The sequence below is a fragment of the Ancylomarina sp. 16SWW S1-10-2 genome (assembly GCF_009669305.1).
Classification (GTDB): domain Bacteria; phylum Bacteroidota; class Bacteroidia; order Bacteroidales; family Marinifilaceae; genus Ancylomarina.
Map to the genome: position 1 here is coordinate 115,344 of NZ_SADB01000005.1, position 115,343 is coordinate 230,686.

The following is a 115,343-nucleotide window of genomic DNA, read 5'->3' on the forward strand; positions in this document are numbered from 1 at the left end:
TGACAAATTAAGCAACCTTCTTGGTAAATAACGTGCTCTGAGCCACACTCAACACAGGTTATGCCTTTGGCTTGAGTTCCATTTGGAATGTATTTCTTTAATGAACGCTCAACACCATTTTTCCAAGTGTTAATATTTTCGCTATCAAGTTGAAGACCTGAAATCAAATTCACAACTTGCTCAATTGGCATACCATGACGTAATACCCCTGAGATCAATTTAGCGTAATTCCAGAATTCTTTATCAAACTTATACGACAGACCTTCAAAAGTTGTTTTAAAGCCACGTCTGTTACTGTATTGGAAGTCGTATCGGGTATTACCATCCTCATCTCTACGCTTAAGAATAAAGCCTTTATTTACCGACTTAGGTAATAAAATTCCCTCTTCATCATCTTGAATACCTGTGAAAATCTCGTAAGGTTGCCCTTCATAAAGACCAATTATCGCAATCCATTTTGTTTTATTATTCTGGAAACGTACCACCTCAGCTTCAAGTTCTTCTGGACGTTTAGCTGGCATATTTTTCCCAGTTTCAGCTTTCTTCTCGTTGGAAATTAAAACACCAGAACGAGAACCATCACGGTAAACGGTACACCCCTTACATCCGCTTTTCCAAGCTTCAACATAAAGATCACCAACTAATTCCTCTGATACATCAGCAGGTAAATTTACAGTTACAGAAATTGAATGATCAACCCATTTCTGCACACGACCTTGCATACGTACTTTTTGTAACCAATCCACATCATTTGATGTCGCTTTGTGATAAGGTGATTTTTTTATCAATTCATCAATTTCCTCATCAGAAAAATGTCTGCCTGTTTTAATACCATTAGCTTCCATCCAAACCACAAATTTATGGTGGAATACCACAAATTCTTCCCAAGAATCGCCAACCTCATCCACAAAGTCTACACGAACATTCTTATCGTTCGGATTAACTTTTCTACGACGTTTATAAACTGGCATAAATACGGGTTCTATACCCGATGATGTTTGAGTCATCAAACTTGTTGTTCCTGTTGGTGCAATAGTCAAACAAGCAATATTACGACGACCGTATTTTAACATATCCTCATACATATCAGGAGCAGCCTCCTTCAAACGCATAATAAATGGATTGTTAATTTCTCTTTTGGCATCGAAAATAGTAAATGCACCACGATCTTTAGCTAAATAAACCGAAGCACGATATGCCTCAACAGCAATCACTTTATGAACTTCCTCAGAAAAACTTGTAGCAGCTTCGGTTCCATATTGCAAGCCCATAGCCGCAACCATATCGCCTTCAGCAGTAATACCAACACCTGTACGTCTTCCCTCTTTAGCCTTCGTTCTAATATTAAGCCATAAATTATTCTCAACACGTTTTACTTCATCCTCTTCAGGATCAGAAGCAATTTTCGCAATAATAGCATCAATCTTTTCTAATTCAAGATCAATAATATCATCCATAATACGTTGAGCCATTCCAACATGTTTCTTAAACAAATCGAAATTAAAACTTGCTTCGGGCGTAAATGGATTCTCTACATAACTATAAAGATTGATAGCCAATAAGCGACAAGAGTCATAAGGACACAATGGAATTTCACCACAAGGGTTCGTCGAAACGGTACGGTAACCTAAATCAGCATAACAATCAGGCACTGATTCTTTCTCGATAGTATCCCAGAATAAGATACCTGGTTCTGCTGATTTCCATGCATTGTGAACAATTTTCTTCCACAATTTACCAGCATCAATATCTTTTGTATACGTTGGGTTATCAGAATTAACAGGATATTGCTGTGTATATTCTTTTCCAGCAAGAACAGCTTCCATAAAACCATCAAGGATTTTTACAGAAACATTAGCACCTGTAACTTTACCTTGCTCCATTTTCGCATCTATAAACTCTTCAGAATCTGGATGTTTTACAGAAACACTTAACATTAAAGCGCCACGACGACCATCTTGAGCAACTTCACGCGTTGAGTTTGAGTAACGCTCCATAAACGGAACAATGCCAGTGGATGTTAAAGCAGAGTTTTTAACAGGAGACCCTTTTGGTCGGATATGTGACAAATCGTGACCAACACCACCACGACGTTTCATCAACTGAACTTGCTCTTGGTCAATTTTCATGATTCCGCCATAAGAGTCAGAATCACCTTTATTACCAATTACAAAACAGTTTGACAAAGAAGCAACTTGGAATTTATTTCCAATTCCAGACATAGGACTTCCTTGTGGAACAATATATTTAAAATCTTTTAATACTGAAAAAATTTCGTCTTCAGATAAGGGGTTAACATACTTTTCCTCGACACGAGCAATTTCGCTTGCGATACGATGATGCATATCATCAGGTGTTCTTTCATAAACATTCCCATAAGAATCCTTCAAAGCATATTTATTCAACCAAACACGTGCCGCCAACTCATCACCGCCAAAATATTCTAAAGAAGCTTTAAAAACGTCTTCGGAGTCAAAAGTTTGTTGTTTAACCATCGGGGATTGTTCCTTATCTTTAACTGTCATGATCAATATTAATTGTAGATTTATCTCAAAACTTATTTACATAAAAGAGTTTCTTCTCTGATTTTTTACTCCTCTAAATTTCTAATATGCAATTTAGGTATCGTTTTCCGAAACGACAATACCAAAACAAATAAATAAATAAAAGTTATCCACAATGAATTGTTAATATATTCACATTCAATCGCTTACATTTTGAGTTAATCTAAAAAGTTTTCCAAAAGTAAAACATATAGATATAAAGATATGATCTGTACACGCTGATAACAAAGCGATTCAGTCTATTTACACATCAAAAAGCTATTGAAAATAAGATATAAAAGTGTTATTTTAGGATAAAGGACTGAAAGTGTGATCAAAGCTAGGTTTGGCTTAAACTAAAACTTTATTGTATCAAGAATTTTTGAGGTTGCTCCTCTCATCTCATCAACGTAATTTATGGCAGATTCTCCCGATTTTTTTCGTTCATCCACATTTTTATGATAGGTATCGAAGACTACTTTCAGCTCCTCATAATTTTCGTACGTGTGAGCAGCTCCATTAGCAAGAAGATCCTTCGCTTCTTTAAATTTATGGTAATTGGGACCAAAAACTATTGGCATACCACAACATGCTGCTTCAAGGGTGTTGTGAATACCTCTACCAAAACCACCACCGATATATGAAATATCGCCATATCGGTACATAGATGAAAGTACGCCAATACAGTCAACAACTAGAACTTCAGCGGCATCGATCTCAGCTTTGCTAGCTGTGGTAAATCGTACATAAGGCTTCTTAATACTGCTTATAATATTTTTAATATGATTTTCGTCAACCTCGTGAGCAGCAATAATGTATTTGTAATCATTATCTGTAGCGTTAATATATCTAATGATATTTTCCTCATCCTTTGGCCATGTACTTCCGGCAATCAAAACAGGTCTATTTTGGGCAAAATCTTCGAGTTGTGGTAATACTTTTGCCTGCTTAGCGATAGAATACACACGATCGAAACGCGTATCTCCAGCTAAACTCACATTCTCAAAACCTATTCCCTTTAACAATTCAATAGACTCCTCATTCTGAACAAATAAATGCGTAAACGCTTTAAGTATTTTTCTATATAACCCTCCCCAAGGTTTAAAAAACATTTGATTAGGTCGGAATATAGTTGAGAATATGTAAGTTGGAATCTCTTGTTTTCTAAGTTGATTTAAATAATGATACCAAAATTCATATTTAATAAAGAAAACCATTTTAGGATTAATTATTCGAATAAACGCTTTGGCATTTCGCTTCGTGTCTAAGGGTAAATAGAACACATAATCTACACCCTCATAATCTTTACGAATCTCGTAACCCGACGGGGAAAAAAATGTTAGCACTATTTTATAATCAGGATACTTTTCTTTAAACCCCTCAATAACGGGTCTTCCCTGCTCAAACTCTCCCAACGAAGCAGAATGAAACCAAACTAGATTAGTATCACTTCCAACTGCCTCTTTTATCTTGTTAAAGATATTTTTACGTCCACGAACCCATTGCTGCGCCTTAGGGTTGAATAATGATGCTACTCGTACTATTAGAGAATAAAAAAAGACGGACAAATTATAAAACAAAATCATTTATTAAGCAATTTAAAAACTTACAAGTCGTTTGAATAAAATATGAAGTTCACGCCACAAAACTAAACATTTTTAGCCTCCATATGTCTACCCTAAAAAAATTATCCCCAAATTAGTCCTTTAATTAAGCTAATTAACCAAATCCCTATATCCAAAATCTTGAAACGTATTCTGTTTATTTGCACATTTCTAATTTTGAGCACGGCTAGCTATGCTCAGAGTTCAAGCAATATCAGAACCAAGAAGATTGATATTACAAAAGACAGCATACAACTCGATTCCCTTTTAATATTACCAGCCACAATTAAGTTATGGGTAGGTGAAGAATTACTAAACAGCACATTTTATAAGCTCAACTTAGCAAAAGGAATTTTTATTCCAGAGGCAAAATTAAAAACGAAAGGCTCTCTAGCTAAAATCACCTATCGTGTCTACAACTATAAGACAAATCAGACGTTTTTCAAACATAAATTAAGTGAAATAAATCAGCCCGATGTACTGAGGAATAAACGATATTCCATAAAACAGACTAATCGAACATTGGAAAACAACTTTAACTCTCAGCTAAACAAACAAGGTAGTTACACTCGAGGTTTGTCAATGGGAAATAATCAAAATGTGGTAAGTAATTCGAACCTCAACCTACAACTATCTGGTAAATTAAGCAATAATGTTAATATACTGGCTGCTATTACCGACGACAATATTCCAATTCAACCCGAAGGCAATACGCAACAGATTCAAGATTTTGATCGCATCTTTATCAAACTTTTTAACGAAAAACACGAACTCACCCTTGGTGATTATCAAATAGAAAACTCGCAAAATTCACACTTCCTAAAATTCCAGAAAAAAGTACAAGGAGGACAATACATGGGTCTTATTTCTAAAGGAAAAAAAACAAAAATCTATACGCAAACAAGTGCTTCCATTGCAAAAGGAAAATTCAACAGAATGGAAATTGAAGGGCAAGAAGGAAACCAAGGACCTTACAGATTCTATGGAACGAATAATGAAACCTACATCGTTGTACTTTCTGGATCTGAAAAGATTTACGTGGATGGACAATTGCTTTCACGTGGTGAAAACAAAGATTATACAATAAACTACAATACCGGCGAACTTAGTTTTAATACCAGTCAGCCAATTAATGGAAACTCACGAATTATTGCGGAGTTTGAATATTCTGAAGAGAATTATTCAAGATACCTGATTTATAATAATACCAAGATAGAAAGCGAAAACGCAAGCCTTCAAATTAATTTTTACAATGAGCAAGATAACAAGAATAACACGGTTAGCCAGGATTTGAGTGATGAACAAAAGCTTCTACTTAGTCAATCAGGAGATAATCTGCAGAACGCTATATCTGAACAAATTCAAATTGTAGAATACACCAACGAACTTATCTTATACAAAAAGGTAATTCAACAGATTGAAGGAATAGATTACGAAACCTATGCTTATTCAACTGACCCCACTGAAGCTATTTATCAAATTAATTTTTCATATGTTGGCGATAAAGAGGGTAACTATAAGCAAATTGAATCACAAGCAAATGGACGCGTTTATGAATGGGTTGCTCCCATCAACGCCATTCCTCAAGGCGATTTTTCCCTTAAATCACAAATGGTAGCTCCTGAAAAACATCAAGTCATTAGTATTGGTGGCCAATTAAAACACTCGGCACGTGCCAATAGTCAATTCGAACTCGCTTTTAGTAATAAGGATCTCAACACATTCTCTACACTCGATGACAAAAACAATAAAGCCCTTGCCTTTATGTTTGAAACCAACAGAAAGACCTTTTTTAAGGATACAAACCAGCAATTAATCTCATCATTGAGTTACAATTACCTTGGCAAAAATTTTGAAGAAGTAGAAACATTTAGATCTACAGAATTCGATAGAGATTGGAATATTGAGGAACAAACAACAAAAGGCACCGAACATTTTATTGAGATTAAAAACAGATATAAAGGTAAAGCAAGTCAATTTTCCTACGATATTTCAGCACTAAATCGGGCGTCGCAGTTCAATGGATTACGACAAAATGCTTCTATTACATATCACAAAAGAAATTTTGAATTAAATTGGGATGCAAACTTTTTAGTAAGTGACCAGGACGACACAAAAACAGAATTTTTCAGAAATAACCTAGCAACAATATACAAACTAAAAACATTTAATATTGGCCTGGAACAGCATAGCGAAAACAACAAATGGGAAGAAAAAAGTAGCCACGATTTATTAACTAGCAGCTTTGCAAACAAAACGTATAAAGCCTTCTTAAAAAGCAAAGAAAATAGTCCAAATCAATTTGAAACTTTCTATCAATATCGGAAAGACTTATTACCATGGGAAAATAAGATGAGATCCGAAAGCGAATCTGAAGATATTGGCTTTATTTTATACCTAAAAAAGAATAGAAAGAATCAATTAAAACTAAGCGGTAATTACAGAAAACTACAAATTATAAATGAAGGTATTAGTGATAAAACGCCAGAAGAAAATTATCTAGGAAAACTAGAACATCGAGCTCAAATTCTGAAAGGCATAATTAGAACATCGAGCTATTACGAATTAGGATCAGGACTTGAAGCTGATCGTATCTACTCTTATGTGGAAATTAATGAAGGACAAGGTGTTTACAAATGGACTGATTATAATAATAATGAAATAAAAGAGATTAATGAATTTGAGGTTTCAAGCTTTAAAGATGAAGCCAATTATATTCGTATTTCCAATATAACAACTAACTACAAAAAAGTTTATACTAGCGAATACCGTCAAAGTTTGAACATCCAATTAAAACGCCTAAAAGGAAGCTCTAAGCTTATAAAATTTGCATCCTCACTTGGCAATCGTTTTTCGTATAAAATTGCTAAAAAGAGCACTAATAATGATTTCAATCTGTACGGAAACCCTTTTTCTTCATCACAAGACAATCTCAATGTTATCACCCTAAACTCATCGTTACAAAACACGTTCTCTTATCACCCTAAAAAGTCGCATACCACCTACGATTACATCTATTTAAACAATGAAAGCAAACTTCTTTTAAATAATGGGTTTGAGAGAAATAAATTAAGTCAAAATGGTTTACGCTTAATTTGGAGAAAACAAGATTGGCAAATTCACAATCGAATTGATACAGGTACCAAAACTCGTACAAGCGAAATATATTCTAGCAATGATTATGAATTGAATTACATTAAGGAAGAAATAAAAGTCAAATATCAAGTTGGCAGAAATTTTCAATTGGAATTTGATTATTTATTTAAGACTAAAGACAACAAATTAAATACTGAGAAATTGACATCTCACGATTTAGGAATAGAAGCTCAATTCTCTTCTGGAGAAAGAAAAAACCTTAATGCGTCTATCCACTATCTAAAACTAAGCTACAATAGTGATAGTAATAGCTCTCTGGCCTATGAAATGCTCGAAGGTTTCCTCCCTGGGAATAACATGACATGGCAACTCAATTATCAACAACAACTGACAAAAACATTCCAAATGAATATAAACTACAGTGGACGTAAAACTGAAGCAAATAGCGCAATTCATGTAGGAAGTGTTGAATTAAGAGCCTATTTTTAAAAATATTTTACGCCAATTAACGTCTAAAATTATGCTAATAATTTTAAAAAATATACGAATTACAACACAATGATACATTGCACTATGAAAGCTTAATTTTAACAAATAAAGCTTCCTTTTTTGTCCTGATTAAGCCACACCTAGGGGATTTAGACGGTCTCCACTATTAAAAAAAACTAGAATTAGCTTGCATCTTCTCGAAAAGCGCGTATCTTTGCAATCGCAAATAGAAAGATACCAAACTATAAAATATATTGCGGGGTGGAGCAGTTGGTAGCTCGTTGGGCTCATAACCCAAAGGTCATCAGTTCGAGTCTGATCCCCGCTACTTAGAAATCCTTCGAGATTTCATCTTTCTATAAAGGTATTAAAAATATATTGCGGGGTGGAGCAGTTGGTAGCTCGTTGGGCTCATAACCCAAAGGTCATCAGTTCGAGTCTGATTCCCGCTACTCGAGAGAAGCTCTTAACGAAAGTTAGGAGCTTTTTTTATGCCTTATATTTTCAATAAATACAAAATACCATTGGACTCGTATCCGCCTGAGGCGGACATCCCGAGTCTGGCAGTGTGTCTAAACTCAATAATGATTCTAATTGTGTAAATACCTTTGATAAGCGGTGTAGAAACGACAACACCTATACAATATCTCCTAAAAGCTTTAATTATAAAAATGAGGAATAACCTTCGGCGAGGGCTTCGCGTTCAGCAAAAGCGTTAAAATTTCTATTGATGGAATAATTACCTTTATATGTGATGAATATGGAAAGCTTTCCTAATTAAACTGAAAAAATTTAAACCAGCCTGTTCTACAAACTCAAACCAACTTCACATATATCAGGTATATCTAAAATAAAAAAAGCAGCTACACATAGTGTAACTGCTTGATATTGGGGGTGGGCCCACATGGGTTTGAACCATGGACCCCCTGATTATGAGTCAGGTGCTCTAACCAACTGAGCTATAGGCCCGATGAAAACAAATCAGTAAAATGATATCATTACCTTTGTTTTGCGAGTGCAATGTTACATATTTGCATTGAATAATTCAAAAAAAACACAAAGAAAATATGCCTAATTTTTCATCAATCCCAAATATAGTCTTCGATTTAGGCGGAGTACTTCTAAATATAAACCCCGAAAATTCTGTTAATCAGTTTAAAGCGATAGGATTAAACGATACAAGCCGAATTCAGTACGAATATCGAAAAGATGGTTTATTTGATCGTCTTGAGAAGGGAGAATTGAGTCCTGAAGCTTTTCGAAACGAAATCAGACAATATATCGACGCAGAAGTTAGCGATGAAGAAATAGATTATGCATGGAATTCTATGCTGCTCGATTTTCCTCACGAAAGATTACTTCTATTGCAAGAGCTTAAGAAAACACACAAGATATATCTCCTAAGCAATACCAATATTATTCATTGGAAACATTACAATCAAATGCTTAAAGACAAGTACGGTCTTGAATTATCGGATTGCTTCGAAAAGGATTATTTTTCTCATACCTTGGGATTACGAAAACCCGACACAAGCATCTATAATAAGCTTCTAAAAGCCGAAAACCTTAAAGCTGAAGAAACCTTGTTTATTGATGATATGTACTCTAACGTAGAGGCTGCACGCTCAGTTGGCATGATTGCCCATCATCTCGATATAGAAAATGGTGAAACTATCTTGGATTTATTTACAAAAGATTAGTTAATTTCTATTCTTTGATAAATTCCCCCATCGTGTTATCAAAATTGACGTAATATTTTCCTGGTATTAAATCATCTAATCGGACTTCTCCACCATATCCGTTATAAATAAGATTCCCAAACAGATCAAAAATTTCAAACTGGGTTGGTGTGGAGAAATTTAACTGCTCTTTGACTCTCTTATTTACAAGTTGAACAACCTGTAGAGTCGATTTGTATTGTATCGAATCGGAATACTTATCTTTTTTGGTATAATCTACTTGATGAATTCTAAATATATTTTCACCAGAATGAACGGGTACTTTAATTCTATAGGAATTAATTCCTGAGGTTCCAACACCTCTAAGTTCCCCAACTTTAACCCATTTATTCCAACGATATTGTTGTACATCAAAAGGTAAGGAACCCACTTCATTTGAACATGTCCAGTTTAAACATTGATCTTTGTCAATATAAGCCTCTTTTATCTTAAAGGAACTTAGAGGCTTTAGAGCTTCAATATTTAAAATTGAAGGTTTTATAGAATCTTTATAACAAATACAAAAATGAAGATCCTCTCCAAGCTTGAATCCCATGTGTGACAAATCAATTTCAAAAGCACTCGATTCTAAAATTTCGGTATATTTCTTGTTATTTATGGAAATTGAATCAATTGTAAAAAGGTCTTTCGAATGGACAAAAGGATTTACAATATAAACATTAGCACCCGTAAAAACGCCTTTAATATTGAGTTCTTGAGACGATACAACTGTCGATATAAATAGAAAAAAAACAAATATTAATCGAAAACTCATAGTCTTACCTCCTAATTTTACTAGATTCATCTATCACACCAATGAGTACAAATTTACTCTAAATAGCTTACAATATAATAAATTTAGATAAATAAACAGATAGATCGATAAGCTATTTAAATACTTGTTCTCTTATTTCTACTTAACATCTTTCCAGTCACCATTATCTTTTATAATCTGAATCAACTCTTCGATAGCATCCTCACTCAAAATATTTTTCTTGATCACTTTTTGAGATTTATAAAGAGATACTCTGCCAATACCTGCTCCAACGTATCCATAATCAACATCTCCCATCTCGCCAGGACCATTTACAATACATCCCATTACACCAATTTTAAGATGAGATAAATGGGCACATCTTTGTTTTACCTCAGAGACTACTTCTTGCAAATCAAATAAAGTTCGACCGCAACCAGGACACGAAACAAATTCCGTTTTAGATGTGCGAACACGAGCAGCTTGTAAAATACCAAAGGCAGTCGCATTAATATCCTCACGAGAAATATCTCCAATATTATTTAAACAAATACCAGTTCCTAATCCATCGATAAATAAAGGACCAAAATCGCAGGCTGATTTCAACTGCAAATCTTCCAATTTATTTTCATTAAATAAAAGATGAAACACAACTGGCGTTTTACAATTAAACTGAATCAATTTAAATACAAAAGCACGTTGCTCAGCAAAAGTATTTTGATGCTTCGATTCACATAAAAGAACAGCCTTAGGATCTGTTTTCAGCTTTTCTATAAAAGCTTCTGTCAAGTTTGAATACTCACAACTGATAAAATGCACATCAGAATTAAATGCACTCAAATCATTTTGAAAAAAGGCGTCGGATGAAAATAAAGGTTGAACCCGCTCTGAATATAAAAATGCTTCTTCCCAACATTCTGAATCGACAATAAATCCCAATTCTTCAGGAAAATCACGAATGGCTGGATCTAAACCATTAATATAAATATAATCGGCAGCCAAATCACTTTTCTCCCACTCAAAGCTATCGGCGTTCATCTTATAACCTATTTGCTCAGGAAAATCACTACTAAAACATTTATCCAAACTACAATCGGCAATAACAATGGCTTGATTTCCACCACCTATATTGGCTACCTTCTGAGTAGATCGTTTATAGAACTCATATAAGTTAACGTCCAAACAAAGAGGAGATTCGATAGGTGCATGACCTTCCTTTTCAAGAATATAATCTACCATTTTTCGTCCAACTGGCGATTCAACCTCAGGATCTTCTGTTAGTGAAATACGAATTGTATCGCCCAAACCATCGTTCAATAAAGCTGCAGTTCCCACAGCCGATTTTATACGTCCATCCTCGCCTTCACCAGCCTCGGTTACACCAAGATGTAATGGGAAATAAAGCTCTTCCTTATTCATTTCACTCACAAGTAATCGAACTGTCTTAACCATAACAACCGTGTTGCTCGATTTGATAGAAATAACCACATTTGAAAAACTTTCTTCTTTACAAATTCGAAGAAATTCAAGTGTAGATTCTACCATACCTTGAGGCGTATCACCGTATCGAGACATAACACGATCAGATAATGAACCATGATTTGTTCCAATACGAATGGCAGTTTTATATTCCTTACAGATGTTTAACAAAGGGATAAATTTGCTTCGGATCTTAGCAAAACCTTCTTGGTACATTTCGTCACTATAAACCGAACCATCAAGATTCGCTCTTTTATCAACGAAATTACCAGGGTTTACACGAATTTTATCAACATACTGAGCCGCAATAGTTGCCGCTTCGGGATTGAAATGAATATCGGCAACTAAAGGTGTTTCATAACCTTTCTCCAACAAACTCGCCTTGATAAATTTTAAATTCTCAGCCTCGTTTTTGCCTTGAGCAGTTAATCGTACATACTCGGCCCCCGATTCTATCATTCTGATAGCTTGCGAAACACTAGCTTCAACATCATTCGTATCGGTATTGGTCATAGATTGAATACGAATAGGATATTCAGCACCTAAAGGCGTCTTTCCAATAAGGCAAATTGAAGATATACGTCGAGAATAATTAAATAAATCTTTACAGAAAGTATTATATTTCGAAATTGTCATAACATTATATTATAAACAGTTACTCACACATCCCAAATAATAAAGGTTATTTAAATGAGTATAAAGCTGTAGGCTGTTTGATATTGATAAATATTAACCTGATTCTATTTAAAATACAAATGTAAGCTATAAATTCTTAAATTTGAATTTCTAATGAATAAGGAATTGGTTATCATCTCTAGTTTTATATAATTTAAGTTGAAACTTATTTAAGATCTGAGATTATCTGAGTAATCTGCAGAAAAACAAAGAAAATCCATGTCAATACAAGTCAAAGAAGTTAGTAAATTCTATGGAAAACAAAAAGCTTTAGATAATCTGAGTTTTGAGATATCAGATACTGAAGTTGTTGGATTCTTAGGACCCAATGGAGCAGGCAAGTCAACGATGATGAAAATTATCACAGGCTTTCTTCCTCAAAGTTCTGGCGACGTATTGGTAAATGGTTTAAATGTGATGGAACATTCTCTTGAAGTCCGTAAACAAATTGGCTATTTGCCCGAGAACAATCCACTATACCTCGATCTATATGTAAAAGAATATTTAGAGTATGTAGCTGGCATTTACAAACTTGGAAACAAAAAGAAGCAACGTGTTAACGAAATGATTGAGCTCACAGGCTTAGGTTTGGAACAGAAAAAGAAGATTGGTGCATTGTCGAAAGGTTATCGCCAAAGAGTGGGTTTAGCACAAGCACTTATTCACGATCCTAAAGTTCTGATTCTTGATGAACCTACAACAGGTCTAGATCCCAATCAGCTAATTGAGGTTCGTCAATTGATTCAAAATATTGGGAAAGAAAAAACAGTGATGCTATCGACTCATATTATGCAAGAGGTTGAAGCAATTTGTGAAAGAGTCCTAATCATTAACAAAGGACGGCTGGTTGCCGATCAGGCTTCGAACAATATTCATAGTCTTAAGGATTCTTATGTGTTCGACTTGCAGTTTACAAGCTCAGTTGCCAAGGAGCTATTCCAAACTATTGCAGGTATTACTCATATTCAAGCTTTACCGAACAATCGCTACCAAATATCTGCAAAAGCCGATGTGCGAGAACAAATCTTCCAAATGGCAGTAAATAACCAACTAGTGCTTATCGAAATGAAATCTCAGGAGCGTAATCTGGAATCTATTTTCCATGAATTAACGCAATAAACAGATAACAACTCAATTCTTTTTCGCACAATTACACAAGAATCAGACTATGTGAAAAAACATGACTTGAAATCCAACAACTTTTACCCTTAAATTCCCTAAAGGGAAGTTGTTGAAATTCAGTCTCCCTTTAGGGTTGGGGTAAAACTGAATTCAGAAAAGAAATTTCAAGTAGTTAACGCTGAAATAAAGAGTTTTTAGTCTTTTTTAACCAAAGTCCTTTATATTCTTAATCAGAAGCAATCTGCATAAGCTTGTTTGTTTCCAAAAGAATGCTTTCCTTTGCAGCAAATTAAGTGGAAAGATTTGGCTGATTGCGACCACAGAAAAAAATGCTAAATGGTAATACTTACCCTATTACATTTTCTGTACATTGTACAACCAATGCTTTCCCGTATATTTTATTTATAAAAAGTACCGCTTTTCGACTTAGGTACTTAAAGTTGTAAACACTTTAAGCTTAAGACAGTTCGGACACTTTAAACTTTAAAATGTTATGGGATATTTATTTACATCTGAATCCGTTTCAGAAGGACATCCAGATAAAGTTGCTGATCAAATTTCAGATGCTTTATTGGACAAATTTTTAGCTTTCGATCCTAACTCGAAAGTAGCTTGCGAAACTATGGTAACAACAGGACAAGTTATCTTAGCAGGCGAAGTAAAAACAGATACTTATATCGATGCTCAAGATGTAGCTCGCCAAGTAATTAACCGTATTGGTTATACCAAAAGCGAATATCAATTCGATGGCACATCGTGTGGTGTTTTAACAGCTATTCACGAGCAATCTGATGATATTAACCGTGGTGTGGATCGTGAAGATCCAATGAGCCAAGGAGCTGGTGATCAAGGTATGATGTTTGGTTACGCTAGCAAGGAGACTGACGACTATATGCCTTTATCTCTTGACTTATCGCACCGTTTATTAATTGAGATGGCGGCTATTCGTCGCGAAGGTAAAGAAATGACTTACCTACGTCCTGATTCAAAATCACAGGTGACTATTCAATATGCCGATGATGATACAATCGAAAGAGTTCACACCATTGTAGTTTCTACTCAGCACGATGATTTTGGTCCTGACGATGAAACCATGTTGGCTAAGATTAAAAACGATGTTCGTACAATTCTAATCCCTCGTGTGATTAAAATGTTACCTGCACGCATACAGGCTTTCTTCGATGATAACTTTATTCTTCACGTTAACCCAACAGGGAAATTCGTAATTGGTGGTCCTCATGGTGATACAGGCCTTACAGGTCGTAAGATTATTGTTGACACTTACGGTGGAAAAGGTGCTCACGGTGGTGGTGCATTCTCTGGTAAAGATCCTTCAAAAGTAGACCGTTCTGCAGCTTATGCAGCACGTCATATTGCTAAAAACTTAGTAGCTGCTGGTGTATCTGACGAGATTTTGGTTCAATTATCATACGCAATTGGTGTAGCACAACCTGTAGGTATCTACGTTGAAACTTATGGCAAAAAGAATGTTGAGCTTAGCAATGGTGAAATCGCTGATAAAATTGCTGAGATTTTCGACCTTCGACCTGCTGCAATTGAGCAACGTTTAAAATTACGTAACCCTATTTATGAGGAAACTGCTGCCTATGGTCACATGGGACGTACACCTCGCACAGTTGAGAAGACATTCCATTCTCGTTATTTCGATGATAAAACAATGGAAGTGGAACTTTTCACTTGGGAAAAACTAGATTATATCGAAATAGTAAAAAAAGCTTTTAAACTTTAATCCTTTTCGAACAGCATAAAATAAAAGAGAGTATCCATTGTGGATACTCTCTTTTTGTATCGAATTTTCTTGAGGGTCTCACTTTTTTTGTTGAGGCTCTCAATATATGTCGCACCCAAAAAATTTTAGTCATACCCTGACATTTGCAGCTCACATATAGTCAGAGCATGACGAGGCCCATAAATAAAACAAAAGAGAGCATTCTGGTGGGTGTTCTCTTTTTATATTTAAGCCACATCGGGCTATCGACTTCTCCTATAGGAATCAACTTTTACTTTTACAGAAATAGGCTTAACATTAATCCATTTCCAAATTAGGAAGTATCCTACAAAAAATGCTATTTCTAATGCTATTATTAATACTGCTCCCATAATATATCAGTTTAAATTGTTTTATAACTTATAATCTAAATTTATACAAAATATAAAACGACACCTACTGTTTAGTAAACTTTAACATCCCAAAAAAGAAAGAGAGTATCCATTACATATACTCTCTTTTTGAATTTTGAGAGTCTCACTTTTTTTGTTGAAGCTCTCAATATATGTCTCACCCAAGAAATTTCATTCATACCCTGACATTCACAACTCCTATAAAGTCAGAGCATAATAAAGACACGTTTTACCTCAAATTATTTTACCCACTCAACAACTTCTTCCATTGGGAATCGAGATTGAGGGAATGGTGAATCTTCTTTTCTGTAACCAAAAGCTACCATTGCAGCTACTCCAAGTTTATTTGTATCAACAATTCCTTCAGCGGCTAAAATTTCTTCCACTTTTGCTCGGTCGAAACCTTCAATTGGACAAGAATCTATGCCAATCTGAGCTGCAGCAGTCATCATATTAGCAAAAGGCAGGTAAACCTGTCTGCAAGACCAGTCAAATATTTTACGATCATCGGTTAAGTCAAACTCATTTTCCATGAAGTTTTTGAAGAAGCCAACTTTCATTTCTTCCACCTCAGCAGGTAATTTATCGATCACCTGCGATTTGTATTTCAAATAATCAGAACCAGCGCGCATTTCATCGCCTTTTCTGGACAAAAGAAGAACAAAGTGACTTGCTGATTGTAATTGCTTTTGCGCTCCCCAACTTGGCTCCATTAACTTCTCACGCAATTCCATATTCTGAACAACAACAAATTTCCAAGGCTCCCAACCAAAAGAACTAGGAGATCTTCTTCCAACTTCAAGAATAAACTCAAAATCGGCCTCTGAAATCTTCTGATCAACTTCAAATTCCTTAATGGCACGTCTGAATGAGTGTGCTTTTAATATTTCTTCTTTTATATTTTGCATGATATTTTTTTTCTAAATGCTTTTTTCAGATCAATTCATAAATTAATTGACCAAATAACTCTTCGGAAAATGTATTTAGTATCCTTATTCCCTATAAATTAGCGTCCCATGGTATAGAATTCCTCATCAGGATGAACAGCTAAAAAGCTCATTAATCGGTTAGACATATTGTAAAAAGCGGTGATACCATTAATGTCCCAAATATCTTCATCGCTAAAACCATGACCTTTCAATAGTTCAAAATCTTTTTCGTTTACCGAAGCAGAATCAAAAGAAACCTTCATAGCGAAATCGATCATTGCGCGCTCACGCTCAGTAATATCAGCCTCTTTATAGTTAATGGCAACTTGGTCGGCAATATAAGGATTTCCCGATTGAACTCGAAGATGTGCGCCATGAGACTGCACACAATATGAACAACCATTTTTTGCAGAAAAAGCGACAATAATCATCTCTTTGTCAGCAGCACTTAATCCACTTTCTTTGTTCATTAATGCATCATTGTAGGCTAAAAAGGCACGCAATTCTGCTGGGCGATGCGAAAGTGCTTTTACTACATTAGGTACAAAACCAAAATTTGCTTTTGCTCCATTTTGAATAGCTTGAATATCTTCTGGTAATTCGTTAAGTTCTGGTACTGGGTATCTGCTAATTTTTTTTGTCATGATATGTTTTATTTTTTTGAATGTTTTTTATTCCTTATTGTTCATTTAGTTGCTTAAAAGCCCTTCTAAAATTCTCAGGACTTTGTGCTCCTACAATTCCAATTTTATCGTTAATTATAAAAGTTGGGACACTTGTAATATTATTATCCACACAGAATTTTTTATTGTCTTTAAGTGCATTCTTGTATTTATCTGTAGCGAAAACGGCATCAACTTCTTCTTCCGAAATACCTACCGATTTAGCAAGCTTTTTAATTTCTGGTATCAAGCTAATGTTGATGTCCTTAAAAAAGAAAGCCTCGTACATTGCTGTATTGTATTCTTCCGATTTGTTTACAGATTTTGCATACTCAGCAACTTGTAATGCTTTGTTTGAATTTGGCATTGATGTAATATCTGTAAAGTTGAGACCATGCTGACGACCAAATGCTTGTAATTGCAAGTTCTTCTCTTTGGCATTTGGAAAATAATCTTCTGATGGAATTCCATGTTCAGGAATATCAGGATGTATCTCGTACCCTTTAAAGATAATTTCGATATCATATTCACTTTTCAATCCATCAATAATGCCTTTGCCAATATAGCAGTACGGACATTGAAAATCGGAAATCATTGTAATTGTATATTTCATATTGTAATGGCATTATTATAATGTTGTACGTTCAGCAACTCCATTAAGAAAGGTTTGGTCGCTAAAACGAATTGCATCATCAATTGATTGAAGCATTTGCACTTTATCGCGAGGTAATAAACCATTTAATTGTGCTGTATTAATAGGGTGACTGCCATAAAAAGGCATATTTTCTACTTTAATCAACTCAATAAGTTTGCGCTCTTCTTCAAGTATTTCCAGTTCCGTAGCCGGTATAAATGTGCCGTTTTCAACGTCTTTCGCTATGTCGCTTCCTGGGAAAAATCCAAGCGAAGTAACACCTACCAAATTAGAACCTGTTTTGTTGATTAGCTTGGCAGCTTCCGTGGCATTTTCAATTGACTTGCCTTTACCTCCGGCACCCAACATAAAAATGTCATTGTGTCGAATTCCAGCTTTAGTCAAGCGCTCCAACTGCTCGTAAGCATCATTTATTGTATGACCTTTGTTTACTTTCTTCAATACTTCATCGCTACCTGATTCAAGCCCAACCCACAAATCGTTAATGCGCATTTCTCTGAGTTCACGAAGTTCGTTATCTGTCTTACTCATAATATTCCTAATAGAAGCATACATGGTAATGACTTCCATTTCAGGAAAGTACTCGATAATTTTTGCCGAAATCTCTTTCAATTTACGAGCGCTTAAAACAAAGGCATCTGCATTTAATAGAAAGATTCTTTTCTGTGAACCATAAAACAATTTCGCTTCCTGCAAATCTTTTTCGATTTGCTCCATCTGCTCAATTTTAAATTGAACATCTTTGTACATGGTGCAAAAGCTACAGCTATTATGGCTACAGCCTACCGTTACTTGAAGCAGTAAAGTATTCGCCTCAATCGGTGGTCGGTATGTTGTTCCTGTATATTTCATAATTCTTATTTTCCTTCTAATTTAACGACTGCACCTACTGGGCAAACCTCCATACAATTTCCGCAATGCAAACAATTCTCTTGTACTATTTCGTAGGGCTCGCTAATACGAATGCAATTTTGAGGACATTTATCCACACATAAACCGCAGGCATTACAATCATCTGTAATCTGATAGCCAAAAGCTTGTACTTCTTTTCCTCCAAATGCAAAACTTCCTCTTGTAATGGGTTTCGTGCTTAAATCAAAAAACTCACCTTGTCCTTTATACAGATGGAATATATCTAGAGCTGTTCGGCTTTCCATGCTTGGATAAATATCAGCCATGTATGGATTTTTCTCAAAAATTTCCTCTCGCTTTTCAGAACCAATATTCCTTACCGAACCGGCTATGGAAATGGCTTTCTTCGCCATGGAACCTGCCCCAGCAGTCATCCCGCTTAAGGAAATGTAGCCTTTGTTCATCAGTTGCGTGTAGAAAGCTTTTCCTTTTGCAGTCAAAAAATAAATGCCATCCTCATCGTGCAACATGATGTCAATCACTCTAGTTACCGGCAAGCCTTTCTCGTCGGTAGTTGCTACAACAACCGAGTGAATTTCTTCGGCTAAAACTTTCATGTAGGTTTTTGTTTCTATTTTCATAGTGCAACTTGTTAGAGTAATCTGGGCTTAAGTATTTAATTTTTGAATAAGAAATTAGCTGTGCCTTGCAAGTAAAAAGGCCATCCAAAATTTGGGTATGCTTCGTTCATCTTAGCCAAGAATTCTTCTTTATTGGTCGATGCTTTAGCAATGCTCTTTAAATCTTGAAGGTAATGGAGCTTAATAGTTACATCTCCTTGTGTTTCTGGCTCTCCGTGTGAGCTAAAAATAACATCGTAGCCTTTCTTCTGATAACCTTCTAATTGAGCGATATACTGATCTAAAAATTCAAAAGAAAAAATAAGAGCGTGCTTGTCGTGACCTAACATGTGTGGGTGAATTGCATTGATTTCAGGAATTGCCACATCGAAAGCAAAATCTTTATTCGAAATGTCAAATTTTATTCCAGCAATCTCATTCACACCTTCTTCCATTAAAACTGTAGGCTTGTAAATCGTCACATCCATAGGATCGCCAAAACGCTTTTTTAAACCAATTAAAGATGGCGCTCCAGCACCTGTAGCATAATGATCTATGGCATGTTGCATGGAATAAACATTGGTAAATTCCAGCTTGTCTGTTTTAATAAAATCCGCTCCAATTGGATGATAAGAAACAATCAAATCGATGCTTTTGTGTCCTAAGCCAGTTATGTAGTTTATTAACTCTTCATAATTATCTCTTACAGGTGGTGATTCAAGCAATACAGCTTTTCCGTTTTTTTCCAAGATAAATACAAAGGTTCCGAAGAAATCTTTGGTTTCGTAGGCGTGTAACTTTACGTCGCCATAATCATAAACCCACATGGTTCCCTTTTCAAGTTGAACTGTTGTGTTGCTCACGGTGAATTTGCGCATACTTTCTTCTCTAAACATTTCTTTTTTCTGTGCTGAGACAAGGAATGTTGAACTCACTAATATGATTGCACTGATAAGCGCTAAGATATTTTTTTTCATTTTTATATTTTTATCATCCAAGCCATAGGCTAGGGTAATTTCTCAATTTGTTATTAATTTTTATCTTCTTTCAGATTTAGTTCTACGATTTTGGCCGTTACAACTTCATCTTTATTAGCTTTTAGCATACCTCCATTACCCGATACCAGTAAGGTACTTTTAGAACCATATTTCCAAGTAAGACAGGTGCAACCTGTCACTCCCTGTTCCGCTTCCGCGATAATACTTACTTTTCCTTGTGGTGTTATTTTAATAATTTTATCGTAGATGTGAGTGGCAGCATAAATGTTGTTTTGTGCATCCATTTCAAAATCATCAATAAACACATTTTCATGAAGGATTTCTGGATCACCAGCTTTATCACCCTTTAGAAGTGGAATTTTCACCATCAACATTTTACCCGTATTGCTGATATAAACAGAATTGCCTTTTACCTTAATTCCATTGACTCCTGGACTTTGCTTTTCGATAGAAGGACTAGCTAATAAATCATTCTGTAGCCAAATACTTGTAGAAGCATCCTTAATATTCAGTTTCCAAATAACACCTTTAAAAGAATCAGCAATTAAAAAATTGTTCTTGTTTAGTTTGGCAATACCGTTTAATAGAATTCCTTCAGGAACTGTTGCTACTATCTTCGATTCTCCCCTTTTCAGGTTTAATTGAAGGATAACAGCTTCTTTTTTATCTGAAGTTCCAGTTACCAATAAATTGTTATCATCTAAAAATGTGAGTCCAGCCAGCATGCCATCAAAATCGACAAGAGTCTTTACATTTCCATCTTTTATACGGTAAACCAAACCCTGCATTAAATTGGTGGTGTAAATCGAGCCATCTTTCCCCGAAGCTACACTTTCCAAAAACTCAAAACGATTGAATTCTTGTACGATCTTACTCTTTACAAGACTTATCGTTTTATCCTTGTAAGGATTATTTACCTGAGCAAATGTTCCAAGGAATAGAAACAAGAGGGCGTTTACTAATAGTGTTTTTTTCATGATTACTTAATTTCTGTTATGAAATTCATTCCATCTTCCATATTTCCAATGACAGCCTCGTTTAATAACGCACCTGTTTTTTCAGCATAAGGCTGCTTCATGTGAATTTTCCATATTGCAGCTGGATTTCTCCAGTTTTCATGCACAACGAAAGTATCATCAGCGCCATCAACAGTGTAAAAATCAAAAAAGAGATTCCCCTTTTCATTGTGAGTATTCGCAACATGATCTTCAAATCTTTTGATGACTTGCTCACGGTATCCATCTTTAATTTTGAAAATGAAGAATAGAGCTTCCTCCTTATCTTCTGGATTTACTGAATTTTTATCGTGCATAGGAGCAAACTTCGTTTCTCCCAATTTCATAATTATTGGAGCCGATGCTAAGGCTTTTCCCGCCAATGCTTTAATTTCATGAGAATATGAAAATTCCTTATGAAGTTCATATGCATCTGCATCTTTCCATCGTGAATACACATAAAGCACATTTGGCTTTTTGTCGTCAGAATATAACTTCATTTCCACATTTCCGGCTTCCAAAACAGAAGCATGCAAACTTTTAGTAGCCGCTTCAGTAAATGCTTTTGTAAACTCAGGTTTCACGGTAAATTTCACTAGTTGTGTCATCATATCTTTCTGTTCTTTTGGATAGACTTCGGTTTTAATCTTACCTCTAAAACGACCAAGCTTTTTCAAGTCTGATTGATTGGTTCCATTGAATTCCTGAAATACACCTCCATTGTATATAGCCAAATCGCCAGAAGGATAATTCTTCGTTGACTCAAAGAAAAAGTTATCGATATTTTGAGACATTGATAAAGCATCATTTTCAAGATCAACTTCAAGAACTAATTTCTCTGTAGTTTGAGCTGAGGTTTTAATTCCAAAGGTGAGAGCGAACATAAATATTAGCACGTTTACAATCTTTTTCATCTTAGAAGTTTATTAAATTATTGTTATTAAGCTATCTCAGTAACGAAGTTCATATATTGATCTAAGTCTCCAACGACAGCTTCATTCATCAATTTTCCTGTTTCTACTGCATATGGCTGGTTAAAGTGAATATCCCATACATCCGATTCTTTTCTCCAATGCTCGTAAACAGCTAACGTATCATCTTGTCCATCGATGGTATACAAATCAAAAAGAATATTTCCTTGTTCCTCTTTTCTTGTACTTGTAACGTGAGTTTCGAACTGTTTCAGTAGTTTCTCACGATATCCTTGCTTGATTTTGAAAATGAAGAAAATAATAAATACATCATCTTCGGGATTGGCTCTGTTTAGATTCTTCTCATAAAGTGGAGCTGGATTGGTTTCTCCAAGATCCATTACATTAACAGATTCCACTACTGTATTTACTAGCTCTACCACTTTTTGAGTGTAAGCTTGCTTTGTGTGATAATCAAGAGCTTCCTGATCTGCCCATCTTTCATATCCAAAGAAAATATTGGGATTTTTATTGTCAACAAAAAGTTTCATTTCTAAAAGGCCAGCCTCTGTTTCAGCACCTTTTTTATCTTCAATAAGTGCAGCCTTAAATTCGTCTGCGCTCTCTGGTTTTACTTCGAATTTTACAATTTGTGTAAGCATTATAGTCTCTCTTTTATATATTAAAAAAAGTATATTTTATTTCTGTTTTTATATTACTCAAAGCTACATTGAAACATCTAGTAAATAGGAATACAAAAACGCCCTTGAGTGGTAATTTTACCCCACAGTAATAGTTAATTTCCAGTATTTAAATAGAATGGAAAGTCTTTGCTCATTATTTCTTGTATTTCTATGATGTTACCATCTGGATCGCGACCATATGTTGCTCGTACTGCTCCATCCACAAAATCTCCTGGAGGTGCATTAAACTTCATTCCAGCCGCTACAAGTCTCTCATATTCGCTATGAATATCTGTTACATCAAGACATATATGCGTATATCCATGATCATTGGGTGGATAGAGTGAATCTTTTGACTTTGGCTTAGGGGTATAATATTCAAAGATTTCAATATAAACGTTGTTTAATCTGAGCATAGCTTGTTGGGCAGATGAGTCTTTTAAGCCAACTGCCTGATCGAAGCTTTTGTTTCCTTTATCCCAACCTCCTTTTGAAACAAACTCTGCACCTATTACATTACAATAGAATGCAATTATTTGTTCAAAATTAGAGGTAGATATAGCAATATGATGAATTCCATTTATCATGATGATGTCTATAATTTTATATTGTAACAACTTCTTTTCCTACCGTTCTTCCTGATTCTAGTTCTAAATGTGCATTAGCCATTTCTGTAAATAGAAATGTTTTAGACACATGAGCTTTTAAGATTCCTGCTTCTAGTAATCCTTTTAGAGTATTCATATCCTTCGCACTAGACTGAACCAATAAAGCTGGCACGCTACCATTTTAAACTTAACTACTTATACATTAGACTTATGCATTTTTTAATGTAGCTACAAAACTTTCGCAATGTTCCGCTTTGTTGTGAATTTTATAATAGGGTAATAATTTCTTCTTCTGGGAATCTAGATTTTGGTAATGCCGCATTAAAATCAGTCTCTTTTCGATATCCTAGAGACACCATAGCCAAAGCTGTATATCCTTTTTCACGTAAGCCAAACTCTTCATCTAAAGCTTTTACATCAACACCCTCCATTGGACAAGCATCTATACCTAATGCTGCAGCACCTAATAAAAGAGAACCCATATTTAGGTAAACTTGTTTTTCCATCCAATGAGGTAAATCTTTAAGGTCGTAACGGTGAAAATCTGCAAACATCATACGACCACCGAACATTTGATCTTTAAATTCTTGTTCTGCAAATCGACCATCTTTATCTTCTTGCTCTAAAATGCTTTTCATGTACTTTTCATCTGCATCAACTCTTGTTGCAAAAACAATTACGTGAGAAGCATCTAAAACCTTTGGTGTATTAAATTTGAAGGCACCTTCTGTTCCTTTTGCAATACGCTCTTTACCTTCTTTTGTGTTTGCAATTATAAAATGCCAAGGTTGTAGGTTTACACTTGATGGACTTAAGCGTAATAATGCTTTTACTTGCTCAAAATCTTCATCCGAAATTGTTTTTGAAGCATCAAATTCTTTTACTGTATATCGTTTATTTAAAACATCTATTAAATTCATATCTATATTTTTTTTAAAATTTAACAATTACTTTTCCAACCGTTCTACCAGACTCAAGTTCTAAGTGTGCTTTCGCCATTTCTGCAAATGGAAATGTTTTAGACACATGAGCTTTTATTACGCCAGTTTCCAATAACTCTTTTAGCGTATTCATATCTTTTGCACTCGACTGAACCAATAAAGCTGATACGCTGATATTTTTATCTGCTAATTTTTGAGCTTCCTCAATTATTTCAGGTGAGCTAGGTAAGGATATAATTGAACCACCTTCGCGCATTACTTTTAAAGACTTCATTAAAATGTCGCCTCCCATTCCATCTAATATAAAATCGATATCAGTTGCAACTTCTTCAAAAGCTTGTGTACGATAATCAATGTGTTCATCTGCACCTAGGCTCATTACAAAATCTCTGTTCTTAGCAGAAGAGGTTGTGATAACATAAGCGCCCAAGTGTTTGGCAATTTGAATTGCAAAATGACCAACACCACCCGAACCAGCATGAATCAAAACACGATCATCTTTCTTGACTCTACTTTCTAAAACCTGCAATGCAGTAAGAGCAGCTAAAGTTGTAGCGGCAGCCTCTTCGAAAGAAGTGTTCACTGGCATTTTAGCCAAATGATTTTCTGGAGCAGCTACAAACTCAGCATATGCATTTCCAGCACCTGGAAAGTTGACCATTCCAAACACTTTGTCTCCAATCTTAAATTGTGATACATTTTCTCCAACAGCAACTACCGATCCTGCTAAATCCCATCCTAAAATAACAGGACGTGTTGCACCATACATCATCGTAAGTCCTTCTTCAGTACTTCTAATTTTATAGTCTACTGGGTTAATACTAATAGCTTTTGTTTCAACTAGCACTTCGTTATTTTTAAGCACAGGCTTATTGATATCCATCAACATTAGGTTTTCAGAACTTCCGGCTTTATCTAATACAATTGCTTTCATAAGTCTATCATTTTAAGTTTGTGTCATACGAAATTGTTCTTTTCGTATATTTCTGTGTGGCAAAAACTTTAAGTAGAAACGCTTCATACTACTTGCTTCAACCAATACTATCATTTGTATAGTGACAAAAGTATGTATAGTTTTAATTTCTCACAATAACGGTCAAAAATGATAGTACCTAATTAAATTCTTAATTAACTGTATAACAGATTTATAACAAACTAAAAATAAACTATAAAAAGTATAGTTGCAAAACTAAATGTAGTTGTTTACCTTTGTGATGTACAATCAGAATAAATAAAGATTTGTAATGGATATAAAAGAATTATTTGAGAAAAAACCGATGATAAAACTCCACGAAAAATTATTTCCTTGCCCAACAAGTGCGGCTATGGAATTAATTGGAGGAAAATGGAAAAGCGTTATTTTAATGCATTTAATAGATGGAAAGAAACGTTACAATGAATTAAGAAAAGAATTGCCTACCATTACGGAACGCACATTAAGCTTACAGCTGAAGCAATTGGAGAAAGATGATTTAGTATTTAGAAAAGTATACACTAAAACACCACCTTTAAAAGTCGAATATTCACTTACCGATTTTAGCCAAAGTTTGATTCCAGTTTTACAGGCAATTACAGAGTGGGGAATTTTTGCAGCGGAAGAAAAAGGAGAGTTTATCTTTAAAGAAAAGTAATAGAAAGTCAAATAAATCGATCTTTGGGAGAAGATGTTAAAAATTGAAGGGAAACTAGAAATGATAATTTAATTGCTCGTAAGATTTATCCAATGGTACCAACGGTGTATGATTATTCAGTAAAGGATAGAGGAAAAGAGCTTTTCCCTTTAATTGATTATTAGAAAGCTTGGGAGTAAAAAAAAGATGAGGAAAAATAAAAGGATAAGGGTATAAAAAGGAGCAAATGATAATTTGCTCCTTTTCAATTTGAGATATTTTTACGATTCTAATTCATTTAAAATTCGGCGAAGAGAAAATACAAAACTCTCTGGATTATCTTCTTGCGTAAAATGATTTGCATTAGGTAGTAACTGAACATTTGCATTTGGGTAATAAGAACGCCATTTAGCAATAGTTTCAGGATTTCCTAAGGTTATATTCTTCTCTCCGAAAATGAATTCTACTGGCTTATTAGCCAATAATGGCAATCGTTTTTCCAAGTCTTGTAACCACGATTCGGCAAGTGTGATTTGCTGTGGAAATACTAATGTTCCCTTACGTGATGCAGGTGTTGGGAGTGCCATTTCGTAGGCATCGGTAATTGCTTTATTATTTCTCGATTTCTCATTTATATTTTTTAGCATGAGCGTTCTTACGAAATAATTTTCTTCGTAAATCAGTTTCTCCGCTTCGGCAGTTCTAAAAAATTTCGAAAACTTTACGGATTCCCCTTCAGCCTTCCATGCCCATGTGTTTGATATTACCGTGCCCAATATATTGTCTGGATGATTTGTTGCTACCGTTAAGCCCGTAGGTCCACCCCAATCTTGTACAACAATAATAAATTTGTCTAGTTTCAAGTGATCGAATAGCAGAGACCTGATCCATTCAGCATGCTCTTGAGGCTTGTAGCTAAAGTTTTCGGGCGTATCTGAAAAACCAAATCCAGGTAAATCATAAGCAATCAATCTTGCTTCGCCAGCTAGTTCTTTAATTATATTTCGATACAAGAACGACCAATCAGGATTTCCGTGAGCCAATACAATGGGTATGCCTTCTCCTTCATCAATATAATGCATAGAGCAAGCATCTTTTTCAAACCAATTACTTTTAAACGGATATTCTTCCTGATCGACTAAAAAAGGTCTTTGCTTTTTGTTTGCCACATCTTTGTTAAAAACTAATGGGTTCTTAGAGTTTTCACTTTTCATCATTCCTTTTTATTAATTTTATAAGCGACTATTTTATTTTCAAATAGATAGGGAACATATACCTGCTCATTCTCATCAATAAAAATATCAGCATAACTACTTCCAAAATTCGATAGTAATTCTTTTTATCATCCGTCACATAATAGATTTTACCATTTAATGAATCGCTTGCGATTATACTAGCTTTAAATTTTACGACACCATCAATAAATCCCATTTATTCTGATGGCGTTATCATTTTTATCAATTTATCGGATAAATTAATTTTTAACAAAGGACCAGAATTATCTGGTTCTAAATTTTGTGAAAATTCAGAGTCTATGCTACCCACAATCAAATTATTACCCTTAACTAAAACCCGATTTGGAGCTAGAAATAGATCCGAATTTACCCAAAGCACCAATTTGTCACCTTGTACTGTGTAAATGACATATAGAATAACTGATTACAAAAAGAGAGCAAACCTATTTGGCTTGCTCTCTTTCGCTAAATTTATTTCAATTAAAAATTGAATTTACCATTCGTATTTTTAGCATCAGCTTCTGGTACAATTTTTTCAACCGTATCCCAGTGCTCTACAACTTTACCATTCTCAATTCTAAAGATATCGTAGAAAGCGACTTTTTCCTTCAAGAAAATACCTTCTGATACTGACAATACGAAGTTACCTTGCCCCAATACAATATAGTTCTTTTCGTAAACCATTGGCATGCCAGCTTCTGCTAATGATGCTAATGCTTCGCCTAAACCTCCCAAGCCATCTTTTACACCTGGATTATGCTGATCGTACTGTTCTGTAGATATATAATCAGTTATTTTATCAGGATTTGCACCCAAGAAAATATCTTTCATTAAGTTTCTTACTAAGGTTTTATTAGCCTCCGTTTTATCAAGATCTTTTATCTCTGTTGATCCATCGAATTGTGTACGTCCCGATGCTGTTTTTTCTACAATCTCTTGCAAATTATCCCAATGTTCAACAATTAAACCGTTCTCAAATCGAAAAATATCGATTCCTGCTTTAGGACCGAAAAAATCGTACTTGGTATGTGCAATAACAAAATCGCCATCTTCAAATACTCTTTGTACTTCTACTTTCCCACCACCAGCTTCGTTTAAAGTACCCAATACAGCACCAAAACCTGCTAATCCATCAGCTATTGCCTGATTGTGTTGTGTGTAGTTGTTTGCATTAATATATGCCACTGGTTCGCCAGCTCCTGTTTCAATTGCTTTTAAAAGCTCACTTACTTTTTGTTTGTTTGAAATTGCCATGTTTGCCTCTTTATTATCAGCCTCACACGAAACGATTGAGACTATTGTTAATACTGTAATGATAAATATTCTTCGCATTGCTTTATGTTTTAATTACAATACAAAGGTGAGGCAAAAAGAAAGGCTGAGAAAGGTAGGTTTACGCCCTTGGATGATACATTTACGCCAAGCACTAAAGATCAGCGTGTTAAAATCGAGACCTAAATTCTAAAGGTGTCGATTCGGTATGTTTACGAAAGTATTTAATAAAGTTGGTCGGTTCATCATAGCCAAGTTCGTAGGCAATTTCTTTTATAGCTTGTTTGCTATGAACAAGTAAACGTTTCGCTTCTAATATTAAACGTTCGTCTATAATTTGCTTAGGGGTTTTGTCTAAAACACTAGTGCAAGCCTTATGAAGCTGTTTATCCGACATACCCAATTCGGAAGCATACTTATTAACCGATCTCTCTTTACGGAAGTTCAACTCAAGCTTCTCTTTAAAAAGCATTAAATTATCAAGATGTACACTAGGCTTTAACTCTTCGAATCCTTGTTCTCTTATTTCTCTCTCGGCCTGTAACAAAAAAATGTGCAGCATATTATGCAGTATGGGAAATTGCGAGTTATCTGGATTTCTTAGAAATTCGGTTTCCATGGCATTAAAGAACACACGTAAATAAGAAGCCTGCGGACTGACTTTCATTTTAGCAATATGATACAGATCATTATACAAAAGACTAGCATGCAAGAACCGCACATCTTCTTTGTTTTTACAGAAAAAACTATCAGTAAATATTATAGCTTTTCCCTCGTACAAACCTTCCTTATCGTAGATGTTTACACTATTACTTGGGATAAAAATAAGGGTATTGTCTTCTATTTTGATAGGATTAAAATCGACATAGTGAGTACCCTCGCCTTTCTCAATCCAAAGAATAAGATAGAACTGAGCCCTATGAGATACAGTCATCAAATCTTTTTTATCCTTTAAGACTTGAGCCAAATCTATAATCTCAAACTCCAAATGAAGTCCATCCCGAAACTTGTATTTTTTAATCGATTCTGTCATAAGCGGCACTACAAGTGCTATGTTGTTAACCTATTGTAAGTGATGCAAAATACAGTTTTTTTTCTGAACATCAAGGATACCATAAAAGTAGGCAGCTATATTGTATTTAAACATTTGAGGGTCTCACTCTTTTGTTGAGGCTCTCAATATAATCCTCACCTCATAATTTTTTTTTTCATACCCTGACATTTACGGCTTAGAGATAGTCAGAGCATGACGAGATCCTAAATAACAAAAAAGAGAGCATCCATAAAGGATACTCTCTTTTTATATTTAACCATTCTTAAAAGGTATAACGATACTCTCGTAAGAATGTCAATTACTTAATTATTATTCATTTTCTATTTTTGCATTTAATTTTTTGAGTGTAAAGCGAATGGCTTTATAACTAACGTAAATTAAAAGCGGCCAAGAAAGTAGCCAAATTATAGATGATGTATACATGATATTTTCTTTTTATTAATATAAATGATCTCCTGCATTCATTTCTTCAGCTGTAATTTTATTCCTATTAATAGCTCTCCATGTCCAAATAATATAACCAATTACAAAAGGAACCATTAACGAAACATAGCCCATTGCAGTAAGTGTGTACTGTGAAGAGGATGCGTTTTGGATGCTTAAAGATGATTGCAAATCGGCCAAAGAAGGGTAAAAAGGCGTGTTATTTAATCCGGCTAACATAAATAGAGAGAACACAACTAAGATAGTTCCTCCACCAGAAAACCAAATTCCCTTTGTATATTTCTCAAGCAAATAAGATTTTGCCAATCCGTACAATACACCAACAACACCAGCCAAAAAGAAGACAGCAACTAAAGGCATGGCTATAAGATTGTGTAGATACTTATAAGCTTCCATCGATACAATTTTTGTATCAGGATCAATAGCAAAGCCATCCATTAAAAGTAAGCGGATTGTAAATGCAAGAAAAAGAATCAAGAAAGGTATTCCAGAAACTAATAGTTGTTTTTTAGATCTGGAAAAAATAACATCGTCTTCGATACTATTCATAAAATATAAGCTTCCTAAAACTCTTGCAAGAAAAAATACAGTTAAACCTAAGGCCACATTATGCCAATTCAAAACTGCTTCCAAACCACCATATGGTGTTGCCCATTGTGACTGATTCCAGTCATTAACAGTAAACTCTGCTCCATTAAAGAAAGTAGCTACCGCAGTTCCAATAAGAATTGTTCCTAACAATCCATTTATAAATAAAAACGCTTCATAAGTTTTAGCTCCCCAAACATTGTGGGGTTTACTTCTAAATTCATAAGCTACGGCTTGAATGATAAAACAAAATAGAATTGCCATCCAAACCCAATAAGCTCCTCCAAAAGAAGTGGAATAGAACAAGGGAAAAGAGGCAAACATAGCTCCACCAAAAGTGACTAAGGTCGTAAAGGTAAATTCCCATTTTCGACCCAAAGCATTCACCACCATTGTTCTTTCTGTTGGCGTTTTACCAATTCGGTATATTAATGTTTGTCCACCTTGAACAAACATTAGAAATACAAGTATACTACCTAATAGCGAAACAATAATCCACCAATATTGTTGCAATGTTATGTACGATAAGTTTTCAAACATAATTATTTCCCTCCGTGATTAGGTCCAACTTTAATTTGCTTCAACATGATTTTCACCTCTGCAATTAGTAGTCCTGTAAAAACCACAAAGAAAAGGAAGAACGTAACGACTACCGATATACTATCGATATTAGAAACACCCGCCATAGTAGGCATCAAATCTTGAATCACCCATGGTTGACGTCCCATTTCGGAAACAATCCACCCACATTCCGAAGCAACATAGGCAAGAGGAATACTCCAAATAGCTAAACGTAAAAACCATTTATTAGTAAGTATATTCTCCTTATAAACAAACAGTAAACTCAAGGCAAACAATAAAATGAAATACATGCCCAAGCCAACCATGATATGAAAACTATAAAATGACATTGGAATTGAAGGAACAATTTCATATGGATCATCGAAATAACCGTATCCAAAATATTTAAAATTGGTTTCTAAATCTCTCAATGACTTTTCTTCTAATTCAGTATTCGATTCTGATTTGGCTAGTTTATAATTTTTTAAAGCAGCAATAGCCTTCTTACCCATTTCCATTTTTTCGGTAACAGGAGGATGAACGACACCATCGTAATCCGTATAGCCATTAATAATATCATTAACTCCCGGAACAAAGGCATCACCATCTTGGTAAGCCAAATAGGAAAGTAATTTTGGAATCTCAACTTTAAAAATAAAATCATCTTTATTCTCATCATCAACATCCTTTGGAGCCAAAACTCCAACAGCAACTAAACCAACACCATTGGAACCATTATAAAGACCTTCGACAGCTGCAAGTTTCATCGGTTGATCACGAACAATATCTTTAGTCGACTTATCTCCCGTTAAAACGGTAAACAAGGACGTAAACAATCCAAAAACTGCTGCCACTACAATACTTCTTTTTGCAAAGCTTATCTCCCTCTTTTTTAATAGATACCACGAACTAACTCCAATAACGAAAACAGCTCCTAGTAAATAAGAAGATGAAATGGTATGCAAAAATTTATTAATGCCTGAAGGCGAAAATAGAACTTCCCAGAAATTATTCATTTCATTACGAGCCGTGTCAGGATTAAAAGACATCCCCACCGGATTCTGCATCCAACCATTGGCCACCAAAATCCACAAAGCTGATAAACTGGATCCAATGGCTACAAGCCAGGTTGAAATTAAGTGAAACTTTTTACTCACCTTATTCCAGCCAAAAAACATGACGGCAATAAAAGTCGATTCCATAAAAAAGGCCATAATTCCCTCAATGGCAAGCGGCGCACCAAATATATCGCCCACAAACCAAGAATAATTAGACCAATTGGTACCAAACTCAAATTCGAGAATAATTCCAGTAGCCACTCCAATGGCAAAATTAATACCGAAGAGTGTCATCCAAAATTTAGTTGTTTTCTTCCATACAGGATCATTCGTTTTTACATAAATGGTTTCCATTATAGCAATAATGAATGCCATACCTAAAGTCAGAGGAACAAAAATCCAGTGATACATAGCAGTTAGAGCAAACTGAGCCCGGGACCAATCCACTAAGGAAGGATCAAAATTTTCTATCATTCTAATGATTTTTTAGGGTTAGTTAATTGATCAATCACATAATCGCTTCGTTCCTGATCGTTATCGTATTTAGTTTTTAAGAAATTCGGAAAGAAAAACAGCTTCAAAACAAAAAACATAATAAATAACTTTATTGCAATTAGCAACCAAACCTGGCGACTCCATTTACTCTGATTTTTAAATCCTTGAGCATAGAAATTCCAAATAGATTTTGGCACTGAAAGAAGCTTGTATAAAATATTATTCATCCTAACAAGAACTATTAAATTTGAATACTGATCGATAAAAAGACTTCCAAGTCTTTTTATAATTATCAAAATATTTTTTAAATGTAAGCTTAATTAAGCAATCTGTTATAAAAAAGTTATAGATAGATTTTATGAGCTAATACGAAAAATCAATAACCTTTCTTACAGACAAAAAAAGAACATTAATATATGAAACACCTATCTTTAAAAACTTTGGCTTGCTCCAAACATAATGGTCATAATAATGATGATTGGGTATAAAGCAAGCATCACAATGGTCATAATACCAACAAATTTAAAGTGTGATTTAATGTATTTCATTGCCTCGGTGAGGGTCTGCGAATTACGATACAATAAAGCCTCTTTGGCCTTATTCGAAAATTGCAACAAATAGTAAATAGGAAAAAAAGACACCCCTGTAAAAATCAAATAAAATACTGCAATACCTGTCATGGGGAGAGGACTATATGCAGTAATAAAGCTAGAAGCCATAAACATACTAATAGAACTAAGAACACCTATACCCATAAATATAAAAGCTAAAATAGCAAAGAACTTCGTCCACTTCCTAGTTTCAAGTAAATAGGTTTCAGCTTGAATTTCTAACACTAATTCACTTCTATCTTGGTGTTCTTTTACTTCTAAAGTCTCCATAAGCTTTAAATTGTTACAAATTAGATGTTAAAATATTTACTAAGTTATTAAAAATACCACCAAAGTTCAATTCTTCATTATAAATTATCCAATCATGGTTTATAAATAACTATTAATCATACTTTTTAATATAAAAGACAAAGAAGTCCGAAAAAAGAGCTTTTAGCTTTTTATATTCATTCAGTTATTTATATATTTAAGTAAATTAAGAAAACAAAGCTCGTTCTAAGTAAGAATAAATCATTCAAAATGAGTTAAACGAACTAAACCACAATAAATTTTAGCCCATGAAGATTCATGAATATCAAGCCAAAGAGATTTTAAAATCCTATGGTGTACCTGTTCCCCAAGGGAAAATTGCTTCAACAGTAAAAGAAGCAGAACAAGCAGCTCAAGAAATTGGATTGCCTGTAGTTGTAAAAGCACAAATTCACGCTGGTGGCCGAGGAAAAGGTGGCGGTGTTAAGTTTGCACCAACAGCTAAAGACGTCAGTCAATACGCCAGTGATATTTTAGGGATGACCCTAATAACACACCAAACTGGTCCTGAAGGACGTTTGGTTAAGAAAGTTTGGATTGAAAAAGCCTCAAATATCAAGCATGAATATTATGCTGGTATCGTTCTTGATCGTGCCTCATCGAAGGTAACCTTTATGGTTTCGACCGAAGGTGGTATGGAGATTGAGAAAGTTGCTGAAGAAACGCCTGAAAAAATAGTGAAAGTTGGAGTTGATGCTTCGGTAGGCTTACAAGCTTTTCAAGCAAGAGAAATGGCTTTTGCTCTAGGATTAGAAGGAACTGCCTTTAAAAACGGAGTGAAATTCTTCCTTGCACTTTATAAAGCGTACATGGGAACCGATGCTTCTCTATTCGAGATTAATCCATTGGTTGTAACCGAAGAAGGTGATGTTATTGCATTGGATGCTAAGGCAGATTTCGATAATAATGCCATGTATCGTCAAAAGACATTAACTCCTCTTCGCGATTTCGACGAAGAAGAACCATTGGAAATTGAGGCTGATAAGTCGGGTCTTAATTATATTAAACTAGATGGTAACATTGGCTGTATGGTAAATGGTGCAGGTTTAGCAATGGGAACTATGGATATTATTAAATTAACTGGTGGAGAACCAGCGAACTTCCTTGATGTTGGAGGATCAGCATCGGCTGAAACTGTAGAAAAAGGATTCCGAATTATTCTCTCAGATAAAAATGTAAAAGCTGTTTTAATCAATATTTTTGGTGGTATCGTTCGTTGCGATCGTGTTGCCAATGGCGTTATTCAAGCTATCAAAAATATCAATACTAAAGTACCTATTGTCGTTCGTTTACAAGGAACCAACGCCGAAGAAGGTAAGAGACTTCTTGATGAATCAGGCATGAATATAATTGCTGCCACAGAGCTTAAAGATTCTGCCGAGAAAGTTGTTGCCACTTTGGGATAAACATTAGGTAAATAAGTATTAGAAAAGGATCAAGTTTGATGATCTATCACCATTAAAACAATAGACACAATGAGTGTATTAGTAAATAAAGATACAAAACTAGTAGTTCAGGGAATTACTGGTACAGAAGGGGGATTTCATACCCAACAAATGATTGAATACGGAACCAATGTGGTTGCCGGAGTTACGCCAGGCAAAGGTGGACAAAAATTTATGGATAGCGTACCTGTTTTTAATACCGTAAAAGATGCTGTGAAACAAACCGGCGCCAATGCTTCGGTTATTTTTGTTCCACCAGCATTTGCTGCTGATGCAATTATGGAAGCTGCAGATGCAGGTATTGAGCTTGTGGTATGCATTACCGAGGGGATTCCAACACTTGATATGGTAAATGTTCACGAGTTTCTTTCCAAACGTCCTAAGACCACTTTAATTGGTCCTAACTGTCCAGGTGTTATTACGCCAGGCGTTGCTAAAATTGGTATTATGCCAGGCTTTATTCACAAACCTGGTAAGATTGGTATTATCTCTCGTTCGGGAACTTTAACCTACGAGGCAGTACACCAACTAGGTAATGCTGGATTTGGGCAATCTACAGCTATAGGTATTGGTGGCGATCCAATTATTGGAACAAAACATATTGATGCGGTTAAACTATTGAATGAAGACCCAGATACTGAGGCTATCGTTCTAATCGGTGAAATTGGTGGTTCTGATGAAGAAACTGCTGCAGCATATATCGCTAAGTATGTGAAAAAGCCTGTTGTTGCATTTATTGCTGGACAAACTGCTCCTGAAGGTAAACGTATGGGACATGCCGGAGCTATTATTGCTGGAGGTAAAGGTACTGCTGCAGAAAAAATGAAAGCACTCGCTGCGGCTGGTATTCACGTTGTAAAATCGCCTGCTGACATTGGTAAAAAAATGAAAGAAGTTTTAGGATAAACTGCCTAGTTCTATAAAATACGAAAGCCGTTCACAAAAGTGAGCGGCTTTTATTTTCACAGATTCAACGACTAATTCTTAATTATAGGAACACTAAAACAAACTCTCGTTCCGTGTAAATCTTCATTCAATGTTTTAAGATCTGTCACAACAACACTTAGCTTATTTTTAGAATAATAGTTATAAATTCTTACCCTATCTTTAATTATTTCTGTGGCCATAGATCTATGATCACCTTTATGATGAGTGGCATTAAAAACACCAATTCCATTATCCTCAACCGTAAAATCGATACGCCTATTTTCTTCATTTTTGAGTAAACAGATTTTTATCTCAGCATTAGGATTATTTCTTAACTCACCATGAACTAAAGCATTTTCAATAATAGGTTGCGCCAACATAGGAGGTATATAAACTTCGTCCAAATCTATCTCAGAATCAATATCAAATCGATAAGTAACAGCATTATCAAATCTTAAATTCTGTAGATCAACATAAGCTGATAAAATATCTAACTCCTCACGCATACTTATATATTCATGGGTAGAATTTTCTAAAACACTACGAACCAAACCTGTAAGTTTAGACATATAATTAAATGCCTTATCATTTTCATTACATAATATAAAATCTTGAATCACAGTTAGTGAATTAAAAAGGAAATGAGGATTCATCTGACTCAAGCGCACTTTTTGTTCTAAAGAAAGAGTTTGAAGTTTGTTCCTATATGATCTCGATCTCAAGAAAAAAAGAACAGATACTGAAGCAAGTAGAAAAAAGACAATTAAAGATAAAATCAAGATGTTTTTTCTACTTAGAGCAAGATTTTTAATGGCAAGCTCTTTTTCTTTTAAATCAAGGAATTGTGTTACTTTGAGCTCTTGAAGTTTATCCGAACGATTTTGAATATCTATAGAGTCAGTTATTTGGTATTGTTGTTTAATGAATTTAAATGCATGCTTAAAATCTCCCTTCTTCTCAAAAATAATCCATTTTTGCAAATAACACTTTTGTAGATCATCAACCAATTTATATTCTATACATATTTGTTCAGATTTATTTAACATCTCAAGAGCCTCATCGTAACGGCCCATAGCTGTTAAACACGTTGCTGTGAAAAGATAGTTCTTAGGTAAACCCCAATAATCATTAATATCCTTTCGAATCTGTTCACTACGCTTATAATATTCCAGTGATTTTTCATATTCTTTATGAAGGAATGCTAATTCACCCAAATTGAGAATAACATCTCCTCTATCTCTTGGATTTACATTATACTTCTCACACAAAATATCAGCCTGATTTAAATATGGAGATGCTTTATCAAACTCACCAACAACCATATATAGAGCTCCTAAATTCATAATAACCTTTACATATTTGGAACCTTGTTCGAGATTTTCGAATAACGATAATGATAATAAAAAGTTTTCTTCGGCTTTTTCAAAATTTTTTAAAAAGTAATAAACACCTCCTATATTTAAATAAGTACTAGCTATTCCTTCTTTATAATTAAATTCTCTATATATTTCCTGAGCTTTAAGGTAACTTTCAAGAGCCAACTCAGATCTAAGTGTTCGCCTATAAATGACCCCCTCGTTATTATAAATCTTACCTATATCAATCTTTTTACCTGCTTTATCAAACTCAGCAATAGCTCTCTCATAATGAATAAGAGAACTATCAAAAACTGCCTGATAATAATAGCTTACTGCTTGTGATTTTTCGGCAAGTCCAACCAAAGAAGGATCTTCACTTTTACGAGCCAATTCAATAACTCTTTTTCCTAGTTGCAATGACTCTGAAGGCGCATTTACTCTCAGAGTCTCCATCTTCTTTATTGAATCTAAAATTTGATCGTGAGGTATGAATTTATCGATTAAACTATCGGTTAAAAGAACACTTCCCTTTAGATTTAGGCTTAAAAACAAGATGCCTAGTATAAGAATGAATAATTTACGCATGTTTTTTCTGAGTTTAGGCTTGATTTGGAACACTAAAACTAACTCGCGTTCCATGCAATTCCTTGTTCAATGTTTTAAGATCAATCACTTTTATACTTATATTTTTCTTCGAGTTATAATTATAAATTTTTACCCTATCTTTCAAAATATCTGTCGCCATAGATTTGTGATTTCCTTTTCGTTTTTTGGAATTTAAAATACCAATACCATTATCTTCAACCGTAAAATCGATGCTATTATTTTCCTCATTCTTAAACAAACAGATCTTAATTGTAGCATCAGGATTATTTCTCAATTCACCATGAACTAGAGCATTTTCAATAATAGGTTGTGCCAACATAGGTGGTATATAAACTTCATCTAAATCTATCTCAGCATCAATATCGAATCGATAGGTGATGGTATTCTCAAATCTTAAATTCTGAAGATCAATATAAGCTGATAAAATATCTAACTCTTCACGCATACTTATATATTCATGGGTAGAATTTTCTAAAACACCACGAACTAATCCCGATAGTTTCGATAAATAAGAAAAAGCTTTATCAGTCTCATTATCCAGCACCAAACTTTGAACTGAAGTCAATGCATTAAATATAAAATGAGGATTCATTTGCGATAATAAAACCTTCTGATCTAAACTCATTACTTTATACTCTGCCCTTAGTTTGTTCATCCTAAAAGCAACCACTATACCAATAACTCCTAGAATCATAAAAACAATCATAGCAATCAACCAAGCATTTTTCTTATCTAACTCAAGATCCTTAATTTTAGTCTTTTGAGTCATCAATTCCATTTTCTGCTTAGTCTGATCCATGTCATACTTAACCATCAAATCATTGTACATTTCATCATTGAAAGCTGAATTAATTGAATCACCTATTGCTGTTAGTTTTTCATAAGATTCTAAAGCTAATTTATAGTTACCCGTCTTTTTATACAATCGAAAGTAAGCATTCTGGGAATCTCCCAACCAATCACCACTACCACTCATCTTTGCTAGTTCATACATCGTAGCAGCAAATTGCCTTGCCTTATCATATTCTTCCTTTGCAAAAGCAAGTTCAAACATTTCATTATATATCTTAAGAAGCTCTTCAGTATCTCCTCTTAGCTTTCGAATATCAAAACTCTTATTAAGATATATAGCTGCCTTGTCAAAAGCATTTGTTCTTCTATAAATAATACCCAAATTCAGATAGAGCCTACTTTCCATTCTGATATTACCCGTATTTAAAACAATAGATAAAGATTTCTTATATACTTTTAAAGCTTCTTCAAATTTATTTTGCTTTTCGTAGATAACTCCCAAATTATTAAGACAGTTAACCTGAACTCTTAAATTACTAACATCTTCGGCAAGTTTTAAACCTAATTTGTAATACTCTTCTGCTCTTTGCAAGTTATTCATGGAAACAGAAATATTTCCCAGATTTGGATATAAAGGAATAAGTCCAACAGTATAATTAATTTCTAAAAAAAGCTTTTGCTCTTTTAGATAGTATTCTAAAGCCTTACTATATTCACCTCTTTTTTTATAGATAATTCCAATATTACCAATCGTTTTACCAACTTGAATTGTATTACCCAGTTGCTTAAACTTAAGAACAGCTCTATCGTAATAAACCATAGATGAATCAAACTGTCCTAAGTAATAATAATTAATACCTTGTGTTTTAAGTGCTAAAGCTAAAAGAGAATCTGATTTTTCTTTTTCTGCAACTTGAATTGCTTTTTCACATATCTCAACACTAATATTCTTAACACTATCTCTATAGCTAATCGATGAATCTAGCAAATTAGAAATAATCTGCCCTTTTTCATTCAATATATGCTCATCATTCTGAGCATATAAAACAGACGTAAAAGTGCAAAATATGATGAATAGGATATATATATTTCTTGACATATGTATAAGCTTATTTTGATTAACAAAATAAGTCAAAAACTATTGATAAACAAAGCATTGAATTCAATATAGATAAACAATACAAACTCTTAGCATTGTTCACAACTGCCTAGAAATAAGAGGATACTTGAAAAAAAAAACAAATTCCTTTCTATCTGGGATAAAATTGATTTATATGTTACAAAACAAGCCTAAGCAAATAAATCAGAACTAAGCTCAATTAAACCTTTGCGAACCAATGAGTTTTGCATAAAAAAAAGGCCTTTCTTTAGCTCATAAAACTGACTTAATTATTGGACCTTACATAAAGAAAATAAACAGATGGAATAGACACTATAATAATATAGAGTACAACAAAAAATAGAAAAGATGGATATAATACTTTGTGAGTGTTATAGAGTAAACATGACGACTAAAAATTTTCAACTTTTAGGTCTTTACAAAGCTTTTATAAAACGTAGAATATAAAAAAAACAGGTAATTTTTTAAGTGACATACTGATAGGAAAATAAGTGAATGCACTAAAATTAGAGAACAGAGCTAAAAAACATCTATTATTACACGTCTTTTAAAACGAATAATCTTATAAAGACAAACACACTAATAACTGAAATCAACCATTTAATGAATAGTTTTTCATATCACATAGATGTGAAAAATAGATTTATATCTTTTGCCAATATGCCAACACAATCGCCCAACGTTTGGTTAGTTAAAATACCTCTATAGACATAAGTTCCATGTCGTAAACCCATATCAGTTTTAATAAATTGATGCAAACCACCATTATTTCCAATATGCAATAATAAAGGGGCACAGATATTACTCATCGCTATGGATGCCGTTCGACTTACATACGAGGCCAAATTAGGAACACAATAGTGAATCACACCATGTTTTGTAAATACAGGATTTTCGTGCGTTGTTCTCTCCGAAGTCTCAAAACAACCTCCTTGATCAATACTTAAATCAATAATAACAGATCCAGTTTTCATTCCCTTAATCATATCCTCAGTTACAAATATGCCTAAGTGATTATTTTCGTAACTAAGAGCACCAATCACAACATCGGCCGATTTAAGAGCCTTAGCTAAAACAGAAGGATGAAACGTTGAAGTATGTATACGTTGATCAAGATGATCTTCCAAACGACGCAAGCGATACATCGAATTATCAAAGACTTTAATAGTTGCACCTAATCCCATAGCTGCACGACCAGCATACTCTGCTGCTGTACCGGCACCAAGAATTACAACTTCGGTAGGAGAAACACCTGTTACACCTCCTAAAAGAACGCCTTTGCCACCTTTGCTTTTACTTAAGTATTCCCCAGCGATCATAATAGCAGACACTCCTGAAATCTCACTCATTGTACGTACAACAGGGAAATGATCGTATCTATCTTTTAAATATTCAAAAGCAATAGCAGTGACTTTTTTCTGCATTAACTTTCTAATATCATCTGCACATTGGCAATTCACATGAAGAGCAGACATGATGACCTGATTTCCCTTAAGCATATCTATCTCATCTGATGATAAGGGAGAAATTTGCAAAACAAGATCACATTGGTAAATCTCGGCTCTAGTTCGAACAATCTGAGCACCATTGTCACTATATTCTCTATCAGAATAATTGGATGCAAGTCCAGCTCCTTCTTCAATAAGAATTTCGTGACCATTATTTACCAACATATCGACAGTAAGAGGGGTCAAGCAAATCCTATTTTCACCTTTATAATCTTCGCGAGGAAGACCAATAACCAATCTCTTCTTACCCTTCTCTATCTCTAACAATTTTTCCTTTGGATGATAAAATTCATAACCTGCAGGAAATTTTTTTGGTGTATCTCTCAAATTCGCCATAATCGTCATTTATGCCATTAACCTCTTCTTATAAAACACAAGTTAATGTTTTTTTTAAAGCTTAACCATTTTGATAATTACATCTAGAAATAAAGTGCCTTACTAACGTATGAATTAATCCATCAAAACATGAATTGTACGACCGCCATCTTCCTCTTCAGTAAAATTAAGATTAACCACATCAGAAGGTAATATTGACTCAATACGCTCAGGCCATTCTATAAAACATAGAGCTTTGCTATAAAAATAATCTTCATAACCAAAGTCATAAGCCTCTTGAACATCTTCTATTCTATAAAAGTCGAAATGATAGACAACTTTATTTTTGGGAGTACGATATTCATTAACAATTGCAAAGGTTGGACTATTAATGGTATCCTCAACACCTAACGCCTCACAAACGGCCTTTACAAAAGTTGTTTTACCGACTCCCATAGCGCCATACATTGCAAAAACGCGGCGATCTCCAATTAATTCGACAAACTGTTTTGCTACCGAATTGATATCTTCTAAACTTTTTATTCTTAATTCAGTCATCTTTAACTAATACTAATGATCCTACAATATAAAAAAAGTCACTTACTTTTTCTTTGGACTCAAAGTTATTAAAGGAATTAACATTTCCTCTATTGAAATACCTCCATGCTGAAATGTATTTTTATAATATGAGCTGTAATAATTATAATTGTTAGGATATGCCAAGAAATCTTCTCCTGTGGCAAAAATATATGAAGAACTCATATTCATTTGTGGCAAAAAGGCTTCAGAAGGTTTTGTAACCTCAAAAACTTGCTTGGGATTATAATTTAGATTCTTTCCCTGTTTATATCTCAAATTGGTATTTGTTTGTCTATCGCCAACAACTTTAACAGAATTCTGTACACGAATAGCTCCGTGATCTGTTGAAATGATCAGTTTAACATTTTGATCAGATAATTTTTTAATCAATTCCAATAGTTGAGAATGCTCAAACCAAGATGCTGTTAATGATCTATAAGCTGCTTCATCATTAGCCAATTCGCGAATCATCTCACTTTCGGTACGAGCATGAGATAGCATATCAACAAAATTATACACAAAAACATTCAACTGAGAGTCCAACATGGTTGATAAATTATCTATGATTTTAGCACCTATCTTGGTTGAGGAAACTTTCTCATAATTGAATTTAACATCCTTAAATTTTCGTTTTAGATGCAAACCAATTAACTCTTCTTCATGTAAATTTTTACTACTATCCTCATCATCATTAATCCATAACTTAGGGTATCTTTTCTGAATATCTAATGGCATTAAACCAGAGAACATAGCATTACGAGCATATTGTGTAGCAGTGGGTAGAATAGAACAATACATATCATCATCCTTTATAACAAAATACTCACTTATGATAGGATAAATAGCTTGCCACTGATCAACACGTAAGTTATCGATTAAAACAAAGACTACTTTTTCTCCCTTATCAAGTAATGGAAATACCTTTTCCTTAAAAACATTGTGTGAAAAGAGCGGTTTATCTTTAGTATCGGTATTCAACCAATCTAAATAGTTTTTCTTAATAAATCGGGCAAATAAGTTATTGGCTTCCGTCTTCTGCATTTTAAGAATCTCATCCATACCAGATTCTTCAATACCAGCAAGTTCTAATTCCCAAAAAACAAGTTTCTTATACACTTGTTTCCAATCATCGAAGTCCCTACAATCATTTATCTCCATTCCCAATTGAGAGAATCTAGATTGATATGCCGAAGTTGTTTTTTCCGATACGAGTCGTCGTTTATCTGTGTTTTTCTTAATGCTTAGAAGAATCTGCTTAGGATTAACAGGTTTAATTAGATAATCGCTAATATGCCCTCCAATAGCTTCATCCATAATATCTTCTTCTTCACTTTTTGTTATCATGACAATGGGAAGTGTCAAGTCTATTGCCTTTATTTCGGACAAAGCCTCCAAACCAGACATGCCTGGCATATTTTCGTCCAATAAAACCAAATCGTAATGGGTGTTACGAACCATGTCTATTGCTTCGGGACCATTATTACAGGTTTCAACAATATAATCTTTCCCCTCAAGGAAAATAATATGCGGTTTCAATAAATCTATCTCATCGTCAACCCAAAGTATCTTAATTGCTTTCATGTAAAAATCATTTAATGTTCTACAATTGGTAATATAATTACCCTTAATATTCAAAGTAGAAACAAGATTCATATAAAAGCGTACCTGTTCTACTCCTTAGCAACGTTCCATCCTCTAATATATTTCAACAAAAACATTAAGAAAGCTTAATTTAAATAACGTTTACTGAAAAACTTCAAATAGTCGTCTGAGTTCGTTAACATTTTAAATATTTCAAAATTATCTTTTGAGATGATAAAATTACGATAACCTGATTTCTCTACTTTAGAGAATAAGTTTCTATTGGAAATAATCGCTCTGAAATACATCATTGCCTGTTTTTTATTTCTCATATTACTTACCACAATCATATTATGCTCATCATCGAGTGGAATAAGCTCCGTTTTTAGAGTCTTCGTATTGTATCTTTTTATTCCATTCATAACGTCCTTAGCATTAATTCCTTCTTTTTTGAAAATTAAAACGAAGTCATGAGCTACATTAGCATCATATTGATAGGGTCCATTGTCATCAAAAACGTCTTCCTCACTCTTCTTATCGATAGATTTAATATAGTTATCACTGAAAAAAGACAGGTATTTATCTAAGCTTCTGTACTCAAAAAACTTCATGAAATTTTTGTCTCCAATAACAAAACTCTCGTAATCTACCTTAGCCAACTGATCGAACACCTTTTTGTCCTTTGTAATTTTATTAAAATAATCCATTGCTGAATTCTTTGTACCCAAATTACTCACAATCACCATCTGGTGTGTTTCATCATACTTCTCTTTTGTTACGCTAAAGTCTTTATCATGATTAAACACATCATTCCTTAATTTGAGCACATTCAGTTTGCGAGAAGGAATTAAGAGCACGAATCGGTGATTATCTTTAGAATCAATTTCGAAATTTTGATTTTCGCCATCATTGTTAATTAATTCTCCTTCTTGCTTAATAGCTGGTGCTTTCTTCTGATAATAATACTTCTTATAAAAGCTCAAATACTCATCTATCAATTCTTCCTTTTTCATTGTATCAAAATTTGACACAGATATTAAGAAGTTTTTATACGGTATCTTTTCTAAACCTTTATATGCCTTATCTGAAACAATAATCTTATTAAAATAATTTAAAGCTTCTTCTTTATTATCAAGTCCTTTTACAATAATAATAATCTCATTTTTATTTAATGATAAACGATCGGTTCTATAGCTTTTCTTAAAAGTCGTTCTATTATAACGATCAATATTAAACAATGTTCTATTAGGATCAGCAGCTCTTCTTTTGAATAGAAGAACAAAATAATGTTCTTCATTAGGTACATATTTGAAGTATTCTTTCTCAATTTCAGGACTCTCCCCATTAATCATTTCAAGAGCTAATTGATCTTCAATTCTCCAATTAATAAGTAGGCGATTCTGCCTTGCCTTATTCATATCATCTCGAGAATATCGCACCGGAACAGATCCTGCAATTAAGGTACTCAATATACCACTAGCAAGTTCTTCAATTTCAGAACTTGGTTTAGAATCTATAAGTTCCTGAAGAAGCTTTTTAAAGGTATCCACATCTTGAGTTCTCCCAACAGATAATGCTTTTAATAATAAGAAATTTGAGCCTATTTTTGATTCAGGATAAGCCTCTAAACCTTGCTCACATATAGAAATAACTTCCTCGTAATAGAAATTTTGAAAAGTATCATAAGCCTTTAAATATAAAGACTCAGCTTCATTATTTTGCATCTCTAACTTTAACCAATAGTTAGGATCTTTAATAGCTTTTGCATAATCAGTATCTGGAAATTCTGTTAGAATTTTATTCTTATAATATTCTGATTTTGAGATATTATTGCTTTGAATACTTAATGAATAACATTGGTAATATGCCGATAATAAATAGGGGTTATTAGGGTAACGACTAAGCAAGGTTTCCATTGTTTCAACAGCCTTAGCCTTATTATTCAAACGCTCAGAATAAACGAATGATGCCTCATGCAGAGCTTCCATTATTAATTCATTCGACTTGTCAATTAAATCATCAGTTAAAGGCAAGTCTGCAAGATAATATGCCTTACTCTTTTTGTCACCTTTTTCTACGACAGCTTCATTATCAAAGGTTTCGTCAACTGGCTCAACTTCTATATCTCCACCCGACTGAATAGATTTATTCTTACGCCTCCAATTATCAGAAAGTTTACGCCTTCCCCATTTACGCTGGAATTCCGATTTTCCCAATCCAACTGTTGTAGGATTATAGAAATACCAATTTCCTTGAGTTTGTGACGTGTTACTAGAACTCGTATTTCCAATCATATTATTCTGAGTGAAAAAGGTTTTATCTGCTCTATTCTCAGCCTCCTCAAGTTTTTTATTTTCTTCCTTCTCTAGCTCTATATCGATTAAACTAGTAATCAAAAAATCGCGTTCTTTCTCACTCATTGCAGCAACATTCTGCAAACTATCTTCACGTTCTATAATATTCAAATTATTTACAAGCTCAGTTAAATTGCCTACTCTTGAAGAAATCTTTGAATAGTTAGGGTAATTCTGATCAAGATAAACCATAGAACTATCATAACAGAGTTGAGCTTTCTTATAATTCAAGTCTGCAAAATAATTATCTGCTAGTTTAATAAATGATATAGCTTTCTGATTATCGTTAGCAACACTCTTTTGAGTCGAATTCCAATAATTTTCAATAGCGGCCTCTTTATCACCGTCAATCATATCCATCTCGGCTAAAGCAAAATATATTTGATCTCTATAATCTACATTCTTCTGATCCTTAAGCATTTTATTTAATTGCTTACGAAGCACTAAACCATTTTCAACCCCTGAATAAATAAGTGCTTGGGAGATTTTGGCATTAAAAGCCATTTCGTATATTGAATGTAATTTAATTAGGCTAAGAAATGCATCAGAAGCATTATCATTTTGATCTAATTTTTGATAAAGTTGTCCTAATATGTAATAATATTTTGCTTTTACACGCTTTGTTGATTGAAGATGAATTGCAGTTTGAAGGTTTGATATTGCAGATTGATAATCTTTCTCTCTAACATTTATATCAGCAAAAAGAGCTGCAATTTCTAATTTTGTTTTCTTTGATAGCTTAGGCAAAGCACTTACTTCTTCCAATAAAGAAGTAGCTTCTGAATAATTTTCCTGATCAATCTGACATCTAGCCAATTCAATCTGAAATTTAAATTTTTTATCCGATTTTGGAAAATCTTTCAATCCTTGCTCCAAAGCTTTCTCTGCTGTTCGATATTCACCCTTATAGAACTGAGCTTTACCAAGCAACAAATAGCAGTCTTCAATCCAATTATTAAATTCATTTTTTTTACGAAACTCCTTATATTTATCAGATTGTTTTACCTTTTTACGTTTAGGTTTTCTGGTAATAGAATGTAGTTTAATTGCCTTTGTAGCTTTATCTATCACATTATCGATATCTCCTGCGGCCAAGTCTCTTGCGCTAAGATCCTGATAATCGAAAACTGGCAAGATCGTATTATAGTTATATTCGATACCTTCTTCAATCTTTGTTTTCGCAGATTTTAAACTTTCCTTGCCATTAAAGTACACGTTAAAGTGAGTCGTGAGAGCGTGATACTGACGACTCACAAAAGTGTTTTTTTGATTAGAACAAGCTATTGAGAAGAAAACAATAGACAGGATCAAAATTGCAATATTTAATCTTCTTTTATTCAAAGCAAATCAATTTTATTGGAAATACTGTGAGACACGATTGTCTCAATATTGGATTTAAAAATACAAAACAATATACAAATAGATTAGTTAGCTATCAGCCTTAAGGATCAATTATTATATAAACTTACATCAATCTCATTAGGTTCTTTACACTTCAAAGATCAGAATCATTAAATGAGAAACTCTAAACTAAGACCTTAAGTTTACTATCTGCTTTTAGGCAAAATCTATCGTAATCAATATTTGTAATTAAGTTAACGCCAGGTTTTTTACCTGCTTTAAAACTTCCTAACTGATCAAAACCTAAAACATTGGCTCCATTCAAACAAGCCCATTTAATAAGTTGTTCTAAGTTTAGATTACAATTAAGATTTTGTATCAATTTGAGTTCATCAAAAACAGATAATTTTGAATGACTAGACAAACTACCTGTACCTATACAAAACGCTTTATCTAAAGAAATATTGTTAGTAAAAAGGCGTCCTAAAATAAAGTTTGGAAACCCCATTTCATCGAGGTAACGATCTGAAGAATCTCTTATGTCTTTAAAACTAATTTTTGAATTTGTTTTAAGATCTTCGCTTTGTTGTATTGAGAAGAAATCTGCAGCTCCCTTGGTTCCATAAGCTTCAAGATGATTAATCGCTCTCTGTATCGATTTAATATCTCCACTTTCACCAAGTTTTAATCCTGACATATCCTTACAGTCTACCTGAGGAGTAATCATATTTGGCCATGATAAAAAAGTAAAAACATCTACAAATCCAGGGACTATAACGCCACTATAATACTCAAGATTTTGAATTTCCTTAACAGATCCTTTTCTGTCAATAAGATCAATAATAAAATTATCATCATCTAAAATCAAGATCCCATTTTTCAAAGGAACTCCTGCATTGCTAATAATATAACTTGCAGTTATTTTTCTCATCTTTTTTTAGGTTCATCAACTTTACGAATCTGACGAGATCTTTCAAGATCTCTTATTCTTTCAGGTCTTTCGAGCTTATCATAGTTGCCTTTTCTAAGCCTTTCAAATTTTACAATCGAATCTAAACCTAAAGAATCACGTTTAATTTGTGGATTAAAAATCATTATTTTCTCAATATCGATATGTTGAGTGAAGTTAGTATCAACATTAGCCCAAGAAATAATATCTCCTCTAAGCTCCATAAATGTAGAGTCGGAATACTCCAATTGAGTTTCATATTTCACAAAATCCTCTGAATAATCAATCGGAATAGTATCAAAATAAATGAATTCCGTTTTCTTTAGAGAATCTTCCTTCCAGAAATAAGCACTTAAAACTGGCTTTACCGTTTGGTCGTTTTTAAATCTCTTAATTTTTGCACGAACGGTGTAAATTCCCATTTCTGAAACAGGTACAGAAAAGCTTAAAATCTTATGTTGACCACGAGCTAAATGTATTCGTCTTCCACCTTTCCATAAATTTACAGTATCACGCACAACTAAAGAATCCTTAAGAGCAATTCTAAACTGTGTATCCATTCTATTTAAAGAATCAATAACTTTTTCGTATATTTTTTCATACAAAGCCGAGTTTTGAGTATAAAAAGACACACAAGAATCAAATTGTTGTGGAGTGATATTATACTTTTTATAAATGGAGTTATAATAAAAACTTGGACGATACTCCCTACCACGGCTTGTAATATTCTCAGTAGTAAGTACACCATCAGTTAAATGGATATCGAATAAAATTCGAGTAAAGTCATCTTCTGAAAGAAATGTTTTCTCTTCTTTATCAGAACAAGAAAATAATAGTAATGTCGAGAAAAACAGAAGTACAAATTGTTTACACATAATGAGTCGGTGATGATTTTAACTGAGGCAAAGATAAAAATTCAGATCATAGAAACTTGTTAAAATATTTAAATCAAGATAATTCTATGGCATTTAAAGTTTCTTTTTAATCTTTTTAAAGAGATTGGATGCAAATACGAAGTTATTTAAAGATTGATTTTCTGTATCAAAGATTTCATGATTTGATCCTTCCCAGGCTTTTACTCCCTTATTTATAAAAAGAATCTTTTCACCTATTTCCATTACAGAATTCATGTCATGAGTATTTATGATAGTGGTCATTTTGTACTCAACAGTAATTTCGTGGATTAGCTTATCAATAACGATAGCAGTAACAGGATCGAGACCAGAGTTGGGCTCGTCACAAAACAAATAACTTGGGTTAAGTACAATGGCTCTAGCAATAGCAACACGTTTCTGCATACCACCACTTATTTCAGCAGGATACAGCTTGTGAGCCTTCTTAATGTCAACACGATCCAAACAGAATTTAACTCGAGCTCTTTTATCGTCCTCATTCATATCAGAAAACATATCTAGAGGAAAACTAACATTCTCTTCAACCGTTAAGGAATCAAATAGTGCTCCACCTTGAAAAACCATTCCCATTTCCTTACGAATCAACTTCCTTTCATTAAAATTCATTGCCGTAAAATCTCGATCGCCGTAATATATATGGCCATTATCAACCTCATGCAAACCAATAATAGATTTCAGAAGTACCGTTTTTCCAGAACCACTCTGCCCAATAATCAAATTGGTTTTACCAGCCTCAAATCGTATTGATATATCATTCAAAACATCTAATTCGCCAAAGGATTTATTGACATTCTTCAGTTCTATCATTTCAATAAAATATGAGTTAGAATCAAATTAGCTAATAAAATTAAAATACTACTATTTACTACAGCCTTAGTACTAGCTCTACCAACTTCTAAGGATCCGCCAGAAACATAATAGCCGTAAAAAGAGGAAACAGAAGTAATAATAAATGCAAAAACCACTGTTTTAATTAAAGAGTAAGATATATAATAGGGAATTATTGAATATTGTACTCCATATAAGAAATCTGCAACACTAACCGTATCGGCCAAATAACTGGCTAACAAACCACCTGTAATACCAACAAAAACACTTATTACATACAGAAAAGGATTAATGAATACTGCAGCTATAATTTTAGGAAAAACAAGAAAGTTGGCCGAGTTAACACCCATGATTTCTAAAGCATCAATTTGCTCTGTAACACGCATTGAACCTATTTCAGATGCTATGTTTGACCCCACTTTTCCTGCTAAAATTAAGCCAACAATAGTCGATGAAAACTCAAGTATCATCGATTCTCGAGTTGTATAACCAACTAAATAATCAGGAAGTAAAGGATTATCAAGATTATATGCTGTTTGCAAGCTAATAACAGCTCCCATAAAAACAGATATTATAACAACAATTCCTAAAGAATTAACGCCTAGTTTATATATTTCTTTAATAATCTGATCAAAGAATATGCGTCTTCTTTCTGGTTTAGAAAACACTCTATTCAGAAAAAGTACATATTGTCCTATGTTTTCAATAAAACTCATGAGATTTACATTTAATGATAAAAGTAACAATTATCCCTTAATTATAATGTAAAATAGTGAAAAGCCAAACAGAACATTAAAATCTTAATTTGAAATCAATGATTGAATGTGTAATTTTATGGGAAGCAATTTAATTGAATATCCTTGCTTAGATATATAAAAAATACAACAATGAATTCAAATAATTACTGTGTTATTATGGCTGGCGGAATCGGTTCACGATTTTGGCCACTAAGTAGACAAAAAAGTCCGAAACAATTTCTTGATATTCTAGGTACAGGAAAAACTATGATTCAAATGGCTTTTGCTAGATTTAATTCTATTTGTCCTACCGAAAATTACTTTATAGTAACCAACGAACAATACAAAGATATAGTTCTCGAGCAACTTCCTCAGCTTAAACCTGAGCAAGTTCTACTGGAACCCATAATGCGAAACACGGCACCGTGTGTTGCATATGCTAATTATAAAATTAAACAAAAAAATAAAAATGCCCATATCATTGTATCACCAGCCGATCATCTAATAACAAACGAAATAGAATTTATTAATGTTGTAAATAAAGGCTTAGAGTACATAAAGTCTACTGACAAATTACTTACACTTGGGTTAAAACCTAATCGCCCAGAAACAGGTTACGGCTATATACAAGTTGAAAACAATGAAGTAGGAACAGGCATATCTAAAGCTAAAACTTTTACAGAAAAACCAGATCGTGAGTTAGCAAAAATATTTATGGAATCGGGTGATTTTTTCTGGAATTCCGGAATCTTTATATGGACATTATCCGCAATCGATAAAGCTTTTAAAACTTTACTACCTGATATTAACGCACTTTTTACTCAAGAAGAAAATACTTTAAATAAAATTACAGAGAAAGATTTCATTAATAAGATATACCCTGAATGCCAAAACATATCTATAGATTATGGCATACTAGAAAAATCAGACAACGTATATGTATTCTGTGCTGATTTTGGTTGGTCTGATCTAGGTAATTGGGGCTCATTGTACGATAGATTGGATAAAGATGAAGCTGGGAATACTATACAAGGTAATAATGTAATGCTTTACGACTCTGAAGACTGCTTAATAAATGTACCAAAAGAAAAACTCGTAGTTGTACAGGGAATGAAAAATTATATTATTGTAGATAATAAGGACACTTTACTTATCTGCAACAAAGGGAATGAACAAGATATAAAGACTTTTATAGGAGATATTAAAATCTCTAAAAAGAATAAATTCATATAAAAAAAGGAGCCTAATGGCTCCTTCTTTTGTAGGTTATAATAGTTTAATATTCCCAGAAATCACTTTCCATATTCATAATATCATTTTTAATCCTTTCTGACTCCAACATAGTTTGAAGACCTACAGTATAAGATTCAATTGATCTATTATCGTGAACATTAGAAACCTGAGTAATATAACTTGAAAAACGTCTCTTCATAAACAAATCGTCATAAGAGAATCGTCTTGCATCATTAAATTGATTAAATACTTCATGAGTAGCTAGCAATTGTCGAGCTTCGGGAAAGAAAATCCAAAACATTTTCTTTTTGCGTAATCCATCAAGTTCAGAATCACCATCCTTTACGTATTCACGAATAGGACATAAACCTATAATTCTAACTTGTAATGTAGAACTTTGTTTATCAAAAATCCACTGCTCTTTTACCCAATACTTAGTTACTTCACTTGTAGTCATTGATCTAGGAACAATTTTAGTTTCCATTAAACCTGTCTCCCTATTCGGTTGTCTAATAGTATCTACTCCTGCCCCAAACTTAGAACGAATATCTTCAAGCGTCAATGGTTGTGTAAACTCATCATCTTCGGTATCGTAAGCTGTAAGGCCTTCATTTTCGATTCCAAACATTAAAAGATCAATTAAACTATATCTATCATCCATTGGACGAGTAGGATAATACATTGGCTGATTCATCTTCTCACGGAGATTAATAACTCTCCAAATCAGTTTTGAGAACATAACATCAGCTTCACGTATGTGAGCATATGGAATTGGTTTCTCATTAACTATATGATTTTTAGAATAAATACTAGTAGCAGTTGTTTGTGCGTTAGCTTGGTAAAAGCTACACAAAATGATTAAACCGACTAATAAAAATATAATCTTTTTCATCCGTAAATAATTTAATATGTCAAAGGCAGATTACTAATTAGTAATCTTATTCTTCTGTAACTCGATTTAAATTAAATCGATAAAAATAACTTATTAGAGCTTATTTAACTCTAAACGATATCGCAGGAAGATTACGGATCGAACCATCAGGTCCAACTGCCTTAATATCCTCTATATAAACTTTCTGTTTCTTTCTTAAACCTTTCAATAACTTGATCTGGGCTCTAGTAAAATAATCAGAAGTTGATTGTTCATCTCTTGTAAAACCTTTCACCTGAGTTGAAACAGTAAAGCTTTTAATTTTAAATTTCAAATCGAAATCAAAATTATCCATTACAGCATCAACACCAGTTTGCATGGCCAAAAGATTCTTGTTAATTGTACCACTATTTTTGCCAGCAACCATAGCAACAGGATCAGGAATAGGTTTCACTCTAAATTCAACTGATTTTAAAGTACGCCACTTACCATCCAACTTACCTTCGACAAGAACATTGGCCATTTTCCCAATAACTTTGGGTCTAGCTATATATCCTTTACCTTTTTTAATAAGTTGCCCATTATCAACAGTTGCTCTAATATTAGCAGCTGTAAAACCAGGAGCAGATACACTAACAGGATTATCTACACCTGCATAAAATACATTCATTTTAGTTGGTGATACTACAACTTGCGGTTCACTAACAATATATTCAGCTTCAAAAGGATAATCCTTTATTTCACCAGATGGAGTCGTATAATAAACCACACCACCCCATGATTTTTGTCCTAATTCAGTTTCCTTACGAGAATAAATACCACGTCTAGAGTTAGCATCAAATTTCTTTATTTCCCCTCCTCCAGTTAACTTTATTCTCGGATTCTGAGTTGTATCACTAGCTGCTAAAAACACTTCAGCTTCGTAACTATCTCCTTTAAGAACAAAATTGGACTTAGCAATCACCTGAGCTTTCAACTTATTAAAAGGAAACGACTCTGCTTCAATCTGATTAAATAAATACTTTACAGCATCAGATTCAACCGACCTAATATCCGTTTGTAGTTTAGACAAAAGAGTTACTGCTCCTACCAAAGGTATGTGCGAAAACTGCAACGATTCCCATGAATAAGCTGGATCCCCTGGTTTTTGTTTTGGTGGATCATCTGTATTCAAAGTCGAAGCAATAGTTTGTTTAAACAAACTATCTTTTACTGGTATCATTCCTAATATATGTTCTCTATAACCAGAAACTTGAGCCTTTAAATCTTTACCCTTACCACCAACAATCATAAGTTGAGCAGCAACATCGATATTATCCTTCTTTTGGATACTATCTAAACGACCTTCAGGGCCGTCAGCAAGTTTAACTAAATCAAGTTTATAGTTCTGAATTTCCTCACAAAGCTCGTTCGCTTTACCTTGGATTTCCTGAGCTTTATCCCAAGATGGTTTTACCTTAGTTGTATTCGCATCTAAAGCTCTTTTAAAATCACCGTAGATAACCTGATTCTTTTCTTCAAAGGTTTTAACAGTTTTTGATAAACCATTATCAATTATAGTAAAGGCATCTAATACTTCGTTTGATACGTTTATTGCCAACATTGCTGTTAGAAATAAATACATCATTCCGATCATTTTCTGCCGTGGTGTCTCTTTACAATTCGATGCTGCCATGTTAGTATAAATAGAAGAATTAGTAAATATTAATTTTTATTCTTACTAATATCCAAAGCACTCAACATGTTACCATACACTGAATTCAACGCAGATAAACGTTCATTTAATGCCTCAGTTTCTTGTCTATATACTTTCGTATTATCAAGAGTCACATTAAGATTTTCGACAATCTCATTAAAATTTTCATGAACTTTGCGTCCTTCTTCAATCTGATTGTTTGAATGTTTTAATTGAAGTTCAAACACAGAATTTAATGACGCTAATTTTTCATTAAGAGATGTCATAGACTCGGCATAACTTGTTCCACTATCCGATATGTTTGAGAAGTTGCCCTTCAAACTTGTTTTAAATTCGTCATAAGTGTTCAACAACTTATCTCCAGACTCTTGAACTTTATCAGAAAATTCACGCCCATTATTTGAGACATCATTTGCTAATTGACTATATGATTGACTTAATTGTGTCGCTGACTCCGAAATATTTTGAGAAGATGTATTATAAGAATCAGAAAGGGTACTTACCGATTCACTAGCATTTCTAAGAGTTTCAATATAACCTTCTGTTGCAACGGCTGCTTCAGACATATCTGAAATTCTCTCTGCAGCATCTGAAAGCTTACCTAATCCTTGACTCAGATTCGTTAATTTATTAGAATCTATACTAACATTCTCAAGGAATGATTGTAATTCATCTAAACCTTCAACTTTAAGGCCTCCGCCTTCTCTCTCTCTAGGATCTAATCCAATTAATTCTGGGTATACCAGACTCCAATCTGGTTCTTCATGCGGTGGTTCAAATGCTGAGAAGAAAAATATAATCACCTCTGTAAGCATTCCCAGAGTAAGAATTGTACCTGCATGCGCCCAGTGTTGAATTTTAAAAAGGGCACCTAATAATACAACGGATGCACCCCATCCATACACATACCCCATAAACCTTTTCCACCTAGGAGATTCTACTAGTTCAGTAATATTCATAGTAACTTATTTAGGATCTAAATTATTTTATATGACGAGTTCTAACACATCTGAAACCAATATAAGACTTTGCAGTGTCTTGGTATTCATAAGTAGAAACACCACACTGGAGGAAGTACCCAATATCTTTCCAAGAACCACCTCGCACAACTTTTCTTTTTAAAGCTGGAGGATCGTTAGGTAAAGCATTATATTGGTAGTTTGGATTCATATCATGTGTAAAACTGTAAGCAGATTCAGCATATGCAGCAGAAGTCCACTCGGCAACATTTCCTGCCATATCATAAAGGCCATAGCCATTAGGTTCATACGTACCAACAGGCAGCGTAACAAAACCACCATCATCGGCATAACTACCTCTTAATGGTTTAAAGTTAGCTAAAAAGCATCCCTTATCATTACGAGTATAGTCCCCACCCCAAGGATAAAGGTTTAATGAAATTCCACCACGTGCAGCATATTCCCACTCAGTTTCAGTTGGTAAACGATATTCTGGAACAGAATATTTTCCCGCTTTTCTTAGAGCTGAATTATGCAAATTTGTTCTCCAATAACAAAAAGCACGAGCTTGCTTCCAATTGACTCCAACTACTGGATAATTATCAAAAGATGGATGCCAAAAATATTGTTCAGTTAATGGTTCATTATACGAAAAAGTATAATCGTGAATCCAAGCTAACGTATCTGGATAAATATTCAAGGTCTCTTTAATTATAAATGATGATCTATCTTCGATACTTTTTCTGCCTCCTTGATAATCATCAACAAGTCCCTCGTACTCACCTGTTTCACTATTGTAGCGATTCGATAAAAGAGCAGCTTGCTTAAAGTCAACCCACTGAAAAGAATAAATCAATTTTCGAGAATCAATTTCCTTTTTATTTGAGAACCTCTCATGCTCAGGCACATACATTTCCTCAAGTAATTCAGAATATTCATCATTATCCCAGTCAATTTCTGTATCCCAATTAAGCGTTGGAGGCTCAATTAAATTGCCATTTTCATCCTCTGTGTTTAAAAACTCGTCGAATTGCTCACCCAATTTGGTTCTAGCAATAGAATCACGAACCCATTCAACAAATTGTCGATACTCATTATTGGTAATTTCAGTATCATCCATCCAAAAAGAACCAACAGAAACGCGTTTCGATTGAGAATTCAAAGCCCATGCTGCATCCTGATCGTTAATTCCTTGAGTAAAACTACCTCCCGGAATTAAAACCATTCCATATGGAATAGGTTCTAGATATCTTCCTTTACTACTACCTCCTACCAATTCGCCACCTTCATTATTTAGAAGACTGCAACTAGATAAGCCTAATAGAAAAACTACTCCTATAAATACAATAAATTTATTCATAATCTTATAATTTGTACTCTGCACAATTTTCAACTACAAAAAACGAATACTCTTATACCTCTGCTGACGCTTGATCAAACTCGGGGTAAAATGATAAGCCAACATAAATTCAAGCGAAGGCTTTTTAATATCTGATATGGAAACATCATAAGCTATTCCAACATCCAAACCATTTTTTAATAATACGCCTACTAAAAATACAACAGCGTCATCTACTCTATAAGAAACGCCGCCACGGTATTTTTTATTGTATATAACATTTGTATTAATATCATATTGATTACTAACAGCATCTGTTTTGAAAAAAACGGATGGTATAATATCAATTTGGCTCGTTACTTCATGCTTATAACCAGCCATAAGATAATAATGTCTATACAAATAAGTTTCTAAACTTTCATTATAAGCCACGTTTGGCTTATTTATATGACTTATTGCTGCTCCTAAATATAAAGCTTTACTTCTATAATAAAAACCTAAGCCAGCATCAAAAACCATTTTACTGGCATCAATACTCGTTCCATTTAAGAGAGCATCACCATCATCTAGTGCTTCCCAATCTCCTTTTAAGGCATTATTTTGTAAACCTAAACTAGCTCCAACATTCAAAGCGCCTTTTAAAACCTTAAATTGATAAGCATATTGAAATTTTATATTGGTTTTATTTTCAATACCAAGCTTATCACTCATTACAGTTAAACCTAAACCGTGTATTCTTCGGCCAATTTTCAAAGGTACGTTACCATTAAAAGCCGTCGTTACTGGAGCATTTTCAAATCCAATCCATTGTTGGCGATTGATAACCGACGCAGACATCTGATCACCTACACCCGCAAATGCAGGATTAAAAGTAAGTAAATTATACATGTTTTGACTGAACTGAGGATCTTGCTGAGCTTTTGAAACTAAACTACTCCCTACAATCAATATGATGAAAAATACCTTTTTCATAGAATACGAACAAATTCTGTACTAATGATAATCCCGTTTGCTGTAAAGTAAGTAATAAAATTCATCTAAAACAAGCTTCATCAAGATAGAGACTACATTAGTCAAGTAAAACACCTATTCTACATTAATATAAAAACAGTCTAATTTAAACATTTTCCCTGGAATAATCATTTTTATGTACACAAAAAAAAATCCAACGAATAATTTCGTTGGATTTTTAAATCATTTATTAAGCTATTTTAAAGACTTATTCCTTCTTTTTAGCAACTGTTTTTTTCTTCTTTGTCACTGTTTTCTTAGCAGCTACCTTCTTCTTGGCTGGAGCCTTCTTTTTAGCAGTAGTCGTCTTCTTAGCAGCTACAAATTTTTTCTTCTTTTGAGGACCATCCTTAATTATTTTCAAACAATCTTCATAAGAAAGTTCCTTAGGATCAATATCCTTAGCAAGTCTGTAATTTTCTTTCTGATAAGAAACATATGGACCCCATCGGCCATTCAAAACCTCTATTTCAGCATCCTCTTCAAAAGATTTAATATGCTTCAAGCGATCCTTTTCGCGTTTTTCTTCAATTAACACAATAGCTCTTTCCAAATCTATAGTCATTGGATCGTCAACATCCTTTTGTAGAGATGAAAATTTACCGTCGTGACGAACATATGGTCCAAATCGACCTATAGCAACAATCACTTTTTTATCTTCGTAAAGTCCCAAATCTCTTGGCAACTTAAACAAATCAATAGCCTCTTCTAAAGTAATTGTTTCAAGATGTTGATCTCTATGCAGGCTTGCAAATTTAGGTTTCTCATCCTCATCTCCTTCAACACTTTTTCCAAGCTGTGCCATTGGACCATAACGTCCAATACGAACAAGAATTACTTTACCTGTTTTTGGATCATCACCAAGAATTCGCTCTCCATTTGAACGTTCGGATGTTTCAAGTGTTTTTTCTACATTTTCATGAAAAGGGAAATAGAATTTACCCAACATTTCATGCCAAATTAAATTACCAAGAGCAATTTCATCAAATTCCTTTTCTACTTCAGCAGTAAAATTATAATTCATGATATTTGAAAAATGCTCCACTAAGAAATCAGTGACAACCATTCCTATATCAGACGGAAAAAGTTTTTTATTTTCAGCTCCCGTTATTTGAGTGTTGATTTCTTCTTCGATAGTATTATCAACCAAGTTAAGAACTTCATATTGACGCTGAACTCCATCACGCGATTCTTTAATCACATAACCTCTATTCTGCACCGTAGTAATTGTAGGTGCATACGTAGATGGTCTACCAATTCCCAATTCCTCAAGTTTCTTAACCAAACTTGCTTCAGTAAATCGTGGAGGACGAAGTGTGAAATTTTGTACAGCCTTGATGTACTCATTCTCTACCTTGTCACCAACATTTACCTGAGGAAGAAGTGATTGTTCTTGCTTCTGTTCTTCATCGTCATTCGACTCTAAATAAACCTTAAGGAAACCTTCAAACTTAATCATCTCACCAGTTGCTACAAATTTTTCTTCATTTGTAGAAATACTAATTTTGATATTTGTTTTCTCAAGTAAAGCATCACTCATTTGGGAAGCTATGGTACGCTTCCATATCAAATCGTAAAGACGCTTTTCATTAGATTCCCCTTCGACTTTTACTTTGTTAAGATAGGTTGGACGAATAGCCTCGTGAGCTTCCTGAGCACCTTTACTTTTTGTGGTATATTTTCTAATTTTCACATAGTCTTCACCATGTAAATCTATAATTTCTTTTTTTGCTGCACCTAAAGCTAATTCTGATAAATTAACAGAATCTGTTCTCATGTAGGTAATATTCCCAGCCTCGTATAAACGCTGGGCAACTGACATAGTTTGAGAAACGGAGAACCCTAATTTACGACTTGCTTCTTGCTGTAGCGTAGAGGTTGTGAAAGGAGCCGCAGGTCTTCTAATCGATGGTTTCTTCACGATATCATCAATATGATATTCTGCGTTCTTACAAGATTCAAGAAATTTAAGCGTTTCCTCTTTTGTGTCAAATCGCTTTGGAAGTTCAGACTTTAGAACTTTATTTGATCCATCCTTATCTGTAACTAAAAAATGAGCTACAATTTTATAGAATGATTTCGATTTAAAAGCAATAATCTCACGCTCTCTTTCTACAATTAGTCGTACAGAAACGGATTGCACACGACCTGCAGACAAAGAAGGCTTAACCTTTTTCCAAAGAACTGGCGATACTTCAAAACCAACAAGTCGATCAAGAATACGGCGAGCCTGTTGTGCATTTACCAGGTTGTTATCTATATCGCGTGGATTATCCACAGCCTTAAGAATAGCTTCTTTTGTAATTTCATGAAAAACAATACGTCTAGTATTCTCTTTCTTAAGCTTTAACTCTTCAAACAAATGCCAAGCAATAGCCTCTCCCTCCCGGTCCTCATCAGATGCGATCCAGACAATCTTAGCTTCCTTCGCCAACTTCTTTAGTTCTGTTACAACTTTCTTCTTGTCCACCGAAACAATATATTTAGGCTGAAAGTTATTCTTGATATCAATACCAAAATTTTTCTTATCAAGATCTCGAATATGCCCAAAACTGGACTTTACAAGAAAATTATCACCTAAAAACTTCTCAATTGTTTTCGCCTTTGCAGGGGACTCAACAATAACTAAATTCTCTACCATCGCATCACTATTTATGGAAAATCGTGCTCTAAAATTTTGTGCAAAGTAAAAACATAAGCGACCTATAATCCAAATTATTATAAGACTATTTTTTAAAACTCTTTTTTTGAGTGCTCTATTTCTGAAGTAAAAATTACTCGTGAGAATTGTTGTTTTATTTACTATTTTTACCGTTTGATAGTACATAAACAAAGCCGAACAACACTTAATTTTAGATAATATGACTGAGTCAGATCTTATTAATAAAGATGGTAAACCTAGAGAATCAAAAAGTTTCAAAAAATATATCATCGCATTTTGGGCTATATTTTCAACAATTGTTCTAGCTGTTTTCCTTCTATTTATAGGTATCTCAAATGGAATTTTTGGTTTTATGCCAAGTTTCGAGGAACTTGAAAATCCCAAAAACAGTTTAGCTACCGAAATATATTCTGCAGATAAAGTCCTTTTAGGAAAATTCTATTATCAAAACAGAAGTTTTGTAAAATATGAGGATTTATCTCCAGACATGGTTCATGCCTTAGTAGCAACTGAAGATGTTAGGTTTTACGACCACTCCGGTATCGACTTAATCGGCTTATTTAGAGTTGCTAAAGGACTTATTACCGCAAACAAAAATGCAGGTGGAGGAAGTACTCTCTCTCAACAATTGGCTAAAAATCTTTTTCCTAGAGAACGATTCAAGAACAAGCTTGATATGGTATTCAGAAAATTTAGAGAATGGGTAATTGCTGTTAAATTAGAGCGTTCTTATACGAAAGAAGAGATTCTAACGATGTATTTAAATAAATATGACTTTTTAAATCTTGCTGTAGGCGTCAAATCTGCGGCTCGTGTTTATTTTAATACAACTCCAGATTCTTTAAGCATAGAACAGTCAGCCATGTTAGTTGGTATGGCTAAAAATTCATCTTATTATAATCCACTACGAAGACCTGAATTGACTCGTGACAGACGAAATACAGTACTCAGTCAGATGGTAAAATACGATTTCCTTGACCAACAGGTTTCCGATTCACTTAAACAATTACCTCTTAGCATCGATTACCAAAAAGTAGATCATAAAAGAGGTATCGCAACTTACTTTAGAGAATACCTAAGAACATCATTAACTGCAAAGAAACCGGTGAAAAGTAGATATCCTTCGTGGCAAAAACAACGGTATATTGAGGATTCTCTTGAATGGCAAAATAATCCATTTTATGGATGGTGTCATAAAAATAAAAAAACAGATGGAGAATTTTATAATATATATTCAGATGGTCTAAAAATTTATACAACCATCGATTCTCGTATGCAAAAATATGCTGAACAAGCCGTAAAAGAACACCTAGGACTGGACCTCCAATCTGCTTTTAACAATGAAAAAAAATATCATAAAAACCCACCTTTTTCAGATGATTTGAGCGATGAGCAAGTAAAAGATAATTTATTTAGATCGATGAAAAGAAGTGAAAGATATCGTGTTTTAAAAGACAAAGATCTATCACTTGATTCTATCAAAAAGATTTTTGCTACACCTACAAAAATAAGAATATTCACTTGGAAAGGGGAGCGTGACACCATTTTATCACCTAACGATTCAATGTTATATTACAAAGGATTTCTTAGAGCTGGTTTTATGTCAATGGTACCTCAAACAGGTGAAGTAAGAGCCTATGTTGGTGGTCCAAACTACAAACACTTTATGTACGATATGGTGAATAATGGTAAACGCCAAGTTGGTTCTATCATTAAACCTTTTCTTTACACAGTTGCCATGCAAGAAGGCTTAACGCCCTGCGATAAAGTTCCTAACATTCCTCAAACATTCGATTTGGGAAATGGAACCACATGGACATCTCGAAATTCAACAAGTAAGAGAACAGGAGAAATGGTAACTCTTAAATGGGGATTAGCCAACTCAGTTAATAATATATCGGGTTGGGTTCTTAAGCAATTCAAGCCACAAGCAATTGTGAATATGGCTAAGAAGATGGGCGTCATCAGTCGAATCGATCCTGTGCCTTCTATATTCCTTGGAACATCGGAAATTACAGTTCGCGAAATGGTTGGTGCATATAGTACATTCCCCAACAAAGGCGTTTACATTAAACCACGATTTATCTCTAGAATAGAAGATAGCAAAGGTACCGAAGTTGCGCACTCTATTCCACAAAAACATGAGGTGATGAGCGCCAAAACAGCTTATTTAATGACAAACCTTCTTGAAGGTGTAGTGAAACAAGGAACAGGAGGACGACTAGGATGGAAATATAACCTTCACAATCCAATAGGAGGAAAAACTGGGACAACACAAAATCATTCAGATGGATGGTTTATGGGTGTTACGCCAAACCTTGTTTCTGGAGTTTGGGTAGGTGCTGAAGACAGAGCTATCCATTTTGAAGGTATTCGACTAGGACAAGGAGCCAATATGGCTTTACCTATTTGGGCTCTTTATATGCAAAAAGTGTATGCTGATAAATCTTTAAATATGTTTCAAGGTGATTTTGAAAAACCTAAAGGCTTCAATATTGATCTTGATTGTAATACACCATCAACAAACACTAGGAAAAAAGGTTTAATCGAAAATGAAGAAGAAGATTTCTTTTAAAACAGTGATAGAAAACTATTGAAAAATTATCATTTTTTAATTAAACTTGTAGAACGATTTGGGTTTCGAAAGGAATAATAGGGAATCCTGTTAAAAACAGGAGCTGTCCCCGCAGCTGTAAGTCTCGGTTCAATTAATTTTGGATCTATATTTTGAATAAAACAACCACTGTTTTTCCTTTGGTAAACGGGAAGGTATTCAACATTGAGATAAGCCAGAAGACCTGCCTATAGTCATGAGTTTAGCTTTCGGGTAAGAAAAGCAGAAAGTCATTTTAACCTTTCACTTTTTTGACGCAAGCAGAGTTGATCTTTGCCATAGATCTTCTTGCGAAAATTCATAAGTAACTGTTAGAAGGATTGTAAAATTGCTCCTGCAAGCTTACAATCCTTCATTTTTTCTCAATACATAGTATTCCATCGAAGCTTTTTAATTAATTTTGTTTAAATTGTTTGTACAGTTAAGTTTATAATAAACTCATTATGAATAAAATCCTCATTATAGATGATGATCCTACGATCTGTATCATGCTTCAAGGCCTTCTTAATAAAAAAGGTTTCGAATCTGATATTGCTTTTTCTGCCAATGAAGGATTAAAAAAATTTAAGAGTTTTAAACCAAACCTAGTCATAAGTGATTTTCGCTTACCCGACATCAATGGACTTGATCTTCTAAAACAAATAAAAAGTTTGAATCCTCACACGCCAGTCATCATTATGACGTCTTATGCTGAAATTCGAACTGCCGTAAATGCCATAAAATTGGGAGCTTACGAATACATAACTAAGCCACTTAATCCTGAAGAAATTCTTATTCTTATCAAATCCGCTATTTCAAAATCAGGAAAAAAAGATAAAGTTAATATAAAGCCTAAGATCGAATTTGTTCGTGGTAAAAGTCCAAATTCCATTCAAATAGATCAATATATAAATCTAGTGGCTCCTACCGATATGTCTGTTATTATTGAAGGAGAAAGTGGTACTGGTAAAGAAATTGTTGCTAGAAGAATACATGAAGCTAGTGCACGGAAAGACAAACATTTTGTAGCTGTAGACTGTGGTGCCCTATCGAATGAATTAGCAGGAAGTGAATTATTCGGACACACCAAAGGTTCGTTTACAGGTGCAATTACTGATAAAAAAGGGCAATTTGAGTTTGCTAAAGGAGGCACCTTATTTCTTGATGAAATAGGTAACCTTTCTTACGAAATACAAATTAAGTTACTACGAGCAATACAAGAAAGAAAAATAAGACAACTTGGTAGCAATGAAGACATTGACACAGACGTAAGAATCCTGGTTGCAACCAACGAAGACCTAATGAAAGAGGTTGACAAAGCCAAGTTTAGAGAAGATCTATATCATCGATTAAACGAATTTAAAATATCGGTTCCTGCTCTTCGTGAAAGAAAAGAAGACATCAGACTTTTTGCTGACAACTTTCTAAAGTTATCGAATGATGAATTAAATAAAAACATTACTGATTTTTCTGATGAGTTTATTCTAAAATTAAAAGCTTACAACTGGCCTGGAAACTTAAGAGAACTTAGAAATGTGGTGCGAAGAGCCTTACTTTTAAGTCCTGGTGAATCTGTTGAAATTTCAGCTTTACCTCCAGAAATACTGCATTATCAAGAAAGTACAAGCATTGCTGACAGCACTACAGACCTGAAACTGATACAGGCTTCAACAGAGAGAGATAAGATTATTGACATACTACGCGAGGTAAATAACAATAAATCAAAGGCAGCACGTCTACTCAATATTGATAGAAAAACGCTTTATTCTAAAATGAAGCAATACGGTATTGAAGGATAGTATTTTAAAACAATAAATGAAATGACAAAAAAATTTATAGCTCTAACTTTTTACTATTTACTGGCAGTTGCTCCATTATTCCTTTTTTGCACAGAATTATTCGACAAGTTTAATTTAGGGCTTTTTTATCTACTAATATTCAGACCATTACTTGATGGTTTATACCTCACTTATTGGTCTAAAAAATCTCAGATTGATTACTTCATTCCAATCTATTCTCATTCTAAATATTTCAGAGTTTTTCATGGAGGTAAACTGTAATTGTCAACTAGTCTTTTTGCAGATCAATAATTTGCTCAAAAACCTGATTTGAGATCTCTTCCAATTCTAAGATTGCTTTTTTCAATTTATCTGGGTTCTTAAACTCTGTATCTTCCTTATGAATCAGCTTTTCAAGCTCAATAAGAATTTTACTAGCTGACTCAATCTTAAGCTGTCGATAAGAACTCAGCATTCTATGAGCCAACTCACCTACTTGAGTATAATTAGAATCATTACAAGCATTATTTATAAGTTCTAAACTCTCTTTGGCTACACGAACAAAACTAGTAAGCACTTTATTAATTAGAGCTTTATCTCCTCCTGAAAATTTTTCTATCTCAGACAAATCGAACAAGAAATTATTAGGTTCGGAAACTACAAGCTCTTTTTCCATTGAGCTCGCTTCTAACTTTAGATTTAACTGCTCGCAGAGTACTTTTAGCAAAGTATCTTCTTCAAATGGCTTTAATAAATATGCCGACATACCCTCTTTAATATATTTATCCAGATCAACCTTACGAACATTAGCTGTTAAAGCAATAATCGGGATATCAAGATTTAGAGAAGTTCGAATATTTTTGCATAAGTCGACACCACCCATTTCAGGCATATGAATATCAGTCAATACAATATCATAAGTTGTCTTCTTAAAACAATCTAAAGCTTTTAAACCATTATTTACAAAACTTGTTTTAAGCCCCCAGCCTTTAAAAATAGTTTGCATCAAAAGAGAACTGTACTCATCGTCTTCGGCAACTAATATCGTTTTTTGCTTAAGCTCTTCGGGCACTTTATTTATTGACTTAAACACAGAAGACTCTACGATAGCCTCACCTTTATTAATAGGTAAATCTAAGCAAAACTCTGAGCCTTTATCCAATTCACTATTAACATTTAATTCTCCACCAAGCATTCGTGCTAATCGTCTACTTATAGATAACCCCAAACCTGTACCTCCATATTTTCGTGCAGAAAAAGACTCGGCTTGACTAAAATCTTCAAATACACGCTCCAGTTTATCAGCTGAAATACCTATACCCGTATCAACCAAACACACTTTTAATGTATTCTTATCTCCATTCGATTCTAAGAATCCTTTAATTTTCACCGATCCTTCTTCAGTAAATTTTATGGCATTAGAACCTAAGTTTAACAAAATCTGTTTTAAACGAAAGGGGTCACTCTCAAAATAATATTCATCTTCACCTTCATAAGACCAAGAAAATTCAATTTTTTTCTTTTTAGCAGATTCACTTAAAAGATTATAAACCTCTTGAATAAGTTTTTTAGGTTCAAAATACTGCTTTTCAACCACCAATTTACCAGCTTCAATTTTAGCCAAATCAAGAATATCATTAACTATACCAAGCAAGTGATTCGAAGAGTTACCTATAACCTTAGCATACTTGGCTTGATCGGAATCCAATACCGTTTTATCTAGCTGTCTAGAGAATCCAATTAAAGCATTTAATGGTGTTCTTATTTCATGACTCATACTTGCTAAAAACTCTTCTTTTACCTTAGCTAATTCCTCAGCCTTAGCTTTTGCAATCATGAGTTGCTGCCTTAAATAATCGGATTTAGAAAGATCGAAAAGCGTAAATAATATAAAAAGAACACCAAAAATAAACCCGATGATTATAACAAAAGCGATAAGAATTATTGAATCTTTTGCAATACGTTCGGTCTGCTTTACTTTCTTATTAATATCTCTAATCTGTTGCTGTTCTATCTCTGTCAAAAGTTTTTTTATCTTTTGAAGTATAATCGAATTTTCGTCAACAAGCTTAAGTTCCTCACTCCTTAATCTAGCTCTATTTGCTTGCTCTTTCATACGAGAAGATTCTAGTTCTTCCCTAAAACTTTTGAATAAACTATCTTGTTTTTGAAGAAAACTACTATCAATATGAACTACTTGACGTTCAATTACACGATCAACAACTTCATATTTCGATTCTTTTTTCTTTCCAAATCGAATGCCCAAGAAACTCTTAGGTTCATCAACCTTCTTTTTTATCTTTTTTATTGTATCAACAGTAGTTCGCTTGGTTAAAGAGCTTTCAAGTTCAGAACGAGAATACTTCGAAGCAACACTCAATTCTTTTAAAGCTTGCTTATTATAGTTAATTCCTTCCTTTTCCTTTTTAATTGTAGCAAAAGCATTTAATTTTTGAGAACGAACATCAATCAAAAAAATCATCGAATCAATCATTTGGATTGAATGCCTATTACTGATCTTACTCGAACGCAAAGAATCTAGTTCATTCTTTATGGATTTAACTTTTTCCCCAAACAAATCTAGGTATTGTTCCTTTTTAGTCAATGAATAAACTCGAATGTGATTTTCAGCTTCAGAAAGGTCGGTAAGAAGATGATTCATTTGAGAAATTTCGGCATCAGGCTTAGAAATTTGTGAAACAGAATCCATCAGGCGTTCATAACTAGTATACCCAATAAAACCTGAGCTCACAATGGCAATAAGTAATATAAGATAACCTGCAATAACTTTAAATTTAATATGTTGATCTTTGGTTTTTACCATAGGAGTTAAACTCTGTTTGTAAACTACAAATTTAGAGGATTTTATATATAATCTGATATTAAGTTACTACAATTGAGGTTTTCTGACTCAATTATGGCTAAAAACTCCACAATTACAAATTAGAAAATAAACTTGATGATTGTGTCACATCTTAACAAAATAAATATAGAATACACATTTCCAGAAAGTTGAAGACAAAATCAAAAATTTAAAGTTTACAATTTAAAATCTGGCACAATATTTACATTATAGGTTAACAGAAATCAACCCGAATCTCAAAATAAAGATCGAAAATATGAATCGTATTATCATTGCATTATTAATTCTACCATTTTTTATTGCTTGTAATCAAAAAGAAATAAAACAGCTTAAGGAACAAAATCTTGCTCTTGCAAAAGTTACAAGCGAAAAAGAAATCGCAATTAATGATTTTGTTACAACGCTAAATTCAATTGAGGAAAATCTAGATATTATTCGAGTAAAAGAAAAAATTGTCACTGAAAACTCTGAAAATCCAGACAAATCACAAAGAACTAAAATAGAAAGCACCCTTACTTCAATCAATGATATTTTAGAGCAAAACCGCTTAAAAATTGATAATTTAGATAAAAGAATCAATAAGAGTTGGTACCAAAATTCAAAACTTAGAAAACTGACTACAAGATTAAAAAATGATGTAACAAGTAAGGAAGCCGACATTGTAATTCTTACAGAACAAATTGCTAAACTAGATATCAAAATTGATGGTTTAAACACACAAGTTGATAACTTAAACACAACAGTTACAGACTTAGCAACACAAAATACTGAAAATTCTAAATTGATTGAAGAAAAAACGAATAGCTTAAATACAGCATATTACTATATAGGAACGGCTTCGGATTTAAAAGAAAAACAAATTGCTTCAAAAAAAGGCGGAATTATTGGCGTTGGATCAACAACCATTTTAGATGAAAATTTTAATACAAAAGAATTCAAAGAAATAGATATTCGTGAAACGAACTTAATCCCTATCAAAGGAGAAAAAATTGATTTAGTTACAACACATCCTCTTAGCTCATTTAAATTTGAAGCAGGCAAGGGCTTATCAATAATTAATATTGAACAATTTTGGAAAAGTTCTAAATACCTTGTTATTAAAATTTGATAATCAAATACTACTGGAGCTACTTAAAAGAAAGACTATCCTATCGGATAGTTTTTCAACTTTTAGAACATATATTCCTATTTAAGTAAAACAATTGCATTACATAATTGTGTATTTGCACCACAACAGTGGGGAAATATTCCACAACTTATTTCCACAACATATTATACAGTTTGTTACACTCCTGTTATTACTCATTAAAAAATGCAGGTACAGAGAACTTTACCTGTCAATTCTCAATAAACTCGCTACTTCAACATTTTTGGCACAATATTTACTATATTTATTATTGAATTTATTTTGAAAAAACGAATAGAACATGACTATGAAACGTATTATTATTGCATTATTAATCCTACCTTTTTTTATTGCTTGTAACCAAAAGGAGCTTGAACAATTAAAGGCTGATAAGGTACAACTTACAGAAACACTTAAACAAAAAGAGGTTTCTATCAATGATTTCGTATCTACTTTGAATTCAATCGAAGAGAATCTTGAGATCATTAAAGAAAAAGAGAAAATTGTAGCAGTAGCTTCAGAAACACCTACAAAATCTCAAAAACAAAAAATAGCTAAGAACATAGCTTCTATCAACAATTTAATCGAGCAAAATAATGCTAAGATTGCTGAGTTAGATAAGAAACTTAAAAGTAGCTGGTACCAAAACTCTAAGTTGAGAAAATTAACAGAACGTTTGAAAGCTGATGTTGCTCAAAAAGAAGCTGACATCGCTGCTATGAAAGAGCAAATTGCTCAACTTGATATTAAAGTTGAAGGTTTAAACTCTAACGTTACTAAATTGAACACTGCAGTTACTGAATTGACTACAGAAAATGCTGATCAAGCAAAAACTATTAGCGAAAGAACAACTTCTATGAACACTGCTTACTATGTAGTAGGTTCTACTTCTGAGCTAAAAGCTAAGAATGTAATTTCTACTAAAGGTGGTATCATCGGAATTGCTTCTGCTAAAGTTTTAAATGAGAATGCTGATACAAAAGAATTTAAGAAAATTGATATCACTGAAACTACTTTGATTCCTGTTGAAGGAAAGAAGATTACAATGGTAACTACTCACCCTGCAAACTCATACAAGTTTGAAGAAGGTAAAGGAATTACTATTACTAATGCTGACGAATTTTGGAAATCTTCAAAATTCCTAGTAGTTAAAGCTCGATAATCAATATATGGTTGAGTTTTAAGGTTGTCCAAGAAAGGCTGTTCATTACGAACAGCCTTTTTTATTTTTAGTTTTTTTCCTTTTCCATCCCATAAAATAAGGGGTAATTTACAAGACTTGAGTTTAGCATTTCTTCAACAAAAAGAAAAATATTTTAGATTGGCTTAAAGGTTAGTTTCTTGTACTTTTTCAGCCTGAAATTACTATAATTACAAGTGTTATTGGTTTTACACAGTAAATAGTCAACAAGAATCAGCCTAACTTAATTCTTTTGTTTACTATTTGCATTTAAGGCGAAAAGTAAAGACTAGCAGTCTTAGCGAAAAAAACATTCCTTAAATTACAACATAGGCCTAATGCATATTTATTATGCTTAAACCCGATTTTTATTCCTGATATAAAATGTCCTTGCCATGTTATATTATCCTAATTAATTCGTATTTTTATTTATTCTAAATAAATGAAAGCAATTAAATATGAACAAAGTACATAACATCAATACACTTTACGCTCTACTTCTAATCCTATTGGGAGCATTTGGTTTCATTATGAGATATGTTGAAATGGGAGACACTCAATTTACAGCACTTATTCCCGCTGTATTTGGTCTTATCCTATTAAGCTTTACATCGGGAATTAAAAACGGAAATTCAGTAATCGCTCATCTGTCAGGCGTTTTAACACTTGTACTAGTTGTAATGTCAGTAGTAATGCTAAGCAAGGGTTTTGTAGCTGAATTCAACCTAGGACGTAAGCAAATTATATTTCTTCTCGTTATAGTAGGAGGTATTTATAGTCTGCAAGCGCAATTCCGTCATTTTAAAGCACAACGTAAACCAAAGTCAAAGGCAAATTTGAAATAGAATTAAAATTAACTTTATAAACTAAATCCCGATTTACATTAGTAAATTGGGATCTGTTTTTTATCAATTATTCTGATATACCGTAACTATTTTATGTCCTTTTATCTTGAGTAGCTCCTGAGTTTGACTGTAGTTTTGCGTAAAACCTAAAAGAAAACCACCACCTCCCGAACCACAAAGCTTAAGTGAAAACATCTTCTTTTCGAGACCTAGTTCCCATATGGAAAGGAATTCGTTAGGTATCATAGAACGGAAATGTTGTAATTGAAAGCTCGAAAGCTTCGCTACATTATTAAAGAAGGGTGTAGACTCACCTTTAATCAATTCTTCAATACAGCTGTTGTTGAGCGGAATGAATTCCTTTTTTATTTGTTCGGAATAGACTTCTTCTTCACAAGATTTAAGAAAGGCCTTAACCAATGGAGCCGTATTACCTTGTTTATCGGTATCAACTAAAAATATAGCACTATTCTGACCAAACTTACGACCAGGAAGGGTTACCAATTCTATCTTTTGTGAATTATGAATCAGCAAAGGCAATTTTAGATATGAATTTAAAGGATCTAAGCCCGAACTTTGTCCATGAAAACCCGATTCCAATTGAGAAAATATGCTTTTTAATTCAGTAATTTGCTCTGCTCTAATAATTCGATTATTAGGTATAGTTTTTATAGCATACTTCTTATAAATGGCTGCACACAAAGCTCCAGAACTACCCAAACCATAACTTTCGGGTATGCTCGACTCAAAATACAAACCTCTAGTAACATCCTTTTTTAACAGCTTAAGATGAATAAAGGAATCGAACTGATTTTCTTCTATATAATCACAAAATTTCTGAAGTTCCAAATTCGATCGGCGAGCAAAAAGCCTATCAGTATATTTATTCTCATCGATAAAACTCAACTCGCCTTTAAAATGCGTGTAGGGTATACTTAATCCCATAGAATTAAACAGGACAGCATACTCCCCAAAGAGTAAAATTTTAGCGTAATATTGTTCGGGTCTATGATTCATTTCAAAGTCTTATTTAATTCTTTTAGGTCCGTCTCCCATACCATCCTGAATATATTTTCCATCTTCCATAAGGTCAACTAAGTCTTGCTTTATAAAATTCAAAACAACATTCTCTTCAGCTTTAGGATATAAAAGGTGAATATTTGGACCTGCATCCAAGGTAAAACATAAAGGAGTTTGCGTTTTCTCCCTAAAGGTCTTAATCCGTTCGATGACAGTCAATGTATTCGGTTTTAACAAGGTGTAGGATGGATTCGAACTCATCATTAAACCATGCAAACTAAGTGCTTCATTCTCTACAATTCGAATAAATCGATTAAAGTCTCCATTTGCTAATACATCAAGTAATTCAGACATGTTTAATCGTGCCTGTTGAAAACGAGCACTTGCATAAGGATGATTATTCATTAATGCGTGACCAGCCGTACTCGACACTTTTTTTGCAGAGGAATCTATCATCAAAATCGTATCCTGAAGATCTTGAAAAATAGGATGAATCGTATCTTTTAGAGGGATAGCATAATAATCTGAGCTCTCTAAATAGCCTTCCGAATCACCCCAAATAGCATAGTTTCCAAATACCGAGCGAGAAGCACTCCCCGAACCTAAACGCGCAATTCTACTAGCTTTTTGTAGAAAAAAACTCTTTGGCATTTCCATTTCATCAATTGCCTCTTGCATAGAGCAAAGACAAAGTGCAAGAGCACTCATTGCTGAAGCCGAGCTCGCAATACCTGCCGAATGTGGAAAAGTATTTGAGCTTGATATTTTAAGTTGATATTTAGTGACACAAGGTAAATCGTTCGCAACAGAATTTATAAATCGACTCAACTTGTCCTCAAAAGCTTTATTCTCTTTTCCTTCGAAAAGGTATATGAGATCTTTCTCACCATCCTTTTTGAGCGAATAAGTGAGTTCGAAACGAGATACCGCGTTTTTTAAACTCATGCTTAAGGAAGGATTACAAGGTAATTGAACCTCCATTTTGCCCCAATATTTAATCAGAGCTATATTAGATGGGCTTTCCCAAATGATCGTATTTTTCATCCAAGTATAATTTTATATTCTGGTCGGATGGAAGCCGCCATTTTATTTGTTTTTGAGTATGTTAAAGCTTTTCTCATGGCCCGACACATTCTACTAAATTTATTTTCTTACAAATCAACTTCATCTTCGAGCACCATATTCCCCCAAGGGATAAGTGTATTTAAGCTTTTAGATTTGAAATAATTTGTCAATGTATTTTTGTCCCAATCGCTTCGAACCATTGCAAAATCGCCACCCCAAGCACCTAAGGATTTAATGGATCCTTCAAAATCGGAAAAAGCTAATTTCTTAATACTTGATAAGCCTAATAAGCTTGATATAATAGCTTCGTGCTCATCAATAATCTTATCAAAATCTGAAGCCAATACGGCATCTAAAAGATTCAGTGATAAACTAGAAATTTCTTGAATTTCACGCGTATAATCTCTGTCTTGAGCTAAAAATCGTTTAACCTCATCTTCTGATTTTTGCTTTTTTCCCAAATACAAAAAGTAAATCTGATCTTTAAATTTTGGAGAAAAAATACAAGCTTCAGTCCAGATCTTATTATTTACTCTCTGAAAAAGAATAGGTGTATTACTCTGTGCACAAGCAATGTCGTAGCCCGATGCTTTTGATACTTTACCTAGCAAATCGAATGCATCCACCTTAGCCCACTGAGCAATATTATTAATTAGAGTTGAACTAGAACCTAAGCCCCAATCTCTATTAAAATTTAAATGCGTTTCCAATCTAAAATTTGTACCGTTAAGAAAATCTGGATTCATCGATAAAACTTGTTTCAAAAGCTCAGCAATAAATTTTTTCTCATCAGATATATTCTGATTTCCCCCTACAATCTCCTCTTGAGAAAGCTTAAAATTTAGCCACTCAGCATCATTCTCATAGGCTTGCCAAATTAAACCCTCATCCGAATTGGGATGCACGGCAAGAGATTGTCCATACTGAGTCGGAACACCCAAGGATAAAGCCCCTTTCAACACCAAATACTCTGCAGTAATCAGGAGTTTCCCATTCGAATAATAAAACTGTTTTTGTTCCAAATCTACTTATTTAGTATTTCTAATGGCTTTCAAAAAATTTTCAACCTCACTATAACTTACAGTTGATTTAGCAAATCGAGTTTGAGCCTTCAGTTTCTCAGCCTTATTAGCATTGAAGGTATTCAGCAAGTTTGATAAATGCATTTTCATATGTCCATGCTGAATTCCTGTAGTTACCAATGAGCGAATTGCACCAAAATTATTAGCTAAGCCAGAAGCAGCTGTCATCATCATAAGTTCCTTTGCTGAAGGATCACCCAAAAGTTCAAGTCCTAGTTTTGCTAAAGGATGAAGCTTTGTTAAACCACCAACAGTACCCAAGGCAAGTGGTAATTTCAGTTCGTATTTAAAACGACCGTCACTAATTGTAGCCTTGGTCAAACTTTTATATTTTCCTGTTTGCGATGCCCAAACGTGAGCATTCGCTTCAACAGCTCTAAAGTCATTCCCCGTTGCCAATGCCACAGCATCAACCCCATTCATAATTCCCTTATTGTGCGTACAAGCTCGGTAAACGTCGAGCTCAGCAATTTGTGTTGCTTTCTTAAATTTATTGGCAAAATCCTCACCAGACATACCATCAAAAACATCATCTAAATCCTTAATATCACACTCAACCCAACATTCCACTAGGCAATCAGGGGTGTAGTTTGATAAAATCGACATGATAATCTCACAGTCACGCTCCTCATCGGTCCAATCTTTTTGGCTTTGAATAAATGATTCCAAAGTGCTAGCCATCATCTCCAAACAAGAGTTTATAAAATTAGCACCCATGGCATCGAGCGTATCAAAACTCACGTGCAGCTGATAATAGTTCTCCATTTCATGACTCATATCAACTAAAGACAAGTCTGAAATACCACCACCACGACGTCGCATATTTTTAGTTAAACCATGCGTTGCACACAACAACTCTTTCTTCAAGTCAGGAAAAGCTTGCTTTAAACGGTCACTTTTCCCATTCCACAAGAAATGAACCTGCCCTGTTTTTTCAACAGAAACAACCTTTGCTTTAAAACCACCACGACTAGCCCAAAACTTAGCTGAACGCGAAGCTGCGGCAATCACAGAACTTTCCTCCGTAACCATTGGAAGGTGATACACCTTATCGTTTATCACGAAATTAGGCGCAATTCCAAATGGCAAAAAGAAATTTGATAAGGTATTCTCACTAATCTCATCTAACAAATTCTGCTGCTCTAGATCATCCAATCTGAAATAATCCAAATCCGCTTCAATTTGCGCTCCCTTTCCACTTATATCTCCCAAGCACCTTAATTTTTCAATACGTGAAAGCTTCGAAAAGCCTGTTATTATCTTATTGTCCATAAGGATATTTTTTACACCAAATTCTTCAATCTCATTTTACTAACGAAGATTCAAATAAGCCTCGGCTAACTTTAGCCCCTTAACTTGACTCTCGATATAAGATTCAAGCACTGAATATTCGTCCTGAGCGTATTTTAATAAAGCTGAAGCCTGCCCATAAATAGCTGGCATCTTACTTTTTTTCATCAAATAATAACCATCTAAACAGGATGTAATTCCTCCTGATATGATTAATTCTTTACACTTAATACTTTTATTATTCTCATAAATATGGTTTGCCCATTGGAGCATCTCATCAGCATTATGACCTATTTCACTCAAAGATTCCAAGACTTGCTCTGCCTTTTCAGGATGACGCATTAATTCAATTTTTGCAAAATTAGTTCCGCCAAAAGCTCCAAACTCTAGGGCTTGAAGAGGCAATTTTAAAAGAGCCTCTATACTCTTAGGCCCCATGCCTTGTCCAACTTCTTTTACAATTAGTGGCACCTTAATTTCCTCCATAAATTCTTGCAATGTTTCTAAAGGAGAACGCAATAATTGATCTCCCTCAGGCTGCAAGCTTTCCTGCATCGGGTTTATATGTACAATTAAACCATCAGATCGCAAATTTTGAAGCATAGCTTCAACTTTATCCAAAGCCTTCTCTTTAATCAATGTTTCAATCTGACAGATACCTAGATTCGCATAAAGAGGCAAATCATCACCAATGACTGATCGCATATCGAAGTCAGCAAAATGAGCCTTACTATCGAGTAAGGAACGACACGAGCCTAGGCCCATTCCCATTCCGAATTGAGCGCAAGCACGAGCTAAATTCAAATTGATTTTAGCTGCTTTTTCGGTTCCACCCGTCATACTCGAAACCCAAATTGGTGTGCGCAATTGCTTACCCAAAAACTCAAAAGGCTTCAATTCCTTTTCAGGATGTGCACTTAAAAGAGGTTCATAATAAAACCGCTTATCTCCCAATGCATTTTCCATATGCGAAAGGAGAGCCAAATCAATATGATCTCGTTTTCTGTCAGTCATTATTTTTTTCTGTTATCAGTTGTTGGTTATCGGTTGTCTAAACTTACTTTATCCTTAGTTATCCTTTAAACTTGATTTCGCTTTATCATCATCCACTTTAAGCCTTATCCTTGATTTTTCTTTACCCTTATCACTTGTTATATATCTTGAGATAACTAAACGAAGTATCTCCGAAGTTCCTTCTCCAATTTCCAAAATTCGTTGATCTCTATAAAATCGTTCAACATCTGAGGATTTTAAAAGTCCATGAGCGCCATGAATCTGAACGGCTTCGTTCGCCACTTCCCTAGAAATTTCAGAACAATAAAGTTTAGCCATTGCCGCTTGCTTGCCAAACTCATGTCCATTATCCTTCAACCAACAAGCTTGATATAATAAAGCTCTAGCTGCTTCAATTTTTGTGGCCATATCAGCCAACTTAAAAGCAATGGCTTGAAATTTCACGATAGGCTTGCCAAACTGCTCTCTCTTTTGTGCATATTTCAATGCTTCCTCGTATGCACCTTGAGCTAAACCAAGTCCCATTGCAGCAATGGTCAAACGTCCAGAGTCCAATGTTTTCAGCATAATTTTAGCACCTTGACCAAGCTCTCCTAAAAGATTAGCTTTTGGAATTTTGCAATTTTCGAAAGTCAAATCAGATGTATCGGAAGCACGCCACATCATTTTCCCTTTCATAGGATAAGCATTAAACCCTACGGTATTCCGATCAACTAAGATAACAGATAATTCCTTTTCACCAGCTTTCTCGGCCGTAATTACTTGTAACGTAACACCTAAAGATGATTCAGAAGAACCATTGGATATAAATTTTTTAGCTCCATTAATTAACCAATTTTCATTAATTAACTCAGCCTTTGTTTGCGTTCCTCTTGAGTCAGAACCTGCATTTTCTTCTGTTAAACCGAATGCCCAAACATTTTTACCAGTACACAATTTAGGTAAATATTGAAGCTTTTGCTCTTCAGTCCCAAAATAATAAATAGGCCCGATACCCAATGAATTATGAGCTGCAAGTGTTGAAGCTTGTGAAGCATCAACCCTAGCCATTTCCTCAACTGCAATTATGAGTGATAGATAATCTTTTCCTTGTCCACCATATTGCTGTGGCAGATAAATTCCAAAAAGCCCCAACTCACCCATTCTTTGAGTAAGACTCGAACTAAACTCTTCATTCTCGTCCAAATCTGCTGCCAAAGGTTTCACTTCTGTTTCAGCAAATTCTCTTACTTTAATTCTAAGCTCGTCGTGTTCTTTATTTATATAAGGACTCATATTTTATATTAGTTTTTCATTTAATATCAGACTCAGAAGTCTTTTAATAAGCAAACCTATATAAAATCCTCTATCTCTAAAAATTATTTAGAATTAATTTTAATAAAAATGAATGTTTAAGGTAAAATTAAAACTCTAAATATTTAAAGCCAAAGATGTATCCATTTCTAATGCTAGAGAATTGGCTTCTTGAATGACTGATTCGGGATAACCGTTAATTTGAAGAATTTTAATTGCATTTCGATTTTTGAGCTTCCCAGACTTAAGCTTGTAATCGAAATCGACAGTCTTATGTCCAACAATTTCACTAAAGTGATAAAGTTCGTATTCATCTTGAAGCAAATCGGCAAGTTCAATATCATGAGTTGATACAAAAACAATATTATTCCCCTTAGCTATGGAAGATAAAACGGCTTTCCCTGCTGAAATTCGTTCAATGGTATTGGTTCCTTTAAAAATTTCATCCAGAAGAAAGAGGTTTGTATTTTCGGATTGACTTTCCTCAATCATTTCTTTAATTGTCAGCACCTCTTCAAAATAATAGCTTCTGTCATTCATTAAATCGTCACTAATTCTAATCGCAGAAAAAATTCGCATTCTTGGCAAAGAAAATGATTTTCCGAAACACGTATTTAAGGTGAGACCTGTTAAGACATTAACACCAATAGTTCTGATAAAAGTCGTTTTACCAGACATATTTGACCCCGTTAATAGAATCGATTTATCTTTTACGCGAATACTATTGGGTACAGCATTAGTAATCAAAGGATGATAAAGCTCTTCGACTAACATGATAGAGTTACTTTCTGTAATATTAGGAATACAATACGAAGCTGTTCCTTCTCTAAGAGAAGCAACACTTATCAAAGAATCAATCTCACCTACAAAAGTAAAAACACTTTCAAGTTCAGCTCTTTTTGTATCAAATTGTTTTAATATACTAAATAGAAAGATCGGTTCTAATAAAAACATAATATTAACCAATTCTATTATCATCCACATTGCTGCTTCAAATTCGCTTGCTGTATCCGATCCAATTTTAAAGAATTTCATTTTGAACCTCAGCTTATCAATAACATCCGTAGATAACTTCAGCTTAGGATTAATATTTTTAAAACAATCCTCTTCAAAAAGAATTTTAGCCGTATTAGATAATTCTAGAAGTGCCGGAATTGATAGTAAATTATAATATAAGTTTTTCTTATTCCAATAATGTATCCCTAAGTTGATAATGACAACGCCTAGAAAAACAAAAAATAGATTCCGATTGAAAGGGATAAGCAATAATGAGAATAGACTTGTATATGATAGTAGCGGTATTAAAAAAAACCACTTGGGAGGCTTGATGTATTCTTCTTGAAAAAGAGACGAAATATAACCACAACCATTCGCACTTAACCTATCCAATTGTTTTTGTGTTTTTAAGCGTAAGTCAGTATTCTCCCTAAAAGTTTCAATCAAACTTTCATTCCTTTTTAATTGATCTTGATCAGAAGGAATACATCTGAGTTTATTGTATAAATATTGTTGTCCAACCTTTGATTGTGTTCTATCGAGAAACATAAACAACTCATCAAAATCTAAATCCTGGCATGTTTTATCAGACAAAACCTGAAAAGATGATTCATTTTTCTTATTCTTAAAATAAGATTCAATCAGATCAAAACTGAAGACATCGTCTTTTATTTTTCCAAAGGAATTCAAAAAAGCTTCATTATATTTTCTCCTTCGACCGAACAACATAAATCCTGTTTTGATTAATTTTTACTTAGGTTGAAGGTAATGTTTCTACTCACAATAACAATACATAATATTTAATTTACATACCTAACAATCATCACCGATGGTCTCTTTTTAAGAATAAAATGAACTGAACGCCTCATATATTGGATTAAATATTAAACTTAGGTATATCAATTATTTTCACATCATCATTTCAAAACTAACTCTCGACACAAGAATATTTATCGTCTTAAAAATTTATCAGAACAAAGTCTATTTTTTTTACCTTTGGTATCTAATTGAAAATGTCATGAACAATGGCTTAACGATTCAAACCAAAACACATGCAGTTTAAAGATATTATTGGACAAGAAGATACGAAATCTCGCTTTATTCAATCGGTAAATGCTGATAGAGTGAGCCATGCGCAACTTATTGTTGGTGAAAAGGGTGTTGGAAAATTAGCCATGGCAATTGCTTTCGCTCAATACATTTCTTGCCAAAATAAACAAGCCAATGATTCGTGTGGAGAATGCCCTTCTTGTAAAAAATATCAAAAACTTATTCATCCCGATTTACACTTTGTTTTTCCGGTTGTTAAGGGAAAAGGTGTAAGCAATCCTGTTAGCGATACTTACATTAAACAATGGAGAACGCAAGTATTAAGCAATCCTTATTTCGATCTAAACGATTGGTATTCTAGCTTAGGTGTTGAGAATGCTCAAGGTATGATTTACTCAAATGAAAGTAATGAGATTATTAAAAAATTAAATCTTAAAACCTATGAGTCGGATTATAAAATCATGATTATTTGGTTGCCAGAGAAGATGCATGCTTCTTGTGCTAATAAGCTACTTAAACTGATTGAAGAACCGCCAAACAAAACCATTTTCTTTCTAGTTTCCGAAGAGCCTAATCGAATACTACAAACCATTCGATCGAGAGCACAAATGATGAAAATTCCAAGAATTGAAAAAGAGGCTCTTAGCCTAGCTCTAAAATCAGAATACAATCTTTCTGATACCGAATTAAAGAATCTAGTTCGATTGTCAGAAGGAAGCTATCAAAAAGCGCGCACTTTGATTAAAAACTCCGATGAGAATGCATTCAACTTCGATCGTTTTGTAAGTATTATGCGTATTTGCTATGCACGAAACGTACTTGATCTTATGACTTGGTCCGAAGAAATTAGTGCTATAGGAAGAGAAAGACAAAAAAGTTTCCTTCAGTATTGTTTAAAAATGATTCGAGAAAACTTCATTCTTAATCTAAAACAGGAGGAAATGACTTTTCTAAACGGAGAAGAAATGAACTTTTCTCAGCGCTTTTCTCCATTCATTAACGAAGATAATGTTTGGCAAATAGCTGATGAATTGACCAAAGCTTACAACGATATAGAACAAAATGGTAATGCTAAAATCATTTTCCTTGACCTAAGCTTAAGATGGATAAAATTATTGCGACCATAATAAAAAAAGGTGAATCTTAAATATCAAACACATACTGGGAGCCACATTTTAATTAAAGTATAAAAACCTAAAAATAAAGTCGATAAAGTCGATTCTAAATCTTTTTTAATAAAAGCACAGCTAAAATAAATATTTTGTAAAGGTGATTTAGATCTTAAAATAGCTCACTTATTTGATTCAGATATAAATACTAATAAAATCTTCTTTAATTATATATTTTTCCTGATTCTCTAGTCCTTTAAAAAATTAATTATCTTTAGGAGTTATTTTTGATATAGACTCTCAGTAAATCTGACAGATATACCATTTTATTAGCTAATTTTGCAGACACGATTGTAGGATTTACAGTTCGATTTTTCGAACTCAATACAAAGATAATGCAAACCATTTTAGTACTAAACACGGTACTTTAGTGAGTTTCTGCACTCAATATATATACATATGATAGAAGAAAAGGAACCCAAGAAAAAATGTGGAGGTTGCTCTACGGGTAAAATTGACCATCGCCTTTTGGCAGGTAAACTAGATGTTTACGATTGGTTAGGCGACGTTCCTGAAAGTCCATTATGTCCCGATATTATAGAAGTTAAATTTAAAAATACACGTAAGGGCTTTTATTCAAACAACAATAAAATTAGACTTAAACGTGGTGATATAATTGCCGTTGAGGCATCTCCCGGACATGATATAGGAATTGTTTCGCTAACAGGTGATTTAATTGTTGAGCAAATGAAGAAACAAAAGCTCGACCCAAAAACCTACGAAGCAAAAAAAGTATACCGTATTGCTAAACCTGTTGATATTGAGAAATGGCACGAATCCATTGCTCTTGAGCATAAAACAATGATTAAAGCTCGCCAAATTTCAGCCGAATTAAGGCTAAATATGAAAATTGGTGATGTCGAATATCAGGGTGATAAAACAAAAGCTATTTTCTATTATATAGCCGATGAACGAGTTGATTTTCGGGAATTGATTAAAGTTCTTGCTGAAGAGTTTAGAATTCGAATTGAGATGCGCCAAATTGGTGCCCGTCAGGAAGCTGGACGTATTGGAGGTATTGGTCCTTGTGGTAGAGAACTTTGCTGTTCAACTTGGATAACCAACTTTGTATCAGTAACAACAAACGCTGCTCGTTATCAGGAAATATCTTTGAATCCTCAGAAGCTTGCTGGCCAATGTGGTAAATTAAAGTGTTGCTTAAATTACGAAATGGATGTTTATATTGATGCTCGTAAAGATTTCCCTGCTACTAACATTCCATTGGAATGTGATGATGGAACAGCTTATCATCAGAAAACAGATATTTTTAAACGTATAATGTGGTACAGCTTCGACAAAAATTACGCTGTCAACATGGTTCAAATTCCTATCGATAGGGTAAAAGAAATTATTCGTTTAAATAAAAAAGGAACAAAAGTTCGTGAGCTTATAAGCAAAAAAGAAGAAGTAGCTAAAAAGGTTCTCGATTACGAAAATGTTGTTGGACAAGATAGTTTGCATCGTTTCGATAAAGAAAAGACAACAAAAAAACCACATCCGAAACGTAAATTTCGTAGAAAACCTCGTAAAATAAATAAAGCTAAAGATTAAGTTTTCTCTTAAATAAGAATTTATAAAGTATTGAGAACTGAGACAAAAACTCACCTCAGTACTTTATTTGCTTATAAGATATTGATTTTACAAATTAAACTTAACACTAATGAATATCAGTAAAAACTAGCATTTGATATGTTTTTTGCTATTGTTTCAGCAGTATTTTTGATCGTTCTAATTAAATTTGATCTAATTGAAAAATATATTGGATTTGGTTTAATACCTCTTCTTATAGCTTATCAAATAGGAAAATATGCCGAACGAAAATTTAAAGATTAACAACAATGAAATTTAAGTCTAAATACCTTTTACTCTTTAGTTTTGTACTCATTTTTATTATTAGTGCTTGTAAGGATAATCGTGTGTATGAGAACTATGTAGATATCCCAAATCATGAATGGAGTAAAGATTATATTGCTAGTTTTGAAGTAGAGATTACTGATTCCATTCAACCACATAGTATTTCTGTAGACATCAGAAATACAGGTAAATACCAATACAGTAACCTATGGCTTTTCGTAAAACAAATAGATCCTGATGGAAAAATAAGCGAAGAAAAATTCGAATGCCAATTGGCAAGTGACACAGGAGAATGGTATGGTAGTGGTTTTGGAGATATATTTGACTTACAAGTTCTTTTTAAACCAGCTATTCAATTTACAAAACCAGGACTCTACACCTTCGAAATGGTGCAAGGTATGCGAGATGATAACTTACCGGGAATTGTAAACGTAGGTCTAAAAATTGATAACGCAAATCATTAAAATCACAAAATAAGCAGACAACTTATCTGATAACTTATTTACACAATAATAGAATAAGAAAGTGGCTAAAAATAAATTAAAGCGTTTTGCACAGATGGAGACTTTTGAGAATGTTTTCCAACCCTCACACGAAGATGTTTGGGACAAAGAATTCAGACTTAAAAACAAATGGAACAAGGCATATTTCAAAAATGATAATCCCATAGTTCTGGAAGTTGGTTGTGGTAAAGGCGAATACACTGTAGGTTTAGCTCAGCGCTTTCCTGACAAAAATTTTATTGGTATCGATATAAAAGGTGCCCGATTATGGCAAGGTGCAACTATAGCGACTGAAGAAGGCTTAAAAAATGTAGCCTTTGTTCGTACAAACGTTGAACTTTTACGATCTGTATTTTCCAATGGTGAGATTTCTGAAATATGGATCACTTTTGCCGATCCTCAAATGAAGAAAGTTACCAAACGACTGACGGGTACTCGTTTTATGAAACTATACAGCGATTTGATGAATGCTAATGGTATAATTCATCTTAAATCTGATAGCCAGTTCCTTTATCAATATACGAAATACATGATTCAGGAAAATAAACTTAAGGTCTTAACCGATACTGACGATTTATATAATTCTGAACATGCTAATGATATCTTAGGCATTAAAACCTACTACGAAGCTCAATTTCTAAGCAAAGGAATTCCTATCAAATACATTCAGTTTTTATTAGAAGGTAAAACCGAATTTGTTGAACCCGATGTTGAGCTTGAATTGGACGAATACCGTAGTTTTGGTCGAGATAGACGTATCCAAACTACAGAGAAAAGTCCTAAAATTAAAAAAGATAGCATTTAGAATTTAGTCATAAGTCACTATTGTAATGTCTGACATTTACACTCGCATATTTAAAGTTGTACAACAAATACCTGCTGGGCGCGTTTGTAATTACGGGTCCATAGCTCGTTTTGTTGGTTCACCCAGAGGCTCTCGTCTTGTGGGTTGGGCAATGAACAAATCTCACACAAGTGAGGAATATATTCCCGCTCATAGGGTTGTCAATCGCATTGGAATGCTTTCTGGAAAACATCATTTTCCAGGAGAAAATATAATGCAACAACTGCTCGAAAGCGAAGGTGTTATTGTGATTGATGATCAAATTCAAAATTTTAAAGAACATTTTTGGGATCCAATAAAGGAACTCCCTGAAGATTTTATTTAAAACCAATCTAAATGCATATCTTTGCCAATAATTAAATAATTAAAGAGTCAATTCGTAAATGAAAATACTTTTATCTGTAACTAAATTTGCTGATTTTAGGAATCTCTCATTCACTTTCAACTCATTAAAATAATCTATATCATGTCGTATACAAACAAACAAGTTACCGATGCTTTAAGGCTTGTAAAATATCCTGGTAGCGATCAAGATATTATTAGCCTTGATATGGTTAGTAATATGGTGATTGAAGGCAAGAAAATTGCTTTCGACCTAATCTTTCAAAAGTCAGATGATCCTAATATCATCCCTTTAAAAAAGGCTTGTGTTACAAATATTTTACGTTTCGTAGACAAGGATGCTGATGTTAAGGGAAATATTAAGGCAAAAGCAATGCACATTGTTGAAGCTCCTACAGTATTACCTCAAGTAACTAATATTATTGCAATTGCTTCTGGTAAAGGTGGTGTTGGTAAATCTACAGTTGCATCAAATATGGCTGTTGCTCTAGCAAAAGCTGGAAAAAAAGTTGGCCTTATCGATGCAGATATTTTTGGTCCTTCAATTCCAAAAATGTTTGGTTGTGAGGATGCAAATCCTACTGTAGTAAAAATAGACGGTAAAGATAAAATTGTTCCATTCGAAGCTCATGGAGTTAAGATGCTATCTATTGGTTTCTTTGTAGATCCTGCACAAGCAACTGTATGGAGAGGTCCTATGGCTTCCAATGCACTTAAACAACTGATTGAAGAAGGCAACTGGGGCGAATTAGATTTCGTATTAATCGATCTTCCTCCTGGAACATCTGATATTCACTTAACATTGGTACAAACAGTACCAGTAACGGGTGCTATTATAGTAAGTACACCTCAAGATGTGGCTTTAGCTGATGCTATAAAAGGTATTAGTATGTTCGAAGGCGCTGGAGTTAATGTACCTATTTTAGGTCTGATAGAAAATATGGCTTGGTTTACACCAGCTGAATTACCAAACAATAAATATTATATTTTTGGTAAAGATGGTTGTAAAAAACTAGCTGAAGAGAAAAACATCAGTTTATTGGGTCAAATTCCAATTGTACAAAGCATTCGTGAGGGTGGTGACAATGGAAAACCTGCAGCATTAGATGAAAATACTGTAACAGGTATGGCTTTCGGTGAATTAGCAAATAAACTAATTACTGCTGTTGATGAAAGAAACAAAAATAAAGTCCCAACAGAGAAGGTTGAAATGAAAATACAAAAATAAAGATCAAAAGTCGGACAATTTAATAATTTGAACGACTTAAGGATTAAAGTACATATGAAAAGCACCTTCGGTATCGGAGGTGCTTTTCTGTTTTTATAAAACAAAATACTTTTCAGAAGAAATTCTCATCTATATTGAAGATACTTGAAGCATAACGTATTGTTTAAAAAACTATCTGATATACATCAAAAATTAATAGCAAAAAAAGCCCCAATCGTTCTAAAACGATTGGGGCTATATCTTATATTCAAATCGAATTATCGAATTTCAGAACCAGCAGTAACAGCTTTATCTGGCGATACAAATGCCAATTTACCATCAGCATCTTCAGCCATAAGAATCATACCTTGCGATTCAATTCCTTTTAGTTTTCTTGGTTCAAGATTCATCAAAAGACTTACTTGTTTACCAATAATTTCTTCTGGCTTATAGTGCTCTGCAATACCAGAAACTACAATTCTTGTATCAACACCCGTATCAACAGTAATTTTGAGAAGTTTCTTGGTTTTAGCAACCTTTTCAGCATCAATAATAGTTCCAACACGAATATCCATTTTCATGAAATCGTCGAAACTAATATTTTCCTTAACTGGAGTCACTACTCTATTTTCAAGTTCATTAGCAACCTTAGTAGCCTCAAGCTTATCAACCTGTGCTTGAATCGTTGCATCTTCAATTTTCTCGAACAACAATTCAGGCTTATTAATTTGATGACCTGCATCAAGAGCATCAGCAGTTACATCTGCCCACTCAATACGATCTATATTAAGGAAACCACGAAGTTTCTCAGCTGTAAATGGTAAGAAAGGCTCCATTAAAGTACTCAAGTTAGCTGAAATCTGTAAAGAAATATTAAGAATAGTCTTAACACGTGCCTCATCGGTTTTAATCACTTTCCAAGGTTCAGTATCAGCCAAATATTTATTACCTAAACGAGCTAAACTCATAGCTACCTTAAGTCCCTCACGGAAATGATAGGTATCCAGATTTTTTTCTATTTCAGCTTTAATCACAGGAATCTGAGCTAAAGTTTCTTTATCGAAATCGGTTAACTCACCAGCTTGTGGTACTATTCCTCCAAAATATTTATGAGTCAATACAAGAGCACGATTCACAAAGTTTCCGAAAATAGCTACTAACTCATTATTATTACGAGCTTGAAAATCTTTCCAAGTAAAATCGTTATCCTTAGTCTCTGGTGCATTTGCTGTTAAAACGTAACGTAATACATCCTGCTTTTCTGGAAATTCTTCTAGATATTCATGCAACCAAACTGCCCAATTACGAGAAGTAGAAATCTTATCACCTTCAAGGTTTAAGAATTCATTAGATGGTACGTTATCTGGTAAAATATAAGAACCTTCAGCTTTAAGCATAGCAGGAAAAATAATACAGTGGAATACAATATTATCCTTACCAATAAAGTGAACCATTTTTGTGTCCTTAGCTTTCCAATACTTTTCCCAATCTGGAGTAAGCTCCTTAGTAGCAGAAATATACCCAATAGGTGCATCGAACCAAACGTAAAGTACTTTTCCGTCAGCACCTTCAATAGGAACAGGTACTCCCCAGTTTAAATCACGAGTTACCGCTCTTGGATGAAGTCCATTATCTAACCACGATTTACATTGTCCGTAAACATTTGGCTTCCATTCTTTATGTTCCTCAAGAATCCACTCTTTCAAAAATGGCTCATATTTATCAAGAGGTAAATACCAATGTTTTGTTTCTTTTAATTCAGGTTTGTTTCCTGTAATAGCCGATCTTGCATCAATTAAATCAGTTGCATTTAAGGTTGTACCACAGCTTTCGCATTGGTCACCATATGCTTTCTCGTATTTACAATGAGGACAAGTTCCTGTAATATAACGGTCAGCTAAAAACTGTTTGGCATCAGCGTCGTAAAATTGCTCTGAAGTTTTTTCTGTAAATTCACCCTTATCATAAAGAGTTTTGAAAAACTCAGTAGCTGTTTCATGATGAACTTTCGAGCTTGTTCTAGAATAAACGTCGAATGAGATTCCAAATTTCTTGAAAGAATCTTTTATAATATTATGGTACTTATCAACCACATCTTGTGGTGTAATACCTTCTTTTTTTGCCTTAATCGTAATTGGTACACCATGTTCATCCGAACCACCAATTAATAACACATCCTCACCTTTCATACGCAAATAACGCACATAAATATCTGCAGGAACATATACGCCCGCTAAGTGCCCAATATGTACTGGCCCATTCGCGTAAGGAAGAGCAGTAGTAACAAGTGTTCTGTTAAATTTTGTCATCTGAAAATCGAGGTTTTAAAAGACCTTAATTCGACAAGAGATATCAATTTGTCTCTTGGAACTTTACAAAGACCTTAAGTATTAATAATGAAACAATTTGAGAGTAGCCGATTAATGAATCGGTCTCCGAAGCGCAAAGATAAAATAGAATTAACAATTTCAAGCAATAGTTTTGAAATGATTCCGGAATCTTAAATATTACAATTCACTATTTTATTGCTAATTTAGAGTTTATTAAAAAATGAAAATACTCTAATTGTAAGAATCATAGAGTCACAAGTTTGCATTTAAAATACAACATTATATGTTTCAACCTAAGTTATTGAAAAAAGGAGATAAAATTGGCTTAGTTGCTCCCGCTGGTAAAATTGACCGAAAAAAAATCATGACTGCTAAAACTGTACTCGAATCATTGGGATACGAAGTCATATTAGGAGAACATGTTTTTGACGCACACCACATATTTGCTGGAACAGATGAAAATAGGGCTAAGGATTTTCAATTTATGCTAGACCAAAACGACATACGTGCGATTATATGTGCAAGAGGTGGTTATGGATGTATTCGCATAATTGATAAGCTCAACTTCGATGGATTTACTAAAAACCCAAAACTCATAATTGGTTTTAGTGATATTACTATTTTCCATGCACATTTAAATAACCTACATTTTGGAAGTTTGCATGCAACAATGCCAATCAATTTCACAGAAAATATTGCTGATTCAGGATCTTTAAAAAAACTTGTCGATTACTTAGATGGGAAATTAACACACTATCAAATTCCTTCTCATGAATTCAACAGATTTGGCAATTGTGAAGCTGAATTAGTTGGTGGAAATCTTTCAATTATCTGTAGTTTAAATTCTACCGATTATGAACTTAATACAGATAAGAAAATTCTTTTCATAGAAGATTTGAATGAAGATTTATATCATCTAGATCGATTGATGCATAGCTTAAAGTTAAGTGGCAAGCTAGATCATCTTGAAGGTCTAATTATTGGAGGAATGAGTGGTATGAAAGATGGAGAAACGCCATTCGGGAAGTCAGCTTATGAAATAATACATGAAGCAATTAAGGATTATGGATATCCTGTAATTTTCAATTTTCCTGCTGGACATATTGATGAGAATTGGCCTTTACCATTGGGAAAAAAAGTGACACTTGATGTGAATAAGACTAAAGTAACTCTGGATTGGAAAAATTAAATTTCTACCCAAAGAACGCAGAGTTTATAAAGAGTAATCAAGACCCTTTGCGATCTTAGCGTATTACACAAATCAATTAACTCTTAGCGCTCTTTGCGTGAAAATTTTGAACCTTTTTAAATTTTAAAAGCAATGGCAGACCATAACGATTTAGGCAAATTAGGTGAAGATTTAGCCGCAAAGCATGTGCTAAGTGAAGGCTACAAAATTCTAGAAAGAAATTGGATTTATCAGAAAAAAGAATTGGATATTGTCGCCACAGATGGGAAAAGCTTGGTGGTCGTAGAGGTTAAATCTAGATCAACAGATCATTTCGAACATCCTGCAGATGCGATTACGCTATCGAAAATTAAATTTCTTTGCAGAGCGACTCAAGGCTATGTTGATGCAAAAGATATTCAGATGGAAGTGCGTTTTGATGTTATATCAGTGATTAAACGAAATGGTAAATTTGAAATTGAACACATTGAAGATGCCTTTATAGCACCTATAGATTGAATAACTAAATTGCTATACTGCTAAATGGTTAAAGAACTATACAAAACTAAGTTACTTCTCCTCTATCAATAAAATACACAATAGGGATATAACAATTGATCAATTAAACCATATATAATATATGAACATAGAAGAATTAAGAGACTATTGCATTACTAAAAAAGGCGTAAGCGAAAGTTTTCCTTTTGATGAAGAAACGCTTGTTTTTAAAGTAATGAACAAAATGTTTCTGCTTACAAATATCAATAAGGAACTGAGCATGAATGTGAAATGTGATCCTGAAAAAGCCATTGAGCTACGTGAAAAGTACAGCTTTGTTTTACCAGGTTGGCACATGAATAAAAGGCTTTGGAATACAGTAAATATCGAAGGAAGTATTTCTGATCAACAAATAAAAGAATGGATAGACGACTCTTATAATTTAATAGTTACTAGCTTAACTAAAAAGCTACAAAATGAGCTACTAAGCATGTAATTTTCGCATAATTCTTAATATCTTTCTGATCAAAATAAATACACAAGCAAAAAATACAACAATCATGAATTTTAAACAATTAAGCGTAATCGCTATTTCTTTAATACTTTGTATTCAAGGACAAGCATTTGCAAAGAAGAAAAAACCGACGACTACAGAAGGTTTCAAATTTACAAGTGTAAGCGATATTCCAACCACTGGAGTTCGTAACCAGGAAAGTACAGGAACTTGTTGGACTTTTGCAACAACATCATTTATAGAAACCGAACTTATTCGTTTAGGAGCTGGAAATATCGACTTATCCGAAATGTTCACTGTTCGTCATGCCTACACACAAAAGGCTTTAAAATATTTTCGCTTACATGGTAAAGGAAATTTTAGCGAAGGAGGACAAGCTCATGATGTCCTTAATGTGGTAAAAGAATTCGGTTTCGTTCCCGAGACAGCATATTCTGGCAATCAATACGGTAGCGAATTTAACATTCACCAAGAAATGGTGAAATCTACCAAAGCGATGTTGGATGAAATCATAAAAAATCCGAATCGTACAATTACTCCAGTTTGGCAAAAATCAGTAAATGGTGTTTTTGATACCTATATGGGAGCAACTCCTGAGAAATTCGACAATAATGGGCAAACAATTACTCCAGTTGAATATATGAAAGAAACTGGTTTTAATCCTAATGATTATATTGAGTTGACTTCATATTCTCACCATCCATATTACAAAGAGATGGATCTTGAGATTCCTGATAACTGGTCTCACGATTTATATTACAATTTACCTATAGATGAACTTATGGCGGTAATAGATAATGCTTTAACTAATGACTATTCTGTTTGTTGGGATGGTGATGTCAGTGAAAAAGGATTTTCTCATCGGAATGGTGTAGCTATTCTTCCAGCCGTGGATACAAAAGACATGACCAACTCTGAAATTGAGAAATGGGATGCCATGTCAGCAAAAGAGAAAAAAGCATCATTATATAAATTTGATAAGCCTAGAGCTGAGAAAAAAGTTGACCAAACATTAAGACAAGCAACTTTTGACAACTACAAAACAACTGATGATCACTTGATGCATTTAACTGGAATTGTGAAAGATCAGAATGGAACTCGTTATTATAAAACTAAGAACTCATGGGCTAAAAACTCAAACAAAATGGGTGGCTATTTAAATATGAGTGAAGCTTACGTTCGCCTTAAAACGGTTGCTATTATGGTTCATAAAGATGCCATTCCTGCAGAATTAAAAGCTAAGTTGGGTTTATAAAATTCAATCTTAGCAAAACACAATCATAAAAAATGCCCGAAGTATCTACTTCGGGCATTATTATATAACTTTATTAAAAAATTAGTACGCTTCCAAAAATTAGATTCTTATCAATCTATAATTGGAAAACTTATATAGCTATTAAATTCACACAACTATATTCAATTGTAGATACTAATCTTCAAAAAATATACCCATTGGGGCTGGTTTAGGATGAATAATCATTTCGATTTCACTACTCGTAACAGAACATCCATAATTATCAGTTATTCTTGTTGTGACTTTATTGCCATCGGTAAGTGTGTTAATGGTAAGTGTGTTGCCAGACACTTCACTTATTTTTTCTACACCATTTACGAAAAATTGATACGAATAGGGTGAATTACCTCCCGAAGCACTTGCTGTAAATTCTACGTCTTCTCCTTCGCAACTTTGATTGCTACTAGGACCAGTTAGTGAAGCTGACAAATCAGTATAAACTGAAATTTCTACAGTTTTAGAAATACTATTCCCATGAATATCTTCAGCGGTCCACGTAACATCCGTAGTTCCTAATGGGAAAGATTTATTATTTAAACTGCTTCCTCCACCATCGTAATTATGGACAACTGTTGGAGTTCCACAATTATCGGAAGCCTTAAGATCGAAAGAAGTTCCAGTCACTAAATAGCTACACCCCGAGCTATTCGGACTTAAATTACGATTGGCTGTATTCGAAAAAATAGGATCTATATCGTCTACTACAGTCACCGTAAAAGTAGCCTGAATAGGTCCATTTCCAGAAGCGTCAGTGTATTCATAAGTAATATCGGTATCTCCTATTGGGAAAGTGGATCCGCTTGATAATCCTGCAATTAATATCCCCGATTGATCTCCATCACAATTATCTGTGAAAACAGGACCTGTATAATTAACTAAGGCTCCGCAAACTCCCGATTCAGCAGAAACCGGAATGTTGAGTTGAGCTGTTTTAATGGTTGGATTACTATTATCAAGCACGGTAATAGTTGTTGTACAGGTACTGCTCGAATTATCTTCATCGGTAACTGTTAGTGTAACAGAATTGCTTCCTTTATCCGAACAATCGAAAGTATTTGGAAAAACCGAGAGACTCACTGTGCCACCATCTCTATCGTCGTTGGAACCATTGTCAATTTCCGAAGCGAGTAAATTGTAATTACCTGTTGTATCTAAATAAATAATAACACCACTTTTACAAATAGCAACCGGAGGGTCATTATCTACAGTAACAGTAATGCTTACAGTAGCAACATTAGATTCTAAACCAGGATCAGCGTCATCTTTAATGGTGTATGTGAAACTATCGGATCCTGTATAGTTTGAATTTGGTGTGTAAGTCACTTTTCCAGAGGTATGATCTTGAGATAAGCTACCATGAGAAGGTCCCGTTTTTATTAAAACGCTAGCTATATCAATGGTTTCGTATCCATCAACATCGGTATCGTTGGTTAACACATTAATACTAACAGGCGTATCTTCATTAGTGGAGATATCATCATCAACTACAATAGGTGCTCCATCATTAATGAAAGTAACATTTATTATAACCTTCGCTTGAACAGCATCTCCATTACCATCGGAAAGTTTATAGGTGAAATTATCAACTCCAAAATATTCGGAGTTGGGTAAGTAAGAAAAAGTTCCATTTGTATTTAATGTGAGAGCACCATGACTAACATTACTCACTAAGCTAATGGTAATGGGCAGATCGAATAGCTTTTGATCATTACTTACTACGTTCGCATTTAATTGAGTGTCTTCTGGTATTGTATACGTATCGTTATTGGCAATTGGCACATCATTTATTGAACTAACGGTAATGTATGCTGTTGCCGATGATATATCTCCGTCAACATCCTGAATGGTGTACTCAAAAGAATCTAATCCATTATAGTTGGCATATGGCGTATACGTAAAACTACCATTGGTATTCATATTTAAACTACCATGTGTTGGATTTGTGTTGCTAGAAACTGTAACAGGTGCATCGCTAAGACCAGAATCATTACTCATTACATTATCGCTTAAAACGGCATCTTCATTTACTGAATAATTATCATCTTTTGCAACGGGCGTATCATCATCATCAATAATTGTTCCTGTTGCTGTAGATATACCAATATCTACTTTTTTGGGTTGTCCACTAATTTCAACTGTAAAAGTTTCGTCTCCCTCCTCCTCAGTATCTTGAACTGTAGAGATAGAAAAAGTCATACTTGACTGATTTGCAGGAAGTATAATTGATGTTCCTGTTGATCCAGTAAAATCATCAAGTGAAGTCGCAGTTCCATCTGTTGTTGTGTAATTAAAGCTTATAGCAGAACCATTAACCGGACTTGCAGATATCGTAAAGTTGATAGTATTACCTTCGGTTGCAGAAGCTCCTGAAATAGAAAGAGTTGTGTTTCCTTCATTATCTAGAATTGTTCCTATTGCTGAAGTATTCCCCAGAATTGCATTGCTTACTGAAGAAAATTTGATTGTAAAGACTTCTGCATCTTCATTGGCGTTATCATCTTTAGTAACAATAGAAGGAAAGCTTACACTTGTTTCGCCTGCAGATATAGTTATAGTACCCGTGGAGGAGTAACTTGTGAAATCATTCTTTTTTGCATACCCCTTTCCATTTCCTAATTCAATTTCATAATCAAAGGTAATATCCACATCCGCTGCATGATCTAAATAGGTTTGAAAAATTATACTTCCGCCTTCTTCAATACTCGCATCATTAACTGTGATTTTCGGTTTAGAATCATTATCAGTAATGGAGATATCAGCACTAATATCTCCTACGCTTGTGTTTACTAGTTTGCTTAAAAGGATGGTAAAATATTCATCTGCTCCAGGTTCATAAATGGCATCATCAATAATGCTAAAAGAAATTGTTTCTTCTTGGTCACCGGGCGCAAAACTTAAACTACCCGAATAGTTTGAAGCAGTGTAGTCACTTGTTTGAGTAGTTGTATTGTCTAATATGCTGTAATCAGCAGTAACGGTTTTTCCACTTGCAGTACTTAAATTTACCGATAAATTAACCGTTCCAGCATCTTCATCATAAGTTTGATCAGTAACCGTAATTGTAGGCATAGGATCATTATCATCTAATATCGTTATAGTTCCAACGGTTACATTTTCTACAGCTTCTACAACATTTGATATTGTAAATGTAAACTCTTCATCATCCTCATCCAAAATATCATTTGTAATGGGTACGGAAATGTTTACAAAAGATGATCCAGATGGAATCGTTGCACTTCCGCTTTTGGGAGAATAATCTGGACCACTACTGGCACTTCCTGCAGTTGTTTGATAATCGAAAGTAACATCTATTGCATCATCAGTAGACCAAGGATGAGATAATTCAACACGAACTGATGCACTTGTTCCTTCTGTTACGCTAACATCAGAAACGGATAAACAGGGATAAATAATAATTTCACTAGATGGAAAAGATTCTGTTGAAGAACCTCCACAAGGTGATAAACCAGTTACCTTATACCTTCCAGGTTCAGAGGGCTCATAGCTAGCATGATGCTCCCCAGAAACAAGAACACCATCTTTATACCAATTATAAGAATCGAAACCTGATGCGTTTAGTTCAACATTACCGCCACAAAGGCCTTCCGTTTCTATCTCAGGGTTTTGTTCGATTTGCGGTACGTCTCCAAAACCAGAGAAGAATCCTCCACCTCCCACATTACCACTTTGTACGGCAAGCATAGCGTTTAAGGCTCCTGTTGATGATATTTTAAATATCCAATTTGTTCCATGATTATATTTGTTTAGTTGAAGTTCACTCTTTGGAATATTATATGTTTCCCAATAAATATTGCCAGGAACTGATTTTCGGTATGAAGATGCATTACCTAAATTAACCCCATTAAGTTTTATTTGAGAACCGCTTTGAGTAACTAGTTTAAGTATAGGATTTACAGTTAAACTAGATAGTTTATTTGCAAAGGCAATTGTTACTTCCTTATCGGCGGTGCATTTTAAAGGAGGAATAAAACAGAAACCTGCTGTTTGTTTTGCATTGGCTCCAGATAGTGTCTGATAGCAAAATATTTTTTTATCAGCATGAATATATATATTGCCATCTGTGGTATTGCTAAAATCATTAATATTGGTGAAGAAATAGTCACCTGCATTTGTAAGTGTTTTAGTTTTTGAATCATTTTTATAGGTAACAACAGTGTTATCTTCAGTGGCTACAACCAATGCCTTTTCATTGTATTGTGCTCCACCATTTTTACCTTCTCCTTTAATCAAGATGTATTCATCACCTACAACATCAGTTGGTACCAATTGATCGAACCCAATATCTCTACCTGGACTATTATTTGGATATCCAGAAGCACACCAAGATCCAGAACTTACCGCAATTGGTTTGTTTGACGTAATGTGAGTACCATTTACATGATTAAGATTTTTCCCTTGCGATTTTAGCTGATTTACACTCACTCCTATCACAATAGATTGTCCTTTATTTAAACTAACCGTAAAAGAATTGTTTGATCTTCCTGAAAATTTAATCCGAGGATTGTTAAAAGTGATGTTTGTATTATTTTCCGTAGCCATTGCAGAAATAAAGTGACCATTTTCGCCATCGTAACCTCCTGTGCTTGAATACATATGACCACTATAAAAATCAGTCCCAAAACCAGTTGTCCCTTTAGATGTAAGTAAATCTCCTTGAGCAGTTGATTTTTGTTGAATACTAACAAAAAACTTTTTAGATCCAGAGACAATAAGTCCCTCTTTATTCAATATTTTATTTAAGTCTGAGGTTCCAATAACACCTTGAGAATTAAGACCTGTACCAGAAGTTTTATTTGAGGCAGATAAGTATTTAGAAAAGTTTAAACTAATTTTTTTAGGGCTAGAACTAGATAATCCCTTTACTGTCATAACAAAAGTGCCATCGTTATTTTTAATGGTAACGTCAAAAGCAGTCGTTTCTGATGTAGTAAGCACCATTCGATGATCTTGAACATTACCAGCAGAACTAGTAAAAGAACACATGGGTGGAATATAATGCAAATTATCCAACTGACTAAATCCTGTCAATGAAGAAACCATGAACAGAATAAAGAGTAAACAAAATATATTAATTCGGTAATTATTTTCCATGAATATAGCGTATCTGGTTATGAATCATACGTAAAGTAAGCTAAAAAACTGAAAAACAAAAAAAATGGGATCGAAAACATCGATCCCATTTTGTATATATTAAGGTCTTTTTTATCCTTTAATAGCTTTTACACCTGGTAATTCTTTACCTTCGATATACTCTAAAAGAGCACCACCACCAGTTGATACGTAGCTTACTTTATCAGCCAAACCATATTTATTAATAGCTGCAACAGAATCGCCACCACCAATTAATGAGAAAGCACCTTTTTCAGTAGCTGTAACAATGGCATCAGCAATAGCTTTAGTTCCTTTAGCAAAAGTATCCATTTCGAATACGCCTACAGGACCATTCCAAAGAATTGTTTTAGATTCTTCAATCACCTTTTTGAAACTTTCAATAGTATCATCAGCAACATCTAATCCCATCCATCCTTCAGGAATTGCATTTACATCACAAACTTTTGTATTAGCATCGTTAGAAAAATCATCAGCAATTAAAGCATCAGTAGCAAGGTGAAGTTTCACATTGTTTTCTTTCGCTTTTTTCAAGATTTCTCTAGCAGTTTCTAATTTATCATCTTCAACCAATGAGTTTCCGATTGTTCCACCCATTGCTTTCACAAAAGTGTAAGTCATACCACCACCAATAATTAAATGGTCAACCTTAGACATTAAAGTTTGGATGATTTCAATTTTAGAAGAAACTTTAGCACCACCCATAATTGCAGTCAACGGACGCTTAGTATCTTTCAATACTTTATCAACACTAGAAAGTTCATTTTCCATTACGTAACCAAACATTTTAGCTTCTGGGAAAAATTTAGCAATAACTGCTGTTGAAGCATGTGCACGGTGAGCTGTACCAAATGCATCATTAATCCAAAGGTCAGCTAAATCAGCTAATTTCTTAGCAAAAGCTTCATCACCTTTTTTCTCTTCATCGTAAAAACGAAGGTTTTCAAGTAAAAGAACTTCACCTGGTTTTAAAGCAGCAGCCATTGTTTTAGCACTCTCGCCAATACAGTCATCTGCAAACTTAACTTCTACACCAATCGACTTTGACAAGTGAGCTACAATATGCTTCAATGAGAACTTTTCGTCTTTTCCTTTTGGACGACCTAGATGAGACATTAGAATAGCAGAACCATTACCGTCTAGTACTTTTTTAATAGTAGGTAATGCGGCACGAATACGTGTATCATCTGTAATTTCGAATTTATCGTTCAAAGGCACATTAAAGTCTACACGAATAATAGCTTTTTTTCCTGAAAAATTGTATGAATCAATAGTTTGCATAATATATATCAATTTAGTTTTTTTCTATCTAACAAAGTTACGTTAATATCTTTTGAGCAACAAAAATTGCTCAAAATATAAATACAACACACTGTAAATAAAGAGAATTTAGGTGGATTATGTAATATTCTGAAACGATTGCATAACAAGTATTTTAGTGGAGCAACCATTCTAAAACGTCATTTTATCAACTAACAAAATACGGCAACAGTTTAGTTTATCAACTCAAAATTCACCTTTCCATAGCGCTTCCCATTTATCTGAATTTCTATTTCGTGTAAACCAGAATAATATTTTCGGGTTGATATGATCTTAAAAGAAAGCTTCTTTTTAAAACTCACCTTTTGGTTTCCAGGTAGTTTCTTTTTTGATAACTTAAATATCTTGGGTGCTGTTTTACCACTCGATTTGGTATAATGAACAATAAAATCAACCATCAGATTTTGACTTTCTATAGCCTGAGAAGTAATATCAAATGAAAATTCAATATCATCTCCCATTTTACAGTTTTTCTTATTCAGAGTCAAATTTTCAACAGAGACTTTTACATTAATTGGGTAACCCAACAATTCAAGAGCTTCTGGTAAACCTTGCTTTAAAAGTGTACGAGACGCATGAGAAATAATCCATTGAGTTCCCTCATTTTTAATCGACTTCCAATTCTTCAGTGTTTTAATAACAAGTTGTGGATGATCTTTAGCTATATCATTTAGGTTATTAGCAACAGATCGTCTGACGTATAGTTCAGTATCTTGCTTTAATTCTTCTAACAAATTCAAAACCCGACTTGGATCAGTAATAAACTCTCGAAGCACCGATGACCAAGGTAATCTTGGTCGCGTTCCTTCTGACACCAATCGCCGAACATGCACATTCTCGTCGGCAGCCCATTTATAAAGATTTACAAAAGTCTCTTCAGGATATTTTCGAATAAAAGGTCTAATCGCATCTTCGGAAGTAAAACGTTTCGTGATTTCGATCAAGGCAATCATCGAAGTATCAAAGTCTTCTTTTTCAAGACCATAAACCGAAACATACTTAGCAATTGGCATAAAATAAAACCCTTCGAAACCAGACATTTCAGAAGTTTCCTTTACCTGATCAAAGGTAGAAAGAAGTATTTCTATTGCTTTGTTATACGCTTTAGGCAAATGCTTTTGCAAGCTTTCACAAATTAAGGCAGATCTCTCAGATAAACTCAAAGGTTCTAATTCTGGAACAATAGATTTATAAAAAGAATCCGCATTAAATTGAGGTGAAACTTTCTTAATTCGTTTTCCCATACGAGCTACAAGCTCAGGATTAAATACATCCTTAAATAAAAATCCTTCTTCCATAATCTATCTTACATTTCAAAAATTGCCAAATATTCCCATAAATAGAAAACTCTATTTCGTTTAGCTCCAACCATTTCTTTTATAAAACCAACTTCCTCAAACTCTTTCACCAACTGATTGGCTGATTGAAAACTCAATTGCATTTCCTCTTTTATTTCGTTGACAGAAAGATAAGGCTTTGAATAGAGTATATGCAATAATTGTTTTGCTGAAGGCTGCCTTTTTTTTCCTAATTTATTTTCAATTCGCTCCTTGTAGTTATCCTTAAGCTCTTGCAATTCATCAAGTCTATCAATACAAAAAGCAGCTGTTTCGTTTATTCCTGTAATGAAAAATCGAATCCACTGTTCCACATCATTCTTAGAACGAATTAAATTCAAACGATGATAATATTCCAATCTATTTTTCTCAAAAAAAACAGATAGACAGAATATTGGCTTCTCTATAAACTTCAAACTCAATAGTTCCAATAAAATCAAAGTACGAGCTGTACGTCCATTACCATCGAGAAAGGGAAGAATTGTTTCAAACTGACAAAGTGAAATAGCCATCTTAATAAGATATGGTAATTCCAGATCCTCATTACGCCAAAACCACTTGGCATCGTTAATCAATACTTTTAAATCGTGCTTATTTGGAGGCGTGTACTTCGAACCAGACGGAGCTTGATACTTATCATCCTTAGCATTATATCTCATTCGAAATTTACCAGCAGTCTCTTCTTCTTTTGGCAAATCGGCATACAACATACGATGCGTTTCCTTTACCATATGCAAGGTCAATGGAAACTTCTCAATTTCTTGAACTGCCCATTCAATTGAATGAATATAATTTGTGACTTGTTTTTGTGCAATAAGACTTCTATAACCTTTAGAAGTAGAAGGTAAAAAAGCCTGAGTCATATTTGACCGAATCCCTTCCATCATATTAGAGGCAGTCACTTCAATAGCTATGAACATGGGTAAATGCGTATCAATATCTTTAAAATACTTGCAATAAGCATTTAACTCTCCAAGTCGATGCATGCATGATTCAAGCATGATATTAATCTGCTTATCCTTCCATTCAAATGACCGGTTTATAAGAAAAGATGACGTACTCTTGTAGCCCTCTCTATAACTTTGATTAATAAAATCGCCACTATTACTCATATTAAGCTTATCGTTAATAAAGTTGAATAAGATCCCCTTATTTAGGTAAAAATACAAATAATTAAATAAGAAGAACACTTAGGAGATTCACAAATAATGTGAACAAAACTCCAAACAAGACACAAACATCTATCTGTCAGATATTTAGAAGCAACTATTATTTACAATATTAAAAAAAATCTTTGGAAGATTAGATTAATTCTATATTCGTGTCAAATTTTAAAACTTTAATCAATGTTAAGAAAAATTTATTTAGCAATAGCACTTATTGCTTTTACTTATAGCGTGAAAGCTGAAGGCTATGCCGTAAACGCACAAGGAGCCAAACAAATTGGTATGGGACACGTTGGTGTTGCCATCAACTGGGATGCTAGTAGCATGCAGTTTAATCCTGGAGCATTAGCAACTATAGATGCAAAATACTCTCTAGCAATGGGAGGTAGTCTAATTTGGACAGAAACAGAATATACAAGTCCTATTTATGAAAATAATGCCACAGACAACCCTATGAACACGCCTTTTTATCTATATGGATCAGCTAAGCTGAATGATAAATTAGCAGTAGGTTTAGCAGTGTACACGCCTTTTGGTAGTTCTAATATCTGGGGAGACAATTGGGCTGGTAAATACCTAGTTCAAGAAATTTCAATGAAAGCCATTTATATTCAACCAACAGTTTCCTATAAAATAAACGACTGGATGTCTATAGGTGCAGGCTTAAACATTGTATATGGTGAATTTGAATTAAGTAAAGCTTTCCCTATTCAAAATCCTGCAGATGGATCAATTTTAGCTGATGGTAGTGCTAACCTTAGTGGTAATACAATTAAATATGGTTATAATATTGGTATTTTCTTTCAGCCAACAGAAAAATTAAATATTGGTATTTCGTACCGTTCTCAAGTTGATATTGAGTTGGATGACAGTGAAGGTGAGGGTAAATTTACCTACCCTTCAAGTATAAATGGCATACCAGACGCTATGACTGAAGCTCTAGTAGCAGGATATAAAGCAAATGGAGCAACAGATGGGTCTTTCACAGCAACATTACCATTACCAGCTAGTTTAAATGTAGGTTTTGCATACCAAATTGATGAAAAATGGTTAGTATCTGCTGATGTGAATTTTGTTGAATGGTCTGTTTATAAAACTCTTGAATTCGCTTCGGAAGATGCAGCCGCTCTTAATTCTTTAAATAAAAGAGAATGGGATAATGCTATGGCTTATAGAATTGGAGCGCAATATTCAGCTAACGAGAAATTAGATTTACGTGCCGGTTTCTATTATGATGAAACTCCAGTTCAAGATGATTTATATGCTCCAGAAACACCTGGTGCTAATAAAATTGGTATAACTGCTGGTGCATCATATAAGTTGAATGATAAATTCAGCCTTGATGCTGCTCTTCTTTATGCCGTTGGTGAAAAAACAACAGGTTATGATACAAATTCAAAATCTCAAGGTTTCGGTGGAGATTATAAGAACACTGCTATTTTCCCTACAATTGGTATTACTTACAACTTCTAGAAAAACTAATATATAGATAAAGAGCTACCATCAGGTAGCTCTTTTTTTATGCCTTAATTTTAGAATTCAAAATCTGATCAATAGCATGAGAAAATCCACTATCATCTACTGATTTTGATACTTGATAAGTGTCTTTTAACTCCTTAGGCGCATTAGCTACAACATAGGGATGTTTTCCCCATTCTAAAAGGTCTAAGTCATTATAATCATTCCCAATCACTATAGAACAATTAGATTCTATTTTCAAATAATTACACAACCATTCCGCACCGTAAGCTTTTGAGATATGAAGAGGAAATATCTCCATCCAAATAGATTCATGATCTAAAGGTGACGTCGCTCTAATGACTTTTACATGATCAAATTGTGCTTTCAATTCATTGAAACCATCTACACAACTGGATAAAATAACGATTAACTGACATGCTTCACGCTTCGTTTCCTCAGCGTTTCCAATAGGATTAGCAAAAGGCTTGTATAAACTTAATCTTCTATCAAAATCGGGATTAGGATTTCCTGTACGATAATAGGCGAATTGATGATTATTGGGAATAGTATCCAAAATCATAAAATCTCTTTTTAATCTAATCAATTCCGAAGAAAGTTCAAACACAGAATCCGCATCAAGGTGCTGAGAAAGGATAAGTTTCCTCTTATTCCAATCAAAAATTCCTGCTCCAGAGGCAAATATTAAATAGTCGATAGGAAAATCATCTTCCAAAACAGATAATGCTGAGTATAGATTTCGACCAGTTGCAATAACTCTAACAATTTTTTCTTCCTTAAGTCTCAATAGGGTATTTAAATCACGATGACTCACTTCCCCTTGAGGAGGCAAAAGCGTTCCATCCAAATCGCTAATTACAATTTTAATATCATTCCCCATATGTTGACTTGTTTTGTAGAATAAGTTCCAAGGTAAAGAAAATGTTTGTTTCTGCTGTAAGAGTTTCAAATATCTACAAATAAAAAAAGCGATACCTAATGGGTATCGCTTTTGAGTTATATCTGTATGATTTATTATTCTACTGTAACTGATTTTGCCAAATTTCTTGGTTGATCAACATTACATCCTCTTAAAACAGCGATATAATAGGAAATCAATTGGAATGGAATAACAGTTAATAATGGAGCTAAAGCATCAAGTGTTTCAGGAATTTCAATCACGTGATCGGCTAATCCTTTAATCACCGTATCACCTTCGGTAACAATGGCAATAACGTGTCCTTTACGTGCTTTAACCTCTTGAATATTACTTACAATTTTTTCGTAAGATTTATCCTTAGTTGCTGCAACAAAAACAGGCATTTGCTCATCAATAAGAGCAATAGGACCATGTTTCATCTCGGCAGCAGGATATCCTTCAGCATGAATATATGAAATTTCTTTCAACTTAAGCGCACCTTCTAATGCTACAGGGAATAAATATCCACGTCCTAAGTATAAAGCATTGGTTGAATTTACATATGTAACCGAAAGCTCTTTAATAGCCTCGCTCTTATCCAAAATAGTTTGAATCTTTTCTGGCAAACAAGCCAATTCATCAATATGTTTCTCGTACTCTTCTTTAGATAGAGTTCCTTTTCTATAACCAACCAAAAGAGCCATCATTGTAAGCACAGTTACTTGGGCTGTAAATGCTTTTGTAGATGCCACTCCAATTTCGGGTCCAGCATGTGTATAAACACCAGCATCCGTATTTCTAGGAATACTAGAACCTACTACATTACAAATGCCAAGTACGGTTGCTCCTGCTTCCTTAGCAAGTTTAATTGCAGCTAATGTATCGGCAGTTTCACCACTCTGACTTATAGCCAAAACAATATCATCTTTATATATAACCGGATTTCTGTAACGAAATTCCGATGCATACTCAACTTCAACAGGAATTCTTGCAAATTCTTCGAATAGATATTCTCCTACCATTCCAGCATGCCAAGACGTACCACATCCAATAATTAGGATACGGCGAGCATCAACTAGCTTTGGAATAACGTCCTGTATGCCTCCTAGGAAAAGTTCCTTAGATTTAGGAACTACACGACCTCTAAAAGTATCCCTTATTGATTGAGTTTGTTCGAAAATCTCTTTTAACATGAAATGCTCGTAACCATTCTTCTCAATTTGTTCAATATCCAAATCTAACTCTTGGATATGTGGTGTCAATTTGTCGTTATGAATCGTTTTAAGAGTTAATTCATCACAGCTAATGATTGCAACATCATCATCGTTTAAATAAATAACACTTTGAGTATATTCAATAATAGGCGTTGCATCTGAAGCTAAAAAGTATTCACCTTTTCCAACACCAATCACAAGAGGACTACCCTTACGTGCAGCGACTAATTGATCTGGTTCATCATCACAAATAACAAGCAAACCATATGCTCCAATAACCTTAGAAAGAGCTAAACGCACAGCCATCTCAGCAGTTAAACTACCTTTAAGATAAATATATTCAATTAGGTTAGCTAATACTTCAGTATCGGTATCGCTAGAGAATGTATAACCTCTGCGAATTAACTTTTCCTTTAACTGAGAATAATTCTCAATTATACCGTTATGAATAATCGTAAATTTGTTATTCATAGAACAGTGAGGATGAGCATTTACATCATTAGGTTCGCCATGAGTAGCCCAACGCGTATGACCAATTCCAATATGACCAGAAATATCAAGACCAGAAACATGAGTCTCTAAATCTTGAACTTTACCCTTACATTTAAAAACACGAGTCTCATCAGTTCTTAAGGCAATTCCAGCAGAATCGTAACCTCTATATTCAAGTCTTTTCAATCCATTTATTAGAATAGGATAAGCATCCCTTTTTCCAATATATCCAACTATTCCACACATAGTATAAATATTTTATAAGGTTTCAATACAAGGCCAAAAGACCTAGCATTTTATATATTTTATCTGAAATAAAAAGAAATTAAAAATTCTATCATTCAGAAATAAGCATAACTAAACAAATATACTCGAAGGATCTTTTCCAAACAAACATATTTTACCTAAATAAAAAAGGTGAATACCTAACAAATGTTAGAACTCACCTTTTAATATCCTTTAATGCTTAATTATTTAGTAAGAAAGCTATCGTAAAGATCAGAATATGCCTTAACATACTCATCTTCATTTTTATGATCCATAAATATTTTTCCTGAAGCTTTAGCATATGCAACAAGATCTTCATTAACTGATTCACTGCCCATAATAATAGCATCAGACCAATCAATAGCTAATTTATTAATAGCTAAATAATCAGCATTTTCTAAAACTTTCACATCTTCAGATGTAATACCTTCAATAAGAGATTTTGCAGCAAAGTCTTTGCTAAAAGTTGTTGCAAACTCATCGTCATACATAGAAAATACAACCTTAGTATCCGTAAACAATGGGTCTTCGTTAAACGCTTTTTTAAGGTATAATGGTAATAATCCAGTAAACCAACCTTGACAATGAACAACATCTGGAGCCCAACGTAATTTCTTAACTGTTTCTAAAACACCACGAGCAAAAAAGATTGCTCTTTCATCATTATCAGCAAAAGCTTCCCCATTATCTTCCAATAGAACTTTCTTACGATGGAAATAATCATCGTTATCGATAAAATAAACCTGCATTCTAGCAGCTTGAATAGAAGCTACCTTAATAATCAATGGATGATCGGTATCATCAATTATCAGATTCATACCTGATAAACGAATAACCTCGTGTAACTGATTTCTTCTCTCGTTGATACAGCCATACCTTGGCATGAATGTTCTTATTTCTTTTCCTTTTTCTTGAATTCCTTGAGGCAAATGTCTTCCGACTTTAGACATCTCAGATTCAGGAAGGTAAGGCATTATTTCTTGTGATACAAAAAGTACTTTAGTCTTTTCCATATGATCGCTTATGTTGTAATACATATTATTCCTGCAAAATTAAGAAAATAATTTGTAATACGTCTACTTAAGCGGGTCTAAAACGCCTAGTGTACAATTAAATGACCTAATAATGATTTTCGTATTTATAAATTTTATTTATTTGTACTCTCATTCAGGATAGTTTTTAGACGATAGTTTAAGATTTAAACCTGTGTGGCAACCGAATTCTAAAATAATAATCAATTTATTATTAACTGCTACTTACTTTTTTAAAACAGGTAATAATAACATTTACAATTACCCCAGAAAGGGTAAGAAAAAAATAATGATGCAAATAGTAAAATTAATTGCTGAAACACAATCAATCATTGGCAAATATAAAGCAAATGGTAAACGTGTTGGTTTTATCCCTACAATGGGAGCTTTACACAAAGGACATTTGTCATTGGTAGCGCAATCTAAAAAGGAAAATGATATTACAGTCGTTAGTATCTTTGTTAATCCTACTCAGTTTAATAACCATAATGATTTAAAGACGTATCCTCGTCTTATCGATCGAGATCTTGAATTATTATCAGAGTATGAGCCAGACTTAATTTTTATCCCAGAAGTTGAGGAAGTATATCCAGAACCAGACACGCGAACTTTTGATTTTGGATACATCGAAAATATAATGGAAGGTAAAAGTAGACCTGGTCATTTTAATGGTGTTGCACAGGTTGTGAGCAAATTATTCAGCTATATTAATCCTGATAATGCTTACTTTGGACAAAAAGATTTCCAACAAGTTGCTGTTATTAAACAGATGACCAAAGACCTTGATGTAAACATAAACATAGTAGCATGCCCCATTATTAGGGAGGTTGATGGACTAGCAATGAGTTCAAGGAATATGCTACTTTCTGAAGCTGAGAGAAAAAATGCAACAAAAATATCTGAAACTTTAGTTAAAGCTTGTAACTTAGTCCCCGATTTTAACGTATCCCAATTAAAAGACTGGGTTATAAATGAGATTAATAATAATACTTACCTAGAGGTTGAATATTTTGAAATTGTTGATGATACAACTTTAAAATCCATTGAAAAATGGGAAGATTCGAAAAATCGAGTTGCTTGTATCACCGTTCAAGTTGGAAAAGTGAGATTAATAGATAATATTTCTTTATAAAATTAGTTTTAAGAGACATGTATATTGAAGTTTGCAAATCGAAGATTCACAAAGTATCTGTAACTAGTGCGAATCTACAATATGTTGGATCAATTACCATTGATGAAGATTTAATGGATGCAGCCAACCTTATTGAGAACGAGAAAGTACAGATAGTTAACATTAACAATGGTGAACGTCTAGAAACTTATGTTATTAGAGGTGAAAGAAACTCTGGTATTATCTGTTTAAATGGTCCTGCTGCCCGTAAATGCGCTGTGGGCGATGTCGTAATTATTATCTCTTACGCCTCAATGGAATTTGAGGAAGCTAAGGTTTGGGAACCAAGTTTGGTTTTCCCTGATACTGAAACTAATAAATTGATCTAATAAATATCAATTTAAGATACAAAAGGCTGTTCGTTTAGAGCAGCCTTTTTTCTTTGGTAGCCATATCAAGAATGATTAACTTTCACTAGTTTTTCAACTAAATATTCTAATTTATTCTTCATAATAACAAAAAAATGAATAAGCTCGAAATCATCAAAAATAAGATATACACAGAAAAAGAAGCCGCATATAATACGCTTCAAATGTGGCGTTTTAAAGAAGAGAAAATTGTTTTTACGAATGGCTGTTTCGATATTGTACATCGGGGTCATTTAGAATATTTAGCCAAGGCCTCCGATTTAGGACACAAGCTTATAATGGGCTTAAACACCAATGCATCTGTACAACGTTTAAAAGGTCCTAATCGTCCAATAAACGATGAATATTCTCGAGCTTTACTTCTTGCTTCACTCAATTTTATCGATATGGTTATCTTTTTTGATGAAGAAACACCTTATGATTTAATCAAATTTGTTCAACCAGATTATTTAGTAAAAGGAAGTGATTATAATGCCGAAGATATTGTAGGTTACGATATTGTTAAAGCAAAAGGTGGAGAAATTGTTACACTTGATTTTATTGAAGGTTTTTCATCAACTGGCATTATCAATAAAATTAAAAATACCTAATAATAAATTTTTGATTTAAAATCTAAGATTTATAAATGAGGATTGGTAAATTTCACATTGTATTTACTTTATCCTTTTTCTACTTTAGCCTTATTTTACTTTAACCTTAATTGATATGCCTCCAAAAACTAAAACTGCTTTTTTCTGTCAAAATTGTGGTGTTGAATCTCCTAAATGGATTGGTAAATGTCCATCGTGTAATGAATGGAATACCTTTGTCGAAGAGGTCATTGTGAAATCGAACAACAAGCAAACGGTTGGCACCAACAAGCGAGCATCAAATAAACCTCAGAAAATATCAGATATTGTTACATCTGAAGAAGAAAGATACGACACACAAAATGGAGAGTTAAACCGAGTTTTAGGTGGCGGTTTGGTTCCCGGATCTATGGTTTTAATTGGTGGAGAACCTGGCATTGGAAAATCAACTTTGGCTTTGCAAATTGCCTTAAATCTAAAAAATCACACGACTCTTTATATTTCGGGAGAAGAAAGTGCACAGCAAATAAAACTGAGGGGAAATCGACTTAATTCGGATAATGACAGATGTTTGATTGTGAGTGAAACCTCATTGGAGAATATTTTTTCTCACATTAAAAATACAAATCCTGATGTTTTAGTAATTGATTCTATTCAAACATTAGGCACACAAAATATTGAATCTGCTCCAGGCTCTATTTCTCAGATTAGAGAATGTACAACCCAACTTTTACACTTTGCAAAGGAATCATCGGTTCCTGTCCTTTTAATTGGACATATAACTAAGGATGGCAACTTGGCTGGACCTAAAATATTGGAACATATAGTAGATACCGTTTTGCAATTCGAAGGCGATCAAAACCACATGTACCGTATTCTTCGTGCAACAAAGAATCGCTTTGGATCCACTTCCGAAATGGGTATTTACGAAATGCGTGGCGATGGTTTAAGAGAAGTAAGTAATCCATCGGAACTTCTACTTTCGTCGAATGATGAGAGTTTAAGTGGTGTTGCTATTTCAGCCTCGATGGAAGGTATGCGACCTTTTCTTATCGAAGTACAAGCTTTAGTTAGTACTGCCGCCTATGGAACGCCACAACGCTCATCAACAGGATTCGATCTTAGACGATTGAATATGCTTTTGGCTGTTCTCGAAAAGCGTGCTGGATTTCGCATCAGCACCAAAGATGTTTTCTTGAATATTGCTGGTGGTATTAAGGTAAACGATCCAGCTATCGATTTAGCGGTTATTATAGCAGTTCTTTCATCGAGTATGGATATTTCACTGCCAAAGGAAGTTTGCTTTACTGGAGAGATTGGCTTATCAAGTGAAATTCGACCTGTCAATCGTATTGATCAGCGAATTTCGGAAGCTGAGAAACTTGGCTTCAAACATATTTTTATTCCAAAGAATAATTCGAAAGGTCTCGATACATCTAAGTTTAAAATCAAGATTCACTTTGTGAGTAAGGTTGGGCAGGTATTTCAAACCCTGTTTAAGCAATAAACGAATTCAAAAAAAAAGGCTTCAAGCAATTATGCTCGAAGCCTTTTTTTATTTGATTATTCACACAATTACATAATTTTCAGGATTATCAGAATTTATATTTTTCAGAAATGAAATTCTATAGATCCTGAATCTACAAAGTCTTATTTAAATGCTTTCCCAAAATAAATATGTCAATTATGCGAATTGTGTCATTCTGTGAATTTTATCTTTTATAGAATATAAATACACCTTATTTATCACTTATGCTAAAACAAAATCCAATTGTTTAGCAGCCAAATTCGCTTTGGTAACAAGTACTCTCACATCATCACCCAATCGGTAAGTTATTTTATGACTTCGTCCAACAATACAGTAATTCTCTTCGTCAAACTCGTAATAATCATCTTCTAGCTCACGAATAGAGACCATTCCTTCACACTTATTATCGTTTAGCTCAACATAAAATCCCCATTCGGTAACACCCGAAATTGTTCCATCAAATTCTTCACCAACATTATCGACCATAAACTCGACTTGTTTGTATTTGATTGAAGAACGCTCAGCCTGTGAAGCACGCAATTCCATATCGCTACAATGCTGACACTGCGTTTCAATTTTATCCTGATTGGCAGATTTTCCATGATTCTCATATTGATTTAACAAACGATGAACCATCATATCTGGATAACGACGAATAGGAGACGTAAAGTGAGAATAATGATCGAAGTGCAAACCATAGTGACCAACATTAATGGTTGTATATTTTGCCTTAGCCATAGATCTAATAGCTAATGTCTCAACTAAATTCTGAATAGCATTTCCTTTTACATCTTTTAATAAATTGTTGATTGAACTTGAGATAGCCGATGGAGATGCTGTTTTAATTTCAAAACCAAACTTATGAATAAACTTGTTGAAGGTTTCTAACTTCTCAGCATTAGGCTGCTCATGAACTCTATAAACAAATGTTTTAGCCTTTTTCCCTTTTGAAACTCGTCCAACCGACTCAGCAACTTTTTTATTTGCCAAAAGCATAAATTCCTCAATCAGCTTATTAGAATCTTTCGATTCCTTAAAATAAACACTAAGCGGTTTTCCATTTTCATCGATATCGAATTTCACTTCAAATCGATCAAAATCAATTGCTCCTTGTTTAAAGCGTTTTGCTCTGAATTTCTTAGCTAATTTATCTAGACAAAGAATCTCATCCTTGTAATCTCCCTCTTCAGTTTCAATAACTTGTTGAGCTTCCTCGTAAGAGAATCTACGGTCAGAACAAATAACGGTTCTACCAATCCATGTTTTATGGATTTCAGCTTTCTCATCAATTTCAAAAACGGCTGAATAAGTTAATTTTTCTTCGTTAGGACGTAATGAACATAGCCCATTCGATAAACGTTCGGGTAACATTGGCACAACACGATCAACTAAATAAACCGATGTTGCACGCTCGCAAGCTTCTTTCTCTATAATACTACCAGGACGAACGTAATGGGTTACATCGGCAATATGAACACCAACTTCCCAATTGCCATTCTCAAGCTTTTGAATCGACAAAGCATCATCAAAATCTTTTGCATCAGCTGGATCAACCGTAAAAGTTGTGATATTTCTAAAATCACGACGTTTTGCAATTTCCTCTTTTGTGATTTCATCAGATATCTCTTCTGCAGCTTCATTCACATGTTCTGGAAATTTATATGGCAAATCGAACTCAGCCAAAATTGCATGCATCTCAGTATCGTTATCACCCGATTTTCCAAGTACATCAGTAATTCTTCCAATAGGATTTTTCGCTTTTTTAGGCCACTCTGTAATTTGAGCAATAGCCTTGTCTCCACCTTTAGCACCATTAAGTTGAGCCAAAGGAATAAAGATGTCGTGAGGCATATTTCTTCCTATAGGAACCAAAAATGCAAAGCTCTTCGACATTTGAATAACACCAACAAAGCTGGTTTTCTTTCTTTTAATAATCTCAACAATTTCGCCCTCTGGCTGCTTGCTTTTTTTACGAGCAAACAAAAACACCTTAACCAAATCGCCATGCAAGGCTCTATTTACGTTAGCTGGGCTAACAAAAATATCTTCCTCTATTTCTTCTGAAACAATATAGGCAGCTCCACGCGAAGTCATATCAACTACACCTTCAACGGTACCCATTTTTGCTTTCAACTTGTACTTTCCTGTCGATATTTCACTAAGTTGATCTAAAGCAACCAAATCGTATAAAACAGAAACGATTAGTCGTTTTATGCCCATGTCTTTTATTTGAAGAGTAGCGGCAATTTGCTTGTAGTTTAGAGTTTTCGCGGGTGATTTAGCAAAAACTTCCATTATCTGTTGTGACAAACTTTGTTTGTTATATCGAGATTCTGTTTTTTTTCTTTTTCCTACCATAATATGGATATTAATGCTGGATGAAACAGAAGTCCAGCAGCTTCTTAATACAAAAGTACTCAAATACTACGATATTAGAGTTTAAATAACTTAAGTTAAGCTAATAAGTAATATTAATTTAATATTACAAAACTTTATGAGTCTCTCTATCCTTTTGAAGTTATATTCCCCTCCAATTTATTTTTCTTATATGCTTATCAAATATAATGTTATCTCCGAAAAATTCCATATCATTCTGGCAAAAAATCATCATAATTGACAGTTGTTTCTATTTTACATGCAGTATTATCTCTATATTTGTATATCGTTGAGTGTTAAGCCAAATTAATTCTTCACACTCAGTCAAGAATAACTACATCTTAATTACAACTTACTCCTTTATGAAACGATTTCACTCATTTCTAGTTCTATTACTAAGCCTAATAGTATTTACACAATGTAATGATAAGAAAACAACCAAACCAACTCAGGCAGATCCTGCATTTTCGGCTCACATAGTTGGATACACCTCTGGTATCGTTTCTAAGGATGCCAATATCAGAATTATTTTAAGGGATGCCGTAACTGAAGATGTTGAAGATACTAAAGTTAAAGGTGATTTATTTTCCTTTTCGCCATCAATAAAAGGAGAAGCCTGGTGGCTCGACCGGAAGACGATTGAATTTAGACCTTCAAAACATTTAAAATCGGGACAAGATTACGAATTCGAATTTAAGTTGGGTAAGCTTTTAACTGTCTCAAAAAACCTTCAACTATTCAAGTCTACATTCAAAGTCAAAAATCAAAGCATGATTGTCAGTTTTGGAGGAATGAGTGCCTCTGAAAATTCTAATCTCGAAATTCAAAAGCAAGAAGGAAAAATATTAACAGCAGATATAGCTACAAATTCTGAAGTAGAATCAATTCTTTCAGCAAGTCAAAATGGATCGAAACTTAATATTAGATGGGAACATAATGCGAAAGGAACGGTACATCAATTTACAATAGACGGTTTAAAACGAGGCGAAAAAAGATCTGAATTAATTTGTCAATGGGATGGTTCCAAGCTTGGAGTAGAAGAAAATGGTGAAAAAACCATTGAAATACCACCTTTGGGAGATTTTAAAGTGAGTTCTACCCATGTAAATCAAACGCCTGAACAAAGTGTTCAGTTATTCTTTTCGGACCCTTTGGAGCAGGATCAAGATTTAGAAGGATTAATAAGATTAAAATCAGGCAATAGTATCCGATTGGAAATCAATAAAAATACGGTTACCCTATATCCCAAAGAGAGATTAATAGGTGAAAGCGTCCTTATTGTTGAAACAGGCATTCGAAACTCTAATGGATATCAACTAAAAAAAGAATTCCAAAAAGAAATCACTTTTACAAGCATTAAACCCAATGTTGAGCTAATTGGCGATGGTGTTATTATTCCAAACGCCAATGGTTTAATTTTTCCATTTAAGGCTGTCAATTTAAGTGCTGTGAATGTAAAAGTCATTAAGATTTTTGAAAACAACATTCCCTATTTCCTTCAAGAAAATCAGTATTCAGGCAGTTATGAAATTAAACGATGGGGACGCATTATATATAAAAAAGCAGTGCCTTTGATATCTGAAAAAAATATCGATTATTCTACGTGGAATACATTCTCATTAGATTTATCAGAGATGATAGCTACTGAACCTGGCGCTATTTATCGCGTTCATATCAGTTTCGATATGTCTCAATCTCTATATCCATGTGCTGATTCTGAAAAAAAGAAAGAACAGAAGGATCTGTTTGTAGAAGATTCTGAACTGAAATCGTACGATAGCCCTTCAGATTATTATAACAATTATTACGACTACGATGATGGCTTTCGATATTCTGAACAAGATGATCCCTGTAAAGAATCTTATTATCTAAGAAACAATCATTCGATTGAACGAAATGTACTGGCTTCAAACTTAGGAATTATTGCTAAAGGTGGCGATGGTGGCAAACTTTGGGTCGCTGTTACAGATATTGTATCAACCAATAAGCTAGCTGATGTTGATATAGAATTATACAATTTTCAAAATCAGCTCATTACCAAAGGCAAAACCAATGCCGAAGGTTTATACGAAGTTAACACTGATAAAAAACCTTTTTTATTAATTGCTCGCAAAGACAAACAGGTCGGTTATTTAAAACTTGACGATGGCTCAGCTCTGTCCTTAAGTATGTTTAATGTTTCGGGTGGTGAAACACCCAATGGTGTAAAAGGTTTTATTTACGGAGAACGAGGCGTTTGGCGTCCAGGAGATTCATTATTTGTGTCTTTTATTCTCGAAGATAAAAATCAATTTTTACCAAAAGATCACCCTGTTGTTTTCGATTTATATTCACCAGATAATCAACTCTTTCAACGTAAGGTAAAAACAAGTTCGGTCAATGGATTTTACGATTTTAGAACAGCTACCGATCCCGATTCTCCAACAGGAAATTGGTTAGCAAAAGTGAAAATTGGTGGTGCTACTTTTAGCAAAACAATTAAAATAGAAACAGTTAAGCCCAATCGTCTTAAAATTAAGCTTGACTTTCCAAACAAAGTTTTAAACGCTAAAGCAACCAATACTGGCGATTTGCAAATTAATTGGCTACACGGTGCTGTGGCAAGCAATTTACAAGCTGATGTTAATCTAAGCTTAGAGGCTCAAAAAACCCAATTCAAGGCTTACCAAGGCTATATGTTCGATGATAATTCAAAGGAATTTGACTCACACGAACAGACCATTTTTAATGGGAAAGTGAATGATGATGGTCATGCTAAATTAAACTTTAAGCTTAATATAAAGCGAAATGCACCTGGTATGCTAAAGGCAAAATTCAAAACCCGAGCATTTGAAAAAGGTGGCGACTTTAGTACTGATATTTACAGCATGCCCTACTCACCTTTTAATAGTTATGTTGGTTTTAAAATCCCGAAAGGAAAAGGTTGGAATGATGCTTTATATTCTAACGAAAGCAATTTGATTCCTATTGTAACCGTCGATCAATTTGGAGCTCCAGTGAGTAAAAAAGACATTAAAATTGAGATCTTCGAAATTCAATGGAGATGGTGGTGGGACAATAGCTCAAGTGATGACCTTTCGCGCTATGTGAGGAATCAAAGTAGTAATTTGATTTACACAGGACATGTGAGTACGAAAAATGGCAAAGCCATGTATGAATTGAATTTAGGAACCGAAACTTGGGGACGTAAATTCATTCGTATTACCGATGTAGAAAGCGGACATTCATCGGGAAAAACTTT

The 115,343-nt window shown here is 33.9% G+C and carries 88 protein-coding genes, 3 tRNA genes, 1 pseudogene and 1 riboswitch (2 of these 93 cut by a window edge); of the genes and pseudogenes, 33 read left to right on the plus strand and 59 right to left on the minus strand.

Annotated elements, in window-relative coordinates:
- Together EMN46_RS05540 and EMN46_RS05545 are read right to left on the minus strand one after the other, a co-directional pair.
- A protein-coding gene (locus tag EMN46_RS05540; protein WP_154199687.1) for an adenosylcobalamin-dependent ribonucleoside-diphosphate reductase crosses the window boundary here: on the minus strand, positions 1-2,525 show its 5' portion. 28 nt of this gene lie to the left of the window's left edge; 2,525 of the gene's 2,553 nt are visible here — the first part of the coding sequence; its start codon is at positions 2,523-2,525; its stop codon lies beyond the left edge, outside the window.
- Between the two features lie 374 nt (positions 2,526-2,899).
- Entirely contained in the window at positions 2,900-4,129 is a 1,230-nt protein-coding gene (locus tag EMN46_RS05545; RefSeq protein ID WP_154199688.1) for a 3-deoxy-D-manno-octulosonic acid transferase, read from the minus strand.
- A 159-nt stretch (positions 4,130-4,288) separates the two neighbouring features.
- Here EMN46_RS05545 and EMN46_RS05550 point away from each other — a divergent pair, with 159 nt between their 5' ends.
- From EMN46_RS05550 to EMN46_RS05560, 3 genes are all read left to right on the plus strand, one after another.
- Positions 4,289-7,732, plus strand: a complete 3,444-nt coding sequence (locus tag EMN46_RS05550; RefSeq protein WP_154199689.1) for a hypothetical protein — start codon at positions 4,289-4,291, stop codon at positions 7,730-7,732.
- 255 nt (positions 7,733-7,987) lie between these two features.
- Positions 7,988-8,060, plus strand: a tRNA-Met gene (locus EMN46_RS05555).
- A 51-nt stretch (positions 8,061-8,111) separates the two neighbouring features.
- A tRNA-Met gene (locus tag EMN46_RS05560) sits at positions 8,112-8,184 on the plus strand.
- A gap of 443 nt (positions 8,185-8,627) precedes the next feature.
- Here EMN46_RS05560 and EMN46_RS05565 read toward each other — a convergent pair.
- Positions 8,628-8,701: transfer RNA gene (locus tag EMN46_RS05565), tRNA-Ile, on the minus strand.
- A gap of 98 nt (positions 8,702-8,799) precedes the next feature.
- On the opposite strand from EMN46_RS05565, the gene EMN46_RS05570 reads away from it, so the two are divergent.
- Positions 8,800-9,432 carry an HAD family phosphatase gene (locus tag EMN46_RS05570; protein ID WP_154199690.1) on the plus strand — a complete coding sequence of 211 codons (633 nt, stop codon included), beginning with the start codon at positions 8,800-8,802 and terminating at the stop codon, positions 9,430-9,432.
- Positions 9,433-9,439: 7 nt separating this feature from the next.
- Here EMN46_RS05570 and EMN46_RS05575 read toward each other — a convergent pair whose 3' ends face one another.
- Both EMN46_RS05575 and EMN46_RS05580 read right to left on the minus strand, forming a co-directional pair.
- Positions 9,440-10,255, minus strand: a complete 816-nt coding sequence (locus EMN46_RS05575) for a hypothetical protein (protein WP_154199691.1) — start codon at positions 10,253-10,255, stop codon at positions 9,440-9,442.
- Positions 10,256-10,363: 108 nt separating this feature from the next.
- Positions 10,364-12,319 carry a flavodoxin-dependent (E)-4-hydroxy-3-methylbut-2-enyl-diphosphate synthase gene (locus tag EMN46_RS05580; RefSeq protein WP_154199692.1) on the minus strand — a complete coding sequence of 652 codons (1,956 nt, stop codon included), beginning with the start codon at positions 12,317-12,319 and terminating at the stop codon, positions 10,364-10,366.
- 258 nt (positions 12,320-12,577) lie between these two features.
- Here EMN46_RS05580 and gldA point away from each other — a divergent pair, with 258 nt between their 5' ends.
- On the plus strand, positions 12,578-13,477 hold the full coding sequence (gene gldA, locus EMN46_RS05585) for a gliding motility-associated ABC transporter ATP-binding subunit GldA (protein WP_154199693.1): 900 nt from the start codon (positions 12,578-12,580) through the stop codon (positions 13,475-13,477).
- A gap of 496 nt (positions 13,478-13,973) precedes the next feature.
- Positions 13,974-15,230, plus strand: coding sequence for a methionine adenosyltransferase (metK, locus tag EMN46_RS05590; RefSeq protein ID WP_154199694.1), 1,257 nt, complete (start codon positions 13,974-13,976; stop codon positions 15,228-15,230).
- A 242-nt stretch (positions 15,231-15,472) separates the two neighbouring features.
- On the opposite strand, the gene EMN46_RS20185 is transcribed toward metK, so the two are convergent.
- The 14 genes from EMN46_RS20185 to EMN46_RS05655 all read right to left on the minus strand — a co-directional run bounded on the left by EMN46_RS20185 (position 15,473) and on the right by EMN46_RS05655 (position 25,410).
- On the minus strand, positions 15,473-15,601 hold the full coding sequence (locus tag EMN46_RS20185; protein ID WP_255447717.1) for a hypothetical protein: 129 nt from the start codon (positions 15,599-15,601) through the stop codon (positions 15,473-15,475).
- A gap of 260 nt (positions 15,602-15,861) precedes the next feature.
- Complete coding sequence (locus tag EMN46_RS05595; protein ID WP_154199695.1) at positions 15,862-16,530, minus strand: NAD(P)H-dependent oxidoreductase; 669 nt, start codon at positions 16,528-16,530, stop codon at positions 15,862-15,864.
- Positions 16,531-16,628: 98 nt separating this feature from the next.
- Positions 16,629-17,195, minus strand: coding sequence for a peroxidase-related enzyme (locus tag EMN46_RS05600; protein WP_154199696.1), 567 nt, complete (start codon positions 17,193-17,195; stop codon positions 16,629-16,631).
- Between the two features lie 34 nt (positions 17,196-17,229).
- The gene (locus tag EMN46_RS05605) at positions 17,230-17,826 is read right to left on the minus strand and encodes a DsbA family protein (protein WP_154199697.1); all 597 of its coding nucleotides are present in this window, start codon (positions 17,824-17,826) and stop codon (positions 17,230-17,232) included.
- Between the two features lie 15 nt (positions 17,827-17,841).
- The gene (locus EMN46_RS05610; protein WP_154199698.1) at positions 17,842-18,720 is read right to left on the minus strand and encodes a radical SAM protein; all 879 of its coding nucleotides are present in this window, start codon (positions 18,718-18,720) and stop codon (positions 17,842-17,844) included.
- A 5-nt stretch (positions 18,721-18,725) separates the two neighbouring features.
- Entirely contained in the window at positions 18,726-19,361 is a 636-nt protein-coding gene (locus tag EMN46_RS05615; RefSeq protein WP_154199699.1) for a 4Fe-4S binding protein, read from the minus strand.
- Positions 19,362-19,396: 35 nt separating this feature from the next.
- Positions 19,397-20,317: a hypothetical protein gene (locus EMN46_RS05620; protein WP_154199700.1), complete on the minus strand. Its 921-nt coding sequence runs from the start codon at positions 20,315-20,317 to the stop codon at positions 19,397-19,399.
- A 53-nt stretch (positions 20,318-20,370) separates the two neighbouring features.
- Positions 20,371-21,315, minus strand: coding sequence for an SMP-30/gluconolactonase/LRE family protein (locus EMN46_RS05625; RefSeq protein ID WP_154199701.1), 945 nt, complete (start codon positions 21,313-21,315; stop codon positions 20,371-20,373).
- 2 nt (positions 21,316-21,317) lie between these two features.
- Positions 21,318-22,247 (minus strand): putative quinol monooxygenase, encoded by a 930-nt coding sequence (locus EMN46_RS05630; RefSeq protein WP_154199702.1) that lies wholly within the window; start codon positions 22,245-22,247, stop codon positions 21,318-21,320.
- 26 nt (positions 22,248-22,273) lie between these two features.
- Entirely contained in the window at positions 22,274-22,906 is a 633-nt protein-coding gene (locus tag EMN46_RS05635) for a putative quinol monooxygenase (protein WP_154199703.1), read from the minus strand.
- A gap of 134 nt (positions 22,907-23,040) precedes the next feature.
- Positions 23,041-23,514 (minus strand): VOC family protein, encoded by a 474-nt coding sequence (locus EMN46_RS05640; protein ID WP_154199704.1) that lies wholly within the window; start codon positions 23,512-23,514, stop codon positions 23,041-23,043.
- A gap of 16 nt (positions 23,515-23,530) precedes the next feature.
- Positions 23,531-23,707 (minus strand): zinc-binding dehydrogenase, encoded by a 177-nt coding sequence (locus EMN46_RS05645; RefSeq protein ID WP_368667498.1) that lies wholly within the window; start codon positions 23,705-23,707, stop codon positions 23,531-23,533.
- A 94-nt stretch (positions 23,708-23,801) separates the two neighbouring features.
- Positions 23,802-24,455, minus strand: coding sequence for an oxygen-insensitive NAD(P)H nitroreductase (gene nfsB / locus EMN46_RS05650; protein WP_154199705.1), 654 nt, complete (start codon positions 24,453-24,455; stop codon positions 23,802-23,804).
- A gap of 13 nt (positions 24,456-24,468) precedes the next feature.
- Entirely contained in the window at positions 24,469-25,410 is a 942-nt protein-coding gene (locus EMN46_RS05655) for an NADP-dependent oxidoreductase (protein ID WP_154199706.1), read from the minus strand.
- Between the two features lie 310 nt (positions 25,411-25,720).
- On the opposite strand from EMN46_RS05655, the gene EMN46_RS05660 reads away from it, so the two are divergent.
- Positions 25,721-26,107, plus strand: a complete 387-nt coding sequence (locus EMN46_RS05660) for a helix-turn-helix domain-containing protein (RefSeq protein ID WP_229130284.1) — start codon at positions 25,721-25,723, stop codon at positions 26,105-26,107.
- A gap of 59 nt (positions 26,108-26,166) precedes the next feature.
- Positions 26,167-26,271: pseudogene (locus EMN46_RS20390) on the plus strand (winged helix-turn-helix transcriptional regulator); the annotation flags it as partial.
- A 96-nt stretch (positions 26,272-26,367) separates the two neighbouring features.
- Here the strand turns inward: EMN46_RS20390 and EMN46_RS05670 are convergent.
- The 7 genes from EMN46_RS05670 to EMN46_RS05700 form a co-directional block, all read right to left on the minus strand.
- Complete coding sequence (locus tag EMN46_RS05670) at positions 26,368-27,300, minus strand: alpha/beta fold hydrolase (RefSeq protein WP_229130285.1); 933 nt, start codon at positions 27,298-27,300, stop codon at positions 26,368-26,370.
- 501 nt (positions 27,301-27,801) lie between these two features.
- Complete coding sequence (locus EMN46_RS05675; RefSeq protein WP_154199708.1) at positions 27,802-28,653, minus strand: nuclear transport factor 2 family protein; 852 nt, start codon at positions 28,651-28,653, stop codon at positions 27,802-27,804.
- 109 nt (positions 28,654-28,762) lie between these two features.
- Positions 28,763-29,626 carry an AraC family transcriptional regulator gene (locus tag EMN46_RS05680; RefSeq protein ID WP_154199709.1) on the minus strand — a complete coding sequence of 288 codons (864 nt, stop codon included), beginning with the start codon at positions 29,624-29,626 and terminating at the stop codon, positions 28,763-28,765.
- Between the two features lie 459 nt (positions 29,627-30,085).
- A complete protein-coding gene (gene cydB / locus EMN46_RS05685) occupies positions 30,086-31,219 on the minus strand; it encodes a cytochrome d ubiquinol oxidase subunit II (protein WP_154199710.1) in 1,134 nt (377 codons plus the stop codon).
- A 2-nt stretch (positions 31,220-31,221) separates the two neighbouring features.
- On the minus strand, positions 31,222-32,772 hold the full coding sequence (locus EMN46_RS05690) for a cytochrome ubiquinol oxidase subunit I (protein WP_154199711.1): 1,551 nt from the start codon (positions 32,770-32,772) through the stop codon (positions 31,222-31,224).
- Positions 32,769-33,020 carry a DUF4492 domain-containing protein gene (locus EMN46_RS05695; protein WP_154199712.1) on the minus strand — a complete coding sequence of 84 codons (252 nt, stop codon included), beginning with the start codon at positions 33,018-33,020 and terminating at the stop codon, positions 32,769-32,771. The genes EMN46_RS05690 and EMN46_RS05695 overlap by 4 nt, the downstream gene beginning before the upstream one ends.
- 204 nt (positions 33,021-33,224) lie before the next feature.
- Complete coding sequence (locus EMN46_RS05700) at positions 33,225-33,674, minus strand: hypothetical protein (RefSeq protein WP_154199713.1); 450 nt, start codon at positions 33,672-33,674, stop codon at positions 33,225-33,227.
- A gap of 287 nt (positions 33,675-33,961) precedes the next feature.
- Here EMN46_RS05700 and sucC point away from each other — a divergent pair, with 287 nt between their 5' ends.
- Entirely contained in the window at positions 33,962-35,119 is a 1,158-nt protein-coding gene (sucC, locus tag EMN46_RS05705; protein WP_154199714.1) for an ADP-forming succinate--CoA ligase subunit beta, read from the plus strand.
- 69 nt (positions 35,120-35,188) lie between these two features.
- Complete coding sequence (gene sucD, locus EMN46_RS05710; protein ID WP_154199715.1) at positions 35,189-36,064, plus strand: succinate--CoA ligase subunit alpha; 876 nt, start codon at positions 35,189-35,191, stop codon at positions 36,062-36,064.
- Between the two features lie 71 nt (positions 36,065-36,135).
- Here the strand turns inward: sucD and EMN46_RS05715 are convergent, their stop codons facing one another.
- From EMN46_RS05715 to EMN46_RS05760, 10 genes are all read right to left on the minus strand, one after another.
- A complete protein-coding gene (locus EMN46_RS05715; protein WP_195715191.1) occupies positions 36,136-38,028 on the minus strand; it encodes a tetratricopeptide repeat protein in 1,893 nt (630 codons plus the stop codon).
- Between the two features lie 13 nt (positions 38,029-38,041).
- Positions 38,042-39,940, minus strand: coding sequence for a tetratricopeptide repeat protein (locus EMN46_RS05720; protein ID WP_154199717.1), 1,899 nt, complete (start codon positions 39,938-39,940; stop codon positions 38,042-38,044).
- A 641-nt stretch (positions 39,941-40,581) separates the two neighbouring features.
- Positions 40,582-41,805 (minus strand): alanine dehydrogenase, encoded by a 1,224-nt coding sequence (locus tag EMN46_RS05725; RefSeq protein ID WP_154199718.1) that lies wholly within the window; start codon positions 41,803-41,805, stop codon positions 40,582-40,584.
- Between the two features lie 114 nt (positions 41,806-41,919).
- On the minus strand, positions 41,920-42,342 hold the full coding sequence (tsaE, locus tag EMN46_RS05730) for a tRNA (adenosine(37)-N6)-threonylcarbamoyltransferase complex ATPase subunit type 1 TsaE (protein WP_154199719.1): 423 nt from the start codon (positions 42,340-42,342) through the stop codon (positions 41,920-41,922).
- A gap of 42 nt (positions 42,343-42,384) precedes the next feature.
- Positions 42,385-43,944: a bifunctional response regulator/alkaline phosphatase family protein gene (locus EMN46_RS05735; protein ID WP_154199720.1), complete on the minus strand. Its 1,560-nt coding sequence runs from the start codon at positions 43,942-43,944 to the stop codon at positions 42,385-42,387.
- A gap of 146 nt (positions 43,945-44,090) precedes the next feature.
- Positions 44,091-47,639 (minus strand): tetratricopeptide repeat protein, encoded by a 3,549-nt coding sequence (locus tag EMN46_RS05740; RefSeq protein WP_154199721.1) that lies wholly within the window; start codon positions 47,637-47,639, stop codon positions 44,091-44,093.
- Positions 47,640-47,823: 184 nt separating this feature from the next.
- Positions 47,824-48,570 carry an amidohydrolase family protein gene (locus EMN46_RS05745; protein ID WP_154199722.1) on the minus strand — a complete coding sequence of 249 codons (747 nt, stop codon included), beginning with the start codon at positions 48,568-48,570 and terminating at the stop codon, positions 47,824-47,826.
- Positions 48,567-49,463: a DUF4296 domain-containing protein gene (locus EMN46_RS05750; protein ID WP_154199723.1), complete on the minus strand. Its 897-nt coding sequence runs from the start codon at positions 49,461-49,463 to the stop codon at positions 48,567-48,569. The genes EMN46_RS05745 and EMN46_RS05750 overlap by 4 nt, the downstream gene beginning before the upstream one ends.
- Positions 49,464-49,556: 93 nt before the next feature.
- Positions 49,557-50,309, minus strand: coding sequence for an ABC transporter ATP-binding protein (locus EMN46_RS05755; RefSeq protein WP_154199724.1), 753 nt, complete (start codon positions 50,307-50,309; stop codon positions 49,557-49,559).
- Complete coding sequence (locus tag EMN46_RS05760) at positions 50,306-51,046, minus strand: ABC transporter permease (RefSeq protein ID WP_154199725.1); 741 nt, start codon at positions 51,044-51,046, stop codon at positions 50,306-50,308. Before EMN46_RS05760 ends, EMN46_RS05755 begins: the two co-directional genes overlap by 4 nt.
- Positions 51,047-51,217: 171 nt before the next feature.
- Between EMN46_RS05760 and EMN46_RS05765 the strand changes: the two genes are divergently transcribed.
- Positions 51,218-52,300 (plus strand): mannose-1-phosphate guanylyltransferase, encoded by a 1,083-nt coding sequence (locus EMN46_RS05765; RefSeq protein ID WP_154199726.1) that lies wholly within the window; start codon positions 51,218-51,220, stop codon positions 52,298-52,300.
- A 43-nt stretch (positions 52,301-52,343) separates the two neighbouring features.
- Here EMN46_RS05765 and gldN read toward each other — a convergent pair whose 3' ends face one another.
- From gldN to topA, 6 genes are all read right to left on the minus strand, one after another.
- Positions 52,344-53,192, minus strand: a complete 849-nt coding sequence (gene gldN / locus EMN46_RS05770) for a gliding motility protein GldN (RefSeq protein WP_154199727.1) — start codon at positions 53,190-53,192, stop codon at positions 52,344-52,346.
- Positions 53,193-53,292: 100 nt separating this feature from the next.
- Positions 53,293-54,846 (minus strand): gliding motility protein GldM, encoded by a 1,554-nt coding sequence (gene gldM, locus EMN46_RS05775; protein WP_154199728.1) that lies wholly within the window; start codon positions 54,844-54,846, stop codon positions 53,293-53,295.
- Between the two features lie 29 nt (positions 54,847-54,875).
- On the minus strand, positions 54,876-55,826 hold the full coding sequence (gene gldL, locus EMN46_RS05780) for a gliding motility protein GldL (protein WP_154199729.1): 951 nt from the start codon (positions 55,824-55,826) through the stop codon (positions 54,876-54,878).
- Positions 55,827-55,848: 22 nt separating this feature from the next.
- A complete protein-coding gene (locus EMN46_RS05785) occupies positions 55,849-57,186 on the minus strand; it encodes an SUMF1/EgtB/PvdO family nonheme iron enzyme (RefSeq protein ID WP_154199730.1) in 1,338 nt (445 codons plus the stop codon).
- Between the two features lie 33 nt (positions 57,187-57,219).
- Entirely contained in the window at positions 57,220-58,137 is a 918-nt protein-coding gene (locus EMN46_RS05790) for a type IX secretion system membrane protein PorP/SprF (protein ID WP_154199731.1), read from the minus strand.
- Positions 58,138-58,384: 247 nt separating this feature from the next.
- The gene (gene topA, locus EMN46_RS05795) at positions 58,385-60,817 is read right to left on the minus strand and encodes a type I DNA topoisomerase (RefSeq protein WP_154199732.1); all 2,433 of its coding nucleotides are present in this window, start codon (positions 60,815-60,817) and stop codon (positions 58,385-58,387) included.
- A 220-nt stretch (positions 60,818-61,037) separates the two neighbouring features.
- Between topA and EMN46_RS05800 the strand changes: the two genes are divergently transcribed.
- Together EMN46_RS05800 and EMN46_RS05805 are read left to right on the plus strand one after the other, a co-directional pair.
- The gene (locus EMN46_RS05800; RefSeq protein ID WP_154199733.1) at positions 61,038-63,413 is read left to right on the plus strand and encodes a transglycosylase domain-containing protein; all 2,376 of its coding nucleotides are present in this window, start codon (positions 61,038-61,040) and stop codon (positions 63,411-63,413) included.
- A gap of 43 nt (positions 63,414-63,456) precedes the next feature.
- Positions 63,457-63,659, plus strand: a riboswitch (cobalamin riboswitch).
- A 236-nt stretch (positions 63,660-63,895) separates the two neighbouring features.
- Positions 63,896-65,230, plus strand: coding sequence for a sigma-54 dependent transcriptional regulator (locus tag EMN46_RS05805; protein WP_154199734.1), 1,335 nt, complete (start codon positions 63,896-63,898; stop codon positions 65,228-65,230).
- Positions 65,231-65,498: 268 nt separating this feature from the next.
- On the opposite strand, the gene EMN46_RS05810 is transcribed toward EMN46_RS05805, so the two are convergent.
- Positions 65,499-68,033 (minus strand): ATP-binding protein, encoded by a 2,535-nt coding sequence (locus tag EMN46_RS05810; RefSeq protein ID WP_154199735.1) that lies wholly within the window; start codon positions 68,031-68,033, stop codon positions 65,499-65,501.
- Between the two features lie 295 nt (positions 68,034-68,328).
- On the opposite strand from EMN46_RS05810, the gene EMN46_RS05815 reads away from it, so the two are divergent.
- From EMN46_RS05815 to EMN46_RS05825, 3 genes are all read left to right on the plus strand, one after another.
- Positions 68,329-69,180: a hypothetical protein gene (locus tag EMN46_RS05815; protein WP_154199736.1), complete on the plus strand. Its 852-nt coding sequence runs from the start codon at positions 68,329-68,331 to the stop codon at positions 69,178-69,180.
- 325 nt (positions 69,181-69,505) lie between these two features.
- Positions 69,506-70,360 carry a hypothetical protein gene (locus EMN46_RS05820; RefSeq protein WP_195715192.1) on the plus strand — a complete coding sequence of 285 codons (855 nt, stop codon included), beginning with the start codon at positions 69,506-69,508 and terminating at the stop codon, positions 70,358-70,360.
- 476 nt (positions 70,361-70,836) lie between these two features.
- Positions 70,837-71,223 (plus strand): hypothetical protein, encoded by a 387-nt coding sequence (locus EMN46_RS05825; protein ID WP_154199738.1) that lies wholly within the window; start codon positions 70,837-70,839, stop codon positions 71,221-71,223.
- 63 nt (positions 71,224-71,286) lie between these two features.
- Here the strand turns inward: EMN46_RS05825 and EMN46_RS05830 are convergent, their stop codons facing one another.
- From EMN46_RS05830 to EMN46_RS05860, 7 genes are all read right to left on the minus strand, one after another.
- Positions 71,287-72,240 carry a mevalonate kinase gene (locus tag EMN46_RS05830; RefSeq protein ID WP_154199739.1) on the minus strand — a complete coding sequence of 318 codons (954 nt, stop codon included), beginning with the start codon at positions 72,238-72,240 and terminating at the stop codon, positions 71,287-71,289.
- Between the two features lie 9 nt (positions 72,241-72,249).
- On the minus strand, positions 72,250-73,287 hold the full coding sequence (locus EMN46_RS05835) for a diphosphomevalonate/mevalonate 3,5-bisphosphate decarboxylase family protein (RefSeq protein ID WP_154199740.1): 1,038 nt from the start codon (positions 73,285-73,287) through the stop codon (positions 72,250-72,252).
- A gap of 107 nt (positions 73,288-73,394) precedes the next feature.
- Positions 73,395-74,330 (minus strand): GYDIA family GHMP kinase, encoded by a 936-nt coding sequence (locus tag EMN46_RS05840; RefSeq protein ID WP_154199741.1) that lies wholly within the window; start codon positions 74,328-74,330, stop codon positions 73,395-73,397.
- A gap of 6 nt (positions 74,331-74,336) precedes the next feature.
- Positions 74,337-75,662: a hydroxymethylglutaryl-CoA reductase, degradative gene (locus EMN46_RS05845; protein WP_154199742.1), complete on the minus strand. Its 1,326-nt coding sequence runs from the start codon at positions 75,660-75,662 to the stop codon at positions 74,337-74,339.
- Positions 75,663-75,701: 39 nt separating this feature from the next.
- Positions 75,702-76,694: a type 2 isopentenyl-diphosphate Delta-isomerase gene (locus EMN46_RS05850; protein ID WP_154199743.1), complete on the minus strand. Its 993-nt coding sequence runs from the start codon at positions 76,692-76,694 to the stop codon at positions 75,702-75,704.
- A gap of 54 nt (positions 76,695-76,748) precedes the next feature.
- Positions 76,749-77,969, minus strand: coding sequence for an acyl-CoA dehydrogenase family protein (locus EMN46_RS05855; RefSeq protein WP_154199744.1), 1,221 nt, complete (start codon positions 77,967-77,969; stop codon positions 76,749-76,751).
- 135 nt (positions 77,970-78,104) lie between these two features.
- Positions 78,105-79,712, minus strand: a complete 1,608-nt coding sequence (locus tag EMN46_RS05860) for a DNA mismatch repair protein MutS (RefSeq protein WP_154199745.1) — start codon at positions 79,710-79,712, stop codon at positions 78,105-78,107.
- Positions 79,713-80,035: 323 nt separating this feature from the next.
- Here EMN46_RS05860 and EMN46_RS05865 point away from each other — a divergent pair, with 323 nt between their 5' ends.
- The 7 genes from EMN46_RS05865 to EMN46_RS05895 all read left to right on the plus strand — a co-directional run bounded on the left by EMN46_RS05865 (position 80,036) and on the right by EMN46_RS05895 (position 85,973).
- Positions 80,036-81,160 (plus strand): DNA polymerase III subunit delta', encoded by a 1,125-nt coding sequence (locus tag EMN46_RS05865; protein WP_154199746.1) that lies wholly within the window; start codon positions 80,036-80,038, stop codon positions 81,158-81,160.
- Between the two features lie 441 nt (positions 81,161-81,601).
- Positions 81,602-82,753 carry a regulatory iron-sulfur-containing complex subunit RicT gene (locus EMN46_RS05870; RefSeq protein WP_154199747.1) on the plus strand — a complete coding sequence of 384 codons (1,152 nt, stop codon included), beginning with the start codon at positions 81,602-81,604 and terminating at the stop codon, positions 82,751-82,753.
- Positions 82,754-82,891: 138 nt separating this feature from the next.
- Positions 82,892-83,035 (plus strand): hypothetical protein, encoded by a 144-nt coding sequence (locus tag EMN46_RS05875; protein WP_154199748.1) that lies wholly within the window; start codon positions 82,892-82,894, stop codon positions 83,033-83,035.
- A 5-nt stretch (positions 83,036-83,040) separates the two neighbouring features.
- The gene (locus EMN46_RS05880) at positions 83,041-83,520 is read left to right on the plus strand and encodes a gliding motility lipoprotein GldH (RefSeq protein ID WP_154199749.1); all 480 of its coding nucleotides are present in this window, start codon (positions 83,041-83,043) and stop codon (positions 83,518-83,520) included.
- A gap of 61 nt (positions 83,521-83,581) precedes the next feature.
- Positions 83,582-84,364, plus strand: a complete 783-nt coding sequence (trmB, locus tag EMN46_RS05885) for a tRNA (guanosine(46)-N7)-methyltransferase TrmB (protein WP_368667499.1) — start codon at positions 83,582-83,584, stop codon at positions 84,362-84,364.
- Positions 84,365-84,389: 25 nt separating this feature from the next.
- The gene (locus EMN46_RS05890) at positions 84,390-84,728 is read left to right on the plus strand and encodes an MGMT family protein (RefSeq protein ID WP_154199750.1); all 339 of its coding nucleotides are present in this window, start codon (positions 84,390-84,392) and stop codon (positions 84,726-84,728) included.
- Positions 84,729-84,869: 141 nt separating this feature from the next.
- A complete protein-coding gene (locus EMN46_RS05895) occupies positions 84,870-85,973 on the plus strand; it encodes an Mrp/NBP35 family ATP-binding protein (protein ID WP_154199751.1) in 1,104 nt (367 codons plus the stop codon).
- A gap of 257 nt (positions 85,974-86,230) precedes the next feature.
- Here EMN46_RS05895 and metG read toward each other — a convergent pair whose 3' ends face one another.
- The gene (gene metG / locus EMN46_RS05900) at positions 86,231-88,261 is read right to left on the minus strand and encodes a methionine--tRNA ligase (protein ID WP_154199752.1); all 2,031 of its coding nucleotides are present in this window, start codon (positions 88,259-88,261) and stop codon (positions 86,231-86,233) included.
- A gap of 304 nt (positions 88,262-88,565) precedes the next feature.
- Here metG and EMN46_RS05905 point away from each other — a divergent pair, with 304 nt between their 5' ends.
- The 4 genes from EMN46_RS05905 to EMN46_RS05920 all read left to right on the plus strand — a co-directional run bounded on the left by EMN46_RS05905 (position 88,566) and on the right by EMN46_RS05920 (position 91,717).
- Positions 88,566-89,471 carry an LD-carboxypeptidase gene (locus EMN46_RS05905; RefSeq protein WP_154199753.1) on the plus strand — a complete coding sequence of 302 codons (906 nt, stop codon included), beginning with the start codon at positions 88,566-88,568 and terminating at the stop codon, positions 89,469-89,471.
- A gap of 132 nt (positions 89,472-89,603) precedes the next feature.
- Complete coding sequence (locus EMN46_RS05910; RefSeq protein ID WP_154199754.1) at positions 89,604-89,969, plus strand: YraN family protein; 366 nt, start codon at positions 89,604-89,606, stop codon at positions 89,967-89,969.
- Between the two features lie 121 nt (positions 89,970-90,090).
- Positions 90,091-90,444, plus strand: coding sequence for an MmcQ/YjbR family DNA-binding protein (locus EMN46_RS05915; protein WP_154199755.1), 354 nt, complete (start codon positions 90,091-90,093; stop codon positions 90,442-90,444).
- 64 nt (positions 90,445-90,508) lie between these two features.
- On the plus strand, positions 90,509-91,717 hold the full coding sequence (locus EMN46_RS05920; RefSeq protein ID WP_154199756.1) for an aminopeptidase C: 1,209 nt from the start codon (positions 90,509-90,511) through the stop codon (positions 91,715-91,717).
- A 174-nt stretch (positions 91,718-91,891) separates the two neighbouring features.
- On the opposite strand, the gene EMN46_RS05925 is transcribed toward EMN46_RS05920, so the two are convergent.
- The 4 genes from EMN46_RS05925 to EMN46_RS05940 all read right to left on the minus strand — a co-directional run bounded on the left by EMN46_RS05925 (position 91,892) and on the right by EMN46_RS05940 (position 100,655).
- Complete coding sequence (locus EMN46_RS05925) at positions 91,892-96,868, minus strand: Ig-like domain-containing protein (protein ID WP_154199757.1); 4,977 nt, start codon at positions 96,866-96,868, stop codon at positions 91,892-91,894.
- A gap of 111 nt (positions 96,869-96,979) precedes the next feature.
- The gene (gene pgk / locus EMN46_RS05930; protein ID WP_154199758.1) at positions 96,980-98,167 is read right to left on the minus strand and encodes a phosphoglycerate kinase; all 1,188 of its coding nucleotides are present in this window, start codon (positions 98,165-98,167) and stop codon (positions 96,980-96,982) included.
- A 212-nt stretch (positions 98,168-98,379) separates the two neighbouring features.
- Entirely contained in the window at positions 98,380-99,504 is a 1,125-nt protein-coding gene (locus EMN46_RS05935) for a DNA alkylation repair protein (RefSeq protein WP_154199759.1), read from the minus strand.
- A gap of 8 nt (positions 99,505-99,512) precedes the next feature.
- Complete coding sequence (locus tag EMN46_RS05940; RefSeq protein ID WP_154199760.1) at positions 99,513-100,655, minus strand: Fic family protein; 1,143 nt, start codon at positions 100,653-100,655, stop codon at positions 99,513-99,515.
- Between the two features lie 234 nt (positions 100,656-100,889).
- Here EMN46_RS05940 and EMN46_RS05945 point away from each other — a divergent pair, with 234 nt between their 5' ends.
- Positions 100,890-102,182: an OmpP1/FadL family transporter gene (locus tag EMN46_RS05945; RefSeq protein WP_154199761.1), complete on the plus strand. Its 1,293-nt coding sequence runs from the start codon at positions 100,890-100,892 to the stop codon at positions 102,180-102,182.
- 46 nt (positions 102,183-102,228) lie between these two features.
- Here EMN46_RS05945 and EMN46_RS05950 read toward each other — a convergent pair whose 3' ends face one another.
- The 3 genes from EMN46_RS05950 to EMN46_RS05960 all read right to left on the minus strand — a co-directional run bounded on the left by EMN46_RS05950 (position 102,229) and on the right by EMN46_RS05960 (position 106,072).
- Positions 102,229-103,068, minus strand: a complete 840-nt coding sequence (locus EMN46_RS05950; RefSeq protein ID WP_154199762.1) for an HAD family hydrolase — start codon at positions 103,066-103,068, stop codon at positions 102,229-102,231.
- A 134-nt stretch (positions 103,069-103,202) separates the two neighbouring features.
- Positions 103,203-105,038, minus strand: coding sequence for a glutamine--fructose-6-phosphate transaminase (isomerizing) (glmS, locus tag EMN46_RS05955; RefSeq protein ID WP_154199763.1), 1,836 nt, complete (start codon positions 105,036-105,038; stop codon positions 103,203-103,205).
- 224 nt (positions 105,039-105,262) lie between these two features.
- Positions 105,263-106,072, minus strand: coding sequence for a glycogen/starch synthase (locus EMN46_RS05960; protein WP_154199764.1), 810 nt, complete (start codon positions 106,070-106,072; stop codon positions 105,263-105,265).
- 310 nt (positions 106,073-106,382) lie between these two features.
- On the opposite strand from EMN46_RS05960, the gene panC reads away from it, so the two are divergent.
- From panC to radA, 4 genes are all read left to right on the plus strand, one after another.
- Complete coding sequence (gene panC / locus EMN46_RS05965; RefSeq protein ID WP_154199793.1) at positions 106,383-107,222, plus strand: pantoate--beta-alanine ligase; 840 nt, start codon at positions 106,383-106,385, stop codon at positions 107,220-107,222.
- 17 nt (positions 107,223-107,239) lie between these two features.
- On the plus strand, positions 107,240-107,590 hold the full coding sequence (gene panD / locus EMN46_RS05970; RefSeq protein ID WP_154199765.1) for an aspartate 1-decarboxylase: 351 nt from the start codon (positions 107,240-107,242) through the stop codon (positions 107,588-107,590).
- A 134-nt stretch (positions 107,591-107,724) separates the two neighbouring features.
- Positions 107,725-108,219 carry a D-glycero-beta-D-manno-heptose 1-phosphate adenylyltransferase gene (gene rfaE2 / locus EMN46_RS05975; protein WP_154199766.1) on the plus strand — a complete coding sequence of 165 codons (495 nt, stop codon included), beginning with the start codon at positions 107,725-107,727 and terminating at the stop codon, positions 108,217-108,219.
- Between the two features lie 115 nt (positions 108,220-108,334).
- Complete coding sequence (gene radA, locus EMN46_RS05980) at positions 108,335-109,705, plus strand: DNA repair protein RadA (RefSeq protein WP_154199767.1); 1,371 nt, start codon at positions 108,335-108,337, stop codon at positions 109,703-109,705.
- Positions 109,706-109,948: 243 nt separating this feature from the next.
- On the opposite strand, the gene rnr is transcribed toward radA, so the two are convergent.
- Positions 109,949-112,084 carry a ribonuclease R gene (rnr, locus tag EMN46_RS05985; protein ID WP_154199768.1) on the minus strand — a complete coding sequence of 712 codons (2,136 nt, stop codon included), beginning with the start codon at positions 112,082-112,084 and terminating at the stop codon, positions 109,949-109,951.
- 380 nt (positions 112,085-112,464) lie between these two features.
- Between rnr and EMN46_RS05990 the strand changes: the two genes are divergently transcribed.
- On the plus strand, positions 112,465-115,343 hold the 5' portion of the coding sequence (locus EMN46_RS05990; protein ID WP_154199769.1) for an alpha-2-macroglobulin. Its footprint extends 2,710 nt past the window's final position; only the first 2,879 of its 5,589 coding nucleotides appear in the window; it begins with the start codon at positions 112,465-112,467; its stop codon lies off the right edge, out of view.

Bases quoted from the DNA above. Each gene is read 5' to 3' on its own strand.
- metK (WP_154199694.1), top strand. From the start codon at position 13,974: ATGGGATATTTATTTACATCTGAATCCGTTTCAGAAGGACATCCAGAT.
- panC (WP_154199793.1), top strand. From the start codon at position 106,383: ATGCAAATAGTAAAATTAATTGCTGAAACACAATCAATCATTGGCAAA.
- EMN46_RS05615 (WP_154199699.1), bottom strand. From the start codon at position 19,361: ATGAAAATAGAAACAAAAACCTACATGAAAGTTTTAGCCGAAGAAATT.
- EMN46_RS05890 (WP_154199750.1), top strand. From the start codon at position 84,390: ATGTCTGACATTTACACTCGCATATTTAAAGTTGTACAACAAATACCT.
- EMN46_RS05545 (WP_154199688.1), bottom strand. From the start codon at position 4,129: ATGATTTTGTTTTATAATTTGTCCGTCTTTTTTTATTCTCTAATAGTA.
- EMN46_RS05575 (WP_154199691.1), bottom strand. From the start codon at position 10,255: ATGAATCTAGTAAAATTAGGAGGTAAGACTATGAGTTTTCGATTAATA.
- EMN46_RS05820 (WP_195715192.1), top strand. From the start codon at position 69,506: ATGAAACGTATTATTATTGCATTATTAATCCTACCTTTTTTTATTGCT.
- rfaE2 (WP_154199766.1), top strand. From the start codon at position 107,725: ATGAATAAGCTCGAAATCATCAAAAATAAGATATACACAGAAAAAGAA.
- EMN46_RS05850 (WP_154199743.1), bottom strand. From the start codon at position 76,694: ATGACTGACAGAAAACGAGATCATATTGATTTGGCTCTCCTTTCGCAT.
- sucC (WP_154199714.1), top strand. From the start codon at position 33,962: ATGAAGATTCATGAATATCAAGCCAAAGAGATTTTAAAATCCTATGGT.
- EMN46_RS05700 (WP_154199713.1), bottom strand. From the start codon at position 33,674: ATGGAGACTTTAGAAGTAAAAGAACACCAAGATAGAAGTGAATTAGTG.
- gldN (WP_154199727.1), bottom strand. From the start codon at position 53,192: ATGAAAAAGATTATATTTTTATTAGTCGGTTTAATCATTTTGTGTAGC.
- EMN46_RS05845 (WP_154199742.1), bottom strand. From the start codon at position 75,662: ATGGACAATAAGATAATAACAGGCTTTTCGAAGCTTTCACGTATTGAA.
- EMN46_RS05580 (WP_154199692.1), bottom strand. From the start codon at position 12,319: ATGACAATTTCGAAATATAATACTTTCTGTAAAGATTTATTTAATTAT.
- EMN46_RS05905 (WP_154199753.1), top strand. From the start codon at position 88,566: ATGTTTCAACCTAAGTTATTGAAAAAAGGAGATAAAATTGGCTTAGTT.
- cydB (WP_154199710.1), bottom strand. From the start codon at position 31,219: ATGTTTGAAAACTTATCGTACATAACATTGCAACAATATTGGTGGATT.
- EMN46_RS05760 (WP_154199725.1), bottom strand. From the start codon at position 51,046: ATGAGTTTTATTGAAAACATAGGACAATATGTACTTTTTCTGAATAGA.
- EMN46_RS05880 (WP_154199749.1), top strand. From the start codon at position 83,041: ATGAAATTTAAGTCTAAATACCTTTTACTCTTTAGTTTTGTACTCATT.
- EMN46_RS05660 (WP_229130284.1), top strand. From the start codon at position 25,721: ATGGATATAAAAGAATTATTTGAGAAAAAACCGATGATAAAACTCCAC.
- EMN46_RS05925 (WP_154199757.1), bottom strand. From the start codon at position 96,868: ATGGAAAATAATTACCGAATTAATATATTTTGTTTACTCTTTATTCTG.
- nfsB (WP_154199705.1), bottom strand. From the start codon at position 24,455: ATGAATTTAATAGATGTTTTAAATAAACGATATACAGTAAAAGAATTT.
- EMN46_RS05785 (WP_154199730.1), bottom strand. From the start codon at position 57,186: ATGAATAAATTTATTGTATTTATAGGAGTAGTTTTTCTATTAGGCTTA.
- EMN46_RS05750 (WP_154199723.1), bottom strand. From the start codon at position 49,463: ATGTGTAAACAATTTGTACTTCTGTTTTTCTCGACATTACTATTATTT.
- EMN46_RS05960 (WP_154199764.1), bottom strand. From the start codon at position 106,072: ATGGAAAAGACTAAAGTACTTTTTGTATCACAAGAAATAATGCCTTAC.
- EMN46_RS05915 (WP_154199755.1), top strand. From the start codon at position 90,091: ATGAACATAGAAGAATTAAGAGACTATTGCATTACTAAAAAAGGCGTA.
- EMN46_RS05670 (WP_229130285.1), bottom strand. From the start codon at position 27,300: ATGAAAAGTGAAAACTCTAAGAACCCATTAGTTTTTAACAAAGATGTG.
- EMN46_RS05910 (WP_154199754.1), top strand. From the start codon at position 89,604: ATGGCAGACCATAACGATTTAGGCAAATTAGGTGAAGATTTAGCCGCA.
- EMN46_RS05620 (WP_154199700.1), bottom strand. From the start codon at position 20,317: ATGAAAAAAAATATCTTAGCGCTTATCAGTGCAATCATATTAGTGAGT.
- EMN46_RS05675 (WP_154199708.1), bottom strand. From the start codon at position 28,653: ATGCGAAGAATATTTATCATTACAGTATTAACAATAGTCTCAATCGTT.
- EMN46_RS05745 (WP_154199722.1), bottom strand. From the start codon at position 48,570: ATGAGAAAAATAACTGCAAGTTATATTATTAGCAATGCAGGAGTTCCT.
- EMN46_RS05570 (WP_154199690.1), top strand. From the start codon at position 8,800: ATGCCTAATTTTTCATCAATCCCAAATATAGTCTTCGATTTAGGCGGA.
- EMN46_RS05875 (WP_154199748.1), top strand. From the start codon at position 82,892: ATGTTTTTTGCTATTGTTTCAGCAGTATTTTTGATCGTTCTAATTAAA.
- EMN46_RS05940 (WP_154199760.1), bottom strand. From the start codon at position 100,655: ATGAGTAATAGTGGCGATTTTATTAATCAAAGTTATAGAGAGGGCTAC.
- EMN46_RS05715 (WP_195715191.1), bottom strand. From the start codon at position 38,028: ATGCGTAAATTATTCATTCTTATACTAGGCATCTTGTTTTTAAGCCTA.
- EMN46_RS05945 (WP_154199761.1), top strand. From the start codon at position 100,890: ATGTTAAGAAAAATTTATTTAGCAATAGCACTTATTGCTTTTACTTAT.
- EMN46_RS05625 (WP_154199701.1), bottom strand. From the start codon at position 21,315: ATGAAAAAAACACTATTAGTAAACGCCCTCTTGTTTCTATTCCTTGGA.
- tsaE (WP_154199719.1), bottom strand. From the start codon at position 42,342: ATGACTGAATTAAGAATAAAAAGTTTAGAAGATATCAATTCGGTAGCA.
- EMN46_RS05755 (WP_154199724.1), bottom strand. From the start codon at position 50,309: ATGATAGAACTGAAGAATGTCAATAAATCCTTTGGCGAATTAGATGTT.
- EMN46_RS05725 (WP_154199718.1), bottom strand. From the start codon at position 41,805: ATGGCGAATTTGAGAGATACACCAAAAAAATTTCCTGCAGGTTATGAA.
- EMN46_RS05805 (WP_154199734.1), top strand. From the start codon at position 63,896: ATGAATAAAATCCTCATTATAGATGATGATCCTACGATCTGTATCATG.
- EMN46_RS05950 (WP_154199762.1), bottom strand. From the start codon at position 103,068: ATGGGGAATGATATTAAAATTGTAATTAGCGATTTGGATGGAACGCTT.
- EMN46_RS05860 (WP_154199745.1), bottom strand. From the start codon at position 79,712: ATGTTGTTCGGTCGAAGGAGAAAATATAATGAAGCTTTTTTGAATTCC.
- EMN46_RS05920 (WP_154199756.1), top strand. From the start codon at position 90,509: ATGAATTTTAAACAATTAAGCGTAATCGCTATTTCTTTAATACTTTGT.
- EMN46_RS05810 (WP_154199735.1), bottom strand. From the start codon at position 68,033: ATGGTAAAAACCAAAGATCAACATATTAAATTTAAAGTTATTGCAGGT.
- EMN46_RS05765 (WP_154199726.1), top strand. From the start codon at position 51,218: ATGAATTCAAATAATTACTGTGTTATTATGGCTGGCGGAATCGGTTCA.
- EMN46_RS05790 (WP_154199731.1), bottom strand. From the start codon at position 58,137: ATGAAAAAGGTATTTTTCATCATATTGATTGTAGGGAGTAGTTTAGTT.
- radA (WP_154199767.1), top strand. From the start codon at position 108,335: ATGCCTCCAAAAACTAAAACTGCTTTTTTCTGTCAAAATTGTGGTGTT.
- rnr (WP_154199768.1), bottom strand. From the start codon at position 112,084: ATGGTAGGAAAAAGAAAAAAAACAGAATCTCGATATAACAAACAAAGT.
- metG (WP_154199752.1), bottom strand. From the start codon at position 88,261: ATGACAAAATTTAACAGAACACTTGTTACTACTGCTCTTCCTTACGCG.
- EMN46_RS05610 (WP_154199698.1), bottom strand. From the start codon at position 18,720: ATGAAATATACAGGAACAACATACCGACCACCGATTGAGGCGAATACT.
- EMN46_RS05870 (WP_154199747.1), top strand. From the start codon at position 81,602: ATGATAGAAGAAAAGGAACCCAAGAAAAAATGTGGAGGTTGCTCTACG.
- EMN46_RS05655 (WP_154199706.1), bottom strand. From the start codon at position 25,410: ATGAAAGCAATTGTATTAGATAAAGCCGGAAGTTCTGAAAACCTAATG.
- EMN46_RS05865 (WP_154199746.1), top strand. From the start codon at position 80,036: ATGCAGTTTAAAGATATTATTGGACAAGAAGATACGAAATCTCGCTTT.
- EMN46_RS05735 (WP_154199720.1), bottom strand. From the start codon at position 43,944: ATGAAAGCAATTAAGATACTTTGGGTTGACGATGAGATAGATTTATTG.
- EMN46_RS05605 (WP_154199697.1), bottom strand. From the start codon at position 17,826: ATGAAATATACAATTACAATGATTTCCGATTTTCAATGTCCGTACTGC.
- EMN46_RS05690 (WP_154199711.1), bottom strand. From the start codon at position 32,772: ATGATAGAAAATTTTGATCCTTCCTTAGTGGATTGGTCCCGGGCTCAG.
- pgk (WP_154199758.1), bottom strand. From the start codon at position 98,167: ATGCAAACTATTGATTCATACAATTTTTCAGGAAAAAAAGCTATTATT.
- EMN46_RS05800 (WP_154199733.1), top strand. From the start codon at position 61,038: ATGACTGAGTCAGATCTTATTAATAAAGATGGTAAACCTAGAGAATCA.
- EMN46_RS05830 (WP_154199739.1), bottom strand. From the start codon at position 72,240: ATGAATCATAGACCCGAACAATATTACGCTAAAATTTTACTCTTTGGG.
- EMN46_RS05720 (WP_154199717.1), bottom strand. From the start codon at position 39,940: ATGTCAAGAAATATATATATCCTATTCATCATATTTTGCACTTTTACG.
- topA (WP_154199732.1), bottom strand. From the start codon at position 60,817: ATGGTAGAGAATTTAGTTATTGTTGAGTCCCCTGCAAAGGCGAAAACA.
- EMN46_RS05835 (WP_154199740.1), bottom strand. From the start codon at position 73,287: ATGAAAAATACGATCATTTGGGAAAGCCCATCTAATATAGCTCTGATT.
- EMN46_RS05695 (WP_154199712.1), bottom strand. From the start codon at position 33,020: ATGAATAATATTTTATACAAGCTTCTTTCAGTGCCAAAATCTATTTGG.
- EMN46_RS05855 (WP_154199744.1), bottom strand. From the start codon at position 77,969: ATGAGTCCTTATATAAATAAAGAACACGACGAGCTTAGAATTAAAGTA.
- EMN46_RS20185 (WP_255447717.1), bottom strand. From the start codon at position 15,601: ATGGGAGCAGTATTAATAATAGCATTAGAAATAGCATTTTTTGTAGGA.
- EMN46_RS05630 (WP_154199702.1), bottom strand. From the start codon at position 22,247: ATGAAAAAGATTGTAAACGTGCTAATATTTATGTTCGCTCTCACCTTT.
- EMN46_RS05680 (WP_154199709.1), bottom strand. From the start codon at position 29,626: ATGACAGAATCGATTAAAAAATACAAGTTTCGGGATGGACTTCATTTG.
- EMN46_RS05895 (WP_154199751.1), top strand. From the start codon at position 84,870: ATGTCGTATACAAACAAACAAGTTACCGATGCTTTAAGGCTTGTAAAA.
- EMN46_RS05595 (WP_154199695.1), bottom strand. From the start codon at position 16,530: ATGCAAAATATAAAAGAAGAAATATTAAAAGCACACTCATTCAGACGT.
- sucD (WP_154199715.1), top strand. From the start codon at position 35,189: ATGAGTGTATTAGTAAATAAAGATACAAAACTAGTAGTTCAGGGAATT.
- EMN46_RS05825 (WP_154199738.1), top strand. From the start codon at position 70,837: ATGAACAAAGTACATAACATCAATACACTTTACGCTCTACTTCTAATC.
- EMN46_RS05815 (WP_154199736.1), top strand. From the start codon at position 68,329: ATGAATCGTATTATCATTGCATTATTAATTCTACCATTTTTTATTGCT.
- gldA (WP_154199693.1), top strand. From the start codon at position 12,578: ATGTCAATACAAGTCAAAGAAGTTAGTAAATTCTATGGAAAACAAAAA.
- gldM (WP_154199728.1), bottom strand. From the start codon at position 54,846: ATGGCAGCATCGAATTGTAAAGAGACACCACGGCAGAAAATGATCGGA.
- EMN46_RS05640 (WP_154199704.1), bottom strand. From the start codon at position 23,514: ATGATAAATGGAATTCATCATATTGCTATATCTACCTCTAATTTTGAA.
- EMN46_RS05935 (WP_154199759.1), bottom strand. From the start codon at position 99,504: ATGGAAGAAGGATTTTTATTTAAGGATGTATTTAATCCTGAGCTTGTA.
- panD (WP_154199765.1), top strand. From the start codon at position 107,240: ATGTATATTGAAGTTTGCAAATCGAAGATTCACAAAGTATCTGTAACT.
- EMN46_RS05635 (WP_154199703.1), bottom strand. From the start codon at position 22,906: ATGCTTACACAAATTGTAAAATTCGAAGTAAAACCAGAGAGCGCAGAC.
- EMN46_RS05600 (WP_154199696.1), bottom strand. From the start codon at position 17,195: ATGACAAAAAAAATTAGCAGATACCCAGTACCAGAACTTAACGAATTA.
- glmS (WP_154199763.1), bottom strand. From the start codon at position 105,038: ATGTGTGGAATAGTTGGATATATTGGAAAAAGGGATGCTTATCCTATT.
- gldL (WP_154199729.1), bottom strand. From the start codon at position 55,826: ATGAATATTACTGAACTAGTAGAATCTCCTAGGTGGAAAAGGTTTATG.